Annotated in this window: 112 protein-coding genes and 2 pseudogenes (1 of these 114 only partly in view); 80 read left to right on the forward strand and 34 right to left on the reverse strand. The window is 55.3% G+C overall.

Translation table 11 applies throughout. The features are described 5' to 3' along the window. Positions 1-109 precede the first annotated feature (109 nt). The 24 genes from FYJ63_RS01425 (at position 110) to FYJ63_RS01545 (ending at position 21,160) form a co-directional block, all read left to right on the forward strand. On the forward strand, positions 110-661 hold the full coding sequence (locus FYJ63_RS01425; protein WP_154543090.1) for a hypothetical protein: 552 nt from the start codon (positions 110-112) through the stop codon (positions 659-661). Positions 662-943: 282 nt separating this feature from the next. Then, positions 944-1,306, forward strand: coding sequence for a hypothetical protein (locus FYJ63_RS01430; RefSeq protein ID WP_154543092.1), 363 nt, complete (start codon positions 944-946; stop codon positions 1,304-1,306). A gap of 17 nt (positions 1,307-1,323) precedes the next feature. After that, complete coding sequence (locus tag FYJ63_RS01435) at positions 1,324-2,364, forward strand: major capsid protein (RefSeq protein WP_154543094.1); 1,041 nt, start codon at positions 1,324-1,326, stop codon at positions 2,362-2,364. A gap of 164 nt (positions 2,365-2,528) precedes the next feature. Then, a complete protein-coding gene (locus tag FYJ63_RS01440) occupies positions 2,529-2,834 on the forward strand; it encodes a hypothetical protein (protein WP_154543096.1) in 306 nt (101 codons plus the stop codon). Further along, positions 2,831-3,763 (forward strand): hypothetical protein, encoded by a 933-nt coding sequence (locus FYJ63_RS01445; RefSeq protein WP_154543098.1) that lies wholly within the window; start codon positions 2,831-2,833, stop codon positions 3,761-3,763. The genes FYJ63_RS01440 and FYJ63_RS01445 overlap by 4 nt, the downstream gene beginning before the upstream one ends. Beyond that, on the forward strand, positions 3,764-4,087 hold the full coding sequence (locus tag FYJ63_RS01450; protein ID WP_154543100.1) for a hypothetical protein: 324 nt from the start codon (positions 3,764-3,766) through the stop codon (positions 4,085-4,087). After that, a complete protein-coding gene (locus FYJ63_RS01455) occupies positions 4,087-4,497 on the forward strand; it encodes a DUF6093 family protein (RefSeq protein ID WP_154543102.1) in 411 nt (136 codons plus the stop codon). Before FYJ63_RS01450 ends, FYJ63_RS01455 begins: the two co-directional genes overlap by 1 nt. Beyond that, a complete protein-coding gene (locus tag FYJ63_RS01460) occupies positions 4,497-4,883 on the forward strand; it encodes an HK97 gp10 family phage protein (protein ID WP_154543104.1) in 387 nt (128 codons plus the stop codon). Before FYJ63_RS01455 ends, FYJ63_RS01460 begins: the two co-directional genes overlap by 1 nt. A gap of 4 nt (positions 4,884-4,887) precedes the next feature. After that, positions 4,888-5,229: a hypothetical protein gene (locus FYJ63_RS01465; protein ID WP_154543106.1), complete on the forward strand. Its 342-nt coding sequence runs from the start codon at positions 4,888-4,890 to the stop codon at positions 5,227-5,229. A gap of 3 nt (positions 5,230-5,232) precedes the next feature. Continuing rightward, positions 5,233-5,436, forward strand: a complete 204-nt coding sequence (locus tag FYJ63_RS01470; RefSeq protein ID WP_154543108.1) for a hypothetical protein — start codon at positions 5,233-5,235, stop codon at positions 5,434-5,436. Between the two features lie 93 nt (positions 5,437-5,529). Next, the gene (locus tag FYJ63_RS01475; RefSeq protein ID WP_154543110.1) at positions 5,530-6,006 is read left to right on the forward strand and encodes a phage tail tube protein; all 477 of its coding nucleotides are present in this window, start codon (positions 5,530-5,532) and stop codon (positions 6,004-6,006) included. A gap of 46 nt (positions 6,007-6,052) precedes the next feature. Further along, entirely contained in the window at positions 6,053-6,571 is a 519-nt protein-coding gene (locus FYJ63_RS01480; RefSeq protein ID WP_154543112.1) for a hypothetical protein, read from the forward strand. A gap of 83 nt (positions 6,572-6,654) precedes the next feature. Next, complete coding sequence (locus FYJ63_RS01485; RefSeq protein WP_154543114.1) at positions 6,655-6,909, forward strand: hypothetical protein; 255 nt, start codon at positions 6,655-6,657, stop codon at positions 6,907-6,909. 10 nt (positions 6,910-6,919) lie between these two features. After that, positions 6,920-11,650 carry a phage tail tape measure protein gene (locus FYJ63_RS01490; protein WP_154543116.1) on the forward strand — a complete coding sequence of 1,577 codons (4,731 nt, stop codon included), beginning with the start codon at positions 6,920-6,922 and terminating at the stop codon, positions 11,648-11,650. 56 nt (positions 11,651-11,706) lie between these two features. Further along, complete coding sequence (locus FYJ63_RS01495; RefSeq protein ID WP_154543118.1) at positions 11,707-12,453, forward strand: hypothetical protein; 747 nt, start codon at positions 11,707-11,709, stop codon at positions 12,451-12,453. After that, a complete protein-coding gene (locus tag FYJ63_RS01500) occupies positions 12,443-13,537 on the forward strand; it encodes a hypothetical protein (protein WP_229769851.1) in 1,095 nt (364 codons plus the stop codon). The genes FYJ63_RS01495 and FYJ63_RS01500 overlap by 11 nt, the downstream gene beginning before the upstream one ends. A gap of 195 nt (positions 13,538-13,732) precedes the next feature. Further along, positions 13,733-14,218 (forward strand): hypothetical protein, encoded by a 486-nt coding sequence (locus tag FYJ63_RS01505; protein WP_154543122.1) that lies wholly within the window; start codon positions 13,733-13,735, stop codon positions 14,216-14,218. Between the two features lie 498 nt (positions 14,219-14,716). Then, on the forward strand, positions 14,717-15,100 hold the full coding sequence (locus tag FYJ63_RS01515; RefSeq protein ID WP_229769852.1) for a helix-turn-helix domain-containing protein: 384 nt from the start codon (positions 14,717-14,719) through the stop codon (positions 15,098-15,100). A gap of 96 nt (positions 15,101-15,196) precedes the next feature. Next, positions 15,197-15,514, forward strand: coding sequence for a ferredoxin (gene fdxA, locus FYJ63_RS01520; RefSeq protein ID WP_154543128.1), 318 nt, complete (start codon positions 15,197-15,199; stop codon positions 15,512-15,514). Positions 15,515-15,927: 413 nt separating this feature from the next. Next, on the forward strand, positions 15,928-17,382 hold the full coding sequence (locus FYJ63_RS01525) for an aminotransferase class I/II-fold pyridoxal phosphate-dependent enzyme (protein WP_154543130.1): 1,455 nt from the start codon (positions 15,928-15,930) through the stop codon (positions 17,380-17,382). Positions 17,383-17,660: 278 nt separating this feature from the next. Then, positions 17,661-18,977 carry a citrate synthase gene (locus tag FYJ63_RS01530; RefSeq protein WP_154543132.1) on the forward strand — a complete coding sequence of 439 codons (1,317 nt, stop codon included), beginning with the start codon at positions 17,661-17,663 and terminating at the stop codon, positions 18,975-18,977. Positions 18,978-19,066: 89 nt separating this feature from the next. Next, positions 19,067-20,029 (forward strand): DapH/DapD/GlmU-related protein, encoded by a 963-nt coding sequence (locus tag FYJ63_RS01535; RefSeq protein WP_154543134.1) that lies wholly within the window; start codon positions 19,067-19,069, stop codon positions 20,027-20,029. A 547-nt stretch (positions 20,030-20,576) separates the two neighbouring features. Then, entirely contained in the window at positions 20,577-20,855 is a 279-nt protein-coding gene (locus tag FYJ63_RS01540) for a ribbon-helix-helix domain-containing protein (RefSeq protein ID WP_154543136.1), read from the forward strand. Further along, a complete protein-coding gene (locus FYJ63_RS01545; protein ID WP_154543138.1) occupies positions 20,852-21,160 on the forward strand; it encodes a type II toxin-antitoxin system RelE/ParE family toxin in 309 nt (102 codons plus the stop codon). The genes FYJ63_RS01540 and FYJ63_RS01545 overlap by 4 nt, the downstream gene beginning before the upstream one ends. A 10-nt stretch (positions 21,161-21,170) precedes the next feature. Here FYJ63_RS01545 and FYJ63_RS11085 read toward each other — a convergent pair whose 3' ends face one another. Beyond that, entirely contained in the window at positions 21,171-22,868 is a 1,698-nt protein-coding gene (locus FYJ63_RS11085) for an AAA family ATPase (RefSeq protein WP_229769853.1), read from the reverse strand. 106 nt (positions 22,869-22,974) lie between these two features. On the opposite strand from FYJ63_RS11085, the gene FYJ63_RS01560 reads away from it, so the two are divergent. Next, the gene (locus FYJ63_RS01560) at positions 22,975-23,523 is read left to right on the forward strand and encodes a YbhB/YbcL family Raf kinase inhibitor-like protein (RefSeq protein WP_154543140.1); all 549 of its coding nucleotides are present in this window, start codon (positions 22,975-22,977) and stop codon (positions 23,521-23,523) included. Positions 23,524-23,678: 155 nt separating this feature from the next. Here the strand turns inward: FYJ63_RS01560 and FYJ63_RS01565 are convergent, their stop codons facing one another. Further along, positions 23,679-23,828, reverse strand: coding sequence for a hypothetical protein (locus FYJ63_RS01565; protein WP_154543142.1), 150 nt, complete (start codon positions 23,826-23,828; stop codon positions 23,679-23,681). Positions 23,829-23,952: 124 nt separating this feature from the next. Here FYJ63_RS01565 and FYJ63_RS01570 point away from each other — a divergent pair, with 124 nt between their 5' ends. From FYJ63_RS01570 to FYJ63_RS01580, 3 genes are all read left to right on the forward strand, one after another. Continuing rightward, positions 23,953-24,867, forward strand: a complete 915-nt coding sequence (locus tag FYJ63_RS01570) for a 1,4-dihydroxy-2-naphthoate polyprenyltransferase (protein ID WP_154543144.1) — start codon at positions 23,953-23,955, stop codon at positions 24,865-24,867. Positions 24,868-25,264: 397 nt separating this feature from the next. After that, the gene (locus tag FYJ63_RS01575) at positions 25,265-26,941 is read left to right on the forward strand and encodes an FAD-dependent oxidoreductase (RefSeq protein ID WP_154543146.1); all 1,677 of its coding nucleotides are present in this window, start codon (positions 25,265-25,267) and stop codon (positions 26,939-26,941) included. Between the two features lie 752 nt (positions 26,942-27,693). Next, positions 27,694-28,785: an aldose epimerase family protein gene (locus tag FYJ63_RS01580; protein WP_154543148.1), complete on the forward strand. Its 1,092-nt coding sequence runs from the start codon at positions 27,694-27,696 to the stop codon at positions 28,783-28,785. A 10-nt stretch (positions 28,786-28,795) separates the two neighbouring features. Here the strand turns inward: FYJ63_RS01580 and FYJ63_RS01585 are convergent, their stop codons facing one another. From FYJ63_RS01585 to FYJ63_RS01595, 3 genes are read right to left on the reverse strand one after another with little or no spacing between them, the layout of a single operon-like run. Continuing rightward, positions 28,796-29,233 (reverse strand): hypothetical protein, encoded by a 438-nt coding sequence (locus FYJ63_RS01585; RefSeq protein ID WP_154543150.1) that lies wholly within the window; start codon positions 29,231-29,233, stop codon positions 28,796-28,798. Positions 29,234-29,242: 9 nt separating this feature from the next. Beyond that, positions 29,243-29,752 (reverse strand): DUF192 domain-containing protein, encoded by a 510-nt coding sequence (locus FYJ63_RS01590; protein WP_154543152.1) that lies wholly within the window; start codon positions 29,750-29,752, stop codon positions 29,243-29,245. 25 nt (positions 29,753-29,777) lie between these two features. Beyond that, complete coding sequence (locus FYJ63_RS01595; RefSeq protein ID WP_154543154.1) at positions 29,778-31,523, reverse strand: OmpA family protein; 1,746 nt, start codon at positions 31,521-31,523, stop codon at positions 29,778-29,780. 176 nt (positions 31,524-31,699) lie between these two features. On the opposite strand from FYJ63_RS01595, the gene FYJ63_RS01600 reads away from it, so the two are divergent. The 3 genes from FYJ63_RS01600 (at position 31,700) to FYJ63_RS01610 (ending at position 32,863) form a co-directional block, all read left to right on the forward strand. Continuing rightward, positions 31,700-32,305 carry a hypothetical protein gene (locus FYJ63_RS01600; protein WP_154543156.1) on the forward strand — a complete coding sequence of 202 codons (606 nt, stop codon included), beginning with the start codon at positions 31,700-31,702 and terminating at the stop codon, positions 32,303-32,305. A gap of 73 nt (positions 32,306-32,378) precedes the next feature. Beyond that, positions 32,379-32,600, forward strand: coding sequence for a type II toxin-antitoxin system RelB family antitoxin (gene relB, locus FYJ63_RS01605; RefSeq protein WP_154543158.1), 222 nt, complete (start codon positions 32,379-32,381; stop codon positions 32,598-32,600). Next, a complete protein-coding gene (locus FYJ63_RS01610; protein ID WP_154543160.1) occupies positions 32,597-32,863 on the forward strand; it encodes a type II toxin-antitoxin system RelE family toxin in 267 nt (88 codons plus the stop codon). Before relB ends, FYJ63_RS01610 begins: the two co-directional genes overlap by 4 nt. 237 nt (positions 32,864-33,100) lie before the next feature. On the opposite strand, the gene FYJ63_RS01615 is transcribed toward FYJ63_RS01610, so the two are convergent. The 4 genes and pseudogenes from FYJ63_RS01615 to FYJ63_RS01630 form a co-directional block, all read right to left on the reverse strand. Beyond that, positions 33,101-33,541, reverse strand: a complete 441-nt coding sequence (locus FYJ63_RS01615) for a DUF600 domain-containing protein (RefSeq protein ID WP_154543162.1) — start codon at positions 33,539-33,541, stop codon at positions 33,101-33,103. Positions 33,542-33,590: 49 nt separating this feature from the next. Next, positions 33,591-34,301 carry a PoNe immunity protein domain-containing protein gene (locus tag FYJ63_RS01620; RefSeq protein ID WP_154543164.1) on the reverse strand — a complete coding sequence of 237 codons (711 nt, stop codon included), beginning with the start codon at positions 34,299-34,301 and terminating at the stop codon, positions 33,591-33,593. Between the two features lie 18 nt (positions 34,302-34,319). Further along, positions 34,320-34,487 (reverse strand): hypothetical protein, encoded by a 168-nt coding sequence (locus FYJ63_RS01625; RefSeq protein ID WP_229769854.1) that lies wholly within the window; start codon positions 34,485-34,487, stop codon positions 34,320-34,322. 58 nt (positions 34,488-34,545) lie between these two features. Beyond that, positions 34,546-35,551 (reverse strand): annotated as a pseudogene (locus tag FYJ63_RS01630) (IS3 family transposase). Positions 35,552-35,821: 270 nt separating this feature from the next. Here FYJ63_RS01630 and FYJ63_RS01635 point away from each other — a divergent pair. The 3 genes from FYJ63_RS01635 (at position 35,822) to FYJ63_RS01645 (ending at position 38,414) form a co-directional block, all read left to right on the forward strand. Next, complete coding sequence (locus FYJ63_RS01635) at positions 35,822-37,057, forward strand: SGNH/GDSL hydrolase family protein (RefSeq protein ID WP_154543168.1); 1,236 nt, start codon at positions 35,822-35,824, stop codon at positions 37,055-37,057. A gap of 13 nt (positions 37,058-37,070) precedes the next feature. Further along, positions 37,071-37,748: a sensor domain-containing protein gene (locus FYJ63_RS01640; protein WP_154543170.1), complete on the forward strand. Its 678-nt coding sequence runs from the start codon at positions 37,071-37,073 to the stop codon at positions 37,746-37,748. 66 nt (positions 37,749-37,814) lie between these two features. After that, positions 37,815-38,414: a hypothetical protein gene (locus tag FYJ63_RS01645; RefSeq protein WP_229769855.1), complete on the forward strand. Its 600-nt coding sequence runs from the start codon at positions 37,815-37,817 to the stop codon at positions 38,412-38,414. Between the two features lie 104 nt (positions 38,415-38,518). Here FYJ63_RS01645 and FYJ63_RS01650 read toward each other — a convergent pair whose 3' ends face one another. The 15 genes from FYJ63_RS01650 to FYJ63_RS01720 form a co-directional block, all read right to left on the reverse strand. Then, positions 38,519-38,725 (reverse strand): hypothetical protein, encoded by a 207-nt coding sequence (locus FYJ63_RS01650; protein WP_154543174.1) that lies wholly within the window; start codon positions 38,723-38,725, stop codon positions 38,519-38,521. A gap of 670 nt (positions 38,726-39,395) precedes the next feature. Then, positions 39,396-40,283, reverse strand: coding sequence for an immunity protein Imm33 domain-containing protein (locus tag FYJ63_RS11090; protein WP_229769857.1), 888 nt, complete (start codon positions 40,281-40,283; stop codon positions 39,396-39,398). 63 nt (positions 40,284-40,346) lie between these two features. Continuing rightward, complete coding sequence (locus FYJ63_RS01660; RefSeq protein WP_195839303.1) at positions 40,347-41,048, reverse strand: PoNe immunity protein domain-containing protein; 702 nt, start codon at positions 41,046-41,048, stop codon at positions 40,347-40,349. Positions 41,049-41,071: 23 nt separating this feature from the next. Next, positions 41,072-42,427, reverse strand: a complete 1,356-nt coding sequence (locus FYJ63_RS01665; protein WP_154543178.1) for a hypothetical protein — start codon at positions 42,425-42,427, stop codon at positions 41,072-41,074. Between the two features lie 65 nt (positions 42,428-42,492). Beyond that, entirely contained in the window at positions 42,493-42,711 is a 219-nt protein-coding gene (locus tag FYJ63_RS01670) for a hypothetical protein (protein WP_154543180.1), read from the reverse strand. Between the two features lie 229 nt (positions 42,712-42,940). Beyond that, the gene (locus FYJ63_RS01675) at positions 42,941-43,213 is read right to left on the reverse strand and encodes a hypothetical protein (protein ID WP_154543182.1); all 273 of its coding nucleotides are present in this window, start codon (positions 43,211-43,213) and stop codon (positions 42,941-42,943) included. Positions 43,214-43,584: 371 nt separating this feature from the next. Continuing rightward, a complete protein-coding gene (locus FYJ63_RS01680) occupies positions 43,585-44,031 on the reverse strand; it encodes a hypothetical protein (protein WP_154543184.1) in 447 nt (148 codons plus the stop codon). Then, positions 44,028-45,197 (reverse strand): hypothetical protein, encoded by a 1,170-nt coding sequence (locus FYJ63_RS01685; protein ID WP_154543186.1) that lies wholly within the window; start codon positions 45,195-45,197, stop codon positions 44,028-44,030. The genes FYJ63_RS01680 and FYJ63_RS01685 overlap by 4 nt, the downstream gene beginning before the upstream one ends. 12 nt (positions 45,198-45,209) lie before the next feature. Next, positions 45,210-46,115, reverse strand: coding sequence for a type II secretion system F family protein (locus FYJ63_RS01690; RefSeq protein WP_154543188.1), 906 nt, complete (start codon positions 46,113-46,115; stop codon positions 45,210-45,212). Continuing rightward, on the reverse strand, positions 46,108-47,034 hold the full coding sequence (locus tag FYJ63_RS01695; protein ID WP_195839304.1) for a type II secretion system F family protein: 927 nt from the start codon (positions 47,032-47,034) through the stop codon (positions 46,108-46,110). The genes FYJ63_RS01690 and FYJ63_RS01695 overlap by 8 nt, the downstream gene beginning before the upstream one ends. Further along, positions 47,031-48,350 (reverse strand): TadA family conjugal transfer-associated ATPase, encoded by a 1,320-nt coding sequence (locus FYJ63_RS01700; RefSeq protein WP_338106778.1) that lies wholly within the window; start codon positions 48,348-48,350, stop codon positions 47,031-47,033. Before FYJ63_RS01700 ends, FYJ63_RS01695 begins: the two co-directional genes overlap by 4 nt. Positions 48,351-48,359: 9 nt before the next feature. Next, the gene (locus tag FYJ63_RS01705; protein ID WP_154543192.1) at positions 48,360-48,710 is read right to left on the reverse strand and encodes a TadE/TadG family type IV pilus assembly protein; all 351 of its coding nucleotides are present in this window, start codon (positions 48,708-48,710) and stop codon (positions 48,360-48,362) included. Continuing rightward, on the reverse strand, positions 48,707-50,392 hold the full coding sequence (locus FYJ63_RS01710; RefSeq protein WP_154543194.1) for a CpaE/TadZ family protein: 1,686 nt from the start codon (positions 50,390-50,392) through the stop codon (positions 48,707-48,709). Before FYJ63_RS01710 ends, FYJ63_RS01705 begins: the two co-directional genes overlap by 4 nt. Next, positions 50,389-51,150 (reverse strand): Flp pilus assembly protein CpaB, encoded by a 762-nt coding sequence (gene cpaB / locus FYJ63_RS01715; RefSeq protein WP_154543196.1) that lies wholly within the window; start codon positions 51,148-51,150, stop codon positions 50,389-50,391. Before cpaB ends, FYJ63_RS01710 begins: the two co-directional genes overlap by 4 nt. Then, positions 51,151-51,969, reverse strand: a complete 819-nt coding sequence (locus tag FYJ63_RS01720) for a hypothetical protein (RefSeq protein WP_154543198.1) — start codon at positions 51,967-51,969, stop codon at positions 51,151-51,153. Positions 51,970-52,208: 239 nt separating this feature from the next. On the opposite strand from FYJ63_RS01720, the gene FYJ63_RS01725 reads away from it, so the two are divergent. From FYJ63_RS01725 to FYJ63_RS01780, 12 genes are all read left to right on the forward strand, one after another. Beyond that, positions 52,209-52,436: a DUF4244 domain-containing protein gene (locus tag FYJ63_RS01725; protein WP_195839305.1), complete on the forward strand. Its 228-nt coding sequence runs from the start codon at positions 52,209-52,211 to the stop codon at positions 52,434-52,436. A 348-nt stretch (positions 52,437-52,784) separates the two neighbouring features. Next, positions 52,785-54,146 carry a GDSL-type esterase/lipase family protein gene (locus FYJ63_RS11095; protein ID WP_154543202.1) on the forward strand — a complete coding sequence of 454 codons (1,362 nt, stop codon included), beginning with the start codon at positions 52,785-52,787 and terminating at the stop codon, positions 54,144-54,146. Between the two features lie 44 nt (positions 54,147-54,190). Further along, positions 54,191-54,631, forward strand: coding sequence for a hypothetical protein (locus FYJ63_RS01735; protein ID WP_154543204.1), 441 nt, complete (start codon positions 54,191-54,193; stop codon positions 54,629-54,631). Positions 54,632-54,695: 64 nt separating this feature from the next. After that, positions 54,696-55,448, forward strand: coding sequence for a hypothetical protein (locus FYJ63_RS01740; protein ID WP_154543206.1), 753 nt, complete (start codon positions 54,696-54,698; stop codon positions 55,446-55,448). A gap of 160 nt (positions 55,449-55,608) precedes the next feature. Beyond that, entirely contained in the window at positions 55,609-56,313 is a 705-nt protein-coding gene (locus FYJ63_RS01745; RefSeq protein ID WP_154543208.1) for a hypothetical protein, read from the forward strand. 15 nt (positions 56,314-56,328) lie between these two features. Beyond that, on the forward strand, positions 56,329-56,574 hold the full coding sequence (locus FYJ63_RS01750; protein ID WP_154543210.1) for a hypothetical protein: 246 nt from the start codon (positions 56,329-56,331) through the stop codon (positions 56,572-56,574). A gap of 39 nt (positions 56,575-56,613) precedes the next feature. Beyond that, a complete protein-coding gene (locus FYJ63_RS01755) occupies positions 56,614-57,459 on the forward strand; it encodes a hypothetical protein (RefSeq protein WP_154543212.1) in 846 nt (281 codons plus the stop codon). A gap of 57 nt (positions 57,460-57,516) precedes the next feature. Then, on the forward strand, positions 57,517-58,242 hold the full coding sequence (locus tag FYJ63_RS01760) for a hypothetical protein (RefSeq protein ID WP_154543214.1): 726 nt from the start codon (positions 57,517-57,519) through the stop codon (positions 58,240-58,242). Positions 58,243-58,257: 15 nt separating this feature from the next. Then, the gene (locus FYJ63_RS01765; RefSeq protein WP_154543216.1) at positions 58,258-58,674 is read left to right on the forward strand and encodes a hypothetical protein; all 417 of its coding nucleotides are present in this window, start codon (positions 58,258-58,260) and stop codon (positions 58,672-58,674) included. 31 nt (positions 58,675-58,705) lie between these two features. Next, positions 58,706-59,152 carry a hypothetical protein gene (locus FYJ63_RS01770; RefSeq protein ID WP_154543218.1) on the forward strand — a complete coding sequence of 149 codons (447 nt, stop codon included), beginning with the start codon at positions 58,706-58,708 and terminating at the stop codon, positions 59,150-59,152. A gap of 41 nt (positions 59,153-59,193) precedes the next feature. After that, positions 59,194-59,946: a hypothetical protein gene (locus FYJ63_RS01775; protein WP_154543220.1), complete on the forward strand. Its 753-nt coding sequence runs from the start codon at positions 59,194-59,196 to the stop codon at positions 59,944-59,946. A 160-nt stretch (positions 59,947-60,106) separates the two neighbouring features. After that, entirely contained in the window at positions 60,107-60,811 is a 705-nt protein-coding gene (locus FYJ63_RS01780) for a hypothetical protein (protein WP_154543222.1), read from the forward strand. 288 nt (positions 60,812-61,099) lie between these two features. Here the strand turns inward: FYJ63_RS01780 and FYJ63_RS01790 are convergent, their stop codons facing one another. The 3 genes and pseudogenes from FYJ63_RS01790 to FYJ63_RS01800 all read right to left on the reverse strand — a co-directional run bounded on the left by FYJ63_RS01790 (position 61,100) and on the right by FYJ63_RS01800 (position 64,211). After that, a complete protein-coding gene (locus tag FYJ63_RS01790; RefSeq protein ID WP_229769858.1) occupies positions 61,100-61,612 on the reverse strand; it encodes a hypothetical protein in 513 nt (170 codons plus the stop codon). 25 nt (positions 61,613-61,637) lie between these two features. Then, the gene (locus FYJ63_RS01795) at positions 61,638-63,050 is read right to left on the reverse strand and encodes a hypothetical protein (protein WP_154543226.1); all 1,413 of its coding nucleotides are present in this window, start codon (positions 63,048-63,050) and stop codon (positions 61,638-61,640) included. 155 nt (positions 63,051-63,205) lie between these two features. Continuing rightward, positions 63,206-64,211 (reverse strand): annotated as a pseudogene (locus FYJ63_RS01800) (IS3 family transposase). A 146-nt stretch (positions 64,212-64,357) separates the two neighbouring features. On the opposite strand from FYJ63_RS01800, the gene FYJ63_RS01805 reads away from it, so the two are divergent. The 4 genes from FYJ63_RS01805 to FYJ63_RS01820 all read left to right on the forward strand — a co-directional run bounded on the left by FYJ63_RS01805 (position 64,358) and on the right by FYJ63_RS01820 (position 67,523). Then, positions 64,358-65,185: a hypothetical protein gene (locus tag FYJ63_RS01805; protein ID WP_229769859.1), complete on the forward strand. Its 828-nt coding sequence runs from the start codon at positions 64,358-64,360 to the stop codon at positions 65,183-65,185. Beyond that, complete coding sequence (locus tag FYJ63_RS01810; protein ID WP_154543230.1) at positions 65,175-65,696, forward strand: hypothetical protein; 522 nt, start codon at positions 65,175-65,177, stop codon at positions 65,694-65,696. Before FYJ63_RS01805 ends, FYJ63_RS01810 begins: the two co-directional genes overlap by 11 nt. 301 nt (positions 65,697-65,997) lie before the next feature. Further along, the gene (locus FYJ63_RS01815) at positions 65,998-67,029 is read left to right on the forward strand and encodes a hypothetical protein (protein WP_229769860.1); all 1,032 of its coding nucleotides are present in this window, start codon (positions 65,998-66,000) and stop codon (positions 67,027-67,029) included. After that, positions 67,026-67,523 carry a hypothetical protein gene (locus tag FYJ63_RS01820; protein ID WP_154543234.1) on the forward strand — a complete coding sequence of 166 codons (498 nt, stop codon included), beginning with the start codon at positions 67,026-67,028 and terminating at the stop codon, positions 67,521-67,523. Before FYJ63_RS01815 ends, FYJ63_RS01820 begins: the two co-directional genes overlap by 4 nt. A 14-nt stretch (positions 67,524-67,537) precedes the next feature. Here the strand turns inward: FYJ63_RS01820 and FYJ63_RS01825 are convergent, their stop codons facing one another. Continuing rightward, positions 67,538-68,050, reverse strand: a complete 513-nt coding sequence (locus tag FYJ63_RS01825) for a prepilin peptidase (RefSeq protein ID WP_229769861.1) — start codon at positions 68,048-68,050, stop codon at positions 67,538-67,540. A gap of 242 nt (positions 68,051-68,292) precedes the next feature. Then, positions 68,293-68,958, reverse strand: coding sequence for a hypothetical protein (locus FYJ63_RS01830; RefSeq protein ID WP_154543239.1), 666 nt, complete (start codon positions 68,956-68,958; stop codon positions 68,293-68,295). A gap of 427 nt (positions 68,959-69,385) precedes the next feature. Between FYJ63_RS01830 and rpoB the strand changes: the two genes are divergently transcribed. The 3 genes from rpoB (at position 69,386) to FYJ63_RS01845 (ending at position 78,962) form a co-directional block, all read left to right on the forward strand. Continuing rightward, positions 69,386-72,886, forward strand: a complete 3,501-nt coding sequence (gene rpoB, locus FYJ63_RS01835) for a DNA-directed RNA polymerase subunit beta (RefSeq protein ID WP_154543241.1) — start codon at positions 69,386-69,388, stop codon at positions 72,884-72,886. A gap of 29 nt (positions 72,887-72,915) precedes the next feature. Beyond that, positions 72,916-76,821, forward strand: a complete 3,906-nt coding sequence (locus FYJ63_RS01840) for a DNA-directed RNA polymerase subunit beta' (protein WP_154543243.1) — start codon at positions 72,916-72,918, stop codon at positions 76,819-76,821. A 662-nt stretch (positions 76,822-77,483) separates the two neighbouring features. Beyond that, positions 77,484-78,962: an AI-2E family transporter gene (locus FYJ63_RS01845; RefSeq protein WP_338106779.1), complete on the forward strand. Its 1,479-nt coding sequence runs from the start codon at positions 77,484-77,486 to the stop codon at positions 78,960-78,962. A 111-nt stretch (positions 78,963-79,073) separates the two neighbouring features. Here FYJ63_RS01845 and FYJ63_RS01850 read toward each other — a convergent pair whose 3' ends face one another. After that, positions 79,074-79,586, reverse strand: coding sequence for a PLDc N-terminal domain-containing protein (locus FYJ63_RS01850; protein ID WP_338106780.1), 513 nt, complete (start codon positions 79,584-79,586; stop codon positions 79,074-79,076). Positions 79,587-79,730: 144 nt separating this feature from the next. Between FYJ63_RS01850 and FYJ63_RS01855 the strand changes: the two genes are divergently transcribed. After that, complete coding sequence (locus tag FYJ63_RS01855; protein WP_154543245.1) at positions 79,731-80,165, forward strand: hypothetical protein; 435 nt, start codon at positions 79,731-79,733, stop codon at positions 80,163-80,165. Here the strand turns inward: FYJ63_RS01855 and FYJ63_RS01860 are convergent. After that, entirely contained in the window at positions 80,137-81,216 is a 1,080-nt protein-coding gene (locus tag FYJ63_RS01860; RefSeq protein ID WP_154543247.1) for an AEC family transporter, read from the reverse strand. The two genes, FYJ63_RS01855 and FYJ63_RS01860, sit on opposite strands and share 29 nt — an antisense overlap. A 339-nt stretch (positions 81,217-81,555) precedes the next feature. After that, positions 81,556-83,133, reverse strand: coding sequence for an AMP-binding protein (locus FYJ63_RS01865; RefSeq protein ID WP_154543315.1), 1,578 nt, complete (start codon positions 83,131-83,133; stop codon positions 81,556-81,558). A gap of 109 nt (positions 83,134-83,242) precedes the next feature. Here FYJ63_RS01865 and FYJ63_RS01870 point away from each other — a divergent pair, with 109 nt between their 5' ends. The 9 genes from FYJ63_RS01870 (at position 83,243) to FYJ63_RS01910 (ending at position 91,878) form a co-directional block, all read left to right on the forward strand. After that, positions 83,243-84,310, forward strand: a complete 1,068-nt coding sequence (locus FYJ63_RS01870) for a DUF3048 domain-containing protein (RefSeq protein WP_229769862.1) — start codon at positions 83,243-83,245, stop codon at positions 84,308-84,310. A 45-nt stretch (positions 84,311-84,355) separates the two neighbouring features. Beyond that, positions 84,356-85,405 (forward strand): 1,4-dihydroxy-2-naphthoyl-CoA synthase, encoded by a 1,050-nt coding sequence (locus FYJ63_RS01875; protein ID WP_154543251.1) that lies wholly within the window; start codon positions 84,356-84,358, stop codon positions 85,403-85,405. Between the two features lie 28 nt (positions 85,406-85,433). Next, positions 85,434-86,498: a hypothetical protein gene (locus FYJ63_RS01880; RefSeq protein WP_229769863.1), complete on the forward strand. Its 1,065-nt coding sequence runs from the start codon at positions 85,434-85,436 to the stop codon at positions 86,496-86,498. Beyond that, on the forward strand, positions 86,491-87,807 hold the full coding sequence (locus tag FYJ63_RS01885; protein WP_229769864.1) for an enolase C-terminal domain-like protein: 1,317 nt from the start codon (positions 86,491-86,493) through the stop codon (positions 87,805-87,807). Before FYJ63_RS01880 ends, FYJ63_RS01885 begins: the two co-directional genes overlap by 8 nt. Positions 87,808-87,823: 16 nt before the next feature. Then, on the forward strand, positions 87,824-88,777 hold the full coding sequence (locus tag FYJ63_RS01890; protein WP_154543253.1) for a PP2C family protein-serine/threonine phosphatase: 954 nt from the start codon (positions 87,824-87,826) through the stop codon (positions 88,775-88,777). Further along, on the forward strand, positions 88,774-89,238 hold the full coding sequence (locus FYJ63_RS01895; RefSeq protein ID WP_154543255.1) for an FHA domain-containing protein: 465 nt from the start codon (positions 88,774-88,776) through the stop codon (positions 89,236-89,238). The genes FYJ63_RS01890 and FYJ63_RS01895 overlap by 4 nt, the downstream gene beginning before the upstream one ends. A 7-nt stretch (positions 89,239-89,245) precedes the next feature. Beyond that, on the forward strand, positions 89,246-91,141 hold the full coding sequence (locus FYJ63_RS01900) for a thiamine pyrophosphate-binding protein (RefSeq protein ID WP_154543257.1): 1,896 nt from the start codon (positions 89,246-89,248) through the stop codon (positions 91,139-91,141). A 213-nt stretch (positions 91,142-91,354) separates the two neighbouring features. Next, positions 91,355-91,561 carry a hypothetical protein gene (locus FYJ63_RS01905; protein WP_154543259.1) on the forward strand — a complete coding sequence of 69 codons (207 nt, stop codon included), beginning with the start codon at positions 91,355-91,357 and terminating at the stop codon, positions 91,559-91,561. Continuing rightward, positions 91,558-91,878: a type II toxin-antitoxin system RelE/ParE family toxin gene (locus FYJ63_RS01910; RefSeq protein WP_154543261.1), complete on the forward strand. Its 321-nt coding sequence runs from the start codon at positions 91,558-91,560 to the stop codon at positions 91,876-91,878. The genes FYJ63_RS01905 and FYJ63_RS01910 overlap by 4 nt, the downstream gene beginning before the upstream one ends. A gap of 29 nt (positions 91,879-91,907) precedes the next feature. Here the strand turns inward: FYJ63_RS01910 and FYJ63_RS01915 are convergent, their stop codons facing one another. Further along, positions 91,908-92,177, reverse strand: a complete 270-nt coding sequence (locus tag FYJ63_RS01915) for a hypothetical protein (RefSeq protein ID WP_154543263.1) — start codon at positions 92,175-92,177, stop codon at positions 91,908-91,910. 194 nt (positions 92,178-92,371) lie between these two features. Here FYJ63_RS01915 and FYJ63_RS01920 point away from each other — a divergent pair, with 194 nt between their 5' ends. Further along, positions 92,372-94,270: a trypsin-like peptidase domain-containing protein gene (locus tag FYJ63_RS01920; protein WP_154543265.1), complete on the forward strand. Its 1,899-nt coding sequence runs from the start codon at positions 92,372-92,374 to the stop codon at positions 94,268-94,270. A 201-nt stretch (positions 94,271-94,471) separates the two neighbouring features. Here FYJ63_RS01920 and ubiE read toward each other — a convergent pair whose 3' ends face one another. Next, the gene (gene ubiE, locus FYJ63_RS01925; RefSeq protein WP_154543267.1) at positions 94,472-95,164 is read right to left on the reverse strand and encodes a bifunctional demethylmenaquinone methyltransferase/2-methoxy-6-polyprenyl-1,4-benzoquinol methylase UbiE; all 693 of its coding nucleotides are present in this window, start codon (positions 95,162-95,164) and stop codon (positions 94,472-94,474) included. A 291-nt stretch (positions 95,165-95,455) separates the two neighbouring features. On the opposite strand from ubiE, the gene FYJ63_RS01930 reads away from it, so the two are divergent. From FYJ63_RS01930 to FYJ63_RS02005, 16 genes are all read left to right on the forward strand, one after another. Continuing rightward, positions 95,456-96,694, forward strand: coding sequence for an isochorismate synthase (locus tag FYJ63_RS01930; RefSeq protein ID WP_338106782.1), 1,239 nt, complete (start codon positions 95,456-95,458; stop codon positions 96,692-96,694). 384 nt (positions 96,695-97,078) lie between these two features. Further along, entirely contained in the window at positions 97,079-97,438 is a 360-nt protein-coding gene (gene ndhC / locus FYJ63_RS01935) for an NADH-quinone oxidoreductase subunit A (protein ID WP_154543271.1), read from the forward strand. Between the two features lie 16 nt (positions 97,439-97,454). Next, the gene (locus FYJ63_RS01940) at positions 97,455-98,009 is read left to right on the forward strand and encodes an NADH-quinone oxidoreductase subunit B (protein WP_154543273.1); all 555 of its coding nucleotides are present in this window, start codon (positions 97,455-97,457) and stop codon (positions 98,007-98,009) included. Continuing rightward, complete coding sequence (locus FYJ63_RS01945; RefSeq protein WP_277025786.1) at positions 98,006-98,749, forward strand: NADH-quinone oxidoreductase subunit C; 744 nt, start codon at positions 98,006-98,008, stop codon at positions 98,747-98,749. Before FYJ63_RS01940 ends, FYJ63_RS01945 begins: the two co-directional genes overlap by 4 nt. Beyond that, on the forward strand, positions 98,746-100,119 hold the full coding sequence (locus FYJ63_RS01950; RefSeq protein ID WP_154543275.1) for an NADH-quinone oxidoreductase subunit D: 1,374 nt from the start codon (positions 98,746-98,748) through the stop codon (positions 100,117-100,119). The genes FYJ63_RS01945 and FYJ63_RS01950 overlap by 4 nt, the downstream gene beginning before the upstream one ends. Beyond that, positions 100,116-100,817 carry an NADH-quinone oxidoreductase subunit NuoE gene (gene nuoE / locus FYJ63_RS01955; RefSeq protein ID WP_154543277.1) on the forward strand — a complete coding sequence of 234 codons (702 nt, stop codon included), beginning with the start codon at positions 100,116-100,118 and terminating at the stop codon, positions 100,815-100,817. The genes FYJ63_RS01950 and nuoE overlap by 4 nt, the downstream gene beginning before the upstream one ends. Further along, positions 100,817-102,145 carry an NADH-quinone oxidoreductase subunit NuoF gene (gene nuoF, locus FYJ63_RS01960; RefSeq protein ID WP_154543279.1) on the forward strand — a complete coding sequence of 443 codons (1,329 nt, stop codon included), beginning with the start codon at positions 100,817-100,819 and terminating at the stop codon, positions 102,143-102,145. Before nuoE ends, nuoF begins: the two co-directional genes overlap by 1 nt. Next, positions 102,146-104,746, forward strand: a complete 2,601-nt coding sequence (locus FYJ63_RS01965; protein WP_154543281.1) for an NADH-quinone oxidoreductase subunit G — start codon at positions 102,146-102,148, stop codon at positions 104,744-104,746. It begins immediately after the preceding gene. A 3-nt stretch (positions 104,747-104,749) separates the two neighbouring features. Then, positions 104,750-106,060, forward strand: a complete 1,311-nt coding sequence (gene nuoH / locus FYJ63_RS01970) for an NADH-quinone oxidoreductase subunit NuoH (RefSeq protein ID WP_154543283.1) — start codon at positions 104,750-104,752, stop codon at positions 106,058-106,060. After that, positions 106,057-106,785 (forward strand): NADH-quinone oxidoreductase subunit NuoI, encoded by a 729-nt coding sequence (gene nuoI / locus FYJ63_RS01975; protein ID WP_407717232.1) that lies wholly within the window; start codon positions 106,057-106,059, stop codon positions 106,783-106,785. Before nuoH ends, nuoI begins: the two co-directional genes overlap by 4 nt. Beyond that, complete coding sequence (locus FYJ63_RS01980) at positions 106,782-107,765, forward strand: NADH-quinone oxidoreductase subunit J (RefSeq protein ID WP_154543285.1); 984 nt, start codon at positions 106,782-106,784, stop codon at positions 107,763-107,765. The genes nuoI and FYJ63_RS01980 overlap by 4 nt, the downstream gene beginning before the upstream one ends. Beyond that, the gene (nuoK, locus tag FYJ63_RS01985) at positions 107,762-108,061 is read left to right on the forward strand and encodes an NADH-quinone oxidoreductase subunit NuoK (protein WP_154543287.1); all 300 of its coding nucleotides are present in this window, start codon (positions 107,762-107,764) and stop codon (positions 108,059-108,061) included. The genes FYJ63_RS01980 and nuoK overlap by 4 nt, the downstream gene beginning before the upstream one ends. Before the next feature lie 16 nt (positions 108,062-108,077). Next, a complete protein-coding gene (gene nuoL, locus FYJ63_RS01990) occupies positions 108,078-110,066 on the forward strand; it encodes an NADH-quinone oxidoreductase subunit L (RefSeq protein WP_154543289.1) in 1,989 nt (662 codons plus the stop codon). A 20-nt stretch (positions 110,067-110,086) separates the two neighbouring features. After that, positions 110,087-111,682, forward strand: a complete 1,596-nt coding sequence (locus FYJ63_RS01995; protein WP_154543291.1) for a complex I subunit 4 family protein — start codon at positions 110,087-110,089, stop codon at positions 111,680-111,682. Next, positions 111,682-113,262 (forward strand): NADH-quinone oxidoreductase subunit NuoN, encoded by a 1,581-nt coding sequence (gene nuoN / locus FYJ63_RS02000; RefSeq protein ID WP_154543293.1) that lies wholly within the window; start codon positions 111,682-111,684, stop codon positions 113,260-113,262. The genes FYJ63_RS01995 and nuoN overlap by 1 nt, the downstream gene beginning before the upstream one ends. A gap of 88 nt (positions 113,263-113,350) precedes the next feature. After that, positions 113,351-114,123: the 5' portion of a polyprenyl synthetase family protein gene (locus FYJ63_RS02005; protein ID WP_338106784.1), read on the forward strand. 199 nt of this gene lie beyond the right edge of the window; 773 of the gene's 972 nt are visible here — the first part of the coding sequence; its start codon is at positions 113,351-113,353; the stop codon falls past the right edge of the window.

The raw sequence follows: 114,123 nt of genomic DNA on the forward strand, positions 1-114,123 counted from the left end.
AACGACCGAAAGAATACTCACGTTTTCCCCAAACTCTTTTGGCCGCCCGTTTTGCTAAAATCGTTTGTAGGTTATATCCCTATTATATATTGAAAGGACGGGTAATCTTATGACCGAAAATGATGCACCAGTTGAAAAGACTTTTACCGTGGCAGAATTGAACGAGCGTATTAACGCGGCACGCGCTCAAGCGGAGCGGGCGGGCAAACGCGAGGTCGCGGAAAGTTTAGGGTTCGAGGACGCGGAAAAGTTGAAGGCGTTTATTGATCAGGCAAAGGCAGACAGGCAAGCGGCGGAAACCGAGACGGAAAAGAAAGAGCGGGAGTTGGCGGATCGTGAAAAGGCATTGAGTGAGAAAACCGCGCAAACCGCCGCCGCGGAGGCCCTTTTGTTGAAAAAAAGTGCCTTGATTGAGCTTGGAGCCACAGGGGACAACCTGAGCGACGCGGTACGCCTCCTAGATATTCCATCGGACGCATCAGCCGATGAGGTCAAAACCGCCGCCGAGGGGCTGAAAACCCGCCGCCCCGAAATGTTCAATGCGGTAAAAACCCCTAACATTCCTCCCGTAAACACACCCGCCAGCCCGGATACGGGATCTAAGCCTGGCGGACTGGGGCGCGTATATGCCGAGAAGTACGGATATGTGAAAGCGGAATAAGTGAGAGAGATTATCACGCTAATAAAACGGGCGCGTCAAAGAAACAATCTTCATGCTATGCTGGGTTTAACCGAGCTAAAGAATAGCCCGCGAAAACGCACAACATAACTGAATAACCAATCCTCAATGTTAGCCCCTTTTCTATGGGTTGAAAGTTGAGAGGCCGCAAACCCCCGCTGGCTATAAAACGCGGGAACCGGACAACAGTCCGAGACGGTGTAACGACCGTTATAAAAATAACGCGACCTTTATTCTTTCAACCAAAAGAGAGGGGCTAATATTATGCCTATTTACGAACCAGTCACAGTGGCTGATGACCTTTCCATGTTTCCGGACTGGGTCTATTTCGATGAAACCCGAGACCGTGAATCTATCACCCTGAAAACCGCCGGTTTGACCGCCGAGGACGGTGTTTTCAAGTCCGGTGTCCCGCTCGTCAAAGACACGGACGGGACTTTCAAGAAAGCCGCGGCGGGAACCCCTGAAAAGCCGACCGCCGCCGCGGGCCTGCTGCTTTTCGATGTTCCGGACACGGGACGCGCGACCGCCCCCGCCGTGCTATTCACTCGCGGAACCGTCAACTCTAAGCTTCCGGCCCTGCCCGCGAACCTGACCCTGCCGGTGGCTATCCGCACCCAAGCCTAATGAGAGGAACTTGAACCATGATTGAACTTTTGCCAAATTTGACTGATGATTCTTTGACTTATTTCGTGCGTCAGGTGCCGAACCGCGCCGACTTCCGGCTCACCTCCCAAGTGTTGCCGCCCGAAGCCATCGACTCCCCGAAATACCGGATCGCGAACGTGGACGTGACCGTCGAGGCCGCGAAATATCGGGTACACAACGCGCCCGCCCCTTACTCGAATATTGACGCGACTCGCTCCGTCACCGAGGGCTACTTCCCGCCTTTGGGCGGCAAAGAGCCGGTGGAAGAATTCGAGATGCTCCTGCAGCCGATTATCAACGGCGCGAACCAAAACGCTTTGGAGGCCGCCGCGTTCGATAAGGCTAAAACCCAGACAGACGCGATTTGGGCGCGCCTGGAGTTGGCGGCGGGTTCACTGTTGGCGACCCGTAAGGTCGAAATCAGCGAGAACGGTGTGATCCAGTCCATCGGGTTCGATAAGGTCGGTGGTAAGACTATCGCCGATGATGTGACCGGCGCGTGGTCCGGCGCTTCCGCGAAGCCTTTGACGGATGAGCAGAACTGGGTTCGTGCGGCGCGCACCGTATACGGTGCTCCCGCCCCCGGGCTTGTGTTGGCGTCCTCGGAGATTATCGCGAAACTCTGCGCTAGCAAGGAGTACGTGGCTCAGCTGTATTCCGGCTCGGGTGCTCCGACCGCGATTTCCCCCACCCAGTTGAATCAGGTTCGTTTGCAGTGGGGATTGGCGCCTATCGAAGCCTACGATGCGCAGGTCAAGGTGGATGGTGAATATGTTCGCACTCTCCCGGCGGACCGGCTGATTATCCTACCCGCCCCTGCCGCCGAGTCGGTGGGCCGCACCCAGTTCGGAACCACGGCGGAGGCCATGGTAATGGCCACGGGAAGTAATCCTGGGATTGTCGCTTCGGAGGCGCCGGGGATTGTTTCGACGAAGCTGGTGGAGCAGGACCCGCCGCGGGTGTTGACTCGGACGGTCGCGGCGGCTTTGCCGGTTTTGACCGCTCCCGGCCACTATGTAACCGCGAAAATCTCCTAACCGGGGGATTGTGTAGTTTTCCCTCGGCGGGTTCACCGATGTGTGCCGTCCGCCCGCCGAGGGGAAAACCCCACTGTGGGGTTTTGTAGGGACGGGTGCTCTAGGGGCGGGCTTTGACCCTTTTCCCGCCCCTAGAGCGCCTTAAAACGAGGGGAATAGTATCAATGGAGACAATCGAGTGGGCGAAATCCTATCTGGGTGAGGTAGACGAGCAGGATTTGAACGCCCGTGTCGAACGGTTGGGGTCGATACGCCTAGCTGTGATTGAGACCTTGAAAGAGCGGCGCGCCACTATGCTCGGCTCCGCGCTTAGTGTGACTATCCCCGGAGCCGTGAGCGTGTCTTTCAAAGACAACATTAGTGCTCTTGACCGGCTTATCGCGGGGTTAGAGAAAGACACGGACGGGGACGGCATAACCGATTTTCACCCGGTAGAAATCACCGCCCTAAAGTCTAGGTGGGCAAGATGATTACTTACCCGTGGCCGCCCCTGCCGGAAACCGACCTCGACCGGCTCCAGGCCGATATTCTGGACGCCCTGGACGGGGCATGGGCAAACGCCCAGGAGGAACGCGCGAAGATTTTGGCGTTGAAAGACACCGCGCCGCGGGTGCCCTACCGGCGCGCCCTAGAGCGCGTGGACCGGTTCGAGTATGCTATCCAAGCTTTCCAGGACACGGTAGACCAACAGGCACAAAACTATGTTGACCTGATTTCGGGGCGTTACGGGGCGGGGGCGATGCAGATGGCGGGCTGGGTCGCGTCGGGGAAGCTCGTTTGGGGAAACATGGACGAATACGCGCTCGCGAGCCTAGCGTCTGATTCCTACGATGATTTCCTAAGGATGAGTCAAGAGGCCGGTAGAACCTCAAAACTTTTCGCTAACAAGGTCAGGTCGGCGGCCGCCAGGACAGTGTGGACACAAGCAACTAACGAGACCGCCACCCACGCCGCCCGCCGGTTTTGGAAAGAGCTAGAGGCCCTAAACATCGGGGTAATCACCTATCGGAACGGGGCGCAGTATCCGGCTAAGGCTTACGCGGAAATGGCCGCAAGGACAAAGGGCGCTGTCGCATTCAACTACGGGGCTTTAGATGTGGCTCGGTCTGAGAGTGTTACTCACATGGAGGTTGTAGACGGGCCGTCTTGCGGCTGGGAATCCCACAATTCTACGGACTACGCGAACGGGAGCATTAGAACAATCGAGGAATGCCGCGAATACCCGCTCTCACACCCTAACTGTCGCCGCGCGTTCCTCCCCCTATCCGCCACGATGCAGCGGATAGTTTCAGAGGCTGAGGCGGCTGAGGCGGCTGAGGCGTTGGGGGAAGAATACGAAACCGAACTATTTATCCCCGCCCTAGAGAGATATAAGGAAACCCTTAGAAAGGTCGCGTAAATGGAAGATGAAGTGAAAGAGCCGCAGCGCCACAACCTGCTTGTCACGTCGTGCCCGTGTGAGAACTGGTGCAGCCTTGACGGGGTGCTGTTGCCGGACGCGGAAGTATGGATCGACATGACCCGCGATGGCACCTTTGCGACTATCAGGCTACCGGTCGATTTAGTAGCCGACATTAAACCCGACCAGGTGAATGTGGCTCGGGGAGAGCCGGTAAACGCGAAAGAGCTAGAACAAAGAATCTTGGATGACCCGCCCGCTAACCCGGAACCAGGCTGGCTAGTGCGAGCTGTTTTGGAGTCCCAGGGAATCGAGGCCGAATAATGCGCCCCCTAGATGTGTCGGCTTTACAGGCTCAGCTTGATTTTATCCTCGTCGACTTGGTGAAAATCACTAAACCGGGGGAGGGAACGTTTGACTATGAGACCGGGGAAACTATCCCAGGGTCGCCGGTAACAGTTTATGAGGGGCGTGGTGCTTTGGTTCCGGAGGGGGAGGAAACCCCCGGGGTGCCTTACCCTACGGTCCCTAACCCGACCGACGGGGCCTACCGGCTTATCCTGCCGGTCGAGGTAGAAAACATTGAACCGGGGCTTGATGTGAAGATTACCGGTTCGAAGATTCTCAAATACCGCGACCCGGAGATTCTGGAACGGGCGTTCAAAACAAAGACGCTCGCTCCGGTCTCTAGTTTCCCGGTATTCAAAATATTGAGCATTGAGGAGGTCAAATAATGCATCCTGGAGAGTTCGCTCACGTCATGAACCGCGCCGCAACCCAAATGCCTTCCACTATGAGGGCTGCGGTGATGGACTACGCCCAAACCCTGGAGGGGGATATTAAACGCCGCCAGGGCCACCCGCCCGCCCCTAGGGCGCCGCACGGCGACTATCGGCGCTCATGGACGCACACGCCGGGGCAAGCCGGGAACATTGTTTCGGCTGATATACACACCAAAGCGCCGCAAGCGAAACGGCTTGAATTCGGATTCACCGGGCCGGACAGGCTCGGGAGAGTCTATCATCAAGCACCAAGGCCGCACGTCGCCCCGGCGATAGAAGCCACGACGAAAGAGTGGGAGAAAACCTGGAAAGGGGCGATAGATAGTGCTCTCGGGTGAAGTCATGAACGAACTACAAAAAATCCTTTCCACTATCGCACCGACCGGTAAATGGAAAGTACCCACGCAAACCCCGCCCTTGTTCGTGCTGGACACGGTGAGCGGGGGAACCGTAGACACGGATCTCGAATCCGCAGACCAGTATGTGACCGTACAGGTGACCGCGACAGGTAAAACCGCTGAACAGGCTCAATGGCTTATAGATAAAGCATTGAAAGAGATATTAGCTAGCCGTTTGAAAACGGGCTGGCAGGTTGTTATCGAAACCTGGAATATACCGGTAGACCCGCAAATCGAGGGCTTTTACAGTTTCATAGGACAAGTCAGGATTAGAGGGGAGGTGTAAAAGATGGCTACACGCAAAACTAACATTGAGGAACCGGTCGAGGAAACAGTCGAAACCGCGCCGGTGAAGAAAGATGATTGCGGATGCCGGAAAAACGAGAAAGGACAAATCGAACTCCAACACGAAAAGTTGGAGGCGCATATTTTCGTTAACCCGGAATCCGTAAACACGTGGAAGCAACAAGGCTGGGAGATTGTCCCCGCCTAGCTTTTCTAACCGTTATCAAATTTCCCTACTTTGATAAAATCGTTAATGGACGGCATAAAACGGAATACGACAAACTATTTGAAGGAGTTTATTATGTCGCGTTTTATCCGCCGCGGGATCACCAAGATGTATTTCTTGCCCGCTATCGCAAACCTGGAGACCGGTCCGACCCGTGAAGAAATCACGGCCGGTAAAGATATCACCTGCTGGCCGTCAGAAATCAGTGGTTTTACTATCTCGGCTGAATCCGTAGAGGTCACCGACTTGTGCTCGACAAAGACAAAGAAAATCCCCGCCGGGGAAACAATCGACGATATTTCTCTCACCATGTACGAGGACGCAGAGAAAGAAGAGATCGAAGAAACGTTTACCCGCGGAGCCAAGGGGTTCATTTACATTATGAACAAGGGCGACAAGCCCCTGTCTAAGAGCGGGGATATTTGGCCGGTAGAGGTCTCGTCTATCTCCCACAACTACTCGGTGGGTTCTGACCCGGCGACTTTGACCGTGAACTTCACGGTTCCAGAGTCCCCGGTGTTTGGGACGGCTATCCCGGTCGCCGCCGCATAAGAGTGTTTGTTTCTATTGGTGAATATTGAAAGGACGGCAAGAAACAATGTCATGGAGTGAAAAGATCGGGCGTTTGCGGGGACGTGAACTGCCGACCGTGGAAGTTACTATCGCGTTGGATAAGGGCGCGGAAAAACGCGTTTATGATGCTCGAGAGGGGTTGAAAGCGGCTACCGACCGGGCTTGGGGCGAGTACGACACGCAGGAGCAAGTCGATAACACACCGGAAGTTGTAGCGGCTCGGGAAACCCTCGCAAAGGCCGAAAACGACCTGAAAGCGGCCTCGCTGGTGATGCGGTTCAAAACCCTACCCGCCGATGTTATGGAAACACTGAGGGGGGAAGTCTTTACCCAAACCGAGGACGAGGACGAACGCGTAGAACGCTTAGCTTCGCGGGTGATGGCGGCCTCCTATATTCCCGAGGACGGGGACGACCTAACCGTGGAGGACGTGGAAAACCTCAGGGGGGTTTTGACCGACGGGGAATGGCGACAATTGAAACTCGCCGTCTTGTCGAATACCCAAAACTCGGCTCTCACCTGGGAGCTTGAAAAAAAAGAATAAACACCGACCCGAAACTACAGGCCGAACTCGAAATCTGCGAATTCTATAGAATCCCGCATTCGCATTTCTTAGGCGGCCCGCTGGTGTGGACCGAAACAGACAGGGCGAAAGCCACCCTATATAGGGCCTGGAAAAACCAGGAATGCCCGAACTGCCACACCCGACCCTCGGATTGGGAAAACGACCCCGACTATAGGGTCGCGGATATCGGGCATTGTGAGGGCTGCGCCAGACTAGAGGAAATGCGGGACCAGGTGCAGAATCCCGCGAAAGGCACCTACATAGGTCTATATCCTAAAGCGGTAGTCGAGGCACGGCTAGACGCCGAGGAAGAGTAAGGAGAAACTCATGGCTGATTACACTCTAAGCGTCAGGATTACGGGCGACGCTTCACAGGCGATATCGGCCATATCGAAAACCGGCGCCGCGGCAGCCGCGTTAGGTAAACAGACCGATGCGTTGAATGCCGTGAAAATGGGCGGCCTGTCGGCGGGAATGTCCGCCGCCGCCGCGTCGATGGGGCGCGCGAAAACCGCCGCAATGTCGATGGCAGAGGCACACGGCGCGGCGATGGCCACCGTAGGCTCCGCGGCTACTAAAGCCGGACTCGCGTTAGGTGCCACAGCTGCGCTAGCGGTGAAGTCGGCTGCGGATTGGGAGTCCGCGTGGGCCGGCGTGACTAAGACAGTTGACGGCGCGGATTTGGGCGGTGTCCTAGAGGGGCAGCTGCGGGACATGGCTAAAAACCTCCCTAGTTCTCATGAGGAAATCGCGGCGGTTGCGGAAGCGGCCGGACAGTTGGGTGTGAAACGGCAGGATATCGCCGGATTCACCAAAACCATGATTGACTTGGGGCAGTCCACGAACCTCTCCGCTGAAGAAGCCGCTACCCAGATAGCCCGATTCAATAACATTATGGGGCTATCGAATAAGCAGGCCTCGAACCTGGGCGCTACCCTAGTTGACTTGGGGAACACGAACGCCACGACCGAGGCCGAAATCATGGCAATGTCCATGAGAATCGCCGCCGCAGGCCGTCAAGTGAAAATGACCGCGCCCGATATCCTAGCCATATCCGCGTCCCTCACTAGCGTGGGTATCGGGGCGGAGGCAGGCGGCTCCGCAATGTCCAAATTCTTCACCAAAATGGATCAAGCCGTCTCCACCGGAAACAAAGACCTGCAGGTCATGGCGAAAACAGCGGGAATGACCGGTGAGGAGTTTTCTAAACTTTTCAGGACGGACTCGACACAAGCCTTTGCTGCGTTCGAGAAAGGCCTCGGAAACCTAATCAAGTCTGGTTCTGGCGCGAACCAGGTCATGGCGGACATGAACATTAACCAGGTTGAGATGCAACGCGCCCTAAAATCTCTGTCTTTGGATGCGGACGGGCTAGCGCGGAATCTCGGTCAGGGCGCGAAAGCGTGGAAAGAAAACCGCGCCTTGATTGACGAGGCGACGAAGCGCTACGCGACCGCGGAATCACAGTTCGCGATGGCTAAAAACCGTATCAAAGACGGGCTGATTGATATGGGGAAAGATTTGGCGCCGATGATAGCGGAAGTGGTCAGTGGCTTGTCGATGCTAGTGGACGGTTTCACGAACCTACCAGGGCCGATAAAAACTGCTGCCGGGGCATTCTCGTTGTTTGGTGGCGCGGGAATGCTAGCAGTAGGCGCGGCAGCATCACTATTACCTAAAATCATTGAGCTACGTAAAGCAATGACCGAACTCGGCATGATTAACGCCGGTGAGGGCATCATCGCCGGATTGGGCGGACGCGTTGCCGGTAAGACTAAAACCGCGCTAGCGCCACTTTTGGAGACTATCGGCGGGACCGCTATAGGCGCGAAACTCGGCTCCGGTTTAGGTAAAGCCGGAGCGGCCGCGGTAGGGTTCGGGGCCGCCGCTAAAAGCGCCGCCGCCGCCGCCGCGCCGTTCGCTGGAACTTCAGCGGCTATCATCGCCGGTGCGCTCGCGATATCTACAGTGATGGGATTAGGAGCCGCCAAGCTAGGGAACTTCGCGGCAGGGCTAGAGCGAATCAATGAAGAATCCGTAGACCTACAGAGCAAACTCGCGGCCTTTGATGGCAAAGACTTCGCTAAAACCATGTTCGGAGACGTTTCTATGTGGAAAGAACACGAGGGCGGGGTTGCGTCTTTCCTGAAAGCGGTTAACGCGAAAAATGAGGGCGCGCTGGCGTCGTTCGCGCGCGGTGACCTTTGGGACAATGGGGTTCAAAACGCGCTAGGGCGGCTAGATAATTTGTCCAAATCTCTCGCGGGGATGGATATAGCGGACACGGTGAAACCCGTAACCGCCGCGTTGAAAGAAATGGGTGGCGTGAACCTCGATAACTTTACGAGGTTCGCGAACGCTACCCCAGAATATCGGCAGTATCTTACCGACCTAGCGAAAGAGTTGCACTTGTCGGCTGATGACGCGACGCTTTTCAAACTCGCGACTGGCGAGATTTCTCAAGTAGTGGATGCTACCGGCGGGGCGGTTGCGAAAACCGCGGCAGAGGTCGAAACCATGAGAAACAAATTCGGGTCGCTCCCGCCGACGTCTAAAGAAATGGCGGAGGCGATGGATAAAGTCAAACAAACGAACTACGAAGCCGCCATGTCTTTCGTGAACATAGGTGAAGCCGCCGACCAGGGCATAGAGAAGTGGCACGCGGCGATGATGAAGCAGGGCGAGGCCGTCCGCGCGTGGGGCTCAAACATGCTAGAAGCGATGGGAACCGGCATCCTTTCACCGGTCGCGCTCGACTCACTTAGAGCGATGGGGCCGCAGGGTGCGCAACTCTTACAAGAAGCAATGGGCGAAATGCGCGCAGGGTCGGACGCGGGGCTGCGTAAACTGAATGAAGGCCTGACAATGGGCGGGCAGGGCGCGGCGCGTGCTTTTAGTGACGCTTTCAGCGATGGCATGACGCAAAGCATCATGCAGAAGGCTCAGGAGAAAAGTCCCGAGGTGGCGCGGGCGGTCGCTCAGGCGCTACAGGACCCGCTTATCACTGAGGTCTCACAAATGCAGGATATTCTCGACGGCTACGGTGTAGACCTAAAGATCACAGGCGATACTGAACCGGCGGAAATCGGAGCTGGTTATCTTGTTTCTTACGTGAACTCTCTTACCGGGACCGTTTCTATTCTTGGCACTGACGCGGACGCCCGTAGCGTGCTTGAAGATTTAGGAATGTCGATTAACGCGACTACGGGGGAGGTCACGATTAACGGCAACCCCGCGCCCGCGAACGCAACCTTGGGGGATCTTATCGGGAATGTGAACACCGCGGACGGGACGGTGACGATTAACGGGAATAAGGTTCCTGCAACCGCCACGGTGGAAGAGTTTGTTTCGTGGGCTATCGGGCAAAACCCTGATTTGAAAGTTACGGCGGATACTGGCGAGGCCAAGAATGCTTTGCAGATTTTGACGGAGAAAGAGCGCGTCGCGAGAATACGGGCGGAGCTTTCGGGTGCGGAAAACATTAACAGGGTTTTGAATAATATGGCTCGGAACCGCACGTCGGTTATTACGGTGAAAACCCAGGGTGGGGGGACGGCTTATTGGCCGTCTACGATGCGAGCTTCGGGCGGCTACATTACCGGCCCGGGAACCTCGACTTCGGATAGTATTCCCGCGTGGCTTAGCAACGGCGAGTTCGTGATGCGGGCCGCGGCGGTAAGGAAATACGGAACCGATTTCATGCACCGGATTAACGAAAACCGGTTCGCTTCGGGCGGTCAGGTCGGGGCCGTGAGGTTCGGTTCTGACCCAGCGAAATGGCTGGAAACCAATTTGAAACCCGTCACCGAGACACTAAAGCAGTGGGCGGGCGGCCTGGAGGGTATTAGCGCGACCCCGACCGTTGGCGACAACAACCGGACTAAAACTTTGTTGGATGGGCGCGATTTTGACCTTTTACAGCAGATGGCCGGCTATCTGTTTAGTATCGACCAAAACACGAAGAACGCGGTCACACGCGGCTCCGATAGTGGCGGGTCGTCCTATAGTGGCGGGTCTGGCTTGGGTGATTCGGACGCGGACGCGCGTAAAGCGGAGGAAGAAGCACGACAGGCTGAGGAAGAAAAGAAACGCCAAGCCGAAGCCGCGCTACGCGAATACAAAGCCTTGATGGAGGATGTGAAACGCTACGGGAAACAAATCACGGACGCGTTCGAGACCTTGGCGGAGATCCAAGAATTGATGAAACCCGTCGCACCCGAAGCGAACTCTAAGGGCCAAATCACGGATTCGGCGAGGGAACGCGCTAGCGAGAAAAACGCGAACAATTTTGAGCGCGCCGTTGAACAACTCCAAAGGCTGCAGGAAACCATGGGGGACTTGTTCACGAAATATGCGGAAACCTGGCAGGTGAAAGGACACGAGCGCGCCGCCCTGGACGAGTTCGGGAAACCGGTAGAGTGGAACATCGGCGGGCAGATAACCAAGCAGTCCTCCCGTGAGCAGGTAGGAAACCTTATCGGATTCCTATCTCAAGGCTTTACGGGTCTTTTGGGTGAGCTGAATATCGTCAAGGGCACGATGGGACAAAAAACCACGCCGCTAGATATCTTGAAACAGTTGAAGGTCGGGGAATTCGCTAACACGGAGACCGGCTCGGCGAAAGCCACCGCCACAGCCGCCCAGGCGACCGCGACTAACACGGGAAACCTTATAGGTGAGGTTCGGGCTTTGCGTGACTTCGTGAAACCCCAAAACAGCGATTCTGGCGCGCCTAAAATGACCTCCCTATATATGGCAGGGAAAACCCAAGAAAACGTCTCACAGGCCGCCACAGGCGGGGATACGGGGCTGTTGGAGAAAGTCACTAAACTAACCGACCAAGCCGCGGAAACCTACCGGATGCTGGCGCAAACCAGAATCACCATAACCCCCGAAGTACAAATCCTCACTATCGACGATATACAAGCCCACGCGCGGGTTATCGTGAAAACCAAACTAGATTATTCGGATTTACAAAACCAAACGAACGTTGCCGTATCTTCGATTAAGCCTCCGCCTATCGTGGTGCCTATGGTTTTAGGTTCGTCCACAATGTGAACGGTTTAGATAAAATAGGTTTTAGTAAATAGTTTTTTAGGGGAAAGGAAAAACAAGTGAGTTTAACATTGTCGCTTTTCCCCGAACCCGAAAACAACGTGATGCGGATAAGGGCCGTATCAGACACTGACATTATCCGGCTACAACGCTTAGATTACTCGGGGTGGGTGCCGGTACGTATGCGGCCAGGGCAACTGCCGGCGAAAGATATTGTTATAGAAGATTTCGAGGCGCCAATAGGCCGCCCTATCCGCTATCAGGTACAGGCCGAGTCACAAACCGCCGTATATGCGGAGGGGAAAATAAACTCCCGCGACGTGGTTCTGTCACTTCCCCAAATACCGGCCCAGTATGCGGTGATACCAGTGTTTTCGCAATACGACGAAACAAGGCGAATGCCTGGATCCACCGATTTGATTATCGGACGCACCGACCCGCTTATCACTATCCTGCCGTTGTCTGACCGTCAAGGCACTTTGACCTACGTTTTCGACACATACAGCGACGCGAGGAATGTAGAGAAACTCTATGCGCAAGGCTACCCGCTGCTTTTACGCCAGCCGTGTCACGATCAGATGGATCTGTATCACACGGCGGAACAAGCACAGATACGACAAGGAAACGGGAGCCTTTGGGAACTCACGGTTCAATACGTGGAGCAGAACCGGCCTGGTGGTGATTTGGTGGGGACGGTCGGCTGGGACTACCAGTCGCTTATCAATAATCATGCGGATTTTGTGGCAATGGAAGCGGTCTATGACGATTACGGGGCGGTCCTGATAGGGGTGAGGAATGATGGCTGAAAACCTGGAAGCAACTTCTCTTTGCGCACCGTTCCCCGCCTATGTGGACGAGCGGCTGCGGCAATCTTCGATTAGGCACATTATCGGGTTTAACCTGCTTTACGGGGATCTGTCGTACCCCCTGGAGTATCAAAGTAACTGTAGTCTGACGTTTGACGAGAACTGGGCGCCTTACGCACAGTTTCAAGGAAATTTTAGGATGCCGGATAAGACTACGGCGGGTTTTCTTGACCCGCGGCTCGACCCGCTAATCGAGATTATCGGTGGTTATGAGATGGAGGCCGGAGACAAACAAGCCTATCCTTTGGCGAGGTTACATCTCCGGTCAGTGGTGTGGAATGCTCCCGCAATGAACCTGGATATCACCGCGGCCTCGTCTGAAACCGATTTGCAGGATTTCGTGTGGTATTTGCAAACCCCCGCGCCGGTGCCGACCGGAACCGTCAAAGACGCCCTGGACTGGTGCCTGGACACGGCGGGAAACAAAGAACCCCTCGAATACACAGAGACGGGCCCGACCGTCACCCTACCCGACCAGGGGGTACAGCAAGGGCAGAATATTTGGGATCTAGCTAGGGACTTCGCGGCCGGCGGGCAGATGTGGTTTTATCACGACGGGCTAGGAACCTGGCACATGACGCCGAGGCCGGTGCCGGAATCGACCCCGAAAACGATTCTGCAAACCGGCCGCCAGGGAACGGTTATCTCGTATCAGATAGGGCAGTCGCGGGAGGATTACGCGGACGGGGTTATCGTGACCCACGAGTGGGGCAGTCAACAGAAGATAGTGGGTAAAGCGTCCGTATCTTCCCCCAAAAGGTGGACGGTAGTACCACGTAGGACGGCGGCTACGCAAGACCAGGCGGACAAAGAGGCCGAAACCCTTTTGGGTCGATTCCAAGATCTTAGACGCTCTTTCGAGATAACCGCTAAATCCGCGTATTGGCTACGGCCAGGGGACTATGTGACTTTACGAATCCCAGGCGTAAACACGGCGTGCCGTGTTTCTAGGGTGCAATACTCTTTCCCTGCGGGACGAATGTCCGTCCGGCTAATAGACCCCGCGAGAGAGGTCACGCAATGAAACAATTAGAGTATTCGCCGCCCGTCTTAGGGGACAAACCATTAGCGGGGGAAGATATCGCTAAACTAGCGGACGCGGTAGACGCGAAAATAACCAACTTTCTACCAACACTCCCGCCGTTAGTAGACAAGTTTAACGCGATAAGAACCCGCCTCGATAATATAGATAACCGGCTGAAAGCCCTAGGAGGATAAAATGCCCACCACCCTAAACCGGAACTATCCCTATCCGGAGTTAACGGATGCGCCGAACATTCCTTTAGCGTTAGAGAATCTTGCTAACGCGATCGATAACGATATTAACACCGTCGCCCAGTCTGTACCATTAGGTATGGCTAGCGAGCTGGAAACCCGCGCGACCCTGTTGGAGGGTCGGTTGTCTACGCTGGAAAACAGGCAAATCAAAGTCACAGGATGGTGCATAGTACACACTAATTATTTACTCCGTAACGGACCTTTAAGGTTTTCAGCTACTCTGTATGTACCCGCGAGCAGAGTTATTGATTACAATGTAATCGCAGCATATCTAACTTCCAATGGTAATCAGGGTCTGCCTTTCGTAAGCAAAGGGATTGCAGCAAAAGATGATAGAAGTTGTTATATTTGGGCCGACTTCAACTCCAACATTTACACGACCGATGCAACTTTTACGGAGACATTTTCTGCCGCTTATTTGGTATAATTATTGTTCCGCCCGTTTAGCGAACCTCTTTTAATACCATAAGCGAATATTCGCACATTCTCAATCATGTGTAAACAATAAAACACGAGACGCCACGCATCTGTCTACAGTAAATTCTTACATGTTTTTCCTTGATAACCAGACTTATGAAGTTATACCAGAAGCCGCCCATGGTGCCAGTCTGAGATTCTGATGTTTTGATTCGAGTTAATCCAGCGTATTCGATTTGTGTTAAATCCGATAAGTATGAAAAGTCAATATCAAATACTCCATCACTGTCTAAATAATTATAACTTTCGTCCGGGATTTCGTAGGTTTTATCTGTGGTTTTGATTTGCCTGTTTTCCAGCGTAGACAACCGACCCTCCAACAGGGTACTTGACACGCCCCGTTAAGGGGTGTACTATGGGGGTAGTGGTCAGGGCAACTGGCCCGACCCAGGAAAAGAAAACAAATGAGCATCACAAAATACCAACTCCGAGCCGAGCTAGAAAAAACATGGAACCAATGACAACCCTAGAATTCCACGCTATCCGGAACACCTGCGGGCTATCCACCGCCGATTTGGGGCGGATCCTCGGCGTGAACCCCCGCACCGTGAGATCGTGGGAGCAAGGCCGGATGCCGATAAGAGAGAAAATCGCGGCCGAGATGCGAGCCTTGGCGGACGAGCACGCGATACTGGTGGACCAGTTCGAGGCCGCTGACCCGCCAATCATCCTAGAGTTTCCGAAAGACTACTATCGTAGTTTAGGGCGGCCGCGTGAATGGTATGTTACCGCGCTCGGCGCGGCGTTGTCTCGGTGGGACGGGTTGCGGGCTGAATGGGTGGGTGAACCGGAGTCGCACGCGCTCGACTCGCGGCTGCGTCAGAGCGGCTAGAATAGGCTGGGGCGGTTTAGTGATGGCTATACTAATGGCTAAATCGAACCGCGCTAAATAGTGTTTGACCTGCGAAGATAGAAGGATTTTAGGGCTATGACTTATGTGATCGCTCAACCCTGTGTGGATGTAAAAGATAAAGCCTGTGTCGATGAATGTCCGGTGGACTGTATCTATGAAGGCGAGCGGACGCTCTATATCAACCCGCTGGAATGCGTGGATTGTGGGGCGTGCGAGCCGGTTTGTCCGGCGGAGGCCATCTTCTATGAAGATGATTTGCCGGAGCAATGGAGTGACTTTCTTCGCGCTAACCGTGATTTCTTCAAGGAGATCGGGACTCCTGGTGGGGCCAGCGCCTATGGTCAGGTCGGCAAGGACGACCCGATGATTGCGGCGTTGCCTCCGCAGGACTAGCGCAGCGGTCGGGGACGGTTTCGACTTTGCGGAGCCGGAGCGGGTCGCATCTCTTTGGCGTAGTCGAAGACGAAGCCAAAAGGGTGCGACCCCGACGGCGAAGCCGTCTAAAGCAACTTCGTTATGCCGGACGGGTCAGACCCTTCCGGTTTCGTTCGCTTCGGTTCGACCCCGTGACTACGCTTCGCAAACTGGGGACGGTTCCTTTTCTCGCTGGTTAAAATGACTCATGGGGACGTGCTTTTGAGTCATGGGGACGTGCTTTTTGACTCATTTTTAGCTAGATAGTTTGGCGAGTCATGCGGACAGGTCCTTCGACTCATTCCCTCACTGCGTTCGCTTCACGAGTTAAAAGACCGGTCCCCGATGACTCACCGTGAACCGTTCCCGTTTGCTACGCAGAAGGAATAGTAATGAAACTACCAAAGACCTTTGACTTGCCGAGATTCCCGTGGGACACGCTCGCGGAAGTGACGGCGCTGGCGCAGGCTCACCCCGACGGTGCGGTTGACCTCACGATCGGCTCGCCTGCTGACTCGGTGGCAGCGCCGACCCAGCAGGCCCTTGCTGAATCCGCAGATGCCCACGGCTATCCGCCCGCGGTAGGCGCGCCGGAATTGCGCGAGGCGATTGTTGAATTTATGCGCGAAACTCGCGGGGTCGATGGCCTTGCGCCCGACGATGTCGTTTTGACGATTGGCTCAAAGGAGCTCGTGGCCTCGCTCGCCTTCCAACTGGGAATCGGGGCGGGAGACGCCTTGGGATTTCCGGAAGTAGCCTATCCAACCTACGAGGTCGGGGCGATTTTGGCCGGAGCAAAGGCACTGCGGTTGCCGGAGGATCCGAAGTCGTGGCCAGGGCGGCCGGCCAAAAAAGGCCAAGGGGAGATGTTAGGCGAAACCGGCAGGAAACCCCAGATGGAAAGCCCGAAGCTGTGGCCGACGGGTGAATCCGGACGGGACGTCGGTGCGGCGATGGATTCGTTGCCGGAAGGGTTCATCAAGGATGTTGATGAAAAGCATGAAGGCCGGTCAACCAGCGCTCACTCGAGCCCGATTCCGCGTCTTGTGTGGTTGAACAGCCCGGGGAATCCGAACGGTCACGCCTATAGCGTGGCCGAACTTCGCGAGGCAGTGGCTTGGGCTCGAGCTAATCGGGCGATTCTCGTTGCGGATGAGTGCTATGCGTTGCTGGACTGGGAAGGGGCGCCGCGCGGGACTGGTTTCGGGACGCCTTCGCTTCTGGATGAATCCGTAACGGACGGCAACCTTGAGGGTCTCTTGGTGACGCATTCTTTGTCGAAACAGAACAACCTGGCGGGGTATCGGGCAGCATGGATTTGTGGCGATCCTGAGTTGGTGGCGGGATTGCGGGAAGTGCGCAAACACTGGGGTTTGATGGTTCCGGGGCCGGTGCAAGCCGCAACGCGGGTCGCGCTGGCGGACGTGGAGACGCCCCGGCGTCAAAAGGAGATTTATCGGACTAGGCGCGAGAAGCTAATGGCGGCGTGTGAGGCGGCGGGACTCGAGATAGACTCGCAGTCGGTTGCGGGGTTGTATTTGTGGGTTAAGGCTGGGGAGAATGGTTTGAGTAGCGGCTACGCCGGGGGTCAGACCCTTGCGGCTGCACTCCCTTCGGTCGTTACGCCGCAGAGGTCTGACCCGCCTGCTGCGCCTGGGAGGTCTGACCCGCCTGCTGCGCCTGGCTTGTCCGCTACGCCGGGGCGAGAGTTGGCGCGCTGGTTTGCCGAACGGGGAATCCGCGTGGCTCCGGGGGATTTCTACGGGCCGGCGGGGGCGGAATACGTGAGAATCTCCCTGACGGCTCAGGACGAAGATATCGACAAGGCTTGCAAGAGGCTCGCGTAAGAGCGTAGCAATTTGGGGACAGTTTCCACTTTGTTCCGCTCCGCTGAGATGATTTAGCGATTTACCATTGGGGACGGGCCTAAAAGGTAAAAATCGGTTTTTACCTTTTAGGCCCGTCCCCAATGGTAAATCCAAAGGGGAAAAATGCGAGAAATCTTACGCTAGACTTTGAAGTTAACGTAGGGTAATATACCTCTAGGGACTTAAGTCCTAAATTGCACTCCTTCCGACGGAGCCGCCGGAAAATAACGCATAAACCACTATTAGGAGGTTTCTCAATGGCTGAGAATGAAAACGAATACTACATGCAGGTTGGTGAAACCCGTCTCGACACCCCGTTGCATCCCGCAACCCAGGGCAACGATGGGGTTGAAATCAACAAAATGCTTGCCACTACCGGCAAAGTAACCTTGGACTACGGCTTCGGCAACACCGCAAACTGTGAATCCAACATTACCTACATCGACGGCGGCAACGGAATCTTGCGCTACCGCGGTTACCCGATTGAGGAACTTGCTCGCGAATCCACCTTTATTGAAGTCTGCTACCTGCTGATTTACGGCGAACTACCCGACGCTCCGAGCCTCGAGCGCTTCACCCACGTCATCAAGCGTAACCGATTGCTCCCCGAGGACTTCATCGCTTTCTTCGGCGCCTTCCCCTCCAACGGCCACCCAATGTCAGTCCTCCAAGCCGGCGTGGCGGGTCTCGCAACCTACTACGAAGACACCTTGAACCCGCTTGACCCCGACCAGCTCGACGCCGCAACCTTCCAGCTTCTCGGCAAACTGCCGACGATGGTTTCGATGATTGCCAAGCGCGCCGAGGGCCTGCCGACCCTCTACCCGGATAGCTCCCGCGATCTCACCGAGGACTTCATCCGCATGACCTTCGGCCTGCCCTACCAGTCCTACGACATCGATCCAGCGATGGTGCGCGCGCTTGATACTCTCTTTATCCTCCACGCCGACCACGAGCAAAACTGCTCTACCTCGACCGTTCGCTTCGTCGGTTCCTCGCACGCGAACCTCTACGCCTCGGTTGCCTCCGCCATCGGCGCTCTCTCCGGTCCGCTCCACGGCGGCGCCAACGAGGCTGTGCTGCGGATGCTCATACAGATGCGCGACACCGATATGACCGTCAAGCAGTTTGTGGAAAAGGTCAAGAACAAGGAGGAAGGCATCAAGCTAATGGGCTTTGGCCACCGCGTTTACAAGTCCTACGACCCGCGCGCCGCCATCGTCAAGGAATCCGCCCACGAGGTGTTGAGCCGCCTCGGGAAGGCTGACAAGTTGCTCGACCTCGCCACCGAGCTCGAGGAAGTCGCCCTGTCCGATGATTACTTCATCTCCCGTAACCTCTACCCGAACGTCGACTTCTACACCGGCCTGATTTACCGCGCCATGGGCTTCCGGATGAAGATGTTCACCCCGCTGTTCGCTATCGGACGCCTGCCCGGCTGGATTGCCCAGTACCGCGAGATGATCAAGGATCCGGCGACCAAGATTGCTCGCCCGCGCCAGGTCTACATCGGTGAAACCGAGCGCCACTACACTTCGTTGCGTTCGCGCGGTCGTTTGGTCAAGAAGGACTAACGGCTTCAACAAGGGCCGTTCAACAAGGGCTGTTCAGTAATGGCCCTTGCACAAGAGTCATTCAGTAATAGCCAGAAAGAAGGAAGATTATGGCAAAGAAAGTTTGGGGCGTTGGCGTTACGACGGTCACAGACGGCGGTAAAACACTCGATACCTGGTACCCCTATGTTTTTGAGGGCGAAAAAGACGAAGCGAAAGCCAAGGAGATCACTGAAAAACTCGCGGGGCTGGAACACAAGGACGAGGCCCGTTTAATCACGAATAAAGTCGTCGTGGTGGAGTCCGACCTCGAGGGTGATGTCACCAATCCGATGGACGGCTACCTGCGGCTTCATGCCTTGTCATGGCGTTTAGCAAAGCCGAACACGGTGAGCCTGGAGGGGCTGTTCCACAAGTTGAATCTCGTGGCGTGGACCTCCCGCGGGGCCTGTGATCCGGAGGGGTTCGAGGAAACCCGTTTGCGCTTGATGATGAAGTACGGCATTGGGGTCAACATTCGCTCCATTGACCGCATTCCCCGCATGACCACGTATGTTACCCCGAAGGATGTTCGGATTACGAGCTCGGAGAACGTGCGTCTCGGCGCGTATCTGGCGCCGGGGACTGAGGTCGGCTATTCCGGATTCATCAACTACAATGCCGGCACTTTGGGTGCGGCCCACATTGAGGGGCGTATCTCCCAGGGAGTCACCGTTGATGAAGGCACGAGCCTTGCCGGTGGTGCCTCCACCGCAGGAACCATGGCGATTGGTGCCCACAAGCGCGTGTCCTTGGGCAAGAACTGCCACATGGGCGCGAACTCCGGTCTCGCGATTCCGCTTGGCGACGAGTGCGTCGTGGAGGCGGGGCTGTATCTGAACGGCGACACCAAGGTTTACTTTATGCCTTCCGGCGGGGTTATGCCTGGTGAGACTGGGTTCTTCACCGATCCGAAGACGATGCTGGCGGAGGAACTTTCCGGCGTGTCGAACGCCCTGTTCCGCCGCAACTCCCAGACCGGTCGTGTCGAGTGTGTGACCCGCGCGGGAATGGAAATGGAGTTTGCTGACTGAGCGGCAGCGGCGAAGCCGCATGAGCCGCTCAGTAACTGGCGGAGCCGTTAAAAAACGGTCCGGGGGACCGTTTTAGGCGTAGCACCTATAACGGCGCTTGCGCCGTTGCAGCGGCGAAGCCGCATGAGCCGCTCAGTAACTGGCGAAGCGGGTTAAGCGACGGTCACGATTGACCGTCGCCCGCGGAGCGCCTTTAAGCGTTTTAGCGCTCGTAGCAATGGTTTTGGGGCTGGCGAGAGCCAGCCCCAAAACCATCTAACGGCCTAAAAAACGAGGACTGTTCCGGATTTTGTTACGCGGAGCGGTCGGGACGGTTTCGGCTTTGCGTAGCGAACGAAGCGAGCGAAGCAAAGTGGAACCGTCCCCGAGACTGTTTAGCGATTCTGTAAACTGGGGACGCTTCCTCGGGTTCCGCGTGAGCTTCATTCCCTCACCGCAAGTTTTTTACCAATGGGGACGGGCCAAACTGGTAAATATACCAGGGGATTGGGCGAGAGCTGAGAGTAGTGCTATATAGGATATAATCTCATAAAAGGACGGGGGGAACATGCGGAAAACTGAGCAATTTAGTATTACCTTGCCAAAGGAAATGGCTGCCGAAGTGCGCCATCGTGTGGAATCTGGGCTTTATGCCACAGAAAGCGAGGTTCTCCGCGACGGACTGAGAACATTGTTGGCACGAGATAAGGCTCTGGAAAGCTGGTTAAACGGACGCGTTGCGGCGGCTTATGACGCTTATAAAGCGCATCCGGAAAATGTTTTAGACGGCGAAGAAGTGAAGGCACGACTGGGTGAATTGCGGGCCTCCCGAAAGCGCGGGAAATGAGAGTTATTTTCACCCCGGAGGCCTTCGAGGATCTGGCCGCTATCAACCTGTATCTGTCGCAGGTAACCTTCTTGGAACGAGCCGATGGTTATGTTGATGACATCATTGCGGAGTGCTATTCCCTTGGGGAAATTCCGGTGAGGGGAATCTCACGGGATGATATTCGCAGCGACCTGAGAATATTGGGATTTCGACGCTCTGCAGCAATAGCGTTTCTTCTTGAAGAGGATGCAGTCGTTATCATGGGTGTCTTCTATGGCGGGCAGGACTTTGAATCCAAAATCATGACTCGACTCAGGGATTGAACGAGGCATCTCACTGCGGTTGCAGTGCGGCGCCGAGCGCCTCGCGGAGATTCTTCGCGCGGATGAGCTTAAAACCGGACGGGGCTTTGAGTTTGGCTGCACCCGCAGCGGGGATGATGGCCCGCTTGAAGCCGAGACGGGAGGCCTCCGCGACGCGGCGGCTGAGCGCAGTGCAGGAGCGGATTTCTCCGGTCAGGGACACCTCCCCAAAGGCCACCGTGCGGTTGTCGATAACCTGGCCGGTCACCGCTGAGGCGGTGGCGAGGGCTACCGCGAGGTCGGTCGCGGGCTCGGTCGAGCGCGCCCCGCCGACTGTGGAAACATAGGCATCAAGGGAGCCGAGCGGGAGCTTTTGTCGCGCTTGCAAAACCGCCAACATCATCGAGACCCGCGAATAATCCAAGCCCGACACAGTCCGATGCGGGGATCCTCCGGCAAGCGGAGTCGTGAGCGCCTCGATTTCGATTGGCAACGCACGCCGCCCTTCGAGACTCATCGTGATGCAGGCGCCCGGAACCGGCTCGGCGGTCTGGGACAGGAACAACCCGCTCGGATCGGCGATCCCCTCGATTCCGTATTCAACCATCTGGAAGAAGCCCACTGCATCAGTCGGGCCGTACCGGTTTTTCACCGCCCGCAGCAATCGCAACTCGCCGGTTCGCTCCCCTTCAAACTGGCAGACCACATCGACAAGATGTTCCAGCGTTCGCGGCCCCGCGACTGCTCCGTCCTTGGTGACGTGGCCGACGAGGATTAGCGCCATGTGTCGAGACTTCGCGGCCGCGGTCAGGCGAGCCGTGACCTCGCGAACCTGGGCGGGGCCGCCGATTGAGGTTTCCAATAGCGGGTCGGTCAGAGTCTGGATGGAGTCAACAATCGCCAGCGCGGGATTTGTGGCTTCAATCTGGGCTAGTGCCTGGTCAACCGAAGTTTCCGCTGCGAGAAAAAGGTTGTCAGCGACCGAGCCAATTCGCTCGGCTCGGGAAAGAACCTGTTCCGCGGTTTCTTCTCCGGTGAGGTAGAGAACCTTCCGTGGTTCAGTCTCGGAACTGTTGGTGGAATCGGGGGGCAGCACTGACTGAGAAGCGACCGCCTCGCCAGTAGAATCAGGATCCTTTACCGCCGCAAGTTTCCGGAGCCCAGCCTCGGAACTTCCCGAGGCCAGATTGGAGACTTCATCCGGTATTCCCGGCGGCATCTCCAATTCTTCGGCTCGGGTAACGGAAGAGCGTTCTAGTGAAACCACGTTGTCTTCGGTGTCTTTCGATACGAGCCGCAATCCGGAACGCAAATTTGGCGCATGGTTCGGGGTGGCTCTTGTTGAACCCCCCGCAATCTTCGAGGCCACTTCCAGAAGCAACGTCGACTTCCCAATCCCCGGCTCTCCCGCGAGGAGGATGACTGCGCCGGGAACGATTCCTCCTGCAAGGACGCGGTCGAACTCGGCCACTCCGGTCGGAATTCGCTCGGTTTTCGAGGTGGAGTAAGAGCCAATCGGGCGGGCGGCTTGGTTCGGAGTGCCGTAACTGATTTTTCCGTTTTCCCCGACAATGCCCCCTCCGCGCGCGGTGGAGCGCCCCTTGGGAGTAGGGGCCATGGTTTTTTCCTCAAGCGTGCCCCACTCGCCACACGCACGGCACTGACCAGCCCATTTAGGCCAGCTTTCCCCACAGTTCGAACAGACATATACCGTTTTTTCTTTCGCCATGTCTCCATCTTTGCACAGACGTCCGGGTGAAAATTTTTCTATCTTGAAAATGAGTCAAAAAGCACGTCCCCGCGACTCATAATTGGGGTAAGAGAAAGGAACTCCCATGAACCTCGAAGAACGCCCCCTGGCCCCGCATCCCTACGACCAGGCCCTCCCGCAGCTCCCCGTCTTTGCCCTCACGAGCGAAAGCCTCCAGGACGGCGCGCCCATGCCAAAAGAGTTCACTGGCGAAGGAGCCGATGAGTCCCCGCAGCTCTCTTGGAGTGGAGCTCCGGAGGAGACCGCCTCATACGTTCTGAGCTGCTTTGATCCGGATGCTCCGACGCCTTCTGGATTCTGGCACTGGACCATTGTGGACCTCCCGCCGATAGTGACCTCCTTGCCGGTTGGAGCGGGGGCTGATGACGATGCCATCAAGGCGCTCACCAGCGGTAAAGCCTTCCATATCCGTAATGACAACGGGAACTTCGCCTACAACGGGCCGTTCCCTCCCGCGGGTGACCGCCCGCACCGCTATGTCTTCGCGGTCCATGCCCTGAAGATTCCTAGCCTTGGTCTCGATCCGGCGAGTGCCACCAACGCGCCCGTGCACTTCATGAGCTTGTTTAATGCTCTCGGACGCGCGACCCTGACCGCGAGCTACCAGCGTTAGTAGTGGGCGAAGCCGGCTGGGTCAGAGTGGAACCGACAGGTCGAACCTCTGTGGCGTAACGAAGTGGAGCCACAAGGGTGCGACCCAACGGCGTAGCCGAAATAATCATAAACGGCTTCGCCGTGGGTCAGACCCTTTGGCTTCGTTCCCTTCGGTCACTGCGCCAAGAGGTCTGACCCGCCGGCTGCGCCTTGCGCTATGAGGTCTGACCCGCCGGCTGCGCCTTGCGCTATGAGGTCTGACCCGCCGGCTGCGCCTTGCGCTATGAGGTCTGACCCGTCGGCTGCGCTCAAGCCGGATGCCATGGAACCCCGCCCCAGCGTCCCTGAAGCCAAGGGCTGTGAGCCGAAATAGGCCTGGCAACCGTTAAATCGGGGTAAAAAACCGCGGTAAACTTGTCTGGGCAGGAATTCCAAGGAAAGGATTGAAATGGCGAGCATTGGTGCTTGGGTGGAAGGCGCCAGACTGCGCACTCTTCCAGCTTCCGCAGCCCCGGTCCTGCTCGGAACCGGCATCGCTTTCGGGCTGGGACGCGGGTCTTGGCTCCTGGCGCTGGGCTGTCTCGTGGTGGCCCTCGCCATCCAGATCGGCGTGAACTTCTCGAATGACTATTCCGATGGGGTGCGCGGAACCGACGAGTTCCGCCTCGGCCCGCCTCGGCTCGTCGGTGGGGGAGAAAACCCGAAAAAGGTTCTCGCCGCGGCGGTCCTTTGCTTCGCGCTCGCAGCGGCAATCGGCCTCGCAATCGTTATCGCCACCCATTCCTGGTGGCTCATCGCCGCCGGCGCGTTGGCTCTAGTCGCAGCCTGGTTCTATACCGGCGGGAAACACCCCTACGGATACCTCGGTATTGGGCTAAGTGAACTAATGGTTTTCCTGTTTTTCGGCCTCATGGCAACGCTCGGGACACTTTGGGTTCAGGCAAAAACCCTCCCGTGGCAGGCCTGGGCTCTGGCCGCGGCTTTCGGGCTTTTGTCCTGCGCTTTGCTGATGGTCAACAACCTCCGCGACATCCCGACCGACACGAAATCCGGGAAGAAAACCCTCGCAGTGCGGCTCGGAGACAGGGCTTCGCGACGGGTCTATGTTGGAATGATTGTCCTTGCGCTGACGCTGTCGCTCGTGGTGCTGTTTATCCCGTGGCCAGCAATTTTCTCCGGCGGGATTCGGCAGTGGATTCCCGGGTTTTTCGTCCAGCTTGCGCTGTGGATTGGCGCGGTCGTTACCATGCGTCCAGTTCGGCAAGGTGCTACTGGTCATGACCTGATTATTGCGCTTCGCAATACCGGCTTCCTGACCTTGGCTTTCGGGGCCTTGCTGGGACTGCTCTTTGCTGTGTCGTAAAGGTTATTTCGCTTCGCTGACGGGGTCGAACCTAGCGGAGCCGCGGGTCAGGCGTAGCCGGAGTGGGTCGAACCTCTTTGGCTGAGTCGAAGACGAAGCCAATAGGGTGCGACCCTGACGGCGTAGCCAATACAGTCTTAAACGGCTTCGCCGGGGGTCAGACCCTTTGGCTACGTTCGCGTTGCTCACTACGCCAAGAGGTCTGACCCGCCGGCTGAGCTAATGCCAAGAGGTCTGACCCGCTGGCTGAGCTGGAGCCGAAACGGCCCCGTTTCGCCGAAGGCAAACACAGTTAGGCACACCTTGCTTGAAATGCTACAATGAAAATATATGACCCGCCGGCTCTGTCGCCTGCACGCCCGACTGAGCTGGCTAGGCCTAATAAAGGAGTGAAAGCATGAAATTCGTTGTTGTTGGAGGGGTTGCGGGCGGTCTGTCATTTGCGGCCCGCGCGCGGCGCCTAGATGAGACTGCCGAAATCGTTGTCTTCGAAAAAGGCCCCTATCCGTCCTTTTCGAACTGCGGCCTGCCCTACTATGTCGGCGGAGACATTCCGGATCGGGAAACGCTCTTGCTGAACACCCCGGAGACCCTGCACTCGAAACTGAACCTGGACGTGCGGGTAAACCACGAGGTCACAGGCGTGGACGCGAAAGCGAAAACCGTTACGGTCACAGGTCCGGACGGTTCAAAAACAACCGAATCATACGACGTCCTCGTGTTGTCCCCGGGGGCCACTGCCGCGCGCCCGCCGATTCCCGGGCTGGACTCCCCGAAGGTCCACGCGCTGCGGACTGTGGACGACGCGACCCGCCTCGGGGAGCTCGCCGGAGACGCCCAGACCGCCGTGGTTATCGGCGGCGGTTTCATTGGAATCGAGGCTGCGGAAGGGCTGGCGAAGCGCGGCATCCAGACCACCATTGTGGAAGGTTCCGCCCACGTCATGCCGCCTCTCGACAAAGAGGTCGCCAATATGGTGACCGGCGCGCTCGGTTCCCTCGGGGTGCAAGTTGTGGCCGCAACCCAGGTGAAATCCATCGCTCCCGCCGCGGACGGGCCGGACCTGGTGACGCTATCTGACGGCCAGGAAATTCCCGCCGACCTCGTAGTCTTATCCGCGGGGGTCAAGCCCGCCACCGCTGCGTTTGTGGAGGCTGGGATTGAGGCTGACGAGCGTGGATATATCAAAATCGACGAACACGGGCGGACGAACCTCCCGGATGTGTATGCCCTTGGTGACGCGGTTACCCAGGAAACCGCCGTGACCGGTGCCGTAAGACCTGTCGCCTTGGCCGGACCCACCAACCGCGCCGGACGGCTCATTGCTGACTTCATTCTCGACCCCGAAAACGCCCGTCCGCTCCCGAAGCCACTCGGGACTTCCATTTTCCGGGTGGGACAGATGACTGCCGCGATGACCGGCGCGAACCGCGCTGAACTCGAGGCTTCCGACATCGACTTTGTGACCATCCACACTCATCCGACCGACCACGGGACGTTCCTCCCCGGCGCCCAGCCGATGCAGCTCTTGATGCATTTTGACGCGAAAACCGGCAAGATTCTCGGCGCGCAAGGGATTGGCGGAAACGGTGTCGACAAGCGGATCGACGTGATTGCGACCGCGATTCGCGCCGGACTAGCTGCGCCGGACCTGATTGACCTCGACCTGGCTTATTCCCCGCCGTATTCCTCGGCAAAGGATCCGGTGAACTTCCTCGGATATGTCGCGGATAATGTCTTGTCCGGGCGGCTTGAGCCGTGGTATCCCTGGGAATTCGAGGAGCTCGGCGAGGACGCGGTCTTGATTGATGTCCGCAACCATCCGGAGTTCAACGCCGGACATTTGCGCGGGGCCGAGTGTATTCCGCTTGGGGAGCTGCGCGAGCAGGCGGCGGAAGTAAAGACAAAGGTCGGGGAGAAAACCGTGTATTTGAGCGATGATACCGGAGCGAACGCCTGGATTGGCGCCGGTATTCTTACCGCCGCCGGAGTTAGTGCTAAGGTATTATCCGGCGGGGTGAACACGGTATTCGCTTACTACTTCGAAAACCCTGGGGCTGTCCTCGAAATGTGAGACACCCTCGAATCTGGATGGGGCATGTCCCCTTAGTCAAAAGAACGCGAACGGTGAGACATGCCCCACCGTTTCAAGGAAAGGAAACAATATGTGCTCTGCAGTGAAATGTGGAAATTGCGGAAAGACGACTTGGACTGGCTGTGGCCAGCATATCGCCCAGGTGAAGGCCAGCGTGCCGGCGGGGCAGTGGTGCACGTGCTCCGAGTCCGAGCGTAAGCCGCAGTCGATTTTCGCTTCGTTCTTCGGGCGTTAAGCTTAGGTATTAATATTGCCGATGCCACGGGGTCGCTCGTGCGGCTCGCGCGGGACGAGAGGGGAAGTATCCCCTCGCGATGTGCGATTTTATTATCGCACATCGCTCACCCCTCAGTCCCGCGCTGAGTCCGCACTTTCGCTCCCCCGTGGCATCGGCTGGTTTTAGGTATTCCCCGGGTGGAAGCGAAAATCGTGCAGAGACGCGTGGGCTCTCGGGTTTGGGAAGGCGAGGCTTCCGGGCAGGATGATTTTTTATCGGATTCGGGGAGAGGTGCCGGCATAACTACTATGATTTTTTAATTTATTGCCTAATAAGGCAATAAATTAAAAAAAGTAAGTTTTAGGCGCGCGAATCCGAGGCTTCCCGCGAATCCGAGGCTTGCCGAGGATCCGCGACTCCGAGGGGGCGTCTCCTCCGAGACGCAACCCATCCTCGGCTAGAAGTGGCTCCCAAACGGTCGTTTTCTCGCCTCGCCTCGTCCTAAAATAAACCTATGAGCGAAGATGCGTTGGAAATCAAAGCGGGCCCCTATAAAGCCGATATCTCGCCTTTCGGGGGCGGCCTGTGGAGCTTGACTTACGAGGATGAGCCACTGGTAACCGAGCCTCCGCATTGGATCCCAGTGGCCTTTGATGCGGGCTGTCTCCTGGCGCCGTGGCCGAACCGAACCGAAGACGGCACCTACGAATTCGGCGGAAAAACCCGCCACCTCTCGATTACCGAACCCTGGCGCAACAACTCGATTCACGGTTTTGTCCGCCACCTTCACTGGCGCGAGCGCGGTCGGAGCGAGCGCGAAGTGCGGATCACGGTTTCGACCGAGCGCCAGGCTGGCTGGCCGTGGGCAATGGACTATGAAATGCGCTGGGAAGTTTCCTCGCAAGACGGCCTGATCGGCGAGTTTCGGGCAGTAAACGCCGGCGATGCCCCCTGCCCCTTCGGGTTCGGCTGGCACCCCTATCTCTCGGCATTCGGCGCGTCGATAGACGAGTGCACGATGAAACTCCCGCCCGTCCTTGACCTCCCGCTCGACCCAAAGCGGAAACTGCCGACGGGAGAACCCGCACCTCACGCCGTTTTCGAGGAAGCCAGCGGCGGGGGAATCCCTATGAGCGGGCAGTGGTTCGACCATGCGTTGCGTGTGGTCGGCGGGGTCAGCAAGGGCGCGTCGGTTCCCGCCCAGAAATTCAGCAAGGGCGAGCCGGTTCCCACCCGAGAGCTCCCCAAGAGCGGGCCTGGTCCAGCGGGTGCGTCCCACAAACAGCCGCCGGTCAGCAAAGGGACTTCCGAAACCCCCGCCCTAAATCCGCCGGTTACCTCGCCCTCCAAACCGACAGTAACCTGCCAACTCCTCGGCCCGGATGGGCGCGGGGTGGAACTCTGGGCCGGAGACTGGTGTCGCTGGCTCCAGGTCTACACCGCAGACGCCGCCCACGACGAGGCCTTCCCCGGCATCGAAAATGGTCGTGCGCTCGCGATTGAGCCGATGACCTGCCCGCCGAATATGCTCGCGAGCGGCGTGGACCGGCTCACCCTACAACCCGGGGAGGCCCGCTGCTTCCGTTTCGGGATTAGAGCCCTCTAAAAATCACCCCTCAACGCGGGCGAACCAAAGCCATCGCCAAGGCCGCCCCGACGAGGCTGGAAAGCAGGGCCCCCCAAAGGAAATCGAAGATACTGACGTTGCCCGCTCGAATCGAGAGGAACAGCACGTAAGCCTGGAGGAAAATCCACGGCCCTACCGAGCAAGAGAGCGCGACGAGAGCAAAGGGGCGATAGGAATCAGGATCCATCCTTTTGCGAAGCAAGAACAGTGAATACGGGGTGGCAATCAGCGTCCGGACGATATCGAGCGCGGCGTAGGCAATCCCATACCAGCTCCGGTCGTTCATCAGTAGGTCAGCCAGCGCCGGCGACTTGGTGATGAGGTAGGTCTGCGCCATCAAAGTCACGATTCCGATGAAGAAACCGATGAGCATGTTTCGAACCGGTGCTCCGGTATCGCGGGTCTCGCTCTCATAAGTAATTTCCATGATTCTCTTTCAGCTCGCAGCGGGTAACGGGGCATCAGTAGGAACGGACTCGGTCGGGGAGGCCGCGGTGGCTGGGTGTGGCGAAAAAACCGTCCCTGGAATAATCCCAAATTCCTCGAATATCCCCGGTTCGGCCTCCAGCACGGAACGCGCTCGAAAACGAGGACGTCCCACCCGTCCGGGTCGGTAGCGGACAATCTCCAAAACCCGCTGGTCCCGGTCGAGGTAAGCCACATCAATCGTGAAATGCATGGCCACGGTATGGATGGAATTGCACTTGGTGATCCAAACGATTCCCGGGGTTGACCACGTTTTCAACAAGCCCTGGTTTCGGGTTCGCCGCGAGCCCGCGACAAAAACTGGCAGTTTGCCTCCAGAAGAAGCGCCACCAGTCGCTGCCGGATTCGTTCCCTTCCTCGCGGCGGAAACGGTTTCGCGCCCGTCCTTTCGCAGCGGTTTTCCCGCCCAGAAATCAGGGTGGCGCAAGTCCGCCCACACCGGTCCCGCGGTTGTTTCCATCAGCGCATCATTTTCTCTCGGGTTCTCATTGCACCTTGTAGGAGGCGGAGGTTGTCGTGTCGGATTTGCGGTCAGTCTTGGATTGGCGAGGCTTCTCGGATGGGTTCGTTTTTCCGGATTTGCTGGACTGACTCGGGGACTTGACGGGGACGTCGTTAATCCGCCAGCCGTATTGCGCTTTAGGAGAACCCATCGCAGCCGCATCGGCATCAATCGTGATGGTCTTATCTTTAGTCGGCGGGTACAACACGGGGAAAGTCACGACGTCGTTTGCTTGAAGGGGTTGGGGTGCATAGACTTCTTGGGCGCCTGCGATGTAGGCGTGTTTGGCTTCTGTGCCATCGAAGGGGCGTAAATACTCCAATGGCGAGGTGCGGGCCTCGCCGCGTAAAATACTGCCTGCCCAAAAGCCGTTGCCCGGGGCGGGCTCACCGCGAAGTGTGTAACCCATCCCTAATTCGTTGCCCCACAGGGTCTCCACGTTCACGGATTTCACCGTGAAAGTCACCAAGGTGTAGTTCTCGTAGGCGATTGCCTCGGAGGCGTTAATCTCCGCAATGGAATTCCTGGAGCTGCGCCCGCTCTGGTAGACGACTGGCTCGGGCCAGGTGGATTCCTGGCCGGCGGCTGGCGGCTTGGCCGCCTGAGTCGCCTGCAATTCGAGGATTTCCTTCTTGACCGGAGTCTTAATTGAGACCTGCACCCGCCGGTTCTTGGCCTTGTTTTCCTCGTTGTCATTCGGCGCCACCGGCTGGGACTCACCCTTACCGGAGGCTACGAAAGTGAAACCCGCCAGCTCAGGCTTGCCCTCCAACACGGTCTTTACCGCGTTGGCGCGGTTCTCGCTCAAAGCCTGGTTGCCAATATTCGGCTCCGGCACGTTGTCGGTGTGTCCCACAATCGAAACCTCACCTTTCTCGTGGGTCGCCAATGCCTTTGCGACTTCAGCAAGGGTGGCTTGGGACTCCGGCTTAAGATCCCACTTACCAGTGTCGAAAAATACATCAGCGGCGAGAGTCACATCAAGGCTTTCGGCGGAGGAAGAGACCCCCATCCCCGGCACTTTCGTAAAAGAAGAATAGGGAGCGTGGACGTAACCTTCGGGGCTGTCAGGCAACTTTGCAAAGGCGCTCTGGAGCTTCTTGGGTGCCTCATCCGCGCCCACCACCGGCACGTCCCCCGCGAAGCCAATTAAGCCCACAGATACACCGACAGACTTAGTGTCCGCACCCACATCCCCAAAAGGCACCAAAACTGACTCGGTCAAGCCGCCCTTTTGAGATTCCTCGAAGTCGTGCATCTTGTTCTTGTTTTTGCTGGGGTCTTGTGGAACCCAATCGGCATCGCTCATCTTGGGTTTCGTGGGCTCAAAGACCTCGGTGTCGTTGACAAGGTAGATACCCGCGAATTCGAAATTTGCGGGGTAGAAAACCGAGCTCATCGCCTGGCCTACCGCAGACCCGACAGTTGCCCGCGCAGGAAAACGCGTCACTGCATCGGAAAACCCCGCCGTGAGCGCGAGCGCACTCACCCCGTTCTCGAGCCGATACACCGGCCCGACCTTCGCCCACATCGAGCCATCCCCGTAAGCGCCCTCGATCTCGACCGCGCCTTCGAGCTCCGCTGGCGCCTTTGCGCTCTCGGAAGCCGACACGCTCGGCTTCGCGCTCGGCTTAGTCGGCGGCTTCACCGGCAACACGCAGCCCGACAGCGTCAATGCTGCCACAAAACCCAAGGCCACCAGTGCATTAAGACTGCGATTGATTTGCATACGCTAATCCTTTTCCTTCAGGCAAAGTTCTAATAGATATTATTGCGCCTTCAACTAACAAAACTCCAAATATTACATTAGCTTAAAACAATCCAAACAAGCTACTAATAAAAACCTCTGTCGAATACCCTCCAAACGGGGGCACGTCAGAGGAAAACAAGGCCAAGAACCGGCGGGTGCAGGTCTCAATTAAGACTCCGGTCAAGAAAGAAATTCTTGAACTGCAAGCCACCCAATCCGCGAAACCCGCACCCGCCGCCAATGAATCCACCTGGGCAGAACCAGTAGTTTATAACACGAACAAATCGGGGGGAAATAAGGAAGTGGAGATTAGCGCCTCCGAGGCTACGGTCTACAAAAACTACACGCTTGTAACTTTCAAAGTGAAGAATATTTCCGTCAGTGGGGTGTGGACGTTTAGCCTACGGGTAGGTAAAAACGAGAGTAATCCCGATGACATTGGCTCTTTCTATCAAGAGTTTTACGGGGCAGAGATTTTGAGGGGAACTGCGCGTACTGGCCCGCTACAGTATCAGCGCCCTAAGGATAGCGGGGACAGTCAGCGTTTTGCGGTACTTACCGGGGCATCCCCGAATAGAGCGCCTAGCTCACCTTCACCGGGGGACACCATCACATTCCCGGTGTTATTCCCCACAACCAAGGATAAGACTATAACCATAGATGCCTCAGCAGTTGTACCGACTGGCAAAAACAAACAGTACGGCTGGCGGATTAATGACATCCCCGTCAAACCGGCCAAGGCGACCAAATCCAAGGATTGACGTCACCTTCTCCTTCTGCGAGCATTGACCAAGCAATTTTCATGTAGTACTATGTACTATGAAAGGGGTTGTCATGGCATTCTCAATCCGTCTGACCGAAGATGAGCGCAAACTTGCGACCGCCTATGCCGATTTGCACACCATGTCGCTGGGTGAGGCGTTTAAACAGGCTCTATTTGAACGCATTGAAGACGAATATGATGTTGTGCTCGGCGAGGATGCTCTGAACGATTATGCTGCTGACGGCTATAAGAGTCGCCCCATCGGCGAGTTGTGGGAAGAATGCGGTATATGAGCTGGAGTGTTGAAACAACCACTCGCTTTGACAAGGAGTTCAAGAAACTCGACAAATACACCCAGAAAATGATTAAGGGATGGGTGCTCAAAAACCTTGAAAACACGGACAACCCTAGGCTTCACGGCAAACAACTCACGGCCAACCTCTCCGGACTGTGGCGCTATCGCATCGGAGACTATCGCCTTATTTGCCAACTCCAAGATGATCGCCTCGTCATCCTGGCACTCACAATTGGCCACAGGCGCGAGATATATCGCTAGACCCCGAAGAGGTCGTAAATCGTCAGGTAGTTGAAAACGCCCAGTTGCCGGCGATAAGCACGGCGAGGACGGCAAGGTAAACCCCGGCGTCATCGGCGAGCGCTCGGAATTGACCCCAATTGAATACGAGACCATCTGAGGTCCAGCCGCCAAAAATGGACGATTAGAGGCACAAAAACGTCAACTAAACCTTTAGCAGTCCGCTCTTCCCCGCCGGAACCGCCGGAATCAGACCAGTCACGCAGAATTAGAGACACTTCCGACTTCAGCGAGCCACTGCTCGGACATCTCATAAGCCGTCAGACCCAGAGGCGAATAAACTGGATCATACTGATAGCGCGCATCCACACTGTTGATTTTCGCGTCATAAACCAGCTTAATCTCCGTGGGCATATCCGCCTCAAACTCTTTACAAACAGCAATAAGATCTTCCATGTTTTGCATGAGGGAAGCCAGGACGGATCGCTGGTGATCCAAACTGGTGTCATAACCCTCCGGAAGTTTACTTTTTGCCCGGATACTCCCACCAACTGCAAAGAAACAGTCGACACTAAGGGTGTTTTCTTCAAAAGAACCGTAAATATAAACCTTGTCCACGGCATGCTTCGCATAGTCAAGACACACCGAAATCATGTCAGTCTGAATCGCACTAAACGCATCCTCAAATCCAGGTTTCATTACGAGTTCCTTTGACGCAGGTGGGTTTCCCCGCTAAGCAAACTACCCGTTACCCGCGGCGGTAGTGGACAAGATCATAGGGATAGTAAGCAGTGTCCTTCAAAATGCTGTCATCCACGCCAAGAATCTTCATAACCGCCCCCGCCTCAAAACTCCAATAACCAGCATAGGTTTTATATTCAGGATGTTTATGTCGATCGTACCAGTAGTCTTCGCTGTGCCCTTTATACCAGTCTTTTTCGAGCCATTTTTTCAAGTTCTCGGCAGCAGTTTCAGGATGATCAACAATCGGTTTCAAACCCGTGTAAGGGAACCCATAAGAAAAATCACTCCCCATCTCAACCTTGCCCTCAAACATCCAGGCAGCATAAAACTCGGTCAACGCATCTGCTCGCCCCACCGAGCGCACCAAGTCATCAAGAATCCGGAACTGCTCCGGGCTAGCTTCAAACAACACCGCCCAAGACATCATGTCAGACATCTGCAGACTCGTAGTTCGTTCACCCCAGTAAGCTGGCATAAGTTCAAGAATTTCCTCAAACAAACCCTGTAATTCCTCTAAGTCATAACCAGCAGAATATTTCCCATAAAACAAATCAAAGAGGCAAATAACATTTGCATTAAACATACGTCTCCTCTTTGCGGCGTCTCCTTCCCCTTCAGCCCTTACGACACCATCTCTTGTAAAATTACGCAAATCTAGCGATTCGCTTACGAAGTTTCTAAAATAATCTTCGTCCATTAAATTATCTCGAACCATATGGGCTCCTCTCGTAGCCTATTTAGCAATATGTGCACTCTCATCTAGTAATTTTGTTGTTACACTTCCATCTGGATTAATTCTTACGAAATTGGGCTGGTATCCCTTATCAAGGATATCTAAATAAACCGACTTCTTTCCTCCTAGTGCATCTAAAAGACGATTTTCAATCCAGTCTCCGGTCATTTGTGATGTATTATCCTTTAACACTTTCCGTGAAGCGTACTGGGTTTTGTTCCGTTTCTTATACGGGGGTCAGTTCGCTGACCCGGGTCTGATTATACATATTGATGATCTCGGCTGGTGTTCGGTATTCGAGTGCTTCGTGGAGGCGCTCGTTGTTCCACCTGTACACCCAGTTCAATGTAGCGAACTCGACCTCGGTCAGTGAGGCCCAGGGCTGGGAATAGATCAGCTCGGTCTTATATAGCCCGTTCACTGTTTCTGCGAGGGCGTTATCGTAGGAATCACCCACGCTCCCGGTAGAGGGCTTAATCCCATAATCAGTGAGCGTCTCGTTATACGCGATGCTCGTGTACTGAGAGCCATGATCAGAATGATGTATGAGCTGGTCAAGCTGATTCGTGGCACTCATCACTGCTTGTTCGAGCGCCTCTAACGGTAGCGCCTCAGTTTTCATCGAGGAGCGGGTCGCCCAACCCACAATCTTGCGGCTGTAAACGTCAGTGACGAACGCCGTATACACGAAGCCGGACAAGGTTCGCACATACGTAATATCAGCAACCCACAGCTCGTTCGCCCTACTCGCCTTGAACTGCCGATTCACCAAATCCGGGCGAGAATCCGGCTCGGGGGCAGGCCTGGTCGTCACTGGGATGCGTCCCCGGCGAACGCCCTCAATTCCAGCGATCCTCATGAGCCGAGCCACCTGGTCACGCCCAACATCCCAGCCAGCCCGCCTGACTGCATGCCACATTTTCCGCACACCATAGACGCCAAAATTCTTTTCGTGAATCAACCGTAGTTCTTCAATGAGAATCTGATCACGAACACTTCTCGCGCTGGAGCCGCCTAACCTCCTCGTGCTCTTCACGCGTGAGTCCCTGCCGCACGCCAGTCTCAACAAGATGTCGTTCATACCAGCGGCGTAGCGACTCGGCCGCGATCCCTAGCTTCGGGGCGATCTCGTTGACTGCCTGCCACTGAGAACACGAGCCATCACCAGCTAACCGATCCACGAGCATCCGCACCGCGCGATCCTTAAACTCCTGTGAATACCTCTTAGACATATCCCTAATCCTCTCAAAAACAAGGAGGAACAAAACCCAGCACGCTTCATGTAAGTAGCTGATCTGAGAGTAAGGTGATTGATTATGCTTTGTTCATGATGCTGAAGCTAAGCTTGCGGCGCTTGTCTGGGTTCATATAATCTCAGAGGACTTTGGAGACCCATGTCCAGAATTGCTAGTGATTGGGATGGTAAGCTCGCTTGGTATGCGCTATAGATTACTGTAAGATTGCTGAGCAAATGCTGAACGGCATCTGATAGGGAATTGATTATGCGTCTAACTCAAAATCGTGGTTCCTGGGGTCGTTCCTTGGTGCGTGAGCGTGGGGCTAACGTCATGGCGTACGTAGGTATATTTATTGTAGCAGTTGCTATAATTATCGGTATATCGTTGGTGGTTCAGGGTAGCAAAATGGGTCAGGTGATTTTCCTGGCAATGTGTCGAGTCTCGGGCGGGCAGAACTGCGAAGTTGCTGCAGGGAGAGAGTCACAAAATGCTTACCCAAACGAATGGGAGCGACTTAAAGCGGAATTCGCAAAAAAACCAAAGGCGAAGTATCTCGTGAACGGCGATAGTTATATATCGGGTGAGGGTGGGTTCGATTACCTTGGTAATGCTAAGGATCCTTCATATTGGTGCCATCGTTCCGCCCATGCTTCAACGCTTAGTATTAAAAAGAGTCTGAACATTAGTGGTGAAAATTACATAAATAGGACTTGTTCAGGTGCAGTCTCCGGGCATCTTGCCGGAAACGGACAGTATGGTGAGGGGCCTCAGCAGGATGTAGAGAATCCGGAGGATGTGTTACTCTACGAAATTTCCATCACAGGTAATGATCTCGGTTTTAAGGACGTGTTAACCGAATGCGCGCGCCCCAACGGTCCGATTAAAGGCTGCACTAATAATCAAATTGCGCAGAAACTGGAGAAGATTATTAAAGGGGAAATTCCTTTTAAAAAGATAGGAGATAAAGAATACACCTATGAAGAATATCTTGTAAAGCTGTATAGCGATGCACAGGAAAAATTCCCCAATTCTACAATAGTAGTTCATGGATATCCTAGATTCTGGGCAGAGGATCAAAATGGAAATACAAAAGCAAACCATTTTTTGGAGGGAGATCTAACCGCTTCTATGCTTGATAGTGAGATAGACTTATTATCTAATGGAAGTGATTTGTCCATATCCAGACAGGAAAAGAAATGGATGAACAACCAGAACAAGCTCGCTAACCGGGCTATTGCTAATGCGGTTAAAAAAGTAGCTTCAGAAGGAAACGGAAATCCTGTAATTTTTGTGGATTTATATGAGGGAATGAAGGGTCATGAAATAGACACTGAAAAGCCGTGGATTCATGGTATTGGAATAAATCCAGCCGAGTCAAACGAAGAGCTTGGTTTTGTAGATCAGTTGAAAGATACTTTTAACGCATCTGTGCATCCAAATGCAATTGGCTATACCGAGATTGGTAATCTAACCCAACAAAGCATTGAAAATTACGATTAAGAGTAAAGGGTAAATGATGAATAAGAACAGTTTGATTGCATTAGGCCTGGTATTGCTGTTAGCACTGAGCGCGTGCGCGCAGAACAGTCAGGAAGCAAAGGACACGACAGTGAAATCAGAAAAGTTTAGCACTGAACAAGAGGATTTCCTCCTCAAGACAGATGAACTCAATAACTATTTAGATTCTCCCGCAGGATGGAGAACTGATGCTATGGAAGTCGTCGGTGATCAATTTGTGAATATTGACCCCTACGCGTGCCGTTATAAAGTTAGTGATGTAAAGCAGACAGATCAAATGCAAATTGCTTTCAATGCCTCTCAGTTTGGGCCAGTATTAATTCAACAGCTCCGGTTGGTTGGAAATGAGAATGCTATGGGCCTCATCGCCGATGTGCACGAAGCTCTTAAAAACTGTGAGCAAGGCGAGCCTCTAGTCGACAGGAAGCATGAGACTACGTCATATACTTTTTCTCTTGAAGATTCATCAGAAATCCCCAATTCCGTGATGTGGAAACGCACCACCAACAGCACCGATCCCAACGCTGAATATGTGACGAATGTCGCTCATGGCGCACTTATGGTAAAAGGTGATGTGTTGGTTTGTTTCATTTGGGGCATAACCCCTGCCACCGCAGATCTTGCCGATCCGAAAATCCTGCTTGAAGCGATGAAGATAGTGGCGCAGAAATAAAGGTTTTGGAAAGTCATGCTGAGTAAAGGCAGATATCGGTGGTTTTTTATAGCGCTGGGATTATATGTGTTCATCCAGGTGGTTTATGCTCTGGCCCCGAGGTTTGTGAAGTCGCCAGTACCCTATGGTGTAACGATTTATCGTATTGGTTTTAATTACGTTTTCCAGGCATTTACGGTTTTGGGTCTCATCGCTCTGTGTTATTGGTTATTTATAAAGTTCCGAAAGTCAAAAGCCGCCACAGGGCGTTGTGATTTACTCAATACTCTTACGGTGTTGGTGATTATAGTGTTGTTTATAGGAGTGTTTCTCGGGATTACAATTTCGGGAAACCGGCCTTTTTTGTATGGCACTCGGATATATTCTCAAACCATGCAAGAGGAAGTTTGCCCGGACTTTTTCGAATTTGCTTGTCCTGTCGGTTATAAATGCACCGTGCAAGACAGTTGGAAGACCCGGGATTATGGCTTTTGGAAACCGAAAGGTCCTTTCCTGGTGGAGGCAAGCGTAGCAGATGATTTTGACTGCGATGAACTCAAGCCTGCAAAGTCTAAGTGGTCCAAAATCCATGAGCCTTTTTTGACGAGCCTGCCTTTCGCTGCTGTGTTTTCGTTACTCGTGACTATAGGCGGTGCCCTAACCGTTTGGAGGAGTTGGCGCCGTTGAGGTTCTGCTCCTATCTTGGATTTGGGAGGTGCATCATATTTTGGATAGGTAGCCCAAGAAGATTGAGTCAAATGTACTACCGTGATTGAGATTGTTAGGTGAGGCTATTTTGCAGCTGTAACATCCATAATTTTCTTGATGATGTCTTCGGTGGCATAGTCAGATGCCATGGGTGCCATACCCCAGAAGAAGTCGATTAGAATCTCGTCTTTGGCTAGGAAACCGACATAGGTAACTGTGTCGGGTGACTCCGCGGGATTGGCGTGTTTGTAGGTTAATTTCCACAGAACCGCATCCTTGATTTTTGGCATCTCAACGAGCTCGAAAGTGTCTTGGCGATTGTCCCTATCTGTGCGTTTTATCGGGGATTTTATTACACAGTTCGGGATGTCATTTTTTAGGGATTTAACGATTTCAGCGGCGTTAATTCCAGACGGCTTCCGTATTTGTTCGACAAGAAACGGCCCAAATGGACTTGGGTTATAAGTGCGAGTCTGGACATCCTGATAGCCGAAATCAAATGTGTAGTCGCATGCATAGTCAGACAGAATTATCAGAAAAAAGATCGTTGGCGGGTTCCCATTCATAAGAAGAATCTGACAGTGAGCGTAATTCTTCAATAGTGATGAAGTAATCGAGCTGACTGTTTGTTGGAGGGCTTGCAGGCAGCGCATTTTGAATTGCGGGGTCGCTTAGCTTCTCGGCATAACCTGGATCTCCGGGCTTGTAAGTAGTACCATCAGGGGTAGGCTGTCCGCTCCTCTCAAAAACGAGTAGGAACAAAACCCAGGACGCTTCAAACTGACACGCAATTTGACCGACCCGAAAGTTCAGCCAAGCCAGCTTTCAACCCCACCAAACAGCCACTCCCTAAAACACCCTTAAAAGCGAAGAGCCACTTTACCGTTATTCCAATCATAATTACCTCAGTGGGGGTTCTGTAGCTAAGGTCATCTGACAAGTTCAAATTCTTCTTTTGGATTAGTTTTTGAACTCCGCGAAAGATAATTTCAGTCCTGTCTTGTTATCGACAAAAAACTTATTATCGTCTTCCTGCATCAGACAGAGGTCTGCGCCGACTGGCAAATCAAAAATAGGTAATACTGCAGGTTCAATTTCCACAACGGTTGACCAGTCGCAGACTGCTAAGTTATTCGAATCATTGAGATATTCATCATCATCTATATCTGAGAAAAAACGCCACCCGTTATCGAGCTCATGGGCGGGGTTTTCCTTTAGGCACCATGTGAGTCTCCCTAAGCCCAGCAGAATGTTTTTTGACACTATCGAGCCGCCCAACCCTGCTCCAGCGCTAGTGCTTTCCGAATTTTCAGCTGATTTTTCTTCTAGCGGCGGCAATGCCGCACGCATGGCGTCGCTTCCGTTGGCCTCGAGAAAAGTCCGCACCGTGAAACCGGATTTGTTCGGATCGTCAACAGAAGAGGCTTTACCCAGGGCGAAAACAACCAAGACCTCAGCCTCCGAGGATCCAATTCTGGAGGCTTCCCGGCAGAGTGTGAAAAGGGCGGAATTTCCGTATCTTTTTTCTTTCTGGTCAAGGTCAACGCCAAGTTCCACGAGTCGTCTCACGACTGGAATCATTTCCTCATGATTCATCTGATTTGCGGCAAAATGAAGCTCGTTTAGCCCATCTTTTGTAACCACATTAACCGGCACCTTCGCGTTCAGAAGAAAATCAATAATTGGCACTTTCGCCCACGCCAGGGCACATTCAAGCAGGCTAGAGCCGTCTTTATCCAATCCCGCGAGCGCTTCCACCTGGTTCGGTATACCCGCAAGCGCAGCCTTAAATTCAGCGAAATCCGAGTAACGAATCGCAGCAATAAGATTATTGAAATCATCAGACATTACTGATTCCTCATAGGTTAAGACGGTTGGAAATTGTCTCGGGCCTAACCAGTCTCCCCACATCTAGCGGTAGTGGACAAGATCATAGGGATAGTAAGGCGTGTCCTTCAAAATGGTGTCATCCACGCCCAGGATTTTCATAACCGCCCCGGCCTCAAAACTCCAATAACCAGCATAGGCAAGTAACTCGGTAACTTTGTGGTTGTCATACCAATAGTCGTCTTTATGCCCTTTATACCAGTCTTTTTCAAGCCATTTTTTCAAGTTCTCGGCAGCAGTTTCAGGATGATCAACAATCGGTTTCAAAGCAGTGTAAGGGAACCCATAAGAAAAATCACTCCCCATCTCAACCTTGCCCTCAAACATCCAGGCAGCATAAAACTCGGTCAACGCATCTGCTCGCCCCACCGAACGCACCAAGTCATCAAGAATCCGGAACTGCTCCGGGCTAGCTTCAAACAACACCGCCCAAGACATCATGTCAAACATCTGAATTATGCTCGAATCCTCCTCCCAGAACCCAGGCATCAGTTCCAGCAACTCAACGAAAATACCTTTCAACTCCTCCAGATTATAACCAGCAGAATATTTCCCATAAAACAAATCAAACTTATTGATAACCGTAAACCGCTTAAGTCTACGTATCTTCCCCTCGTCTCCGTCGCTATCCCGCAAATGCGACTGCGCGAAATCGATATTCTCAGTAACCTGCTCAAGGTACTCTGAAAAGTACTTAGCATCCCGAACTCTGTCTCTAATTTCCATGAACATCCCCTTCCTAGTTCTTATTATTTAACAATATTTCCAGCAGCGTCAAGCGCCTTCGTGATAATGTTTCCTTCGGGGCTCACCTTTACCAATGATGAACCATAACCTTGCAGCTGCATATCGCGAAGCACCTCGGGAGGAACGGCCTTTGCCAAACGGGTCTCTATCCATTTCTCACTCATCTGCTTACCATCTTTAGTCACACCCAGGCGAGACGTGCCGTATTTGGCTTCTCCTATGATGTAGGGTGGGTGGCCATCTGTTTTGTAATATACCCCATCAATGCCTAGGTGTGTCGGCGTATTGAGGTCGGTTACGCGCTTCACGCTGACTCTTTTGTATCCCTGGTTTTCGAAATGCCTGTCCATCTTCATCTCGCCATAATTGCCTTTTTGTAGCGAGGACAGGTTCTGTGGCCCGGTTCTCTCTGCTGCCGCTATCGCGTCATCCTGCAACCCCGCGGTAGCGCTCTTCGTGTCCGCTGGGGGTTTCGCCCCGGGCATGGGTTTGGGGGCGACTGGTTTCGCTGGGGTGATTGGTTTGGGGCGGATTTTCGCGACCAGCCCCGTAACCGCGCCTTTGGCTTTCCCGAGAAGGCATCCCGTGGCTTTTGCTACGCCCGGCAGCAGACGCGGAACGATTTTCGCTCCGAACCTTGCGAGTCCACCACCGACCATCCCGAGCCCGGCAAGAGCCGCGGACAATGCTGCTTCACCCCAGGTTTTATCCCCGTTAACCGCCAGCGCAATATCTCCCGCCGCAGCGAGCCCGCCAGTAATAATCGCGGCAGTCCCCAAAATGGGAGCCGCCACCTCACCCACCACCGGTATCAGCAGCGAGCCCAGAGCCAAAGCACCTAAAACTCCCGAAGCAGTCCCGAAAAAATCACTCGCCGCACTCACAGCACCGGAAACCTCGGGACTCATCCACTTCCCGCCAGAACCATCGCTCCCGCCAGAACCATCGCTCCCGCCAGGGATGTCACTCCCGCTAGTGCCGCTACCCCCGGTAGTGTAGTTATCGCCGCTAGAGACGTCGGTATCCGCGCCGGTATCCGCCCCGCTGTCTAGCAAACCAGCATATGGAAGCACGGCCTTGTCGGCAGGCTTCGGTGTATTTAGTTCGATATTGGGAATGTTGGAAGGTGACAAGGACTCGCCTGAGGCTTCGGCTGTTACGGAGCCATCGAGTTCACAACCGCTAGGATCTCCAAGCTGCACAACCTGGCAAATCGCGGCCTCGGCAATCCCGCCAATCCTCCCCCAAAGAGCCCCAACTAGCAAAGCCCCTACCAAAACCGCAGCAAGAATAAAGCCACCAACATACGACAAAGAAACAGCACCACAAACCCATCTGTCGCAATTAAATTTTGACAAAAACTATCCTTACTCCCAGTTAAGAGAAATTAAAGTGGACAAAACAGAGTCGAATTCTCTGAAGGTTATAAACCTATCTTCTTAGCTGCCGTATGTTCGATTATTTTTACAATAATGTCTTCGGTGGCATAGTCAGATGCCATGGGTGCCATACCCCAGAAGAAGTCGATTAGAATCTCGTCTTTGGCTAGGAAACCGACATAGGTAACTGTGTCGGGTGACTCCGCGGGATTGGCGTGTTTGTAGGTTAATTTCCACAGAACCGCATCCTTGATTTTTGGCATCTCAACGAGCTCGAAAGTGTCTTGGCGATTGTCCCTATCTGTGCGTTTTATCGGGGATTTTATTACACAGTTCGGGATGTCATTTTTTAGGGATTTAACGATTTCAGCGGCGTTAATTCCAGACGGCTTCCGTATTTGTTCGACAAGAAACGGCCCAAATGGACTTGGGTTATAAGTGCGAGTCTGGACATCCTGATAGCCGAAATCAAATGTGTAGTCGCATGCATAGTCAGACAGAATTATCAGAAAAAAGATCGTTGGCGGGTTCCCATTCATAAGAAGAATCTGACAGTGAGCGTAATTCTTCAATAGTGATGAAGTAATCGAGTTGACTGTTTGTTGGAGGGCTTGCAGGCAGCGCATTTTGAATTGCGGGGTCGCTTAGCTTCTCGGCATAACCTGGATCTCCGGGCTTGTAAGTAGTACCATCAGGGGTAGGCTGTCCGCTGCACCCGACCAACCCAAAGCAGAATAATACTGCTATAAGAGCTCTCTTCTTCATCAATTTAGTACCTCCTAAATAGTGTTCGGAGCTGGAAGAGATTCCAGCTTTTTCTTTATATTATTCGCAACCTCTTGTTGCATTTCAGCTGTCGGAAGTGCCACTCTATTGGGATTGGTTTTGATTGCTAACATCAGGAATTCCGTAATTGCGTTATATCACCCGGCTTACACAGATCCTCGTTGGGTATCCAGTCCTCCTCCTCGTTCTCAGCCTCAAAATACGGGGGTCGTCATGATACGACACCAGCGACGAATCGCTGGATTTATAGGCGTAGGCGAAACAAGCCGTGGCGATACAAGACCGGTAATACCTGACAGCATATTACTCTTCCTTGTGGGTTTTGTGTGTCCGTCCAAACGAGGTACTTGTCAGAGCTGTTTTTTAAGCGTTTCCTGTTGGGAATTAGAATCAGGTTCGAAGCGAATGATGGCTACTGGCTTATCGCTAAACACGGCTGAAGTGCCGTCATTGGCTCGCACATCTACTAAAGTTATCGTTCCGAAGTCCTCGATTACGGTACTTTCCCCAATATCTAGTTCTACTTGCCTTCCTTCGAACCGTTCGCTCGTTGAGCCAATCCCGAATGAGAGATGGCCGGGAGTGGAATCTGTCGGCATAGTAATATCGAGCCCGATAAGACGCGAATCGGGGGTCAAGGAAGTAATGGCTGTTTTGTGAACCACGTAAAGGTCATCATCCAAATCATCTGTGGGACGATTAGCGATGTAGAGAAAAAAACCAAGAAGCAAGAATGCTAGTACCACTAAGGCAATCGCGATAAGCATCTTCTTAGAGCGGTTCGGACTGGAATTCATTTGATCTCTCCAATGTCATAGTATCCTGCGTATAAGTCTAGTTGATCCCAAGTGAGATAAATCTCAGCTTCCGCAGTCGGGTTAAACTTCTCATCGAAGTTGAAACCGTGTGGGTTTACAAGCGATAATCCATTATCGTCTGCTGCCATAACGGCGTAAGAATGTGTATTTACCAATTGTACCTTCTTTGTCTCCCCGTCGGGACCTCCGATTTTTACATCAATAGGGACTGCTGCAGGGGGGCGGCTCCCGAAGCTATTATTAACAGTGGACATAATAACAACTTTACCAGAGTCTACAGCATCTCGAATTTCATTTTCATTCTCTGGAGAAAAGCCGTAACTCGTTTCGTTCCAGGATTGACTGGGGATTCTATAGCCCTCGCTGCCAGTTATGAGACGAAATGCCTCTACAGTGTAATCTTCCTCCCGCTTTGTTACCTCATTGTAACCCAAGTGATCAATAATTGAGGCTTCTATAAGAGAAAAGATGCTGCTACCATCCTTATAAATAGCGCCAACCTCGGCTCGCCTATCCTCTGTGCTAGTATAGTCTCCCCGGTTTATTACGGTTTCCCCATTGGAAAAAGTGACTTCATAACCTGTTTGGGATTCTTTTGGAGGGGACCATACTCCAACGAAATCTAAAAACTTTTCCCAGACTGTCGTTGCGCTGCTTTTTTTGATCATGGATCTTAAAGCATTTGAACCATCTTCGGTTCTAGCTTGAGATATCATCATCGCCAATAAATAGCAGTCTTCAAAATTTCCTTGGATTAAATCTGGTGCTAATATATTAATCGAAGCGCTATTTTCATTATTTTGGCTCGGATTAATATAGTCAAGTAATGGTTTTGTTGAATCGAGTTGTGAATTTATATCATCAAGATCGTTTGCGGTGTAACTTGAAATATTTTTCCTTGCCCGATTCAGGTCAAATGAGTATGTTGGTGAACCAGGAATTATTTCAGTGCTTGATTCATCACAAGAGTTTGTAGAACCAGAAGGTACCACATTGCAAATTGATGCTTTTACTATTGCGCTAACTTTGGTGTTTATACCGGGTAATAAACCAATAATGGCGAGACAAAGCATTGCTGCAAGAATAAATACGCCAACATACTCTATTGTTGAAGCACCGCGTTGCTTAACTTCTATCTTCGTCATATTTATACCTCTTTAACCTAAGAGACCGCTGAAATCTACATCCATCCCAAGGAACATGCCAGCCACAATCAAGATAATCACCGCTGGGACGAGGATTGCCGTTGAAACCAAGGTAATCTTCGGTGTGGTCTTGTGCGCTTTTTGCAAGTTGCGTTGCGCTGAGGTGCGCCGCATATCCGTCGCTATCGTCTTCAAGGTCTCAGCCAGTGGAGTTCCGAGCTCTTCGGCTTGAAGATAGGCGGAAACGAATTCATCGACAGATTCGGAGTTGGTGCGGTTGCGCATGGAGCTAAACGCGCCGCGCAAAGAGGCCCCATTAGCAATCTGATCAAGAGTAGTAGTCAGCTCTTCGGACAGTGGCCCACCAAAGCGGCTGGCGACAATGTTGAGCGCGGAGCGAAAACCAACCCCGGAATTGACAGTGACCGCAAGCACATCCATAAAATCAGGCAAATCCGCGTTGATACTTTCGCGGCGTTTCCGCGCCGTAGTGGCAAGGCGCATAATCGGGATAATCGCCACCATGGCCACGATTAACAGCGCCATTAACCAGCTCCCACTCAAGGCATAAATCACTCCGAGCGGCAAAATCGTGACCCCCAAACCGCAATACATTCCCAACACTGAATTCACCGTGACATTCTTGGGCCGCCCAGCCAAGTCAATCTGTCGCTGCAACTTAAGCAACACGTTGGGTGGCAGCTTTTCCCGTAATTTCGGTGCCAGCGGTGCGCCGATACGCTGCAAGAGGGAGGTCTTCGTTTTGGCTTGATTGGCTAAGAGATTTTCTTCTTTGGCTTGCTCCAAAGTGGCGTTGGCCAGTGGCTGCACGAGCCACAGCCGGATTCCCACAAGAAACAAAAACGTAGTGATGGCCCCCACGATGGGGATTCCTAGCAGAAGAATTCCCTCAGTCATGATCCACCTTTGCCATTCGTTGAATAATCATCCAACCAACCGCGAAGAGGGCGCCGCTGATAGCCAGAGCCGCAATGCCGATCGGGTTCGTGGTCATCTTTTCAACGGTGCCCGGGTTCATGAGGTTCACCAAGAACAGCGAACCAACTCCGACAAGTACAAGGAAGTTGGCCGTGGCCCGGGATTCGCTCATGATTGTCACCATTTGACGACGCACTTCTTTGCGCTGGTCAAGACTCAGCGAGATATCTTGCAAGGCGGAAACGAGCGAACCGCCGGTAGTGGAAGAAACCACCAAGGTGGAAATCAACAAGCCGGCTTCACGCGAACCGATGCGTTCCCGGAATTCTTCGAGAGCGGTCTCGACCGAAACTCCGAATTTAAGGCGGTCGGAAATCTTTTGCATCTCGGATTTGGAAGGCTCGGGAACTTCAGTCGCCGCAAACTCGATGGCGGAGGCGAGCGACAGCCCGGCTTGAGAAGCATTAGCCAAAACACGGGCGGTTTCGGGAAGCTGGGTGATGATTTTTTCTTTGCGTTTCTGCTGCAATCGACTCACATAGACACGAACGAGAGCCCCTGCAGCCACTAGGCCTAACACTGCCAGCGCTGGAGCCAAGAGCCTCCAAATCGCTGCGCTGAGAACGAACCCGAGGCCAGCAATCACTAGCAAAACATCGAGTGGACGACGCGACGAACCGGCGCGGTCGAGCTGCAGTTCGATGTATTTGCCGAGTTTGGTGCGCCGCAGCCAGCCGTTATAAGTCACATAAAGGCTCGGCTTCAAATTGTCGTCCAGGCTGGTGGCGGCGCTAATTGAACTTGTTTTTTCCTTGAGTAAGAGGGCGAATTGGATTATTCCCAAAAGCAGCGTCATCACGATGAGTGTGACGAGAACCGAGAGCAGCAGCTGATTCATTTTGTCACCCACCATTGCCGAACGTCTGCATCGAAGCGTTCCAGTCGTTTCGCTAAAGCCTCGGGAAGCGGGTAATAGTCGAAATGGCCCCCGTCAACCTCTCGTGCCCAAGCTCCAAGTGGAACCACTTCATAGTCCGTGTTCCCCCGAGAGGCCACAAAGCTCACTTCGGTGACGCGTCTGGAGCCCTCGGCGTCGCGTTCGAGTTGCACAATAATATCGATTGCCGAGTTCACTTGGTCGCGGATGGCTTCGTAAGGCAACTCAACGTCTGACATCGAGGCCAGAGTTTCGAGTCGGCTCAGGGCATCAAGTACCGAGTTAGCGTGGACGGTGGTGAGAGAACCCTCATGACCAGTGTTCATGGCTTGGAGCATGTCGAGCGCTTCTCCGCCACGACATTCACCGACCACTATCCGGTCCGGTCGCATTCGCAGCGCGTTTCTCACGAGGTCGCGGATGGTGACCGCGCCTTTACCTTCGACGTTGGCGGGGCGGGTTTCGAGACGTACCGTGTGCGGCTGGTCCAAGCTCAGTTCGGCGGCATCTTCAACGGTGATGATTCGCTCGCTATCGCCGATAAAAGACGATAGTGCATTGAGCAGGGTAGTTTTGCCTGACCCGGTGCCGCCGGAGACAACAATGTTGAGTCGCGCCTGAACACAGACTTCAAGCAACTTCGCCGCTATCGGGGAGAGTGAACCCCATTCAATGAGTTTCGAAAGGGAAACCGCGACCGGGAACAGGCGGATGGTGACGACCGGGCCGTTGAGGGACAGCGGCGGCAAAACCACGTTAACGCGGGCCCCTCGCGGCAACCTGGCATCGGCGGGAAGACGCGCGTCAACCATCGGATTTGATTCGTCCACGCGGCGATTCACGGTGGAAACAATCCGGTCAATCGTGAGCCGGAGCTGTTCTTCACTGGCGAAACCACCGTCCCAACGTTCGAGAATCCCGCCGCGTTCCACATAAATGGTTTCGGGGCCGTTAATCATGATTTCACTCACCGTGTGGTCGTTCAGAATTGGTTCCAAGGCGCCCAATCCGACCGCATCGTCAACCACGCGGCGAATAAGGCGGTTTCTCTCTGAGGTGGAAAGAATCACGCCCTCGCGGCTCACCAATTGTGCCAGCACACGTTCGAGGCGGGCGCGGCGTTGGTTGGTGTCAAGTTTACTCAGTTCACGCAGGTCCACTTCATTTAGCAGCATGCGGTGAAAGTTTGAAACGAGTCCTTCGTCTTCCTTCCGGTTGTTGTTGACCGGAGTTTCGGCGAGGTTTTTCCCCACAAAAGATTTAAAACTGTGTGCCACGTTTCACTCCTATTCCAATGAGGGCATAACCGCGGTGCGAGTGATGTTGCCGAGCTTGAGTTTCGGAACTATCGAGGGAAGCTCCACGCTCACGGTGCAGCGGGCTTCTTCTCCCCCGTAACAGTTGATGATGGGATTTTTCGCCGATTCGGGAAGCCTTGACTTGATGAGCGCATATCCGCTGGTCCCGTTGGCTTGGGCGCGAGCCCCGTCACGCACCGTGTCGGTGAGGGTCATGGTGAACCAGCCGGTGAGAGCGAACTGGATAACCACTAAGCCCATGATGACAATGAAGATGAAGGTGCCGACGAACTCAAGCGACGAGGCTCCGCGTTCCAAGTGCTTGGCTAATGCTTTCATTTTCCCTCCATCACCACGGAGCGGGTGGTGGTAAAGGTGTTTATAAACGACAGGTTCGAATCAATAGTGAGTTTCACTTGGATTTCACTAGGATTGAGCCCTGGCGTGGTGTCGCTGACAGTAATGCCGGAGGCGTAACCATCCGGCACGGTGTCCTCGGCGGCAGTTTGTGCCTTTTCGAGATTGCCCCCGGAAACCGCATATGCCCGGGCGCTTTCGGTGGTGGCTTGCGCCAGCCAGAAATAGGAAACTCCGGCGGTGATGCCCTGCCATACGATCCATAAGACTATGAGGAGAATGGCGAAAACTCCGACGAATTCGAGGCTGATGGCACCCGTTTCTCCGGATTTCCCGTCGGGCTTTCCTCCTGACTTGTGTCGAGAGCCTAAGCCGAAACGTTTTCGGGTTTTCTTTCGGCGCGCCGGTATTCTCGGGCTTGACGCTGGGGTAAATGGCGAGTTCGAGGCTAGGGTGGGAGCCTGAACCGACTCGGGTGAATCCGCAGGAGTGTAGGTGGCCTCGGTAGTTTGCGGGTTGACTGGCAAAACCGCTTCCCTGATTTTTCGGATGATCTTCCACCAGTTTTCGTCTTGGATTGTCCTGGGATCCCTGCTCACCAACGCGGGTTCAATAGTCCTAGAAGTAAGCGGGATGTTTTCTTCCAAGACCCGGGCAGTGGTGAGTTTTTCAACGGACTCAACGGGGAAAGACGAGCCTCGGTCAACCTTATTGACGAGTACTTTGAGCTCACGTTCCCCTACCACACCAAGGTTTTCCCAGGCTGCCATACGTTTCTTCATGGTGCGAATGGCAAGGACGTCTCCGGTGGTTACTACGAGGGTGGAATCCGCTACTTCGAGGGCGGTGGCCTGTGCGGGCGAGACATAGCCGCCGGCATCAACAATCACTACGTCGAAGACTTGACGTAACAAGGACAAAATCGTCCGCAGCGCCTCTGGGGTGACATCTTCGCTGGCGCGCACATCGTTGGGAGCTAACAGGAGATAGATGCCGCTCTCGTGTTCCACGACGGCGTCTTTCACTGTGCTGGCTGAAAGGTCGCGGTAAACCACCGAAAGGTTCGCGATAGAAACGTTTTGCCGCACGTCAAGCACGGAGGAAACGTCACCTTTTTCAATGTCGAGGTCAACCACGCACACCCGCAAGCCGGGGTTGTCGGTTGCATAGCTTATGGCAAGGTGTATTGCCAAAGTGGTTGTTCCTACTCCTCCTTTAGCTCCGGCGAGAGCCATAATCTTGCCTCGCGAATTTTGCGCCGCCTGGGTGGCTCCGTTGATGACCTGGTGCATTTGTCTTGACCAATCCAAGGCGGAGTTCACCCGACCGTTGAAGTCTTCGTAGGCAAAAGGATAGGCGATGACATTTTTGGCGCCTTTTTCCAGCGCCGCAATCACGGTGGAGGGAGACCTTTCGGAAGACAATAAAATCACTGCCGAAGCCGGATGTGAGATTGACAGCTCGCTGACAAGCGACAACGCCGGGTCTGGGCCCAGTTTTTCATGAACAAAAATCAGCTCCGGCTCAAAACGATCGGCATATTCGCGGAGCTGGGAGGAGGTCGGCGCGGTGGCTTCGAGTTCGAGTCCTGGGATTTCTTGAATCATTCCTTTGAGGTCTGATTCCAGGTTGGAATTATCGATTCCTAAAATGGCTTTGCTCATTTCTTGCCTTCCTCAACTTTGGTTCCGCCCAGGTCTTGCGCATCGAAAACGGTCTTGTCATCTTTACGGTCAACAACTCCGTCTGAAGGCAAACCAACCAGGCGTACTTCTTCGGCAAAATTGGCAGCATAGGTGATTGACAAGGCGATATTCGGGTCGACCGCGATGGTGACAGGAATCACGCTTTGCTCCGTAGCAGATCCGGATTTTTCGGTCTGGATGGTTTTCTGACCTTGAACTGTCACGATGCGAATATCGGTGGCGATGACCTGGACTTGCTTGGTAAGACCCGGAACCTCCCCAAAAACAGCATAAACATCAACGCGATCCCCGGGTTTAACCCGACCTGCGATTCCAGTTACGGCATCGACATTAATGGCGATTTCGCGCTCGTTAGCGTTGATATCTGAGATGGGAACAAGCATGTCGCGGGTGATGGTCGTGCCGGATTCGACCTCAAAGGGAATTCGCCTTCCGCTCAATGCGTTTAAGCTGACCAGGGAGCTTTCCGAGGTCCATCGTTTGGGAACGCTCACAGAGCGGAGAAGAGATTCGTTGAGCTCCGTGTAAGCGGGGATGTTGTCTCGAGCCTGATAGACGGTCACGAGGTTTCCCACTTCGGCTTTCACCGAGTTTACATAGCTTGAAATCATGGAGAACATCACCAGGGAAAGCAACAGTGCCACCAGGATGAAAGCCAAACCTTTGACTTTTCGCGGGTTCTGATTTTCGCTTTGGATGCGTCGAATTTTCGGCATTTAGTGTTTCCTCCGGCTGGGTCTTGGTTTTACGTGGCACAGTGGGCAACACTCGGTATAGAGCGGTTCGCCGCAGATTTCGCAATCAACCCCGGTTGGTGTCGGTTCGTCTACGTGGGTGTTGAAAAAGAATTCCACTCCGGCATCTGCCTTGACGTCTTGCAGCACGGGGGCGGTGGTGTATTGGTTTGCAAACAGGGCCGTGAAGTCAGCGTATTTTGCGATTTCTTCCGGATCTTGAGTGAAAAGGACGAGCGGCATAGAGGGGTCTAGCTTCACTTCTTTTTTGAGGTTTTGCACCAGTTGGTGCGGCGGATTAAGCGCTACGTATTTGACTTTGAACAGGGCAGTAAACTGCTGCCAGAAGCTCGGTTTAGAGGCGACCAAGCTCGTAGGTGAATCTGTTAGGATTCCTGAAATTCTTTGTTTCACGGTGGTATCGAAGCGTGCCAGGGTTGCGGTGTTGCTCGCGTTTCCCCGCGAAGATTCGAGTGCGTAGGAAAGAGTCACGCTGGGGGAAAGGTAGACCGGCTTGATAGCTACGCGAAGCTGTGGAATCTGGGTGGCGATGACATTGGCGAGAAAATGTGCGGCCAAAGCGGAGCGGGAGCGGCAAAAGATGATGGCAATCTTGGCGTTGCGGTTTTTCATTTCCTGAGCAATCTCAGCCCCGGCCTCCGGTCCGGCAACAAGGGGAGCGTCTTCATCTTGGCCAAAGTTTGGGGCCGCGAGAAACGGAAACCACTCAACGGTGAGGGTGTCTTCCATCCACACCAAGACGCGACTTGGCTCAGTCGCTGCATTGAGGGTTTCTTCCATGGGTGAGACAGACCAACTCTCTTAGAGGTTCCAGGATTTACACTGAAAGAATACCGAGAAAGAATCATGATAGCAAAAATGCTGGTGGCAGGTATTTGCTGAAAACTCAGGTATATGTAAATTTTACCTGAAAACGCTCTCAGGCTTGACACCTGAACAATTGCTGATATAGAGTTTGAGATGGATTGCTAGAATAAATGCTTTCCACCCCTATAACTCCAGCGAAAAGGACTGCAAATATGTTGGATAATCTGCTTACAAGACTCTACGTGCGTTCCCAGGCTCGCCTAATGGATCTCAAAGACCGCCGCGAATCCGGCGCCGACACCCTCGAGTATGTGGGGATGTTCGTTGTGGCGGCGGCGATTGTTACAGCACTTATTACGGTTTTTAAAAACGGCGGCACTGTATCTAATAGTTTGCAAAAGCTTGTAACAGACGCTATTGACACAATTAAGGTTGGCTGATAGCACTCTTTGCTTTCCGCTTGTGGCCACGAGCGAATCGTTCGTAGCCACAAGTTATAACATCATCCCCCCAGCGTCTCGGTAGGGTGTTCTCAACGGTGTCTCTCTGAATATCGCTCTGTCTCCCATGCAATGGTGCGCGTTTCGCTTCCGATGAAGTTCTCTCGATTGAGATGGCACCTTCACAAGAGGCGAAGAATTGATGGGGGCGAGGGTATTGGCTGTTGATGTAGTAGAGGGTTGAATAAGGTGAATGATTTGACAACCTGGTTTGAGTCCGTGTTGCGAGGTTTGTCTCGTGCCCACTCGCGCGGGGCTTCTAACCTGGCTTACGCCGGAGGGTTCGTTGTGGCTGTGGTTGTCATTTCCGGCATTGCGCTCGTTGTCCCCGGCAACCGCCTCGGTGAAATCGTCGAATACTCCATCTGCAAGGTGGTAAATTGGCAGGATTCATCCTCATGCGCGGTGTCCGAAGCTCAAAAGATGACTACCGGTGGTGACTTTGATAATCGTGCGGAACAAATTTCCCATTTGGTACAACGTGACCCGTCAGCGAGCATGTTTGTTTCTGGGGACAGTTTTATCTCAGGGGAAGGAAGTAATCGATACATTCGTGAATCGAACCAGTCACCCACGGAATGGTACTACGAGGTGAGAGATTTCACCTGTCCCAAGGACTATGCGAAAATAATTGGGCATACTACTGTGTCTTATGACTATTCAAGCTGCACAGAAAAACTAATTAGAACATATAATTCTGACAATCCAGAAGAAGCTGGCGTAACAACTGAGAGTGATGGTGGCTATATCCATTTCATCCAAACACGTCAGTACGGCGAAAATGGAAGATGCCATCGAGCGGTTGATTCGGCTGCTGAAATTGTCGCGAACGGTTTAGGAATCCCAATGGATACAGGGCAGTACATTAATGTCGCTTGTTCGGGTGATACGTTTGATACCGTGGCGATTCATACCCAGGACGCGAACGTTGACCCGAACAAAGTGTTGCTTTTAGATATGTCCATAGGTGGAAACAACCTGGATTTTGCGGGTATCATCACAAAATGTGCTGGGCTAAATGGACCTATAGAGGGTTGCACAAATAACAATGATCCAAAAGATAGTACTCCTGATGATTACGATTCCATATATCCAGCCGAGCTCCCTGACATTATTTCCGGCAAGGAAAAAATCCGTACTCGAACCCCGGATGGATACGTGTATAAAACTTACAGGGATTACTTGGTGGATCTCTACACGGAAGCCAAGGAAAAATATCCTAATGCTACTATTATGATGCAAGGCTATCCAAGATTTTGGTCAGAGAATCCAGATGGAAAAACTCATGCAATCCATGAATTAGGTGGCGGTAAAGATCTAATAATTTCAAGTGGTGAAAAGAAATGGATGAACCAACAAAGCCTGACAGTCAATAACCTTATGAAAGATGTCGCGAATGAGGTAGGGGTAACATATGTTGACACGTATGAGCTGTTCAAGGGACATGAGGTTGATTCTGCCGAGCCGTGGATTAACGGAATCTACTTTACTGGTCGAGAAGGCAACCAAGATAATACCGGGGTATTAGATCCTAACAGCGGTTCAATGCATCCCAATAAGACAGGCTACAGAGAAATTGCTAATGAAAAACTCCGTCTTTTGCAGAGGATGCCGCCAGAGCAGTTCCCAGAGGGTGCCTTTTCGTTTTAGGAGTTAATTGTCTTATGAGATTTTCGAAGGAAATGGAGGAACCGGTGGAACGAAGCGTTGCAGAATCCGCAAAGGATGGTAGCTCAAAACCGGAAGGTCGGTTGCGTTATAAGCTCGCTTTTGCTGTCATCTGTTATTGGTTTGTTTGTCTTATAATCAACAACATAGTCGCCACCTTCTTTTTCGGCTGGAACGAATATGATGTTTTCTCCTCCGGCGGTGGCGGTTTAATATATATATTGAGTGTTTTTCCTGCCGTGACATTCTTTGCGCAAATATTTAATTACTTGACATATCATCCAAGTAAGAAGCATCCCGAAAGGGATATTTTAAAATACGAGAAGATTACATCAATCTTGTTTTTCGTGATGCTTTCAGAGTTAATAATTTCCGCTTTTATTATCGGTATAACATACCGCCCAGAGAATCCACAGTTGATACCCGGGTTTGCGCTTATAATGTCAACGCCAGGGATGTTTTTCTAACGTTAAATTGAACCACTCCATTACTATTCCCTCATTGCACTTTTTAACCAGATTGGAATCAAAAATGCCCGCTTACAAACGTCTCTTGCTTGTTCTTCCAGTTGCTGCCTTGCTCTTGGGTTCTTGTGCCGAAACCTCCTCAAGCCCCTCTAGTCCGACAACCTCCGCAGCGGTAAGCGAGACTCCTTCCCCAGAGCTCACACCCGTGGACCCTGCTGACATTCCGAAAGGGCTCTTTGATGAGAAGCCTCTGGATGGCAAATATCAGGGATTGTTCTTGAAGGTTGAAGATTTTGATAACTATTTGGATTCACCCGCCGGTTGGCGCACCGATGCGGAGGAAGAGCTGGGTGAGGAACCCCTGGAATTCGTGGAGCAATCTTGTGATTTTCCAGTCGGGCAAACTCCCTGGCGAGGACGTGAGCAGCACGCTTGGAATGCTTCTCAGTTTGGTCCGGTGATGGTTCAGCAGATTCGCCACACCGGCAAGAAAGAAGCGGACGTGCTTATTGAACAGATTCGCCCGCATATTGAGAGCTGTCAGGCGAAAGGCAAGGTGGACTCCTCGATGTATGAGGGTACAAGCTACACTTATGAGCTCGTTGACTCGACGTCTGTTCCCGGCTCGGTCATGTGGAAACGTACCAGTCATTTCGAGAATCCCGAGGACGGGTATGATACAAATGTCACGTATGTCGGCATGATGTCAAAGAAAGATTGCCTAATCCTGTTTCTCTGGGGTATGACGCCGATAATGCAAGAATTCGCAACCCCTGAAATCCTTCTCGACGCGATGAAGACCGTTAGTGAAAAGTAGTGAATGGATACGTTTATGCCTGTTGTTGAGAATCGGAATGATTCCGAGTGGCCAACAATGGTTCTTTCCATCCAAATGAAGATGGTCAACGAGCAAGGGCAAGGGCGATTCGTTCCACATTGGAATCTCTCCCTGCGAACTGAATGAAGGAGTGTTAATCATGTTTACTAAGAAACGTCTCACTATTGTTGCAGTAGTAATTGGTGTTGCTCTGGTGCTGTTGTTGGGTTTTACTTTATTCTCGAGATGGTGGTTGGAGTATCAGATAAGTTTGGCTGATGAGAAGGGGTTGCCGCCTTTGACTGCGCAGCAGCAGCGGTTGTTTCTTGGTAATGATGAGTTGTTGAACACTCCGGAGTTGCCTGCTGAGTGGAGGGATCTTCAGGATCCTCCTGATGCGAGCCAGAATGTGTTTCTTGAATCTTTTTCTTGTGGTGATGGTACTCTTGATTACGTTACTTGGTATGGCACGGAGCAGCGGCATAAGTTGGCTTCTTTTGTGGGTCCGCATCTTATGCAGCTTATTCGTGTTGTGGATGAGGAACCCGCCCGGGAGGCAATTTCTAAGATGAAGAATACTGTCATTCCTGGGTGTATTAAAAGACAGCCGGTTACTTATAAAATTAGTCCTACTGAGCAACATCGCTACGAGCTGGTGGACACGTCCTCTATTCCGGATTCCGTGATGTGGAAAATTACTACTACCTCAACTGAGGTGCCAGACTATCTGAAGGTTGATTATGTCGGGGCTCAGCTGAAAGATGATGCGCTGGTGGTTTTCGTCTGGGGCGGAAACCCAACCATGAACGAGGCCACGGTTCCAGAAGTGGTATTCGACGCGATGACCAAGGTGAGTGAAAAGTAGTGAATGGATACGTTTATGTCGGTTGTTGAAAATCGTCCTGATTCAGAGACGAAGTACCCTACCGTGAAGGAGGGTTTTCTTTGGTGGGAATTTGGGGTTTTTATTTTCAATAATTTGTTTTATTTTGTAGCCAGTGATTCTGAAACTCCGGCTGTGCCTCTATCGCTTATCCTGGTGGACATCCCACCCATGATTGTTTTTGTGCTGTTTTTCATTTACAAATACATTTTTTCAAAATCAGACCACGGTGATAAGTCATAGAAAGCCTACCGGAATCGTCTCGGACTCCTCGTGGGCTGCTTGATTGCGCTCATTATCGTTATGCCGATATTTATCCTCGAAGGTGATCTCAATGTTGGTGACATGGACTTCCAGGTGAAGCTGCAAGAAATGATGCTAAAAACAAGTCTTTGGATAATGTTTCTATCGATGCTTATTGAGTTCACTCGTGAAAGGTCTACTATGAAAATCAAACGATTATTTTATTTGTTCCCCACTGCTTTTGCTGCTTTTTTTCTTGCCGGCTGTACCACACCGGATTATGAAAAGTTAGCTGCTGAGGCCGCGCCGCAAATTCCGCTTACTGCGGAGCAGAAAGGTTATATGCTTGGCCCCGACGATTTGACTCCTCAGTCAACCAACGGCTGGACTGAGGCGGCTAATTCGGAATTGGGCGACTTTTCCGAGGGGTTGAGCCAGTATATTTGTAACTTGCGTGATATTGACTCGATTACGGTCTATTCAGAGCCTTATCATCATGCCATGGAGGCATCTATGCTCGGTCCGGTTTTGTATCAACAGGTGAAAGTGACGAAGGCTCAGCCGTTGCGTGACTTGATGTTCAAGTTGAAGGAGCAGGTGCCTCAGTGTAAATCCAAGTCTCCATTTGTGTGGAAGCTTGAGGCGAATAATCAGTATTCCTATGACGTTGTTGATGATTCAAAGGTTCCGAATTCTATTGTTTGGAAGATGACGGTAAAGGGGAATGATGATGCCGGTAATGAACACCAGAAGCTGGTATATATCGCGATTATGGTGAAAGGAGAGGCTATGGTGGCGTTGGTGCTTACCGGTGTGGACTATACAGCCAACGATGGAATCAAGCCCATCCTCGACGAGGCAATGGCTAAAGTAACAGCGAAATGATAACGTGTGACAGGGGTTCCTGTTGAACGAGTCGAGGGGGACACGAAAGGACTGGTTATGTCTGAAAATATCAAAAAGGCTTTTGCTTTGGTTTCAACCTGTATGGTGCTCCTATCGGGTTGTGCCACCAGCGCAAACAGTAATAACGCCTCTCCTGAGGATAACTACAAGAAGTTCCAGAACGACCCGGCAATGCAGAATGCTAAGCCGGCCGAGCCCTTGAGTGAAGATCAACTTGCAAATCTGCTAGAGGTAACTGATTTTGAGAACTACTTGGATGCACCCGCTGGGTGGCGTATGGATGCGCAGGAAGATGTGGATGATGATACTTTTCTGCTAATGAACTATGGGTGTGACTATCAGTTTGATTTCGGTTATAGGGACATACGAACAAGGGCTTTTAACGCTTCACAATTTGGACCGGTAATGGTTCAACAGATTCGCACGCTTTTCGAGGAAGATCCTGATGATGTTATCGAGATCGTAAAGAAGGACATCCCTGCCTGTGTAGATCGTTCTCCTGTTTCTTGGCCCGGTACGCCCAATCGTGAAGACACCTACGAAATGGTTGACAGCTCTGCAATTCCTAACAGCGTTGTGTATAAAATTTCGCAACACATGACAGACGGCACCACCCCAACCGATAATGTGATTTATGTTGGGTTTATATCTAAGGATGATTTGCTAATCAACTTTTTTTGGGGTCTAACACCAATGACTTCCACTCAATATGCCCCTTCGGAGATTCTCATCGACGCGATGACCAAGGTGAGTGAAAAGTAGTGAATGGATACGTTTATGTCGGTTGTTGAAAATCGTCCTGATTCAGAGACGAAGTACCCTACCGTGAAGGAGGGGTTTCTTTGGTGGGAGTTTGGGGTTTTTATTTTCAATAATTTGTTTTATTTTGTAGCCAGGGATTTTGAAACTCCGGCTGTGCCTCTATCGCTTATCCTGGTGGACATCCCACCCATGATTGTTTTTGTGCTGTTTTTCATTTCCAAATACATTTTTTCGAAATCGGATCATGGTGATAGGTCGTTGAGAATCTATCGGAATCGTCTCGGACTCCTCGTGGGCTGCTTGATTGCGCTCATTATCGTTATGCCGATATTTATCCTCGAAGGTGATCTCAATGTTGGTGACATGTTCCTGTACCCATTCGTCCTTGTCGGTTTGGTAGTTCCTTTCCAATTTTATGCGGTTGTGGGGTGAATATGTCAATCAAACGGAAATGGAGGTAGCGATGGAACGAAGCGTTGCAGAATCCGCAAAGGATGGTAGCTCAAAACCGGAAGGTCGGTTGCGTTATAAGCTCGCTTTTGCTGTCATCTGTTATTGGTTTGTTTGTCTTATAATCAACAATATATTAGCCACCAACTATTTCGCTTTGAACGAATATGATGTTTTCTCCTCCGGTGGTGGCGGTTTAATATATATATTGAGTGTTTTTCCTGCCGTGACATTCTTTGCGCAAATATTTAATTACTTGACATATCATCCAAGTAAGAGGCATCCCGAAAGGGATATTTTAAAATACGAGAAGATTACATCAATCTTGTTTTTCGTGATGCTTTCAGAGTTATTAATTTCCGCTTTTATTATCGGTATAACATATTGCCCAGAGAATCCACAGTTGATACCCTGGTTTGCGCTTATAATGTCAACGCCAGGCGTTTTCTTTCTATTGTAGGTGTCTTTAGCCTTCTTAACTAAACACGATAGGATTAAACAATGATTACTTCAAAGCGTCTCTTGCTAGTACTTCCCGTAGTTGCTTTGCTCTTGGGCTCTTGTGCCGAAACCTCCTCAAGCCCCTCTAGTCCGACAACCTCCGCAGCGGTAAGCGAGACTCCTTCTCCTGAGCTCACACCCGTGGACCCTGCTGACATTCCGGAAGGGCTCTTTGATGAGAAGCCTCTGGATGGCAAGTATCAGGGATTGTTCTTGAAGGTTGAAGATTTTGATAACTATTTGGATTCACCCGCCGGTTGGCGCACCGATGCGGAGGAAGAGCTGGGTGAGGAACCCCTGGAATTTGTGGAGCAATCTTGTGATTTTCCAGTCGGACACGCTCCCTGGCGAGGACGTGAGCAGCACGCTTGGAATGCTTCTCAGTTTGGTCCGGTGATGGTTCAGCAGATTCGCCACACCGGCAAGAAAGAAGCGGACGTGCTTATTGAACAGATTCGCCCGCATATTGAGAGCTGTCAGGCGAAAGGCAAGGTGGACTCCTCGATGTATGAGGGTACAAGCTACACTTATGAGCTCGTTGACTCGACGTCTGTTCCCGGCTCGGTCATGTGGAAACGTACCAGTCATTTCGAGAATCCCGAGGACGGGTATGATACAAATGTCACGTATGTCGGCATGATGTCAAAGAAAGATTGTCTAATCCTGTTTCTCTGGGGTATGACGCCGATAACGCAAGAATTCGCAACCCCTGAAATCCTTCTCGACGCGATGAAGACCGTTAGTGAAAAGTAGCGAATGGATACGTTTATGCCTGTTGTTGAGAATCGGAATGATTCCGAGTGGCCAACAATGGTTCTTTCCATCCGAATAAGAAGGGGCAGTTAGCGCGTGCGAAAGCTATTCGTTCCACATTGGAATCTCTCCCTGCGAACTGAATGAAGGAGTGTTAATCATGTTTACTAAGAAACGTCTCACTATTGTTGCAGTAGTAATTTCTGTTGCTCTGGTTCTGTTGTTGGGTTTTACTTTATTCTCGAGATGGTGGTTGGAGTATCAGATAAGTTTGGCTGTTGAGAAGGGGTTGCCGCCTTTGACTGCGCAGCAGCAGCGGTTGTTTCTTGGTAATGATGAGTTGTTGAACACTCCGGAGTTGCCTGCTGAGTGGAGGGATCTTCAGGATCCTCCTGATCCGAGCCAGAATGTGTTTCTTGAATCTTTTTCTTGTGGTGATGGTACTCTTGATTACGTTACCTGGTATGGCACGGAGCAGCGGCATAAGTTGGCTTCTTTTGTGGGTCCGCATCTTATGCAGCTTATTCGTGTGGTGGATGAGGAACCTGCCCGGGAGGCAATTTCTAAGATGAAGAATACTGTCATTCCTGGGTGTATTAAAAAACAGCCGGTTACTTATAAAATTAGTCCTACTGAGGAACATAGCTACGAGCTGGTGGACACGTCCTCTATTCCGGATTCCGTGATGTGGAAAATCACCACTACCTCAACTGAGGTGCCAGACTATCTTAAGGTCGACTACGTAGGGGCTCAGCTGAAAGATGATGCTCTAGTGGTTTTCGTCTGGGGCGGAAACCCAACCATGAACGAGGCCACGGTTCCAGAAGTGGTAATCGACGCCATGACCAAGGTGGCAGCGAAGTGACAGTTGGGGCGCTGATTCCAGGTAGCCTAGCTGGTGAAAGCGGTAAGCACGAGGACTATTATCACGCCGAGAGCCATGAATCCTGACCTTAGTTGCACGATTATAGACATCATGACGGGTCACTAAAGTTGTGCAACTGAGGTCTCAAAACAAACGAACCTAAATTGCGGGGTCATGCCAGAAGAACATGCGCGGGGTCAACCCCGACGCCACCGTCATTGAGCTTTCTGCCAAAACCGGCGAGGGCATGGATGTTTGGATTGACTGGCTGTGCGTCAACGCGCTTGACTAGCCGTTATAGGTTAGATCATCCATAAAGGACTTCAACCATTTTGAATCGAGGGGCTTTCCATTTTCCGTGCTAATGGCAATAACCGAGCAGGCGTCCGGAGAGGACTGGCACCCGGCGATCCAAGCGCCATAGCGCTTTTTACCTTCCGTGTCAGTGAAATTAAATTCCGCAAAAGCCGCATTTTGAGTTCCGGGAATAGTTATTTCCGCACTATCACTGATCTCGAGGTCTTCAATTTTATTGAAAAAACGAGCCGAGGCTGCCAATTCTGTGATAGTAGCCTTAGCAAAAATTCCATCATTAAAATGGTCAGAGACCTGAATTAGAGTGCCGTTGCCAAGCCAAGCTTTTTGATATGTTTCCGATGTGACTTCGACTTGCTCCATATCGCTTGGCAGGTTGAGACTCCAAGGGCCGGACTGGGTTTTCCCGTGGCTTCCGCATCCGCTCAATGTAAAACTGGCAGCTAATGCAACACCAAGGAGAAATAACGTCTTCTTTGTAATCATTAATCCACTCTTTCTTTTCATTGGTCTATCTTAATTGCCTGACGCTCGCCAGCCCCTGGAGCTCCATACCAGATAACCTCGCTGCGTTTAGCTGGTTATAACCTAATTTAACGTCTGCCCCCACAGAATACGGACCGGCCTTAATGTTCGCACCCGCTCCGGTTTCGTAATTGCTTCCTTGATAGTTTGCTTTCCAAACCTTTGCTTCTTCGTATAAATATTTTTGGAAAGGATCCGCATTATCTGAAGGTTTTGTCATAGCATTGCCGGTAATAGCTTTTACATTTTCGACCGACTCGAGGTTAGGATTCAGCATAGCAAGATACGCAGCAGACACCCTCTGACTATAATCAGGGTCTTTCGGATCAAGTTCCCAGTTTTTGTTTATGATTGTTTGGTTGAGTCCTTGAATGTCGATTAATCCCGATTTCAAAACGTTTCTTGTGGCAGCATGTCTGCCTTTTGATTGTGTTTCTTCAGGATTGGCAGCAACCCCAGATGCGGTGACTTGGGTAATTTCCTCAGTTATGTTAATTAATCTGGCTTGGGGGTCAAATTTGAATCGAGTTTCCACTTTGGAAGAACCATCGAAGCCCACATTTGATGCGTTTCCATTCGCGGCCAGTGTCTGATTCTTCACAAAAGTGAGAGTGCCATCGTCATTTTGACGAATTTGAATTGCTTCATTAGCTCCCGTGCCTGCCCCTAAGGTAGTATCAAAAGACAAAGGCAAGTCTATGCCTAACTCCCCGGCAATCTCTGAAGCCTTTTTTACCCCGATGATACGTGAACTCGGTGTCACCTTATCGTTTCCCGAAAAATGAATAACGGCTTTTTCAAGTAGATCGCCAACTACCGGTACATTTTTTGCCGACTTAGACGCTGTTTTTCTTTGCAAGAACGCGTTCAGATCCTCAGAGTTGTCGAAGGTTACCTCGTCACCAAGCTGCAATCCGATGTTGGAGGCTGCTTCTAGATAAGCCTTTGCTCCCAGATTTTTCGGTCCGACATCGAAACCTGCACCTAAATAGGCTCCTAGGGATTTTTCATCGAGTAAGGTGGCCTTATATTTCCCGTTGTTGTCAAGCGCAATTTTCCATACCAGCCCATCTTGCCCTTGAACTATGCTCACTTTTAGCGCCTTGTTGAAATTGATTCCTTGAACCTGAGTTGTGTAGGTATCAGGTTTGTAATCCTCATCATCTGCGTCAACGATGGTGTAGGTTTTAGAAGACGCTAGATTCGTTACCTGGCAGATCGCAGACGCAGCTATCGCGGATATCTTTGAACTAGGAACCAAAAAAAGAATTGCTTCAACCAGCATGGCCGCGACTATGAAGATGCCTGCATAGCTCAAGTTTGAGGCACCTTGCTGAGGTGACATTTGATTATGTCTTCTTGGTGATCGAAACTCTCTCAGTCCTGCTTTAGTGACCATCCAACCTATCTTTCAGCAATTACCCATCATGCACTCAGGATGCTATCATAAAAGAGAAGTCCAGTGCTCCAGATTTTTAGTCGGGGAGGCAAAAACGTGGTAACACACGTCATTTTGAGTGCGGAACCGAAGAATCCTGGGTTTTGTTCCGTTTCTTATACGGGGGTCAGTTCGCTGACCCGGGTCTGATTATACATGTCAATGATCTCGGCTGGTGTTCGGTATTCGAGTGCTTCGTGGAGGCGCTCGTTGTTCCACCAGTGGACCCAGTTCAATGTAGCGAACTCGACCTCGGTCAGTGAGGCCCGGGGCTGGGAATAGATCAGCTCGGTCTTATATAGCCCGTTCACTGTTTCTGCGAGGGCGTTATCGTAGGAATCACCCACGCTCCCGGTAGAGGGCTTGATCCCGTAATCAGCGAGTTTCTCGTTATACGCGATGCTCGTGTATTGCGAGCCATGATCAGAATGGTGTGTCAGATCCACCAGAGTATCTTTCGCTCCTTGGATGGCCTGCTCGAGCGCCTCCAAGGGTAGGGCCTCGGTTTTCATCGAGGAGCGGGTCGCCCAGCCCACAATCTTGCGGCTATAGACATCAGTAACGAAAGCGGTGTACACGAAGCCGGACAAGGTTCGCACATACGTAATATCAGCAACCCACAACTCGTTCGGCCTACTCGCCTTGAACTGTCGATTCACAAGATCCGGGCGAGAATCTACTTCGGGAGTAGGCCTGGTTGTGATTGGGGTGCGTCCCCGGCGAACACCCTTAATCCCAGCGATGTTCATGAGCCGAGCCACCTGGTCACGGCCAACATCCCAACCAGCACGCCGGACTGCATGCCACATTTTCCGCACCCCGTAGACGCCAAAATTCTTTTCGTGAATCAACCGTAGTTCTTCAGTGAGAATCTGATCACGAATACTTCTCGCGCTGGAGCCGCCTAACCTCCTCGTGCTCTTCACGCGTGAGTCCCTGCCGCACGCCAGTCTCAACAAGATGTCGTTCATACCAGCGGCGTAGCGACTCGTTCGCGATTCCCAGTTTCGGGGCGATCTCGTTGACTGCCTGCCACTGAGAACACGAGCCATCACCAGCTAACCGATCCACGAGCATCCGCACCGCGCGATCCTTAAACTCCTGTGAATACCTCTTAGACATATCCCTAATCCTCTCAAAAACAAGGAGGAACAAAACCCAGGACGATTCAATGGCGGTACACGAAAGATAATTTCGCAGACATGGAAAATCCCTACGATTACGCGAACAAACAACTTGCCTCGAAGGACATACTGTGGGCAACTGACATGAAACAACAACAAATCGGGGACTGCTACCTTGCTTCCACGATGTTTGGTTTGGCTGCAACCAAGAAGGGGTCTGACATTCTTCGGTCTCGAATAAAGCGACATCCGCCAGATGACGACCTTCCTCAGGATGGGTGGACTGTGAAAATCCAGGTTCCAGGTTATGATGAAAATGGCGTTTTTACTGAACTTGAAAAGGAAGTTATTGTTGGGCAAGAATATATCAATGGTATAACCCAGGGAGATGATCCATCCTTGTATTCAATCTATGAAATGGCTTATGGGATTGCCAACGGTGATGAGGAATTAGGAAACGGCGGATGGTCTGAGGAAGTCTTGGATTCATTCGGCACAATTCCGACTGCAAAATATTATAATGTGAGTTTAATTGACGCAGCGGGTCCGAATAATGCCACAACAGAATCCGGGAATAAAACAACTCGATACGGTTTTGAGAAAAAAGCGATGCAATCTATTATAGAAGCTGCTCAAAGCGAAGATAATACTGTAGTGGTAACAACTTTCTCTGAAAATTATTTTTTTGATGAATACACGCATAAGGCTGAAGTTGAAGCTACTTACCTAAATGATCATTATTTCGAAGAGGAAGATTATGTCAATATCGTTGCAGGACACGCCTATACTGTTTTGTATGCTGATGAGGAAGGCTTAACCGTGAGAAATCCACACGGATCGAACCCGGGTTCAGGTCACCCTCCACTGATGGATAATAGGACGGTACCGGAAACAATAACATTTTCATGGCAGGATGCCTCCAAAGTTTTTGGTGCTTTTGAGGTTGGAGATTTGAGTAAATATGAAGATTAATAAACCTGTTTTGCTCCTTGTAGCGGGTCTTGCAACTCTCGTCGTCATTATCTTCGTAGGGTCAGTGATGAGACCTCAAGGGGAGCCGGAACCGAAATACACTTTCCCCACAGAAACCAAGACTTCCACCCCCAATGCCGAGGTTGAGATCGATCCAAATGGATATGAGCTTAGGATTCAACGCACCGGCATAGCCTCTCTCAGCAGCGACGGTGATATCCAGATCACTTTCGATTTCATCGAACCGACGGAAGGTGAAAAACCGGCAATGGCTGTCATGTCCCTTGCCTCGTTGTCTAATAAGCTCGCTGGTAAATTAGATAACGCTACGTTACGAATGAAAATCGGTGATCAAATTACTGAGCCCCTGGTTGGAAAATTTGAGTTAGTCCAGCTTGACGTGGCTGAACCGCAGGAAGGCAGGGCAGTCAATGGCACAGCTCTTATCCGTTTCTGGCCGTCTTCGAAAATAGCACCATCACAAAAACTTCCCGTGTGGGGGGATCGCTGAGCGACTCGTTTTTACTATCTCGGGAGTGTCTCCAAACCTCTGTAACTGTTATGATTTCGCTAACAAGAGAATTTGAGGTGGAATCGGGCGATTACGGTCAACGATGAGAATCCTGCCACAGTCTGGGTTGCGGTCGGTCTCATGGGGCGCTGAAAAATGGCATTAATTCTGCGTAGATATCGGTTGTGGTTTTGTGTGTGTAATCTTCTCTAATTCGGATTCTGCAGAATCGATTTGGTTCCTTTAGTTTTGATATTATATCATGCATTTGGAATTGCCGGATTCGCACTATGGGGGGCGTATGAGTCGCTTAGAGCGTGGCTCAGAAGCGATTGGGTATGTTGGTGTTTTCTTTGTAGCTTTTGTCCTAGTCTTTGGTGTTATTGAACTTCTGCCGGGAATTGAGCTTGGTCCTATAGTGAAGTGCGCTATTTCAAGCGTTTCCGGGCAAGCTTCTCAGTGTGATGAAACAGTCTCGGCGATGCCTGACGAGGAATCGGAGTCTCCCGTTGATTCGGGAGACCGGGAGATGCAAAGGCGTGAGTCGAGGATTTCTCGGTTGGAAGACGAGGATAATCGTGAGCGGAGAGCCAGTCCTAGTCCGAGTGTTTCGTCTAAGCAGGGGAAAACTGGGAAAGGTACTAGCTCCGGCCTTGCTGGTCCGGGCGTTCCTGGGACGAAGAAACCTAAGATACCTGATGTCCCTGCCTGGCCTCCACGTGACGAAGGGTCGGGGCTCTATGCTTCTGAGTCTCCAAATGCTGGTGATTACGCGATGAAAGATGTTGTTGGTGTTGCAGCGAACGCTACTTCGGGGGCATGGCCTGAGGCCGCCAAGAATCTTCATCATTATCTTGAAAATTCGGGTAAACCGCTTGAGCAGGATGTTGATGGGATGCTGAAAGACAGCGTCAGTTTTAAAGAGCAAGCTGCAATCACTCAAAAAGAGGTAATAAAGAGTGCAATATCTGAGGCTAAAGGTGACGGCGGAGACGGACCAATTACATACCCCGTAAATACCGGATGGAATGCATTTTATTTTACGGACAGTGATAATTGGTTTTACGCTTTGGGCGGGATTTCCTATAATTGGACGGGTTATGTAACAGTTTTTCCGCCCAGTCAGCTTGGTGGTGAGTGGTCTTATGACTGGTTTGGTCAGGTGAATATTTATGATCGATACAATTGGGATGGGACTAAGTCGACTAAGATTGGTCCTTTCAATGTAACCGATAAGCAGTTGGGGAGATTCCATGTTGTTGGTCTGGCGCAGGAATATGATGCTGTGGGATCGTCTTCGCAGTTGCATGAGAAAGGGAGTTTGCGGCCATGAGTGGGCGTAGTGTGTTTGGTTTGATTTTTTCTGGCCTGGTTTTGCTGGGGTCTTTGGCCGGTTGCGCCACGTCTAATGCAGAGGTTTCTCCCTCGCCCTCCTCGCCCTTAGAGGTGAGCGGTGATGTGACTGAGCAAGCGAAACAAGCCCTCGCAAAGGGTGGACTGGAACTGCCGGCGGGCGCCACCAACGTAACCTATGAAAGAGTGCAAGATGAACAAAACCCATATAAAGATCTTTATAGAATAACTTTTGATTTATCTTCACAAAAAGCTCTTAAATACTGTGAAGAACAGGGCGTTGGACCAGGCTTTAGTGGAGACATAGTTGCATCTCAAGCAAAAATTAATTTTGGGTTTGTTCCTGATGAGTCTCAGCTTAAGTCGCGTTGTGATTCTTTGTGGGATGAGGATTTGAGGTGGAATCGGGCGATTACGGTCAATGATGAGAATCCTGCCACAGTCTGGGTTGCGGTCGGTCTCATGGGGCGTTGATTCCAGGTAGCCTATCAGGTGAAAGCAGGAAGTGCGAGGACTATTATCGCGCCGAGAGCCATGAATGGGCCAAAGGGGATGAAGGATTTAAGCGTTATTTTGCGGGTGAGGATTAATCCTACGCCAATAATAAGTGCCAGTGTATAAGCCGCAATTGTTCCGAGAATAAGGTGGGTCCAGGATAGGTATCCAAGAACGAGACCGATGCTTCCTGACAGCTTCACGTCACCAAGTCCCATGCCGTGACCGGCTGAAATAAATGCCTGTAAAAAATAAACTGCGACCAAGGCGAGACCGGCCAGAAAAGCCCGACCGATAGCCGCCGGAGACGACTCAACAAGACCGACCACTATCACGCCAATCGCGCAGACCAGCAAAAGGGGATAGGTGATTCGGTTCGGGAGGCGGTAGGAAGCTAGATCGACATAGGAAAGAAGCACCAGACCCCCACCCAATATCATGGATAATAAAGCGAAAGCCGGACGATTCCCCCAAACAAAACCGAGCAATCCCAGAAAAACAGCCATCGTGAAAGGCAGTGATCTTGGCGGAAGAACTATGCCTTTCTCAGGGGGTACTGACTTGGCGTTTTCCTCTGAACGAGGTTCGGCGGTGGAGTAAGCGGAGCCGGAAGAACCAGCTGGAAGATAGCGTTTTTCCCGCAGATAACTCTGAGCTGTGATTCCTCCGAGAGTGCCGAACATAAGACCGATGATAAGAAAGACCGTCCGCTGTGCGATTGTGAATCCAAACCACCCCAGAGCCATTGCTAACCCACCAGATGTGGATCAAATTGCTTCGCGATATCGTCTTGCGAAGTCAAAACCACGTTTGGTTCTTTCCAGTGAAGCTCCACATCGAGCTCTATTTCACCGCAATTTACATTACCGGAAACAAAAATGTCCGGATCTTCCTCCGGCAGGGAAAACGTGGCGGTTGTGGAATCCCCACCTTCCTCACCTTCTGTTGCTGCATTCGCGGCAGCTAAGGACTCCAAATAGGCCTCGATCTTATCATCAAGCTCTGCTTGCAAATCGCTTGTGTCGCAACTCGAGACTTTTGCTCCCAGAGTAGAGACGGCGGTTTCCTTCTCGAAATCACCAGAAGCGAACTTGGTGTTGCTCTGCACCATCACGCGATATTCGTTTTGGTTAATGGGGGAGCCGGAGATTAATTTGGCATCGTTCTTCTGTGCAAACGTCCTAGCATTGGGCTTACCCAAGGTCAACTCTGACCAGCTTGGCGAACTGCCGTTGATATCATCGGTGAAAAGATCATGCATTTGCTCCACGTTGTAATCAGCCCAAGCCAATGCCGAGGCATCTGCGGACACCTGGAGACGATCCATCTGGTCACCTATGGCGGAAAGCTTGATCACGTAGGTAAAACCGAAAGCCAGCAGTAGTAGGCCGAAGAAAATCATCAGGATAGCCATGCCGCCACCGCTTTCTTCTCGGAGAAATCGGAGTCTTCTCATGGTGTCGAGTCTCAATCGTAGCCTAGTCATTTTTTCCTTTTCGCGAATAATCCATCTTCTAACCCTCACAGCAAGTTTACAGGTTTATTCAAGCTTGGATAATCGGCCTAGTCGGGAAATGCTTAGCGGTGGTAGGGGCGGTTCCGATTTTGCGTAAAGAAGCGGGGTGAAACGGAACCGTCCCCGCGGCTACGCTCAACTGTGAAATTGCAGGGGAGGAGGCAAATGTGCTAGAGTTAGCACTTGCGTTTACTGAGTCCGAGGCGGCCTGTGACCTGCGGTTTTGCAAAAAGTGCGCGTGAAGCCGACAGCCAGAGCGACAGCGAGGGGCCAGTTGTTCAAACGCCGGTGCGCACCACCAAGTGATTAAAAGGAAGAGGAAGCCTTGGCTGCCAGCACGCCTAAAACCGAAGAAACTCCATTCCGTGTTTCTTTTGCTCAAATCAACGAACCCATGACCCCGCCAAATCTTTTGGCCCTGCAAACCGAGTCTTTTGACTGGTTCCTCGGAAACGAGGCTTGGCAGGCGCGGGTCGCCGAAGCCAAAAAGACCGGCGATAAGCACGTCCCGACGACCTCGGGCCTGCAAGAAGTCCTGAACGAAATGTCTCCTATCGAGGACGCGGGCGGGACGATGAGCCTGTCTTTCAAGGACTACACCCTGGACGATCCCACCCACACGATTGATGAGTGTAAGGATAAGGACCTCACCTACGACGCCCCGATGTTCGTCACCGCCGAGTTCATCACCGCGGAGACCGGCGAAATCAAGACCCAAACCGTCTTCATGGGTAATTTCCCCTTGATGACCCCGCGCGGGACTTTCATCATCAACGGCACTGAACGTGTCGTCGTCTCCCAGCTCGTGCGTTCCCCCGGGGTTTACTTCGAGAAAACCGCCGACAAGACCTCTGACCGCGATATTTACCTCGGCAAGGTGATTCCATCTCGCGGGGCATGGCTTGAGTTTGAAATCGACAAGCGCGACTCGGTCGGCGTGCGCATCGACCGCAAGCGCAAGCAATCCGCCACGATTTTCTTGAAAGCCATGGGTATGAGCGCCGCGGAAATCCGCGAGGCCTTCAAAGATTTCCCGATGATGCTCGAGACCCTCGAAAAAGACGGCGCCATCGAAACCCAAGACCAGGCTCTTGAAGACATCTACCGCAAGATTCGCCCGGGTGAGCCGCCGAGCGCGGAGGCCGGTCGCGCACTGCTCCACAACTTCTACACCAACCCGAAGCGTTACGACCTCGCGGAAGTGGGACGTTACAAGATCAACAAGAAGCTCGGAGTGGACCGTGACATGGACGGTCGCACCCTGAACCTGACCGATATGGTCGCAGCCTTCCGCTACCTGCTGGCGCTGCGCGAAGGCGCGGACACGGTCGAAGTCAAGGACGCGAACGACAAGCCGGTAGAACTCAAGATTAAAACCGACGATATCGACCACTTCGGCAATCGCCGCGTTCGCGCCGTGGGCGAACTCATCCAGCTCCAGGTCCGCACCGGCATGTCCCGCATGGAACGCGTGGTGCGCGAACGCATGTCCACCCAGGACATGGAGGCCATCACCCCGAACAGCCTCATCAACATCCGTCCGGTTGTGGCGGCGATGAAGGAATTCTTCGGGACCTCCCAGCTCAGCCAATTTATGGATCAAAACAACCCGCTCGCGGGCCTGACCCACAAGCGGCGCCTCTCCGCACTCGGCCCCGGGGGCCTCTCCCGCGACCGTGCGGGCATGGAGGTACGTGACGTTCACCCCTCCCACTACGGGCGGATGTGTCCGGTGGAAACTCCGGAAGGCCCGAACATTGGCCTGATTGGGTCGCTGGCAACCTTCGCGCGCATCAACCCCTTCGGGTTTGTGGAAACCCCTTACCGCGTCGTGAAGAAGGGTGTCGTCACTGACGAAATCCACTACATCACCGCAGACGACGAGGAAGGCCTGAATATCGCCCAGGCCTCCGCGAAGCTCACCGAGGACAATCACTTTGTGGAAAAGGAAGTTCTGTGCCGTTCCACCGGTGGGGATCCGGTCTTGGTCGAGCCCGAGGAAGTCGATTTGATGGACGTTTCGGCCCGCCAGATGGTTTCGGTGGCGACCGCCATGATTCCGTTCCTCGAACACGATGACGCTAACCGCGCGCTGATGGGCGCAAACATGCAGCGCCAGGCCGTGCCGCTCTTGAAGACCGAGTCGCCGCTGGTCGGAACCGGTATCGAGAAGCGCGCCGCGGTTGACGCCGGCGATGTCGTTATCGCCAAGAACGCCGGCGTGGTCACCGAAGTGAGCGCCGACCTCGTCAAGATGCAAACCGACGAGGGCGAGACTGATACCTATAAACTCGAGAAGTTCCAGCGCTCCAACCAGGGTAACTGTTACAACCAGCAAGTGGTGGTCTCCGAAGGCCAGCGCCTCGAAAAGGGCGACGTTATCGCTGATGGGCCGGCGACCGACCGTGGCGAGATGGCTCTCGGGAAGAACCTCCTCGTGGCTTATATGTCTTGGGAAGGCCTAAACTATGAGGACGCGATTATCGTTTCCCAGCGGGTCGTTTCCGAAGATCTCCTGACCTCAATCCACATTGAGGAACACGAAATCGATGCCCGCGAGACGAAACTCGGGCCGGAAGAAATCACTCGCGATATCCCGAACGTGTCCGAAGCGGCTCGTAAGGATCTCGATGACCGCGGGATTATCCGTGTCGGCGCGGAGGTTCACGCCGGCGATATTCTCGTCGGCAAGATCACCCCGAAAGGCGAGACGGAGTTGACCTCCGAGGAGCGCTTGCTGCGCGCCATCCTTGGGGAAAAGGCCAAAGAGGCTCGCGACACTTCCTTGCGCGTCCCCCACGGCGAGTCCGGCATTGTCATCGCGGTAAAGGAGTTCTCCGACGAGGATGAAGATTCCGAGTTGGCTCCCGGTGTGAACCACATGGTGCGCGTCTACATCGCCCAGCGCCGCAAGATTACGGTCGGCGACAAGATGTCGGGACGCCACGGCAACAAGGGCTGTATCTCCAAGATTCTCCCCGTGGAAGACATGCCGTTCCTCGAAGACGGCACTCCGGTTGACATCATGTTGAACCCGATGGGTGTCCCGGGCCGTATGAACATCGGCCAGGTTCTCGAGTTCCACTTGGGTTGGATGGCCCACGAAGGCTGGGATGTCACCAAGGCGCTGGAGTCCGGAGAAGATTGGGCGAAACACGTGCCGCTGCCGACCGCCGAGCCGGGACAGCACGTCGCCACTCCGGTTTTCGACGGCGCCGAGGCCGATGTGATTACGGGAATGCTCCAAAACACGCGGGTTCGCGACGGCTACGACCACCAGCTCATTGACGCTGACGGTAAAGCCCAGCTCTTTGATGGACGCTCCGGCGAGCCCTTCCCCTACCGGATTGCGGTGGGCTACAAGTACATGCTGAAGCTCCACCACTTGGTGGACGACAAGATTCACGCCCGTTCCACCGGCCCCTACTCGATGATCACCCAACAGCCGCTCGGCGGTAAAGCCCAGTTCGGCGGCCAGCGCTTTGGTGAGATGGAAGTTTGGGCCCTCGAGGCTTACGGTGCGGCTTATGCCCTGCAAGAGATTTTGACCGTGAAGTCCGATGACGTGCAGGGGCGCGTGAAGGTCTACGAGTCGATTGTTCGCGGGGTGGATCTTCCCCAACCGGGCATCCCCGAGTCTTTCCGTGTTTTGATGCAGGAAATGCGCTCCCTGTGCCTGAATGTTGAGGTGCTGGACTTTGATGGCAACGCCATTGACATGCGCGACGACGAAGACGAGGCGAGCCGCGGGGCGGCGAAGTTGGGCTTCGATTTGTCGAAGCGACCCAATGCTCCGGGTATGGCTTTGACTATGGACGAAATCTAAGAGGACTGGCGGAAAGGTAAGAGAAAACAATGATCGATGCGAATAAATTTGCTGCCCTGCACATTGGGCTGGCAACCGAAGAGGACATCAACCGCTGGTCTCACGGTGAAGTTCAGAAACCCGAAACCATCAACTACCGCACGTTGAAGCCGGAAAAAGACGGCCTGTTCGACGAGCGGATTTTCGGGCCGACCAAGGACTGGGAATGCGCTTGTGGAAAGTACAAGCACGTGCGCTACAAGGGCATCGTGTGTGAGCGTTGCGGCGTGGAGGTGACGCGCTCCAAGGTGCGTCGTGAGCGGATGGGTCACATCAAGCTCGCCGCCCCTGTGACCCACATCTGGTATTTCAAGGGCGTGCCGTCTCGACTCGGCTACCTTTTGAACCTGGCGCCGAAAGACCTCGAAAAGGTCATCTACTTCGCGGCCTACATGATTACGTGGGTGGACGAGGAGCGTCGCCACAAGGATCTTGCGGATATGCAAAAAGAGTCCGATTTGGCTCGCGAACAAATCGAGAAGAACCGCGACCTGGACGTGGAGAAACGCGCCCAGAAGATGGAAGAAGACATGGCGGCCCTTGAAAAAGAAGGCGCCGAGAAGTCTGACCTCGACAAGGTGAAGCGCGCCGGCGAGAAGGAGATGCGCGCGATTCGCCACCAGGCCGAAACCGATTTGAAACTTCACGACGAGGTTTGGGATCGCTTCAAGACCCTGAAGGTCGGCGACCTCGAGGGCAACGAGCTCGTATACCGCGAGATGTATGCGCTCTACGGCACTTATTTCAAGGGCGGCATGGGCGCCCAGGCGGTCAAGGATCGCTTGGAGTCTTTCGATTTGGAGGGCGAAGCCACGGAGCTCAAAGAGGTCGTGGAGACGAAGACGGGTCAGCAAAAGACCCGCGCTTTGAAGCGCTTGAAGGTTATTAATGCCTTCTTGAAGACCGGAAAGCCGGCCTCCGCGATGGTGTTGGATTCGATTCCGGTTATCCCTCCGGATTTGCGCCCGATGGTGCAGTTGGACGGCGGTCGTTTCGCGACTTCGGACTTGAACGACCTGTACCGTCGCGTCATCAACCGCAACAACCGTTTGCGTCGCCTCCAGGACTTGAACGCTCCGGACATCATCGTCAACAACGAGAAGCGCATGTTGCAGGAGGCCGTTGACGCCTTGTTCGACAATGGCCGTCGCGGTCGTCCCGTGACCGGCCCAGGTAACCGCGCCTTGAAGTCGCTGTCCGACATGCTCAAAGGCAAGCAGGGTCGTTTCCGCCAAAACCTGCTCGGTAAGCGCGTGGACTACTCGGGGCGTTCCGTTATCGTGGTCGGCCCGCAGTTGAAGCTCCACCAGTGCGGTTTGCCGAAAGAAATGGCGTTGGAACTCTTCAAGCCCTTCGTGATGAAGGTCTTGGTCGAAAACGCCACGGCGCAAAACGTCAAAGCCGCCAAGCGCATGGTGGAGCGCGGCGCCGCGGAAGTGTGGGACGTCCTTGATGAAGTCATCACGAACCATCCAGTGTTGTTGAACCGTGCTCCGACCCTTCACCGTTTGGGCATCCAGGCTTTCGAGCCGCTCTTGGTCGAAGGTCGCGCGATCCAGCTCCACCCGCTCGTTTGTGGCGCGTTCAACGCGGACTTCGACGGGGACCAGATGGCGGTTCACGTGCCGCTGTCGGCTGAGGCGCAGGCAGAAGCGCGCGTCTTGATGCTTAGTTCCAACAACATCTTGAAGCCTTCTGACGGTCGTCCGGTGACCATGCCTTCTCAGGACATGATTATCGGAATCTATCACCTGACTTCGGAAGAGGACCCGACGATGGTTCACAACCCGAAGTTCGACGATAAGGGTGAGCGCGTGTTGAAGCGCTACACGTCTCCGGCGGAGGCGCGTTTGGCTTTCGACAACGATGATTTGGCCTTGCAAGAGACCTGCATCATCCGGATGGAGCCCGGTGACGTCCCGCCCGAGGACATGGAGATGCCCGCGGATTGGCAGCCGGGGGATCGCTTCGAGCTGGAAACTTCGCTCGGACGAGTGATCTTTAATGACACTTTGCCGCGCGAATACCCGTTCATTAACTACGTGGTGGCGAAGAAACAGCTCGGCAAGATCGTCAACGACCTCGCGGAGTTGTATCCGAAGGCCGAGATTGAGGTGTCCTTGGATGCCTTGAAGTCCTTCGGTTTCCACTGGTCGACCTGGTCTGGCATCACGATTTCCTTTACTGACGTCGTGCCGCCGGACACGAAACCGGCCATATTGGAGAAATACGAGAACATGGCCGCGGACATCCAGTCTGATTACGACCTCGGTGCGATCACTGAGGAAGACCGTTATTCGGGCTTGATTAAGCTCTGGGAGGCAGCCACGAACGAGGTTGCGAAGGCGATGGAAGAGAACTTCCCCGAGCGCAACACGGTTTACCGCATGGTGAAGTCCGGGGCACGCGGTAACTGGTCCCAGATTCGCCAGATTGCCGGTATGCGCGGGCTCGTGTCCGACCCGAAGCAGCGCTTGATTGAGCGTCCGATTAAGTCGAACTACCGCGAAGGCCTGTCCGTTTTGGAATACTTCATCGCGACCCACGGCGCGCGCAAGGGCTTGGCCGATACCGCGCTCCGTACTGCGGAATCCGGTTACCTGACCCGTCGTTTGGTGGACGTTTCGCAAGACGTCATCATTCGGGAGTCCGATTGTGGAACCCGCCGCGGTTTGAAGATCGTGATTGGGCAAAAGCTTGATGACGGCACGGTCGAGGCCGATGAGCTCGTCGAGACCACGGCTTTCGCGCGGACTCTCGCGCGAGACGCAGTGGACGAGGACGGGAACGTGGTTTTGGCTGCGGGCGAAGACGTCGGTGACGTTGCGATTCGCAAACTCTTGAAGGCGGGGATTACCGAGATTACGGTCCGTTCCGTCTTGACCTGTGAGGCTCCGGTCGGGACCTGTGCCGCTTGCTACGGGCGCTCCTTGGCTACCGGTAAGCGGGTAGACATCGGTGAAGCGGTAGGCATCATTGCCGCGCAATCCATTGGTGAACCCGGTACCCAGCTCACGATGCGTACCTTCCACACGGGTGGCGCCCAGTCTGGCTCCGACATTACCCAGGGTCTGCCCCGTGTCCAGGAGCTTTTCGAGGCGCGTACCCCGAAGGGCGAGGCAGCGATTACCGAAGCCGCAGGTCGGGTCAAGATTAACGACGATCCGGCGGGAGCCCGCGAGGTAATCGTGGTGCGCGATGACGGCAAGGAAGACCTCCACATTGAGGTTTCCCGCCGCCAGAAGCTCCTCGTGGAGGAAGGTGACCACATCGAGGTTGGCGAGAAGCTCACCGAAGGTCCGGTGGACTTGAAGAAGCTCTTGCGAGTCAAGGGCCAGCAGGCGACCCAGAAGGCGCTCGTCAACGAGGTGCAGCAGGTCTACCACAGCCAGGGCGTGGATATTCACGCTAAGCACATCGAGGTGATTGTTCGCCAGATGTTGCGTCGCGTGACCGTCCTGGAGGAAGTCGGTGACACCTCCTTCCTCCCCGGCGAACTCGTGGACCAGGCCGTGTTCTTGGGAGAAAACCGCCGTATGGTTGAGCAGGGCAAACAGCCCGCTTCGGCGCGTCCGGAGTTGATGGGTATCACCAAGGCTTCGCTCGCGACCGATTCTTGGCTGTCGGCGGCCTCCTTCCAGGAGACGACCCGCGTCTTGACGGAAGCAGCGATGAACGGGACGAACGACCCGCTGTCGGGCTTGAAGGAAAACGTCATTCTCGGCAAGCTCATTCCCGCGGGAACCGGTTTGGCGCGTTACCGCAACGTGGAGATTAATCCTTCCGAGAAGGGCCGCGAGGCGTTGATGGCGCAACTGCCGTACAACGACACGACCGGCTTCGGGGCATTCGACGATTTCTCGGAGACAAACCTCGACTTCCCCTTCGGGATTTAGGTTTTACCATCGGGGACGGGTCATTTTGATAAATTTCTAGCGGTCGGGGACGGTTTCGGCTTTGCGGAGGCGTAAGCCAGAGCAAAGAAGAACCGTCCCCGAGACCGCGCAGCCGGAGTGGGTCAGACCTCGGTGCGCAGCCGGAGCGGGTCAGACCTCGGAGCCGGAGCGGGTCAGACCTCGGTGGCGTAACGAAGTGGAGCCAGCAGGGTCTGACCCCGACCGTGAAGCCGTTTAAAACAACTCCGCTACGCCAGAAGGGTCAGCCCCTTCCAGCTCCGTTCCCTTCGGTCACTACGCCGGAGAGGTCTGACCCGCTTGGCTACGCTTCGCTTCGGGGATTGCCCCGCGCTCGGTATTGGCTTCGGGGCGTACACGAATGTACGGCGTAAACCCACCGCGCCTTAGCGTCCCTTACCCCAAAACGCCAAGACCAACGCAAACACTTATACGCTCGGCCGAACAATCTCGAGCTAACCGGTTAGGCCTTACATTCGTGAACACTGCCGTGGGTTTCTGGTGGGGCTCGGGCGGGTATTGCGGGGGTTTCGTTCTCCTGCCGCAAGTTTTTACCAGTGGGTGCGGGCCAGAATGGTAAATATACCATTCTGGCCCGCACCCGCTGGTAGATCACTGGTGAAGATTTGGGATAAACTGGCGTGGTGGGAATCGGAAATAAGCTTAAAAAGATAGCACTCGGCGCCGTTGACGCCGCTCGGTCCAAAGATTCGGCAGCGGCGAAAGCCGCCCAACGGCAAGCCGCTGACTCGAAAACCCTTGATGAAGTCACCGCCATCGAGGCTGCCGACTCTGCCGGACTGGCCGCTTGGCCGGCCGGAATGCGCTACGCGCTTGGGATTGCTGGACTTTTCGCGGTAGTGGCAGGTCTCGGGATTATCGCCCCTGTCTTTACTCCAGCTTTCCTCGCGCTATGTATGGCCTTGACGCTATACCCTATTTCTCAATGGATGATCCGCCACAATGTTCCCGCCGCCCTGGCTGCCATCTTAAACATTGTCCTCATGTTCGCTATCATGCTCGGGGTGACGGGTCTCATCGCCGGAGCGCTCACTGCTGTCACGACGGAACTTCCCCGCTACCAGGACAAGTTTCAAGACCTCTACCAAAACGGCATCAACTATCTTGAAACACTGGGTAACAAGTTCGACATTGATACCTCCTCCGTGACCAACCCCGCACAACAGGTTGATCTCGGAAGAATCACTTCCTTCGCGGGAGGCCTTGCCACTTCCCTCGGCGGGGCGGGAACGACAACGTTCTATTTCGTCATGGTGGCGATTTTCCTCGTCGGCGACCTGGTTGTGGTGCGCCGCCGCGGGGCCGAACTCGCCTCCTACGCGCCGGGTTTGGCCATCTCCTTGCGGAATTTCTCCCGCGGCGCGCGGATGTACTTCATCATGGCGACGGTTTTCGGTGCCGGAGTCGCGATTCTCGACATTATTGTCATGTATATTTTCCAAGTCCCCACCCCGATTACCTGGGGGATTCTCGCGTTCGTCGCGAACTACATTCCCGCAGTGGGCTTCATTGTCTCGATGATTCCGCCAGTCTTGATGGTTTTGGTCACCCGCGGGGTCGGGCCGGCCATCGGCGTGGCAGTGTGTTTCATCGTGATATCTTTCGCGGTGTTCAACTTCATCCAGCCGCGGTTCGCCGGATCGGCGGTCGGCCTGAACGGGACCGTTTCCTTCCTGTCCTTGATGGTGTGGTCGGCAGTGCTGGGGCCGCTCGGGGCGGTTGTGTCCGTCCCGATGACGCTGTTCATCAAGGCGATATTTATTGATGCCGACGCGAGAACCGCGTGGATTGATGTCTTCTTAAGACCGGGGGATGGGCCCGTTCTGGGAAACAAACAGCGTAAACGCGACAAGAACGGCGACGGAATCGACGACGAGACCGGAGAGGCTGTCAAGGTGGATCGGCGCACCCGCGAGGAGCAGGTTCGCGAGGCCGCCGAGGCCGAACGCTTGCGGGCGGAGGCAACGATTCACGAGCTCAACGAGGCTGAACAAGCGCGAATCAACAGCCGCCAGTCCAAGCAGGCCACGGCGTCTCCCGCGGAGCGAGCCAGCACCGATTCTTCCCTCGAGAAACCGGAGCCTTCCGAGAAATCCGTGTAGTAGGCGGGTTCGAGCGTAAGTCGTGGGGGCGGCTCCAAGTGGCGCGACGAACGTAGGCACTCGAAGCCGACACCCTTGGCGTAGCGTTTGAGGAGTCAGTCGTTTTACTGATTACTGAGAAGAAGCGTTTGAACCGCCAGGAGAATCGGCTTCGGGTTTTTCTCGAGATTGCGGGGAATCCTTAGAATCTTCGGAATCGTCAGAGTCCTCCGAACCCGCAGGCGGCGTTTCATTTTTAGCGGCATCCTCGGCCTCGCGCTGTTTACGCTGGTATTCCTCACGCTGCTTGTCGCGCAGTTTGCGCGAAACTTCCTCGAGAAACTCCGGATCGTCATCGGGGGCTCGGGGCGTGTCCGACTTCTTTTGCCGACCAAAAGACATCGGGACGTGGTCTTTGCTGGACCAAATACTCGGCTCAAAACGCCCGCCCTTCGCCTCCGCGGCAGCCACCCGCGAGACTACAATCCACGCAATCGGCCCGATGGGCGTAATCAAAAGAATCAGTAAAATCCACAGCACCTTCGGGAGTTTCCCCGGCATGGAATCACTCGGGGTCCGAATACAATCCACCAGCGCATACAGGGTCAGAACAACCCACAGGAGAAAAAGCACGACTCTACCCACGGTCTTTATCTTAACTGATAGTCGCGCGGCTTGCCCCGCGAGCCCGTTTTTATCTCAAAAATATGCTGGCAAAGGACCTCCGCGGAGCCACATTCACCAACGGTTGTCGGGGTATAAGCGCTAGGACTGTGCTAGCTTAAAAGTATGAGATTCAAAACCGCGTCCACCTGGGCTCTTCTCGGCATCCTGTTCCTCGTGATTGCGCTGCTTCCGGCAATCCTTGTGCCGGTAATGAAAAGCGCGGGGGATGAAGGCGGGATGATGACCATCCTGCTGATTTTCTATACCATCATCCCGCTGACTTGCGTGACTTTGGCGGTGATTGATGGGGTCCGCAATGGCTGGTCGATTCTTTGGCTCATTATCCCCGCCCTCGCTTTTCTCGCGCCCTGGGGGTACATCACGGGTTGGAACCCCACCGCCTGGATTTTCCCGCTGGCTTACGGCCTCATCTCTCAGGTCAGCAATTTGCTGGCCTCGATTGTTTACTTTGCCACTCACCGCTCTCAGCGAAACGCCCCCAACGCGGGCCCAGATATCGCGGAACCCTCTACCGGAACAGCAAAGCCACCAGCGTAACAATCGGGAAAGACAATAAAGTCGTCACAATCATCGCATTCGCGGCCAGCCTCGATCCGGCACCGAACTTCATGGCATAGACAAAGACATTGTTGGCGGTCGGAAAACTCGCCACCACCATCGAAGCCAAGAGCATCTTGCCGCTCACCCCGAAGGCCAGGCAGAGCCCGTAAGTCACTAAAGGGCTCAAAATCACGCGGAAAACCACCGCGGTAGAAAGCGCCGGAAGTTCAGAGCCCATCTCCTTGAAGGTGGAGCGCGCGGCGTTAATCCCGACCGCGAGCATCAGCATCGGGACGACTGCGGTGGCGAGCATATTGACCGGAGCGTGGATGACTTCCGGAACGGGGAGGCCGGTCGCGCCCCAAATCAGGCCGATGACGAGGCCATATAGTGGCGGTTGCTTGATGACGGGAACGAGTGAAGCCCGAAAAGAGGCGAGCGCAAAGTGGAGTTTCGAGGGGGTTTTTTGAGGGTTCATCTTTGAGTCTGTTCCGTCACTCGTGTGATTTTTGCCATCGCTGCCACTATTTCCACTGATGGGCAAATTCTCCCGAGTTACGTCACTAACCCCGGCAATCTTCGAGTTTAACCTGTTGTTGCGTTGGTCGGTTTGGCGGCCAAGCAGCCAAAACGACACCGGCATCATCACCCCGAGCTGGAACAGCATAATCGCCGCCGCGAGCGTGGGGTCGCCTGTAATCGCCACCAGATAGGGGATTCCGATATTGCCCGCGTTGGTATAGGAGGCGGCCAGCGCGCCGATGGTCTGCTCCCCGTCGCGAAGGCCAAAGAAGCGGATTGCGAGGAAGTAGTAGACAGCGAAAAGGGCAGTGGCAGCAAGGACATTCACCAAGAGCCCCTTGGAAAACACCTCGGAGATGTGGGCGGGCTGGACGGCCTGAAAAATCATGGCCGGCAGCGGCAGCGCAAAACAGACTTTCGTTATCGCCGTATCGGAGCCAGCCGGCGCCAACCCTACTTTCGCTAAGACGAATCCCGCGGCAATAATCGCCAGCAGGCTCCACAGTGCCATCAGAACATCAATCACGCCACAAAGTCTAACCTCTTAGGCATTGCCTCGAATCTCTACCGCCCCGAATTTATCCCGTCCTTTGCGTCGTTGCTGGCGCAGGTCGCGGATGACAAGGTGCGAACTAGGGCGGCGCGGAGCTTACGGGCGCAGCGGAGCGAAAGACCGGACTCAGCGCGAGACTGAGGGGTGAGAGTTTTGCTATAACCATAGCAAAACTCGAGGGGACTCTTCCCCTTTTGTCTCGCGCGAGCCGGTCTCGCGACGTGCGCCCGACCAAAAAATAAAGGAACCGCGTTTACGCAAGCCAGAGGTTTGCAGTATCTAAGCCAGCAACGACTACTAAGAGGGATAAATTTACCTAACCCAGGCCCGTCCTGCCCACAACTCCCGTTGGGCAATCGCGGCCGCCTCCGAGCGGTCGATCTTTCCGGGACCCAGCAAGGGCAGATGCTGGACAATCACGATGACCCGCGGGGCGTGAGCCGCGCCGAGCTCGGCGGTGACCGCGGTCCGAATGCGGGCCGCGAGCGAATCCGGCTCCGAGACGGTTCCATCCACGCCGCGAATCCCGAGGGAGGCTGGCGAACCCATCATCGGAGCGAGCAAATCCACGTCAATGTCTTGCCCGGGTACGACGAGCGCTGTCACCAACTCGCCCCAGCGGGCGTCGGGCAGCCCGACCACGCAAATATCCCCCACTCCGGCGACGGCGCGGGAAGCCTCCTCGACTGCCGAAGCATGGACTTTCACTCCGCCCGTGTTGATGACATCATCAGTCCGGCCTTGGATAATGAGACGAGGGCCTTCCATCCGGCCCGTGTCGGAGGTCTTGAACCAGCGGCGCGGCCCCATCTGGATCCACGGCGATTCCTCTCCGGCAGCGGGTTTTTCGAGGTAATCTTCCATCAAGGTGGTGCCGCTGATCCACACGGTGTCACCGACGGTAGACACCTGGGTCCCCACCAGCGGCACCCCGTCATAGACGCAACCCCCACAGGTTTCAGTCATCCCGTAGGTCTCCACCACGTGCCATCCGGCGGCCTTGGCGCGGTCAGCCAAGAACGGGGTAAACGCGGCTCCACCCACGAGAATGGCGCGGACTTTCGCCAGCGCCTCCACCGGCTCCCCGCCTTCGTCGAGAATCTTGGAAACCTGGGTCGGAACCAGGGAAATATAGGCGGGAATCTTCGGGTCTTTGGTGGCGCGCTCCACCGCGCGCACGAGGTGTTGCGGCTTGAAACCTTTAGTGGTGTCCACGATGACCGGCTTCGTTCCCGAGATGAGGGAACGCGTCAAAACCTGGAGGCCCGCAATGTGATTGACGGGAAGCACCACAATCCAGCGTCCCGGCCCGCCGAGCGCGGCAATGGTGGAACGCGCCGAAGATACGAGCGCGGCCGCGGAAAGCGCCACGAGGTGTCCGGTTCCAGTTTGTGAACCGGAAGTCTGCATAATCAGGTCGGTTCGGCTCGGCAAGGGACCCTTCAAACGGGCTTTGAGCTGGCGTTTAGCCTCTGCAGGATCGGCTCCCGCGGCGATGGGGACGAGGATCTCTTTGACCTCGTCACACTGGGGGGTAGAGGATTCAACAAGGGACGACTCGCTTCCGGCTGTGCCGGAGGCTTCCGGCTGACCTTTGCCGACTTCGTCTTCAGAGCCACTTGCGGAACCGGCACTACCAGCTACCTTGGCGGTTTCGGCACCCTCAGCCGAAGCGACCGAACCCGCAGAACCCGACGAGTTTGCTGGCGGAGCCGAAGTTACCTCCGTTACCGCGCCTTCCGCGTCCTCGGGGTATCCCCAATCGTAGTCATCATCCAGGGGCAGTCCCTCGCGAACCCGACGCTCCTCCGCAGTCAGGTGTGGCTCGATCAAAGCGCTCAGAACCTCGGCCAAACTCACGACTGAGGCGGGATTCGTCCCTCCCGCCATGACCCGGAAACGCACGGGAACTCCCCGCTTTGACGTGTCACTCACCCTATTCACCTTCCGAACGCGCTACAGTTGATTTATGGCTGCTACCTGGGAGAATACCGCTGCAATGGGGCAAACGGAACCTGACCGGCGTGGAAAAACAGCTAATCCAAGATTGATTCTAGCGGTTATCGGCCTGACTTGTGGACTCCTCGGGTCTTTCGGGCTTACAGCCTGCACGAATTCGCTCCCCGAGAAGCCGGCGGCTACGGCCCCTGCGGTCGAGACCGGGCCGGTCGTGGCGGAAAGCTGGCCGTTGACGGGTTTGGATCGTCCGGATGGGGGTCCGCGACGACCCGCGGTGGCGGTGAAGATTGAGAACACGGCCAGCGCGCGCCCCCAATCTGGGTTAGAGTCGGCCGATATTGTGTTTGAAGAAATGGTCGAAGGCGGACTGACGCGGTTTAATGCGATTTTCCATTCGCAAACTCCGGAGGAAATCGGACCGGTTCGCTCGGTAAGACCCATGGACACGGCAATCGCGGCGCCCTTTGGGGCCATGCTGGTTTATTCCGGGGGCGTTCCGCAATTCGAGGCCAAAGTGAAAGCAGCGGGGTTGCGCGGTTATAACGAGGATGAAGCGCTGGGGGCGTCTTATCGCGTGAACTGGCGGCGGATGCCGCATAATCTCTATCTTTCGATTCCGAAGCTATTCGAGAAAGTCGGGATTGAGGGGGTTCCGGAGCCGGATTCGGCCTTTGATTTCGCGCGTAACGGGGAGAACCCGACCGTAGTGGATGCGGGGGTTCCGGCGGGGCAGATTTTGGTGAATTTCCCGAGCGCGCGAGTGCGGTTTGACTGGAATGGGTCGAAATGGCAGCGCGTCGATGAAGGCATGGCTGTCGCGGCACGCTCGGGGGCTCCGTTGCAGGCCGATAATGTGGTTGTCATCAAGACCACTACTATCGAGACCACGGTTCGTGACGCAGCGGGCTTTCCGGTTCCTGAGACTGTCCTCGAAGGTGGAGGCCAAGCCTATGTGGCTACCGGCGGGAAAGTGATGGATGCCGAGTGGTATAAGGACTCCGAGGGATCCCCGCTGAGACTGACCGACGTTGCGGGCGCGCCGATTGTGCTCGCCCCGGGGCAAACCTGGGTGGAGCTCCTGGCGGCGGGGAGTTTTAGTTATCAGTAAGCGGAGCAAACGGGCACGCTCCGCAAGAACAGCTATGCTGGGATTATGATTTCAGACTGTTTTGAACCCTCCCGCTGGCGGGAAGTCGGGCTTGAAGGCTTGACGGATATCACCTACCACCGCGGTGTGCTGGAGGACGGGAGTCCCGCGCCAGTCGTGCGCGTGGCGTTCAACCGCCCCGAAGTCCGCAATGCCTTCCGGCCCCAAACCGTGGACCAGCTCTATCGCGCCCTAGATCACGCGCGGATGACCGCCTCGGTCGCGGCGGTGCTCCTGACCGGAAATGGGCCTGCCGAAGATGGCGGCTACGCTTTCTGTAGTGGCGGAGACCAGCGAGTTCGCGGCCGTGACGGCTATCAGTATCAGGTGACGGTGCCTAAGGGAGGAACTGACGGAGCCAACGGGGACGGGGATGTGCGGCGTAGTGAACGCAGTGAACGTAGCCGAAAAGACCCGTCACCAGTGACGGAGTCGGGGGATAGCTTAAAAACCGAGATGGCCCTTGCTGAATCCGAAGACCCCCGAGACGCGGCCGGAAGATACGGGCGACTCCACATTCTGGAAGTCCAGCGCCTCATCCGCGCCACCCCGAAGCCGGTGATAGCTCTCGTGAACGGCTGGGCCGCGGGCGGGGGACACTCTCTTGTCATGGTCTGCGACCTCGCGCTGGGCTCTCGCGAACACGCCCGTTTCAAGCAGGTTGACGCCAATGTGGGCTCTTTCGATGCGGGTTACGGTTCGGGGCTCCTCGCTCGCCAGGTCGGGGATAAGAAGGCTCGCGAAATCTTTTTCCTCGCCGAGACCTACACGGCTGAACAAGCCGAGAACTGGGGAGTCATCAACCGCGCAGTCGAGCACGCAGACCTGGAGAAAACCGGCTGGGATTGGGCGATGAAGATTGCTGGAAAGTCACCCCAGGCGATTCGGATGTTGAAATATGCCTTTAATGCCCTCGACGACGGCCTGGTCGGGATGCAGATGTTTGCCGGAGAGGCGACCCGCCTCGCTTACGGGACGGATGAGGCGCGCGAGGGAAGGGACTCTTTCTTGGAGAAACGCCCGCCAGACTGGAGTGAATACCCTTATTATTTTTAGTAACCACTAGGTTAGAGAGGACATCGGCTTGGATTTCACGTTCCTAATTGCGACCCTGGTTGGCGTGGCTCTCACCGTGACCACTTACGCCACCCCGAAAGCCAAATTCCTCCGCGACGGCTTCGCCAAGGGCGATATGGGAGACCGGATTCTCTTGATAATGATTCCCGGCCTCACCCTCATGTGTCTCGGCATCACCCTGTTCGAAGCGACCGCCACCTACGCCACCGGCATCTCCCCGTGGCGCGTGTGGGGGATTCCGCTGTCGGGTCTGCTGGTTCTTATCGGGATTGGCCTCGCTCTTTACGCCTTCTTCCCGGCGCCGGCTCCCCAGTGGCTCCAACCGAAATGGATGCAAGAAGAGCGCCTGGGTCAGGCGCTCCATTCCCTCAAACGCGTCGAAAAAGCCCAGGAGCGGCGCGATCGCGAGGTGGATCGGCGCGGATTCGAGTATTTCGACACCCAGATGATCGACGGAATCTCGCTCGCCTACCCTGCGACCTGGGTTTTGAATCTCGACCCGGGGGAGCCCAGTCGAGTTCCGGGTCTGAAGCTTCGCTCGCATTTTGCCGTCGATACCCCGCATGATTTCCGGCCGCGGGCGCGCTTCCTGCTGATGAGCGCCCCCTTGGTGAATCCCGCAGAAAGCGTGGCGTGGCTGCGGCGCCTCGCGGTGCCTTCCGGTTGGGAGGTCAACAAGGTCGGGTCGGCGACGTTTGCGGATGCGCCCGCTATCTGGGCAGATACGCGTCTCGCGGGCGGGAAGGGCGCTCAGCAGCGCTGGGCGGTCGCGCGCGGGGACACGCTGTGGGTGGCAGCGTTCCAGGTCGCGGCCGCGGATTTCGGGCCGCTGGCGGACGTCGGGGAGAAGATTGTGGCCTCGATGACGCTGCCGAATTCGGGGGCGGGTTCGGCAAGGGTGAACGGGTTTGATGGAGCGGGTTCAAAAAGGGCCAGCGAGTTTGCTGAAGCGGAGTCAACAAATGCCAGCCGCCTTGTTGACAATACCGAGAAGGGAAACGACCTGACTGAAGCCGAAAACGTGGGCTCCCCCGACTCGGAGAACCCCGCCGACGAGGCGAGACATGCCTGAAAACGCTATGCCGGAAAATGCCATACCGGAAAATTGCGCGCGGCTCGGTCGGCTAGAGCCAACAGGTCTCGGCGCAAAATGGCTTGCGGACGCGGGAATTACCGCTGCCTACGTCTATGAAATCCCGATGACCACGCAGTTTCGGGGGATAACTTCCCGTGACGGGCTCATCTTGCAAGGCGCGGCGGGCCTCGCGGAGGCTGCGCCGTTTTGGAACTATCCCCCCGATGTGGCGCTACGCTGGTTTGAGGGTGCGTTTGCGGTGGCCACCAAGGGACTGCCAGCCGCTCCGGCGCCGACGCCGCTAAATGTGACCGTGCCGATTGTGGAGCCCGCGACCGCGGTGCGGCTGGTGGAGACATCGGGGTGTCTGACCGCGAAAGTCAAGGTCGCAGACCCGCGTGCGAGCCTGGAAGAGGACGTGGCGCGTTTGCGAGCGGTGCGGGACGCGCTCGGGGCAAGCGGGAAAATTCGCGTGGACGCGAATGCAGCCTGGACTAACTCTGAGGCTCGTGAGGCTTTGCCGCGGTTGGTGGAGGCCGCGGGCGGTCTTGAATACGCCGAGCAGCCCTGTCGAAAATTGGCGGATTTGGCGGCTTTGCAAGAGTTGGGCGTGGCTCCGATTGCTGCCGATGAGTCAATCCGCCTAGCCGCCTCCCCCGAGCGCGCCTTACGGGAGGTAATGGCAGCAGGCCTGGCGGCGGCCGTAGTGAAGGCGATGCCCCTGGGTGGCCCAACCCGCGTCCGCAACCTCATCTCCGAATCGCTAGCCTCCTCACCTGCGGATTTACCAACGGGGACGGGCCAAAATGGTAAATCCGCTCCACCGGCCAGCAACTTGCAAACTCCCGCCAACAATCAGCGAAATCCCATCAACAACTTGCAAAATCCCGTCAGTAATCAACAGAATCCCGCCAACAACTTGCCAAACAACACCGTCAACCGTCTTCCCCCGAGCGCCGCCGAGAACCGCGGGCCACTCATAGTGGTGTCCTCCGCGCTGGACTCCGGTGTTGGCTTGCTGGCCGGCATGTCTCTCGCAGCGTCGCTCCAGGTGGAGGCCGCTTGCGGACTCGGGACCGGACGGCTTATGCGCGGCGGAATTCTCGTTGAAGAACCGCGAATTGAGGACGGTCAATTACTTCCTCCCACAAAGGTCGAACTGAATCTGGATTTGCCGGCTCCTTCCCCGGAACAGGTGCAGAGGTGGCGGTCACGCGTGGAAGAAATCGCTAAAATTTTCCCAATGGCACTAGGATTAAACCGTAAAGTGTGTCGTCCGCAAAGGGCTGGCGGCGTCGGAGACTAAAAACCGAGAGGGCGCCATGGAGATTCTTACTGGTGAAGGCCAACTTTCTCGAGGCGAGAAGTTGGCTTGGGCGGGAGCCACCGACATCGGGCTGCGTCGCAAAGACAACCAAGACTCCTTCCTCGCTAGCCTCCCCTTCTTCCTTGTCGCCGACGGGATGGGCGGTCATGCCGGAGGAAAACAAGCCTCGGAAACCCTGTTGGGAGCGTTGCGCCCTTTTGAGGGTCGGAAGCTTGGAGTGGAAAAGGTTCACCGCCTCTTGGATACTGCCTGTCAGGAAGTGATGAACTTGGCAGAAGCCAATCTGGACTATTCTATTTCTCCGCCGGGGACGACCCTGACCGGACTGGTCTTCTTGAACGCCACTATTGATGACTCTGTTGATGCCGCTAAGACCACGGTTGAGACCACGGTTGATGTCGAAAGCGCGCCTCCGCCGCCACCCCAGGCTCCGCAGCCTCCGGTTGCTGAGACTTCGCCTGAAGAACCGAGTTTGCTCGTGGTGAATGTCGGAGATTCCCGGACTTACGAACTCGCGGACGGGCTGCTGCGCCAGATTACCCGCGACCATTCCCAGGTGGCCCAAATGCTGGAAGCCGGCCTGATTACCTCCGAAATGGCGCGGATAATGCCGAACCGTTCGGTAATCACCCGCGCAGTCGGTGCGGGGCAACTGGAGCTTCCCGAAATCGATTCTTGGACTCTTCCGGTGTCCGGTATGCCAGGTTCGCGGCGATACCTGATTTGTTCAGATGGGCTGCACTCCCTGGTTGACGAGGGGGAGATCGGGAGGTTGCTCGTGGCGGCTTCCCGCCCGGAAGATGCGGTAAAATCGCTGGTAGAAGCGGCGTTAGCGGCGGGTGGTTTCGATAATGTGACGGTTTTGGTGCTGGACGTTGTTTCAGCAAGCGGCTCGGTAACTGGTTCGGCAACCGATTCAGCAAGCGACTCGGGAAGTAAGGAATTATGAAACACGTTGAAACCGGTGATACTCCGCGCTTCGAGGTGCGAATCTGTGAACTGGGACATCACAACCCGCCGGATTTCCCGCGGTGCCGCGTTTGCGGCGGGCCCCTTGATGAACCCGTCCTCGTCCCCAACCCGAAACTCGGCTGGGTGCGCTCCAGCGACGGCCAGACGCGCCCGCTGGAGGGGGACATTGTGGTGGGGCGCGCTCCCGAAACCGGCGGAGTCGCGGGGGTGACCGCGCTGGAAACTCCGCCGGCGATTTTGGCGATTTCCCGCCAGCATTTGCGGATTCATCAAGAGGGATGGGAAATCAGCGTGAGCGATTTGGGTTCGGAAAACGGCACCCTCCTCCACCGCGAGAATGGCCAGATTATCGAGCTTAAATCGGGGGAGCCCTACAACGTCCAGCCGGGAGACATTCTCGAACTCGACCAGGACTATTCCTTGAGATTCGAGGCTTAATCCGAAGATGTGTTCAGATAATCCCCCGTTGCCAGGCTCGATGGCGCGCGCGCGGGAACTGGTAGAGATTCTGGTCAGCAAGGGCGTGCGGAACTGGTACTATGCCCCGGGCTCGCGGGATGCGCCCCTGGGGTATGCGCTGGCTGGACTCGCCGAGACTCGGGCCATCGACCTGGTAGTGCGCATTGATGAACGCGACGCGGCTTTTATGGCTCTCGGGGCCGCCCGCGTGGGGAAACTCGCCGCCGTCGTCATGACCTCGGGGACTGCGGTCGGCAATGTGCTGCCTGCGGTGATGGAGGCGTATCACGCGCAGTTGCCGCTCCTGATTGTGAGCGCGGATCGTCCGGCTTCGCTGCGGGGAACGGGTGCGAACCAGACGACCTGGCAGCCCGGAATGTTCAGGAATTTTGTTGGCTTCGAAGCCGATCTTCAGCCCGAAGACGGGCTCGCAGCTTTGCGGGAGGCGGCGCTTCGGGCGGTGGAGGTTTCATTAAACGGCTCGCGCGAAAATGCGACGAATCTCGGGATGGCTCTTGCTGAATTTTCTCCGAATCAACCCGATTTGAATCGGCCCTTGCGGAACACCCCGACAGACCCTGGCCGGAGTTTGTCGAGCACACCCTTGCATAACGCTCCCACCAACCCCGCCGTGCAGTTTGCTTCCGCGACTCCCCCCAGCTCGCCAGACCCGCTCTGCGCCGATGCTCCCACCATTCCGCCACACGAATTCCCTGGTCCGGTTCACTTGAATGTGAGTTTTGTCGAGCCGCTCGTGCCCGCGGAGGTGGAGGCGGCTTTCGCGGCCAAACATCCGGCGCCCGCGCCTGCGTCCGTGCCTGTGCCCGTGCCTGCGTCCGAGCCTGTGTCCGCGCCCGATGCCGTTGCGGGACCTGGCTTTACCGGCAGTGTCATTATTGTCGGCGACAACCAGGGCGGCCCCGACTGGCGGGCGGGGGAACGCGATCTCTGGGAGCTGGCAACAAGTTGTCATCTTCCGGTTTTGGCCGAGCCGACCGCGGGGAGGTGGCGCCACCATCCCAACGCGGTGCGCGCGGCGAGCAGGATTGTGGGGGAAACCGCGCTGGGCTCAGGCGTGACGAGTGGCGCAGTCATCGGACGGGCGACGCTGACTCGCCCGATTGCCCGCTTGTTGAAACGTCTCAAGGGCATGAACTCGCTCGTGAAGATGAGTGAGTTGGCGCAGGGGAGCTTCGCTTCGCAACTTACGGAAAATTCGCGAAAGTGGCTTGAAAACTGGCGGGAGGAAGGTGAACGGCTCGCCGCGGAGCTCACGCGCGAGTGGGGGATTCATCAAGCGGCTTGCGCCATTTGGGAGGCGGAGCAGGACATTGATTTGTTCCTCGGAGCCTCCCTGACGATTCGGGCTTTCGACGCGGTGGCGGGGACTTCTGGCGTTTTGCCGTCGGAGCGGGGAAACCCCGCTGACTCGGACAGAGTCCCGGACTTGAAAAGAATCCACGAGCCCAGACTTTCACGCCGAGTTTTCACGAACCGCGGGTTGGCCGGGATTGACGGGACTATCGCGAGCGCCTGGGGAGTGGCTTTGGCGAGCGGGAGGGCAGTGCGGGCCGTCATGGGTGACGTGACTTTCTTCCACGATCTCGGGGCGCTCAGTTACGGCAGCCTCGAGACCACCCCAAATCTCCAGGTCATCGTGCTGGACAACGGCGGGGGAGAGATTTTTGCCGGTTTGGAACATGGCCAAGCTGCCCCGCCGGTGCGCGAGCGTATGTTCTTGACCCCGCAGCGCCCCGATCCGGCTGCTTTGGCTGCGGCCGCGGGCTGGGTGGTGGAAACCGTGCGCAACCTGGGAGACCTCCGCGCGGCGTTGGCGCGACCGGTCAACGGCCTCTCGCTCTTGCGCGTGGTTTTGCCCTAGCTGCGCGGTAAGTGTGCCTGACCTATTTGGTTCGTAGTATCTTTTCTGACTCGCGTCCGTGACTGGTGCCTGATGTGGGCTGATTGGGGCAAAAGCGGAACTTCTTCTATTGGTTTTCCCTGGCAACTGGCGCGGGGGTCTATTCGGGGTCTCGCCTCGGCGCGTTTTTAGGAATCCTTGGTAAAATGAGACCAGCGTGAGCGAGGGGGAATCATGAGTACAGAACTTAAGCCGAATCTGGACGCATTGCTTGACATGGAGTTGGAGAACCCGCCGGTGCCGGATGTGTCGAAGCTGAGCCCCGCGGAGCTTCGCGCCGAGCTTCAGAAAGGCCGCGATGACTTTGCTGCGGGGCGTTATTCCACTTGGGAAGAATTTGTGAAGGAACTTGATGATGAGCGCCGGAGTCGTCGCGCATGAGCTACCGGCTGCTGGTGTCCGTTTTGGCAAAAGCGGATATTCGCGGAATTCGGGATTATTTCATCAATCAATTGTTCAATCCGGATGCCGCTGATGACTTGATTGACAAAATCAAGTGGAAAGTTAGCTTCCTTGTAGACACTCCGCGGATGCATCAGGAGTGTAACGGTGATGACGGTGAACCGCTGGACTTGCGTTGTTTTGCGGTGGCTAACTATGTGGTTTTCTACGCTGTGCGTGACGTTGATTCGACCGTGGAAATCCAGCGTGTTTTGTATCGTGGTCGTGCGGTGCGTCGGGGTTTGTTTAATCGTTAATTGTTCTTGTTTTCAACGTTTTGCGCGGCCTAGCTGTTCGCTGTGGGTGAAAACCCTGCGGGGGGCGTAATGTCAGCGGCCTTGACGCCCTCAGCGCAAAGGCGCGCCACCAGGGACATCTGGGTTTCCCGCGCCTTTGCTGTAATGGCCGCAGTTTCCTCGCGCTCACGGTTGGCCGCGTTGACCTCCTCGCCGACCGCGCCGGAAATATACCCGGAGGTAGTTATGTAACTCAGGAAATTTTGGGCATGAGTGGCAATAGTGGCAGCAATCGCCAAAATTTCCTGAGTTACAGACAAGACAGCGACTATCGCGGTTAGTGGTGTCTCCTAGAACCACACAGGTCTTGAAGGTTTGGAGCCCCTAAATCCGTGCCTCGCGGTTCGGTCCCGAAAATCCTCCCTTGGAATGAGTTTTGAAATTCCGTAGCACGACAGAGATTGGATAGGTTAAAACTGTTTCCGGGCTTCGGCCCGCGATTGATAAAGGAGTTATGGTGAACGAAAATAATGCTTGGACCTCCCCTGATGGAAGGTCATATAACCAGGACGATCAATCTCAATCTCAGGCTCACGGTTCGGATGCTTCGGGCGAGACTCCCGGATTGGGTCAGCCGGAATCTTCGGGTAATCCCGAGTTTTCGTCGGCTTCGAATCCTGGCGCGCCGAGTTCCGAAGGCGCGCCGATTCCTGGCCAGCCGGAAGCTTCAGCAAACAGCCCTGCGGGAAGGGAGGCCCTTGGTGATACCCCCAAAAACCAAGATGACCAGTCAGGACTGAGCCAGGGCAACCAGTCGGGGACGGGTTACGCCGTCCAGTCAGGATCGGACCAAGGTAGCCAGGCGGGAGCGGGTCAAGGTGAACTGACAGAATCGGGTCAAGGCGGACTGACAGAATCGGGTCAAGGCGGACTGACAGAATCGGGTCAAGGCGGCCAGACGGGATCGGCTCAAGACAATCAAGCGAGCCAGTCAAGACCTTCCGGCCCCTCAAACCTGAGCCAACCCAACCCGAACAGCCAGCCGAACCTAAACCGCTCGGCACAGTACGGCGCGAACCAGTTCTGGGGTCAGCCGGGATTCTCCGACCCGATGGCCGGCACCAAACCGCTCCAATCCAGTGTGACCTGGGCCCAGCCGGCGGAAAAAACCAAGCGGCGCGGCCCGGGATGGCTCGCCACCATCGGAATCGCCGTGGCTGCGTCCCTCGTGACCGGAGGCGGATTCTACCTCGCCAGTGAGGCACTTCCGGGGAGAGCCGAATCCGCGAACTCGACCCTGTTTAGCCCGGAGGACAAGGGCGTGACAACCCCCGCGCCGGTGGCAAACTCGACTTCCCAGAATCCCGATTGGGAGGCGGTCGCCAACGCCGTCCGTCCCGCGGTGGTGGCCATTATGGTCAGCACCGGTTCTAGCGGCGACGAAGGATCCGGCTCTATCATCGACTCTGACGGCCACATTTTGACGAATAACCACGTGGTGGCCGGCGCCGCTGGTGGAAATGGCCAGATTACGGTGGAACTGGCTGACGGGCGACTCTACAAGGCGGAAATCGTGGGTCGGGACGTCTTGACCGACCTGGCTGTCATCAAGATGGAAAACCCGCCAAAAGACCTCACGGTAGTGGCGCTCGGGGATTCCTCCAAACTCCAGGTCGGTGAATCCGTGGTCGCGATTGGAAACCCGCTGGGGCTGTCCTCGACTGTCACGACCGGCATTGTCTCCGCTTTGGATCGTCCAGTTCGGGTGGATGCGGTGCAAGGCGGCAACCAGAACAATCGCAGCGACCAGCTTTTTGATTTGCGTGACCTGTTCGGGAACAATCTTGGCGGCGAATCCGGAAACGGTGCCGGAAGTGGCAACGCTCCGGTCGTGAACGACAAGGTGACCACCAATGCCATTCAGGTTGACGCGGCGGTGAACCCCGGCAACTCCGGCGGCCCGCTGTTCGACGCGAAGGGAAGGGTTATCGGCGTGACTTCCTCAATCGCCAGCCTCTCCTCCGGCTCAGGTCTCGGTGGAGGCCAGGCCGGCTCCATCGGTCTGGGCTTCGCTATCCCCGTCAACCAGGCGAAGATGATCGCCACCCAGCTTATTGAACACGGCGAGGCGGTTCACGCCGCGCTCGGAATCACGGTGAGCGAAGACATTGCGACTGTCAAGGATGTCTCCCGTCTCGGGGCGAAAGTCCAAGAAATGGTTCCCCGTGGCGCTGCCGAAAAAGCGGGAGTTAAGGTCGGTGACATTATTGTCGGCCTCGACGGTAAACCCGTGAAAGGCTCGGAGTCCCTCGTAGGCTGGGTTCGCCAGCACGCAGTCGGGGACACCGTCGAACTCGAAATCGTGCGCGGAGATAAGGAAATGAAAGTTTCCGTCACGCTCCAGGCGCAGTAATCTTCTCTTCATCTAGCTCTTCGAGCCACCTTCGGGTGGCTCGAAGAGCTTCCGGCTCTCCCAAAACGCGAATTGTTGAATCTAGACAGTCACCATGTCCGGGGGCGATTTTGGATTTTGCGTAAGCACAGCCGGAGCGAAGTGGGACCGTCCCCACTAAACCCCTGACTAGCCGCAACAAACCAGGGTAGGGGCAATCCTTTATTTCAGCTTGTAGCCGCGGTGGAGCGCCACGATTCCGCCGGTGAGATTTTTCAACTGCAGCCGCTCGAAACCGGCTTGTTTGAGATGCGCCGCGAACTCGCGTTGGGCCGGCCAAGCCAGAATGGACTCAGTGAGATAGTCGTACGCCACCGCATCGGATGATGCCAGTTTGGCAATCGGGGGCAGAATGCGCGCCAAAAAGAACTGGTAGAGCGTGCGAAATGGCGCCCAGGTAGGACGGGAAAACTCGCAGATCACGACGTGCCCGCCGGGGCGAACCACGCGGTAGAACTCGGCCAGTGCTTTGTCGGGGTCGGCTACGTTGCGAAGTCCAAAACTGATGGTTACGGCATCAAAGGAATTAGCTTCGAACTGGAGGTTCATCGCGTCGGCCTGTTGGAAGTCAATCTCGGGGTGGCGGCGGCGACCTTCCGCAATCATCCCTTCTGAAAAGTCGGCGGCGACAACTTCCGCGCCCGCTTTAACAAACTTGATGGAGGAGGCTCCAGTGCCGGCGGCCACATCGAGGATGCGCATCCCCGGGCGAGTCACCACCGCCCTCGCGACGTGGCGACGCCAAAATTTTTCCTGGCCCAAGGAAGCGAGGAAATTCACGAGATCATAGTGTTTCGCCACGGCATTGAACATGGATTTCACGTCATGGGGGTTTTTATCGAGATTTGCACGCATAGCATCCATCCTAGCGGAGTGGGCGGTGGCACTGCCGAAGGAAGGTTAATCTTTCAGGGTGTACCTGGATAACCACAGGGTGTACCTGAATAACCCAAACGGAGGCTAGCTTTAGGAAATATCTATGTTCTACTTTACTCAATCAGTCGCACTACCAGTATTGATATGCCGAGTGGTAAATAATTTTAAGCTTATTTTAGATTCAGCGTGGTTATTCAGGTACGGGGTGCGGTTATTCGGGTACGTTGAAGCCTCGCGCCGGAAATAATGGGGCTCGTATAAGATTGATTGGTGCTTTGCGTTGAAACCCGAGAAATAGACCCCAAACCGCTTCCTACCTCTGGTTTTTATTTCCACTCCCCGGAATCCACGGGGGAGCCCCTCACTCTCGCCGGTTCCAACGTGAACCCGGCGTGGTCCTACCAGGGAAATCCCGCCCTCGGGAAAGCCGGAGCGGCCTGGTTCCTCGTCAGCAAACACGCGAAGGTTGACGACCCGCTCCAGCACCCCGGAACTGGACTTATCGCCTTTGCTTCTTTCGGGTTCTCTCCGGAAACCCCAGCAGTGTTCGAAGTCCCGCGTTTTCTCTTTGGAAGGGATGATCGCGGCTCTTGGCTCACGGTAGCCTATCAAGCCCACGCTCCGACTCCTGAACTCGCCGCGAGTCTCCGCGCCGAGGCTCTGGCCTGGCGGGATGCTGCTAAGGCATCTCGGCAACCTCCGCGTACCCCGATCCCAGTACACGCCCCGAAACAAACGGGCCGTACCGCCTACGAAGAAAATGTGGCCGCCGCAGTAGCCGCCATCCAAGCGGGGGAAGCCCAAAAAATCGTCATGGCCAGGCGCGTTGAATATTCCCTAAAAGGAGAGCCAGACCCCCAGGAGATTTCCTCCCGATTGGCTGAGCTGTTGGGAGAAAAATATCCGAGTTGTTGGATATTTTCGATAGGTGGCCTGGTGGGAGCAACGCCGGAAATGCTTTTGGAGGCGCGGGACAATCGGGCACATGCGCGAGTGTTGGCGGGGACAGCAAGCCCAGGGGAGAACATCAACCTCTTGGAGTCGCGAAAAAATCTTCATGAGCACGAGGTGGCTGTAGCCTCCGTTACTGAGCCCCTGGACGCCCTCGAGGTGGAGCTGCAAACTGCTGGCCCGTACTTGTTGAATCTCCCGAATCTTACTCACCTCGCGACCGATGTTTCCCTGGTGATTCCCCCTCATAAGACCCTGTTTTACCTGTTGGAAGCGATTCATCCCACGGCCGCGGTGGGAGGGTTGCCGCGGAGGGCGGCGGTGGAGTTCATCAAGAGCCACGAGCCAAGTCGGGGGCGCTATGCCGGACCGGTGGGCTGGGTCGACGCCCGCGGCGGGGGGCAACTGGCTTTGGCACTGCGCTGTGCCCAGGTTGAGAAACGGAGCCTGGTGGCTTGGGCGGGAGCGGGGATTATGGCCGATTCGGATCCGGAAACGGAATTTGCTGAGACCGAAGCGAAGCTGGCTCCGATCAGGGATTGTTTAGAGATCGATTAGTGGCTCAGTCGCGGGATTAAGTTTAGTTCTGGGTCCTAACTCGGGAGAATTCGGCTCGCACTGCCATTAGGCGGTGTCAAGTGGTGAGTGCAACATTGAGTGCTTCGGCGGGGTTTTGCCAGCCGAGGGTTTCGCGGCTGCGCCCGACCCGCGGGCGGAGCCGCTAGGGACTAAAGACCCAAAAATTTGATTTATGCAAGAAAATAATTTCTAAATAAATCTTACTCGTTCATACATAAAATCCTCGAGTTTCGCGTTATGTTGCCAAATAAATCTCCACAACCAGCTAAAGTGACCGCCGCCAATAAAACCTGTAGGGTGAATAGGAGGCTCGTCCGAGCTCGGGCTGTGCTGCCCGCTGGGACGCTAAGAGATGGAGAGGCTATGAACCTTTACGTAGCATTGCTGATTATGTTGGCAGCAGCTCTTTTTATGGCTATTGCCGGTATGGCCACGGGTGCATTGATGGGCCCGAGTCGTCCGGATCGCGTAAAAAATGCCAACTACGAATGCGGCTGCGACCCCACGCCGGGACGCGGGAACCAAGCCCGTTTCCCCGTGAAATACTACCTAACAGCCATGATGTTCATTGTTTTTGATATCGAGGTGGTGTTCCTCTACCCTTGGGCAGTTTCCTTCGTGGAACAAGGGAAATTCGGAATGCTCGCGATGATGACTTTCGTGGAACTGCTGGCGGTGCCATTTATCTATGTGTGGGCGCGTCGCGGCTTCGACTGGAACTGAGGGAAGGCTCTAACAAATGGCAATTTTTGCTCCCGAAATAAGTGAAAAAGGCGGTAAGCCTCTGGAGGCCGTTGCTGACTTGGCTCGCGGCCTGTCTTTATGGCCGGTCACCATGGGCCTCGCTTGTTGCGCTATCGAAATGATGGCGACCGCAGCCCCCCGCTTCGACATCGCCCGCTTTGGATCCGAGGTCTTTCGCGCCTCGCCGCGCCACGCTGACGTGATGCTCGTCTCGGGTCGGGTCTCCCACAAGATGGCCACCATCATGCGTAACATCTATGACCAGATGGCCGATCCGAAATGGGTAATCTCCATGGGGGCTTGTGCTTCCTCCGGCGGAATTTTCAACAACTATGCGGTGGTTCAAGGCTGCGACCATGTGGTTCCGGTTGATATTTATCTTCCCGGCTGTCCGCCGCGTCCCGAAATGCTGCTCGGTGCGCTCCTCGCGCTGCGCGACCACGTGAAGGAAGACCCGCTTGGTAAGCGCCGCGAAGAGGCCATCCGTAAAGCCGAGGCCGCCGCCTTGAAGGCAATCCCGACCGAAGACATGAAGGGGCTGATGGCGTGAGCGAAACCACTCAAGATCTCCAAAACCAATCCGAAAACGCCGAGGTCACTGAGAGCCTCCCGACCTATGCGAAGCCCCTGGGCGAATTTATGGGGGTTCGTAAAAATCCTTTCGGAGCCCACGGCACCGGCGACACTTCCGGATATTCCACTTTGCAAAAGGAAGTCTGGATGCCGCCCCAGTCCCCGAAACCCTACGGTGGCTGGTTTGATGACTGCGTGGACTACCTCGAAGAAGACCTGCGCCAGGCCAATCTCGACCCGAAAGAAGTCATAGATCGCGTCGTCGTCGCCCACGGAGAACTCACTATCCACGTGAACCGCGAGGCCATGCCGGCAGTTGCGAAGGCACTGCGTGATGACCAAGACCTCCGCTTCGAACTGTGCCTCGGGGTTTCCGGAGTCCACTATCCGGAAGCCAAAGGCCAAGAACTGCATGCGGTCTACCACTTCATGAGCGTGACCCACAACCACAATCTGCGCATCGAAACCAGCGCCCCCGATGAGGATCCGAAGATTCCTTCCATTGTGGATATCTACCCGGGCAATAACTGGCACGAGCGCGAAACTTTCGACATGTTCGGCATTATCTTCACGGGTCATCCCGCTTTGACCCGTTCGTTGCTGCCTGATGATTGGGTCGGACACCCGCAACGCAAGGACTACCCACTGGGAGGAATCCCGGTGCAATTCAAAGGCGGCACCGTACCGCCGGCTGACACGCGGAGGAACTACAGTTGAGTACACAAACCATTAATCCCGAGGTGGCTCCACAAGATATTCACGCCACTGCCGGAGCCCCGCAATACGAGCCGGGACTTCCGGAATACAATGCGGAAGTCGGCGAATGGGCCGAGATTGCCGCCGATATTGAATCCGTCCACAACGACCGCATCGCCATCAACATGGGTCCGGTTCACCCCTCCACCCACGGCGTGTTGCGCGTGGTGGTGGAGCTCGAGGGTGAGACCGTGAAAGACGTCCGTCTCGGCACCGGATATCTCCACACCGGCATCGAGAAATCGATGGAGTACCGGACTTACAACCAAGGCGTCGCCTACTGCACCCGCATGGACTATGTGGCGCCGCTGTTCCAAGAGGTGGCCTGGTGTCTCGCGGTGGAAAAAGCCATGGGTATCACCGACCAGATTCCGCGGCGCGCCTCCGAGATTCGCGTGCTGTTGATGGAACTGAACCGGATTGCCTCCCACATGGTGGCGATCGGCACTGGCGCCAACGAGCTTGGCGCGACCACCATGCTCACCACGGGTTTCCGGGGCCGCGAGGAAATCCTGCGGATTTTCGAACACATCACGGGTCTGCGGATGAACAATAGCTACATGCGTCCCGGTGGGGTCTCCAACGATCTCTTGCCGGACACCGTCCAGATGATTCGCGACAAACTTCCGCTCATCAAGCGCGATATTGAGGAAATGAGCGACCTCATCATGGCCAACCCCATCTTTATCGGGCGTACCAAGAATGTTGGCTACATCCCGCTTTCCGCCATGATGGCCTTGAGTCTCACCGGCCCGTGTCTGCGCGCCGCTGGCCTGCCGTTGGATCTTCGGAAAACCCAGCCCTATTGCGGGTATGAAACCTACAACTTCGATATCCCGACCGCGAACCACTCGGACGCCTACAACCGCTTCAAGTTGCGTTTTGAGGAGTGCTACCAAAGCATCCGCATCGTCTACCAGGTGCTGGACCGCTTGGAGCAAAGCGAAGGCGAGCCGGTGATGGTCCAAGACAAGAAAGTGGCCTATCCTTCCAAACTCACGATTGGCCCCGACGGTCAAGGCCAAGATCTCGACCACGTGGCTCACATTATGGGGAACTCGATGGAGGAACTCATCCACCACTTCAAGCTCGTCACCGAGGGTTTCCGGATTCCTCCGGGCCAGGTCTACCAGACGATTGAGCACGCCAAGGGCATTATTGGGGTCCACCTCGTTACTGACGGCGGAACGCATCCCTACCGCGCCCACTTCCGTGACCCGTCCTATTCCAACCTGCAGTCCGCTTCTATGATGTGCGAGGGCGGTCTGATCGCAGACCTGGTGGTCGCCATCGGAACTATCGACCCGGTATTTGGAGGTGTGGATCGATGAAACCATATTCGGACGAAACCCGCGAACGCCTCACCAAAGAGGCCCGCGAAATCATCAATCGTTATCCGGAAGGCCACGCGCGTTCGGCGCTGTTGCCCCTGTTGCACCTGGTACAGTCCGAGGACGGCTACGTGTCACCAAACGGCATCGGGCTTTGCGCGGAACTCCTGGGATTGAATCCCGCCGAGGTTTCCGCAGTCGCGACCTTCTATACTCAATACAAGCGCAAGCCCAACGGGGAATACACCGTCGGGGTCTGCGTCAACTCCCTTTGCGCCGTGATGGGCGGGGATGAGATTTGGGAAACCGTGTGTGACCATCTCGGAGTCGGAAACGAGGAAACCACCGCCGACGGCAAGATTACCCTCGAAGCCATCGAATGTAACGCGGCCTGCGATTACGCGCCGGTAGTCATGGTGAACTGGGAGTTCTTCGATAACCAAACGCCCGAGTCCGCCGTGAAACTCGTTGATGACCTCCAGGCTGGCAATCCGGTGAAACCGACCCGCGGCCCGAACCACGTCCCGACTTTCAAAGAAAACGAACATTTGCTCGCCGGATTCGAAGACGGTCTGGCGGACGAAGGGCCGTCCGCGGGAGAGCCGACCCTGCTCGGGAAGCGCGTGGCCGCGGAGAAAGGCTGGGGGATTCCCGCCGATCCGGGCTGGTCTGCCCCCGAGACGAAGGAGGGCGAATAATGAGTGAACTGAACTTGACTGATTTCCCCGCCGGTGAGATTCCTCTGACCCCGATTCTCACAGACATGTGGGGCGAGGATCGTTCCTGGACTCTGGATGCCTACCGAGCCCACGGCGGCTACCAGGGGCTGGAAAAAGCCAAAACCATGGAGCCTTCCGCGGTTCTAGAAGCCGTGAAGAACTCCGGTCTGCGCGGTCGCGGCGGCGCGGGATTCCCCGCCGGATTGAAGTGGTCGTTCCTTCCGCCAGATGACGGCTTGCCGCGCTACCTCGTGGTGAACGCCGATGAGTCTGAGCCGGGAACCTGCAAGGATATTCCCCAGATTATGGCTAACCCCCACGCGTTGATTGAAGGGATGGCAATTTGTTCCCGCGCGATTCGCTGCGAACACGCCTTTGTTTACCTGCGCGGCGAGGTGGCTCATGTCTACCGGCGCTTGTTGGCGGCGGTGCGGGAGGCAACCGAAGCCGGCCTCCTTGGTGACCTGAAAATCACCGCCCACGCCGGAGCCGGCGCCTACATCTGTGGCGAGGAAACCGCGCTTCTGGACTCCCTCGAAGGGCGCCGCGGACACCCGCGCTTGAAGCCGCCTTTCCCCGCCGCCCAGGGTCTCTTTGCCCGTCCCACGGTCATCAATAACGTCGAGACCATCTCCCAAGTAGCCGGTATCTTCAAGTATTCCGACAACTGGTATGCCTCGATGGGGACGGAGAAATCCAAGGGCCACGGCATCTTCTCGATTTCCGGTCACGTCAAGCATCCCGGCCAGTTCGAGGCTCCCTTCGGAATCACCATGCGCCAGTTGCTGTCCTACTGCGGGGGAATCCGCGACGGCCACGAACTGAAGTTCTGGGCGGTCGGCGGATCCTCGGCGCCAATCTTCACACCGAATGAACTCGATGTGCCGCTCACCTATGAAGAAGTCGTGTCCGCAGGCTCGATGCTCGCGACTCGCGCCATCCAGGTCTTTGATGAAACGACCTCGGTCGTTCGCGTCGTGAGCCGCTGGGTGGACTTCTACCAGCATGAATCCTGCGGAAAGTGCACGCCGTGCCGCGAAGGCACCTACTGGATGAAACAGATCATGCACCGCCTCGAAGCCGGTAAAGGCGAGGAAGGCGACGTGGAAAAACTCCTGTCCATCACTTCCGAGATTGGCGGGCGCTGCTTCTGCGCGCTGGGAGATGCGGCCATCACGCCGGTTACTTCCGGCATCAAGCACTTCCGTGAGGAATTCGAAAAGGGATACACCACCCCGGCGTGGGAGTTGTTCCCCTACAAGCGGACCGTGGTGTTCAACAACGCCCCCGCAAAGGATGGTGAATAAATGAGCGACGTTGAAATGGTAAACATCAAGGTCGACGGGAAGCCCTTGAGTGTCCCGAAGGGAACGCTGGCGATTCGCGCTTGTGAACAAGCCGGAGTCTATGTCCCGCGGTTTTGCGACCACCCCTTGCTGAAACCGGTCGCTGCCTGCCGCGCTTGCTTGGTGGAGATTGCCTCCCCGAACCGTCAGGGCGAAATCGCGAAAATGCCGAAGCCGCAACCGGCCTGTTCCACAACTGTCACGGACAAGATGGAGATCTACACCCAACTGTCTTCCGAGGTCGCGGCCAAGGCGCAAAACGGGATTCTCGAGTTCATCTTGGTTAACCACCCGCTCGATTGTCCGGTTTGTGACAAGGGCGGGGAATGCCCGTTGCAAAACCAGGCTTTCCTCGAAGGTAACCCGACCTCGCGTTTCACTGATGCGAAGCGGACTTGGCCGAAGCCCCTGCGTCTCACTTCCGAGATTCTGCTTGACCGCGAGCGTTGCGTGCTGTGCCAGCGTTGCGTGCGTTTCGGCAAGGAGATTGCCGGAGATGCGTTCCTGGATCTGCAAGGGCGCGGCGGCGGTTCCTCGCCTCGCGACCACCACGAATTCATGGGTGAAACCATCGGAGCTTTCGATCCCCAGGTGCTGGGAATCTACGACGAAGACTTGAATCCGGATGGGGTGACCCAGTCTCCTTCGGCCCAGCTCACCGGCCCGGGCGGAAAACCCGGACTTTTGGGAACGCTCCATGCCGAGAACCTGAAAGTCAAAGATCGCGACGTGTCGGGACGGCGCTTTGCCTCCTACTTCTCCGGAAACGTCACCCAGATTTGTCCGGTGGGGGCGCTGACCAATACGAGCTACCGGTTCCGGTCTCGTCCCCAAGACCTCATCTCCACTCCGAGTGTCACGGACCAGGACGCTTCCGGCGCGGAGATTCGCGTCGATGTGCGTCGCGGAGTCGTGACTCGCCAACTCGCGGGTCAAAATCCGGAGGTCAACGAGGAATGGATTTCCGACAAGGATCGCTATGCTTTCCCGTGGCAGTCCCTGACTGACCGCTTGACCCGCCCGATGATTCGGGACGCTGAGGGGCAACTCCAGCCCACCGACTGGGGAACCGCCTTGGCCGCCGCTGCGGGGTATATTCAGTCGGCGAGGACCTCCGGCAAGGGCGTCGGCTTCTTCCCGGGCGGTCACTTGACCCTCGAGGACTACTACGCTTGGTCGAAGTTTGCGCGCGTGGTCGCGAAGTCGAACCTGATTGATGCCCGCGCCCGCGACTTCCGGTTTGATGAAATGAACTTCATCCGGACCCGCGTGGCGGGGCGCCAGATGGAAGTCACTTACCAAGACCTCGAAAAGGCGCCGTTTGTCCTGCTCGTGGACTTCGAGCCCGAGGATGAATGCGCGACCATGTTCTTGCGCCTGCGTAAAGCCGCCTTGAACCGTGGCACCAAGATCGCAACGATCGCGCCGTTCTTGACTAACGGGGCGAAGAAGATGAAGGCGGAGCTCATCCAAGCAGTGCCCGGGACTCAAACCCAGATTCTGCGCGAGATTCTCGAAGGCGCCGGCGAGCGCGGAGCCATCAAGGAGGCGCTTGGCCAATCCGGCGCGGTGATTCTCCTCGGCGAACGGGCCGGCCTCGTCTCCGAAGCCCTCGACACCGCAATGGAACTGGCGGAAGCCACCGGCGCGAAGTGGGCGTGGGTGCCGCGGCGCGCCGGAGAACGGGCCGCTATCGAGGCGGGCGCGTTCCCCGGGCTTCTCCCTGGAGGGCGCTTGGTTTCCGACCCCGCCGCTCGCGCCGATGTGGCCGCGGCCTGGGGACTCAAGGATTCTCTGGAAGAAGAAAACGCGTTTTGCATCAAGTGGTCTCTTGAACAAGCCGCCTCGGGCAACCTTGAAACCCTCGTCATGGGCGGGGTAGACCTGCGTGACCTCGAGAACCCAGAACAGGCTCGCGAAGCCCTAAAGTCCGCAAACGTCATCCAACTTGAGGTGCGTAAATCGGATGTCACCGAGTTCGCCAAGGTGGTTCTCCCCGTGGCCCCGCCGCATGAGAAAACCGGCACCTTCGTGAACTGGGAAGGGAGGCTGTGCCCCTTCGGCCAGGCTCTCGCGACTCGCGCCCTGCCCGACTGGAAGGTCATGAACTTGCTCGCGAGGGCCGCCGGAGTGGATCTCGGGCTGGACTCGGTCGAGGCCATCTTGAAGGAATACCAAGAAATGACCGGTTGGGATGGCTCCAAGGCCGATGCTCCCTACCGCGAGGTTCTCGAAGTCCCCCAGGCCGAGGTTGGTCAGGCGATTCTCGCGACCTGGAAGCCCCTGCTGGATTCGGGTCGTTGCCAAGACGGGGAACCGGATTTGGCCGGTTCTGCCCGCGTGCCGGTGGCGCGACTGAACGCCAAGACTGCCGCAGAAAACGGGATTGGCCAATACGTCAAGTTGAGCGGCGAGAAGGGTTCCGTCACCTTGCCGGTGGTTCTTGATGACCTGCCGGATCGGGTGGTGTGGATGCCGGAATGCTCGCCGGGATCATTGGCTCACGAAACCCTGGGAGTGGCCTACGGCCAGCTCGTGAGTCTGAAAGCAGCGGAGGTGTAGGAGATGAACTTGCTAACAGCAGTGAACACTACGGATTTCAGCCAGGAAACCTGGTGGATTTCCCTCATCAAGGCAGTCATCATCTTGGTGCTGCTCATTGTCGGGGTCATCATGCAGCTCTGGGTGGAGCGCCGCGGGCTGGGTCGGATTCAAACCCGTCCCGGACCGAATGTGCGCGGTCCTTTCGGGCTTTTGCAAGCGGTGGCTGACGCCGGGAAGTTGGTTTTCAAAGAGGACTTCTGGCTCAAGGGCGCGGATAAATTCCTCTACGTTCTCTCCCCGCTCCTGGTGGCTTTCACGGCATTCGCAGTGCTCGCGATTATCCCGATGGGGCCGAATGTCACGATTGGCGGCATCTCGACTCCACTGCAACTTTTCGACTCTCCGGTAGCGACCCTCGTGGTTTTGGCTATCTCTTCGGTCGGGGTTTATGGCATTGTTTTGGGCGGCTGGTCTGCGGGTTCCCCCTATCCGTTACTCGGCTCGGTGCGTTCCACCGCCCAGGTGATTTCCTATGAACTCGCGATGGGCACCTCTCTTGTCAGCGTGTTCATCATGGCCGGTTCCATGTCGACTTCGAAGATTGTGGAAGCCCAACAAGACCCGACTTGGCTCCTAGGGCTCCTACCGGCCTTCATTGTCTACGTCATTGCGGCCTTTGGGGAAACGAACCGTTTGCCTTTCGACCTGACCGAATGTGAAGGTGAGCTCGTGGCCGGTCACCAAACGGAATATTCCGGCATGAAGTTCGCCTGGTTCTACCTCGCCGAATACCTCAACATCATGAATGTCTCGGCGGTGGCAGTGACCATGTTCCTCGGAGGCTGGAAAGCCCCGTGGCCGTGGGATTTCATGAACCCGTTGACCGGCTCGCCGTGGTGGGGCGTGCTGTGGTTCGGGATTAAAGTCTGGGCCATGTTCGCTTTCTTTGTCTGGGTGCGCGGGACTCTCGTGCGTTTCCGCTACGACCAGTTCATGGATCTCGGCTGGAAGGTTCTCATTCCGGTCGGTTTCGTGTGGATGATCGCGGTGGCCTGGATTAAGGCACTGCCCTTGTTCTTCAACTTCTCTTCCACCCAAGTTTTGATAGCGGTCGCGGTGGTCTGTGTCGTCTTGCTGGTTATCGTCTTGTTGATTCCGGTCAAGAAACCCAGACCGGTCGATAACGGCCCCTTCGACCCGATGCGAGACGGTTTCCCCGTACCTCCGCTTCCCGGTCAAACCCTGCCGGACTCGCCGAGAGCCGGACGCATTAAAGTTGCTGCCAGTGCCCCTGTCGAGGCCGCAATCTCCGACGGAAAGGACGAAAAGTGAGCGAAGTAAACGAGTCAGACTTGGTTAAAACCGAGACTCCCGACTCCCCGGACACTTTAGCGCCGGCGGTGAAAACCGACGCGGATCCGAGTCTGTGGCGGCCCAAGAAGAAGAGTTTCCTGGGCGAACAGTTGAAGGCAGTGGCCGGTTTCGGGGTCACTTTCCGGAACTTCTTCCGCCCCTACGCCACCGAACAGTGGCCTTTCGAGAAGGTTCCCACCCAGCCGCGCTACCACGGACGCCACCACCTGAACCGGTGGGCTGACGGACTGGAGAAATGCGTGGGATGCGAACTGTGTGCCTGGGCTTGTCCGGCGGACGCGATTTATGTAGAAGCGGGCTCGAACACCCCCGAAGCCCAGTACTCCGCGGGTGAACGCTACGGCAAGGTCTACGAAATCAACTACCTGCGCTGCATTTTCTGCGGGATGTGCATTGAGGCTTGCCCGACGCGGGCCTTGACCATGTCCAATGATTACGAAATCTGGGACGACAACCGCGAGGACCTCATCTACGAGAAAGACCGGATTCTGGTTCCCGTCTCTGACGGCATGATCGCAGCCCCGCACCCGATGGTGGAGGACGCTACCGATATGGATTACTACAACGGGAAAGTCACCGGTCCGACGCAGGCCCAGATTGATTGGGTGAAGGCGAAGCGGCCCGATGATCCTTCCTTACCGAAGGCTGTGGCGACTCGCCAGGCCGAGGAGGTGAAGGCATGAACACGCTGATTCCTTTCGCTCTGCCTCTCGCGGAACTTCCGACCGGACAAGCGGTTTTCTTGGCGATTACTGGCGGGATTGCTCTCGTTTGTGCGCTGGCGGTAGCGTTTTCAAACCGCGCGGTTCACGCCGCCGTCTACATGATGGGAATGATGATTTCCATTGCCGGCATCTACTTCTCGGTGGGCGCCGAGTTTCTCGGGGCGGTGCAAATCGTGGTCTACACCGGCGCGATTATGATGATGTTCCTCTTCGTCATCATGCTCGTCGGGGTTCAGGCCGTGGACTCCCCGCGGGACTCGAAGAAAGTCACCGTGTTAGCAGCCGTGTTGATGATGCTCGCCTTTGCGATTCTCGCGATTGTGGCCGCCGCCAACACGACCATCAATGCGATTATTCCGCCCCAGCAAGATCCGGCCACGAATCCGGTCAAGATCGCTACGAGCCTCATCAACACCTACTACTTCCCGATGGAGATGGTCGCGGGCTTGCTCATTATCGCCGCGGTCGGCGCCATGACTCTGACCCATTCTGACTACCTCCTCCCGCGCCTGACCCAGCGCTTCATCGTCGAACAGCGCATGAAGGCCTACCGTGAGAAGGGCTTGATGCTTGGCCAGGAAGTGCCCCCGGGCGTTTACGCCGAAACCAATGCGCTGGATGTTCCGGCCATCAACGGCGAAACCAAGCGTCCCGAAATCTCCTCGGTGCCGCGCGTGGTTCGCGTTCGTGGCGAAGAGCGCTCTCTCGGAGAGGCTTCGCCTTGGGCTGCGCGCGCTCTGGCTGAAGAAGCCAGCGGAGGCGTTGGCCTGCACGGCAAGGAGGCCACTTTGACGGTGGCGCGGTCTGGAGCCTGGGGGATGCCCGGTCCGGCAGCTCCCGAACTTCCGAGCGGCTTGGTGGAATCCACCCGCCCCAAGGAACTTCCGGCGGGTTCTGCCCCGGAAGCTGAAGCCGCGGAGAAAGGAGAAAACGCATGACGATGATGTTCCTGGTTTATGTGGCGTTGGCGATGTTCGCCATCGGCGCCCTGACCGTGCTGCTGCACCGCAGCGCCGTCGTCGCCCTGATGGGGGTCGAGATTATGTTGAACTCCTGTAACTTGGCCCTGGCGGCTCTTGGTGAAATCAACAAAAACATGGACGGACAAGTCATGGCTTTCTTCGTGATGGTCGTTGCCGCCGCGGAAGTCGTGGTGGGCTTGGCCTTGATTGTTTCCCTGTTCCGCTCGCGGAGGACGACCTCCGTTGATGACTTCAACCTCTTGAACGGTTAAGGGGGAAGGCAGAAATATGTTGAATGTTTTTCTAAACACTCTGCCCACAGCGGGCGAGGCTGTCTCATACGGTGAGGCCACCGGCGCGGCTAACTACGCTTGGCTCATGATCGCGATTCCGCTTCTGAGCTCGCTGTTCTTGCTGGTTTTGGGGCGGCGCGCGGACAAGTGGGGACACTGGATCGGGATGCTCGCACCCTGGGCTTCCTTCGTTATCGGCGTCATGGTTCTGGTGGAGATGCTCGGGCGCGCCCCCGAAGCGCGCGCCCAGTCCGTGAACCTGTGGCACTGGCTGCCGGGTTCTGCGGTGGATGTGAGTTTCGGGCTGTTGCTCGACCCGCTCTCTATTGCCTTCGTGATGCTCGTGACCTTCGTCGGGTCTTTGATCCACGTTTACTCCGTGGGATACATGGAACACGACACGGATCGGCGCCGCTTCTTCGCCTACCTGAACCTCTTCGTCGCCGCGATGTTGACTCTGGTTCTTGGCAACTCTTATTTGGTGTTGTTCGTCGGCTGGGAGGGCGTCGGTTTGGCGTCTTACCTCTTGATTGGCTTCTGGAACCAGGTGCATGACAATGCGGTGGCCGCCAAGAAGGCTTTCGTCATGAACCGTGTGGGTGACCTCGGGCTCCTGATTGCGATGATGGCGATGTTCGCTCGCTTCGGTTCGGTCGACTTCGCGACCGTCCTCGGGAGCGAAGCCGGAGTCGGCTGGGCCACCTTCATCGGGCTGTTCCTGCTGCTCGCGGCCTGTGGTAAATCCGCGCAGTTCCCGTTGCAGGCTTGGTTGGGCGACGCCATGGCCGGTCCAACCCCCGTTTCCGCGCTTATCCACGCGGCAACGATGGTCACCGCCGGTGTCTACCTGATGGTTCGTTCTGGTGCCATCTACACCCAGACCCCGGGTGCCTCCCTGGCGGTCGCGATTATCGGAGCCGTGACGCTCTTGTTCGGAGCGATTGTCGGTTGCGCGAAGGACGACATGAAGAAGGTTCTGGCGGCCTCCACGATGTCCCAGATTGGCTACATGATGCTCGGCGCGGGTCTTGGCCCGGTGGGCTGGGCTTTCGCCATCTTCCACCTGATTATGCACGGCTTCTTCAAGGCCCAGTTGTTCCTTTCCGCCGGTACGGTGATGCACGCCATGAGCGAGCAAGTCAATATTCGCCGCTTTGGTGGGCTCGCGAAGGTCATGAAGATTACCTGGTTTGCGTTCCTGGTTGGCTGGCTCGCTATCTTGGGGATTCCGCCGTTCTCCGGCTTCTTCTCGAAAGACAAGATCATTGAAGTTGCCTTCATGCCGAACCCGAACTTCGGCGAATGGTACCCCTGGGTCTTTGGCCTGGTGGCCTTGTTCGGCGCGGGGATTACGGCCTTCTACATGTCGCGCTTGTTCTTCCTCATCTTCCACGGGGAGGCCCGCTGGACTACTGCCGAAGAAGGCGCTCCGGTTCACCCCCACGAGGCGAATGCCTGGATGACCGTGCCCCTCTTGGTTTTGTCGGTATTCTCGATTGCGGCCGGTGGGCTGCTGTCGGTGGGCAACCTGTTTGTCGAATGGCTCGCCCCCGTGGTTGCGGTGGGCACTCGGGGGACGGAAGTGGCTCATCCCGAGCCGGTTTTGCCGCCCACCGTTTTGATTATTCTGACGCTCGCTGTCGTTGTTTTCGGGGTGGCTGTTGCCTACGTGCTCTTCATGCGCCGACCCGTAGAAAAGGCCGTACCGGCTGCCGGCGCTCTCGTCACAGCAGCACGCAATGACCTTTACCAAGACCAGGTCAACGACAAACTCTTTGTCACTCCGGTCATGGCCCTTGCTGACGGCGTAGAAGTCACCGACTCGAAAGTGGTTGACGGGGTCGTGGAAGGCTCCGGAAAACTATCCCTCGCGCTCGGAAAACTCGGAGCGGGTCTCCACTCGGGAGCGCCACGGCGCTACGCCGGTTGGACCCTGGCCGGAACGGTCTTGGCTCTCTGTCTCGTAATCGTGACGAGGCTGTGAGGAACTGAGGTAATAAAAGGATGAACATGGTTTTTTCACAAACAACGATTCCGACCACGACCAACTTTCCCTGGTTGTCGCTCCTGGTGGCTTTGCCGCTGGTCTTTGCGCTCGTGCTGTGGCTCGTGAAACCCCTGCGTCCAGCCGGTCGTGAGATCGCCCTGGTTATCGCGGTGGCGGAACTTGTCGGGATTCTCGTCGCGGCCTTCACCGGTTTTGACTTGGGCGAGGCTCCGGCCTTCCAACTCGGGGAGACCTATTCGTGGATTCCGGCGATTGGGCTGTCCTGGGCTCTGGGAGTAAACGGGCTCGGCCTGGTCATGATTATCTTGGCAACCGCGCTGACGCCCTTGGTGATTCTCGCCTCCTGGTCCGAAGACAAGGACGCCGATTCACGCGCCGGTTACGCGGGGCTCATCTTGGCGCTGGAGGCGTTCATGGTGTTGCTCTTTGCCGCGCGCGACCTGTTGCTGTTCTATATCGCCTTTGAGGGGATGCTGATTCCGCTGTACTTCCTGGTGGGTCGCTTCGGCCACGGGGACGCAGCAAAGCGTCGCCACGCCGCCATCAAGTTCGTGCTTTACTCGCTGGCCGGCGGTTTGGTGATGCTCTTCGGCGTCATCGCGGTCTACGTCACCGCGTCCGGGTCGGTCAAAGATTCGGCGCGACTGTTCCACATGGACACCTTGACCCAAGTTGACCTCGGGGCGAGCCCCTACGCCATGTTCATCATGGTGACTTTCCTGATTGCTTTCGCGATTAAAGCGCCGATGGTTCCGGTTCACACTTGGCTGCCTTCAACTGCGGAGGTTGCCCGCGGTGGCACTTCGGTTTTGTTGGTGGGCGTGCTCGACAAGGTCGGTACCTGGGGCATGATCATGTTCTGCTGGCAGTTGTTCCCAGCGGCCTCTGCGAAGGTGGCGCCGGTGATTATCGTGTTGGCAATTATCTCGATCCTCTGGGGTGCGATGGCTGCCATTGCCCAAAAAGACCTCATGCGTTTGGTGTCCTTCACCTCCATCTCCCACTTCGGGTTCATGGTGATGGCTCTGTACGTGGGCTCTCAGACCGCGATTGAAGGCGCCATGCTCTACATGGTGGCTCACGGCGTTTCGATCGCCGGGATGTTCCTCCTGTCCGGTTGGCTCACGGAACGCGGCGGCACCCAAGAAATCGCCGCCTACTCCGGTTTCCAGAGAGTCACTCCGACCTTGGCTGGCCTGTTCTTGTTCTCAGGCTTGGCTGCGATTGGCTTGCCGGGCCTGTCCGGATTCCTCCCCGAATACCTGATTCTGGTGGGAACCTTCCGCGTGTCTCTCGCGGCAGCGATTGTGGCGGTTCTCGGCGTGGTTCTCGCCGCGGTTTACCTCTTGTTGCCCTACCAAAAGATCTTCACCGGCCCCATCGATGGGCGCGTGAAGGAGGCTCCGGACTTGGGGTGGCGCGAGAAACTCATCACGGCCCCGATTGTCCTGGCCATGTTGGGACTCGGGTTCTTGCCCGGCCCGACCCTGGAGTTGTTGAAGCCCGATGCGGCCGAGATGTTTGCGGCCCAGTCAACCAGTGGTTTGACCGTCTTAGATGCCTCACCCGCGAGTGAAGGGAGCGCGAAATAATGTTTAGCTCGATTCTTCCTTTCATCGTCAACTCTCCTGTGGTCGAGTGGGATGCTCTGGCCCCGATTATCGTCATCATGGGTGCGGCTGTACTGGGGACTCTCGTAGAGGCGCTGCCGAGCGCGAAGGTCCGCTACGGCATTAATGCGACCTTGATGATTCTCTCCTTGATTGTCGCCCTGGCCCTGGTGGTGTGGCGTTTCCGGACTCTCGGCGAAACTGGCGGGCGCCAGATCGCGATGGGAACCATGGTCGAAGACCAGCTCTCTTTGGTTTTCCAAGGGATTCTTCTCGCCGTGGCTTTGCTGGCGGCGCTGGTGGTTCTCGGACGCGCCACGCCCGGTGATGGATCTTTCGCCCCGCAGCCCGCTGATATGCCCGGTTCTCCCCAAGAGGACTATGCGGTAAAGACGCGCTACCAGCGAACCGAAATGTTTATCCTCATGCTGTTCTCGACCGGCGGCATGATGTCGTTCATCGCGGCGGGCAACTTGTTGATGCTCTTTGTGGCTCTCGAAGTCATGAGCTTGCCGCTCTATGTCATGAGCGCGATGGGTCGGCGTCGCCGCTTGCTTTCTCAAGAAGCTGGCTTCAAATATTTCCTCTTGGGTGCCTATGCTTCGGGCTTCTTCCTCATGGGTATCGCGCTGATTTACGGCTTTACCGGAACTCTCGGGATTTACTCCATCACCCAGATTGCGACGGTGGCGCCGGGACTGGATTGGATGCTCTTGGTCGGGGTGGCGATGCTCCTGGTTGGCCTGTTCTTCAAGGTCAGTGCCGTTCCTTTCCACGCTTGGGCTCCCGATGTTTATCAGGGCGCGCCTTCGCCGATTGCAGGCTTCATGGCTGCGGGAGTCAAGGTCGCGGCCTTCGGGATTCTCGTGCGCCTGTCCATGACACTCTTTGGTTTGTTGTCTTGGGATTTGAGCGTGCTCCTGTGGGTGGTGATCATCGCGACCATCGTCGTCGGGACCTTCCTCGGTATTGTCCAGACGGACGTCAAGCGCATGTTGGCCTATTCCTCCATCGCCCACGTCGGTTTCATTCTCGTGGCGCTGATTGGGCTCAGCGTGGGGGCGGCTGCCGCCGTAGAGTTCTACGTCTTGACCTACGGGGTCGCGACTATCGGCGCCTTCGGTCTCATCTCGATCGTGCGCGACGCGGACGCGGACGGGACCGTGCGAGGGGAGGCCTCTCGCCTCGAGGCGTGGGACGGCTTGGGCAAGCGCCATCCGGCTCTGGCTGGCGCCATGGCGATTTTCCTCCTGTCTTTCGCGGGTATTCCGTTGACCGGTGGGTTTATCGGTAAGTTCCTCGTCTTCAAAGAAGGCTTGAGCCTCGGCGGTGGGGCCTTGGTTCTGGTCGGCTTGATTGCCTCGATCGTGACGGCGTTCTTCTACTTCCGCCTCATCCTGCGGATGTACTTTACTGAACCCGGCGAAAACACCGCCACCGTCACCTCAACTGACCCGGGCGACATGCTCGTGAAGTTCGTGGTTATCGTGTGTGCAGTGGCAACCGTCGCTCTCGGCCTCGTTGCCCAGCCGGTTTTGGGATTATTCGCTGCGGTAGCGTAGCCTTGAATCCGTGAGCGAAACCAGAGCAAACTCCGAATCAGCCTCCTCGCGTGAGGAGGCTGATTCGCGCGAGGCCTTAGAAACGCGGATTCGCGCCGGTTTGGAGGCGGTCGAAACGCGGCTGACCGCGGAAACCAGCACCTTGGATTTTGAGACCACGGATCTGGTGTCCCATCTGAGGTCTGCCGGTGGGAAACGGATGCGCCCCGTTTTGACGCTCCTGGCAGCGATGCTGGGCGAAACAGGTGACAGTTTCAGCGCTGACGTTATCAACGGCGCGGTTGCTGTCGAGCTCACCCACTTGGCGTCGCTCTACCACGATGATTTGATGGATGACGCAACCGTGCGCCGCGGGGTGGAAGCGGCGCATCTGAAGTGGAACAACACGCTCGCGGTGATGGCCGGTGACCTGATTTTTGCCCGCTCGTCTCGGATTATTTCGACGCTCGGTCCGCGGTTGGTGGCCCAGCACGCTACGACTTTCGAGCGGTTGTGTCTGGGACAAATGCACGACATTTTTGGGCCATCTGAGGCCGACGATCCGATTGAGTTCTATATCGGGGTGCTGCGGGAGAAAACAGGCGCGTTGATTGGAACTGCGGCCCATTACGGGGCCGTGTTGGCCAGATGTTCTGAGGACGTGGTCGCGGCCGTGACCGATTTTGGGGAGGATCTCGGGGTGGCCTTCCAGATTGCCGATGATGTTTTAGATCTCCAAGCGACAGTCGGGCAATCCGGAAAAACTCCCGGCGCGGATTTGCGTGACGGGACGAAGACTTTGCCGGTGCTTTTACTTGAGAAACGTGCCAGCGAGGGGACGGCTTCGGCCTCCGATGCGATGCTGCTTCTCGACATCCAGGA

Origin of the sequence: Mobiluncus porci, from assembly GCF_009695935.1 — a bacterium.
GTDB classification, from domain to species: Bacteria; Actinomycetota; Actinomycetes; order Actinomycetales; family Actinomycetaceae; genus Mobiluncus; species Mobiluncus porci.

Bases quoted from the DNA above. Each gene is read 5' to 3' on its own strand.
- FYJ63_RS01425 (WP_154543090.1), top strand. From the start codon at position 110: ATGACCGAAAATGATGCACCAGTTGAAAAGACTTTTACCGTGGCAGAA.
- FYJ63_RS01430 (WP_154543092.1), top strand. From the start codon at position 944: ATGCCTATTTACGAACCAGTCACAGTGGCTGATGACCTTTCCATGTTT.
- FYJ63_RS01435 (WP_154543094.1), top strand. From the start codon at position 1,324: ATGATTGAACTTTTGCCAAATTTGACTGATGATTCTTTGACTTATTTC.
- FYJ63_RS01440 (WP_154543096.1), top strand. From the start codon at position 2,529: ATGGAGACAATCGAGTGGGCGAAATCCTATCTGGGTGAGGTAGACGAG.
- FYJ63_RS01445 (WP_154543098.1), top strand. From the start codon at position 2,831: ATGATTACTTACCCGTGGCCGCCCCTGCCGGAAACCGACCTCGACCGG.
- FYJ63_RS01450 (WP_154543100.1), top strand. From the start codon at position 3,764: ATGGAAGATGAAGTGAAAGAGCCGCAGCGCCACAACCTGCTTGTCACG.
- FYJ63_RS01455 (WP_154543102.1), top strand. From the start codon at position 4,087: ATGCGCCCCCTAGATGTGTCGGCTTTACAGGCTCAGCTTGATTTTATC.
- FYJ63_RS01460 (WP_154543104.1), top strand. From the start codon at position 4,497: ATGCATCCTGGAGAGTTCGCTCACGTCATGAACCGCGCCGCAACCCAA.
- FYJ63_RS01465 (WP_154543106.1), top strand. From the start codon at position 4,888: ATGAACGAACTACAAAAAATCCTTTCCACTATCGCACCGACCGGTAAA.
- FYJ63_RS01470 (WP_154543108.1), top strand. From the start codon at position 5,233: ATGGCTACACGCAAAACTAACATTGAGGAACCGGTCGAGGAAACAGTC.
- FYJ63_RS01475 (WP_154543110.1), top strand. From the start codon at position 5,530: ATGTCGCGTTTTATCCGCCGCGGGATCACCAAGATGTATTTCTTGCCC.
- FYJ63_RS01480 (WP_154543112.1), top strand. From the start codon at position 6,053: ATGTCATGGAGTGAAAAGATCGGGCGTTTGCGGGGACGTGAACTGCCG.
- FYJ63_RS01490 (WP_154543116.1), top strand. From the start codon at position 6,920: ATGGCTGATTACACTCTAAGCGTCAGGATTACGGGCGACGCTTCACAG.
- FYJ63_RS01500 (WP_229769851.1), top strand. From the start codon at position 12,443: ATGATGGCTGAAAACCTGGAAGCAACTTCTCTTTGCGCACCGTTCCCC.
- FYJ63_RS01505 (WP_154543122.1), top strand. From the start codon at position 13,733: ATGCCCACCACCCTAAACCGGAACTATCCCTATCCGGAGTTAACGGAT.
- FYJ63_RS01515 (WP_229769852.1), top strand. From the start codon at position 14,717: ATGGAACCAATGACAACCCTAGAATTCCACGCTATCCGGAACACCTGC.
- fdxA (WP_154543128.1), top strand. From the start codon at position 15,197: ATGACTTATGTGATCGCTCAACCCTGTGTGGATGTAAAAGATAAAGCC.
- FYJ63_RS01525 (WP_154543130.1), top strand. From the start codon at position 15,928: ATGAAACTACCAAAGACCTTTGACTTGCCGAGATTCCCGTGGGACACG.
- FYJ63_RS01530 (WP_154543132.1), top strand. From the start codon at position 17,661: ATGGCTGAGAATGAAAACGAATACTACATGCAGGTTGGTGAAACCCGT.
- FYJ63_RS01535 (WP_154543134.1), top strand. From the start codon at position 19,067: ATGGCAAAGAAAGTTTGGGGCGTTGGCGTTACGACGGTCACAGACGGC.
- FYJ63_RS01540 (WP_154543136.1), top strand. From the start codon at position 20,577: ATGCGGAAAACTGAGCAATTTAGTATTACCTTGCCAAAGGAAATGGCT.
- FYJ63_RS01545 (WP_154543138.1), top strand. From the start codon at position 20,852: ATGAGAGTTATTTTCACCCCGGAGGCCTTCGAGGATCTGGCCGCTATC.
- FYJ63_RS11085 (WP_229769853.1), bottom strand. From the start codon at position 22,868: ATGGCGAAAGAAAAAACGGTATATGTCTGTTCGAACTGTGGGGAAAGC.
- FYJ63_RS01560 (WP_154543140.1), top strand. From the start codon at position 22,975: ATGAACCTCGAAGAACGCCCCCTGGCCCCGCATCCCTACGACCAGGCC.
- FYJ63_RS01565 (WP_154543142.1), bottom strand. From the start codon at position 23,828: ATGGCATCCGGCTTGAGCGCAGCCGACGGGTCAGACCTCATAGCGCAA.
- FYJ63_RS01570 (WP_154543144.1), top strand. From the start codon at position 23,953: ATGGCGAGCATTGGTGCTTGGGTGGAAGGCGCCAGACTGCGCACTCTT.
- FYJ63_RS01575 (WP_154543146.1), top strand. From the start codon at position 25,265: ATGAAATTCGTTGTTGTTGGAGGGGTTGCGGGCGGTCTGTCATTTGCG.
- FYJ63_RS01580 (WP_154543148.1), top strand. From the start codon at position 27,694: ATGAGCGAAGATGCGTTGGAAATCAAAGCGGGCCCCTATAAAGCCGAT.
- FYJ63_RS01585 (WP_154543150.1), bottom strand. From the start codon at position 29,233: ATGGAAATTACTTATGAGAGCGAGACCCGCGATACCGGAGCACCGGTT.
- FYJ63_RS01590 (WP_154543152.1), bottom strand. From the start codon at position 29,752: ATGGAAACAACCGCGGGACCGGTGTGGGCGGACTTGCGCCACCCTGAT.
- FYJ63_RS01595 (WP_154543154.1), bottom strand. From the start codon at position 31,523: ATGCAAATCAATCGCAGTCTTAATGCACTGGTGGCCTTGGGTTTTGTG.
- relB (WP_154543158.1), top strand. From the start codon at position 32,379: ATGGCATTCTCAATCCGTCTGACCGAAGATGAGCGCAAACTTGCGACC.
- FYJ63_RS01610 (WP_154543160.1), top strand. From the start codon at position 32,597: ATGAGCTGGAGTGTTGAAACAACCACTCGCTTTGACAAGGAGTTCAAG.
- FYJ63_RS01615 (WP_154543162.1), bottom strand. From the start codon at position 33,541: ATGAAACCTGGATTTGAGGATGCGTTTAGTGCGATTCAGACTGACATG.
- FYJ63_RS01620 (WP_154543164.1), bottom strand. From the start codon at position 34,301: ATGGTTCGAGATAATTTAATGGACGAAGATTATTTTAGAAACTTCGTA.
- FYJ63_RS01625 (WP_229769854.1), bottom strand. From the start codon at position 34,487: ATGACCGGAGACTGGATTGAAAATCGTCTTTTAGATGCACTAGGAGGA.
- FYJ63_RS01635 (WP_154543168.1), top strand. From the start codon at position 35,822: ATGCGTCTAACTCAAAATCGTGGTTCCTGGGGTCGTTCCTTGGTGCGT.
- FYJ63_RS01640 (WP_154543170.1), top strand. From the start codon at position 37,071: ATGATGAATAAGAACAGTTTGATTGCATTAGGCCTGGTATTGCTGTTA.
- FYJ63_RS01650 (WP_154543174.1), bottom strand. From the start codon at position 38,725: ATGCCAAAAATCAAGGATGCGGTTCTGTGGAAATTAACCTACAAACAC.
- FYJ63_RS11090 (WP_229769857.1), bottom strand. From the start codon at position 40,283: ATGTCTGATGATTTCAATAATCTTATTGCTGCGATTCGTTACTCGGAT.
- FYJ63_RS01660 (WP_195839303.1), bottom strand. From the start codon at position 41,048: ATGGAAATTAGAGACAGAGTTCGGGATGCTAAGTACTTTTCAGAGTAC.
- FYJ63_RS01670 (WP_154543180.1), bottom strand. From the start codon at position 42,711: ATGCCAAAAATCAAGGATGCGGTTCTGTGGAAATTAACCTACAAACAC.
- FYJ63_RS01675 (WP_154543182.1), bottom strand. From the start codon at position 43,213: ATGAAGAAGAGAGCTCTTATAGCAGTATTATTCTGCTTTGGGTTGGTC.
- FYJ63_RS01680 (WP_154543184.1), bottom strand. From the start codon at position 44,031: ATGAATTCCAGTCCGAACCGCTCTAAGAAGATGCTTATCGCGATTGCC.
- FYJ63_RS01685 (WP_154543186.1), bottom strand. From the start codon at position 45,197: ATGACGAAGATAGAAGTTAAGCAACGCGGTGCTTCAACAATAGAGTAT.
- FYJ63_RS01690 (WP_154543188.1), bottom strand. From the start codon at position 46,115: ATGACTGAGGGAATTCTTCTGCTAGGAATCCCCATCGTGGGGGCCATC.
- FYJ63_RS01695 (WP_195839304.1), bottom strand. From the start codon at position 47,034: ATGAATCAGCTGCTGCTCTCGGTTCTCGTCACACTCATCGTGATGACG.
- FYJ63_RS01705 (WP_154543192.1), bottom strand. From the start codon at position 48,710: ATGAAAGCATTAGCCAAGCACTTGGAACGCGGAGCCTCGTCGCTTGAG.
- FYJ63_RS01710 (WP_154543194.1), bottom strand. From the start codon at position 50,392: ATGAGCAAAGCCATTTTAGGAATCGATAATTCCAACCTGGAATCAGAC.
- cpaB (WP_154543196.1), bottom strand. From the start codon at position 51,150: ATGCCGAAAATTCGACGCATCCAAAGCGAAAATCAGAACCCGCGAAAA.
- FYJ63_RS01720 (WP_154543198.1), bottom strand. From the start codon at position 51,969: ATGGAAGAAACCCTCAATGCAGCGACTGAGCCAAGTCGCGTCTTGGTG.
- FYJ63_RS01725 (WP_195839305.1), top strand. From the start codon at position 52,209: ATGTTGGATAATCTGCTTACAAGACTCTACGTGCGTTCCCAGGCTCGC.
- FYJ63_RS01740 (WP_154543206.1), top strand. From the start codon at position 54,696: ATGCCCGCTTACAAACGTCTCTTGCTTGTTCTTCCAGTTGCTGCCTTG.
- FYJ63_RS01745 (WP_154543208.1), top strand. From the start codon at position 55,609: ATGTTTACTAAGAAACGTCTCACTATTGTTGCAGTAGTAATTGGTGTT.
- FYJ63_RS01750 (WP_154543210.1), top strand. From the start codon at position 56,329: ATGTCGGTTGTTGAAAATCGTCCTGATTCAGAGACGAAGTACCCTACC.
- FYJ63_RS01760 (WP_154543214.1), top strand. From the start codon at position 57,517: ATGTCTGAAAATATCAAAAAGGCTTTTGCTTTGGTTTCAACCTGTATG.
- FYJ63_RS01765 (WP_154543216.1), top strand. From the start codon at position 58,258: ATGTCGGTTGTTGAAAATCGTCCTGATTCAGAGACGAAGTACCCTACC.
- FYJ63_RS01770 (WP_154543218.1), top strand. From the start codon at position 58,706: ATGGAACGAAGCGTTGCAGAATCCGCAAAGGATGGTAGCTCAAAACCG.
- FYJ63_RS01775 (WP_154543220.1), top strand. From the start codon at position 59,194: ATGATTACTTCAAAGCGTCTCTTGCTAGTACTTCCCGTAGTTGCTTTG.
- FYJ63_RS01780 (WP_154543222.1), top strand. From the start codon at position 60,107: ATGTTTACTAAGAAACGTCTCACTATTGTTGCAGTAGTAATTTCTGTT.
- FYJ63_RS01790 (WP_229769858.1), bottom strand. From the start codon at position 61,612: ATGATTACAAAGAAGACGTTATTTCTCCTTGGTGTTGCATTAGCTGCC.
- FYJ63_RS01795 (WP_154543226.1), bottom strand. From the start codon at position 63,050: ATGGTCACTAAAGCAGGACTGAGAGAGTTTCGATCACCAAGAAGACAT.
- FYJ63_RS01805 (WP_229769859.1), top strand. From the start codon at position 64,358: ATGAAACAACAACAAATCGGGGACTGCTACCTTGCTTCCACGATGTTT.
- FYJ63_RS01810 (WP_154543230.1), top strand. From the start codon at position 65,175: ATGAAGATTAATAAACCTGTTTTGCTCCTTGTAGCGGGTCTTGCAACT.
- FYJ63_RS01815 (WP_229769860.1), top strand. From the start codon at position 65,998: ATGAGTCGCTTAGAGCGTGGCTCAGAAGCGATTGGGTATGTTGGTGTT.
- FYJ63_RS01820 (WP_154543234.1), top strand. From the start codon at position 67,026: ATGAGTGGGCGTAGTGTGTTTGGTTTGATTTTTTCTGGCCTGGTTTTG.
- FYJ63_RS01825 (WP_229769861.1), bottom strand. From the start codon at position 68,050: ATGGCTGTTTTTCTGGGATTGCTCGGTTTTGTTTGGGGGAATCGTCCG.
- FYJ63_RS01830 (WP_154543239.1), bottom strand. From the start codon at position 68,958: ATGGCTATCCTGATGATTTTCTTCGGCCTACTACTGCTGGCTTTCGGT.
- FYJ63_RS01840 (WP_154543243.1), top strand. From the start codon at position 72,916: ATGATCGATGCGAATAAATTTGCTGCCCTGCACATTGGGCTGGCAACC.
- FYJ63_RS01855 (WP_154543245.1), top strand. From the start codon at position 79,731: ATGAGATTCAAAACCGCGTCCACCTGGGCTCTTCTCGGCATCCTGTTC.
- FYJ63_RS01865 (WP_154543315.1), bottom strand. From the start codon at position 83,133: ATGGCGGGAGGGACGAATCCCGCCTCAGTCGTGAGTTTGGCCGAGGTT.
- FYJ63_RS01870 (WP_229769862.1), top strand. From the start codon at position 83,243: ATGGGGCAAACGGAACCTGACCGGCGTGGAAAAACAGCTAATCCAAGA.
- FYJ63_RS01875 (WP_154543251.1), top strand. From the start codon at position 84,356: ATGATTTCAGACTGTTTTGAACCCTCCCGCTGGCGGGAAGTCGGGCTT.
- FYJ63_RS01885 (WP_229769864.1), top strand. From the start codon at position 86,491: ATGCCTGAAAACGCTATGCCGGAAAATGCCATACCGGAAAATTGCGCG.
- FYJ63_RS01890 (WP_154543253.1), top strand. From the start codon at position 87,824: ATGGAGATTCTTACTGGTGAAGGCCAACTTTCTCGAGGCGAGAAGTTG.
- FYJ63_RS01895 (WP_154543255.1), top strand. From the start codon at position 88,774: ATGAAACACGTTGAAACCGGTGATACTCCGCGCTTCGAGGTGCGAATC.
- FYJ63_RS01900 (WP_154543257.1), top strand. From the start codon at position 89,246: ATGTGTTCAGATAATCCCCCGTTGCCAGGCTCGATGGCGCGCGCGCGG.
- FYJ63_RS01905 (WP_154543259.1), top strand. From the start codon at position 91,355: ATGAGTACAGAACTTAAGCCGAATCTGGACGCATTGCTTGACATGGAG.
- FYJ63_RS01910 (WP_154543261.1), top strand. From the start codon at position 91,558: ATGAGCTACCGGCTGCTGGTGTCCGTTTTGGCAAAAGCGGATATTCGC.
- FYJ63_RS01920 (WP_154543265.1), top strand. From the start codon at position 92,372: ATGGTGAACGAAAATAATGCTTGGACCTCCCCTGATGGAAGGTCATAT.
- ubiE (WP_154543267.1), bottom strand. From the start codon at position 95,164: ATGCGTGCAAATCTCGATAAAAACCCCCATGACGTGAAATCCATGTTC.
- ndhC (WP_154543271.1), top strand. From the start codon at position 97,079: ATGAACCTTTACGTAGCATTGCTGATTATGTTGGCAGCAGCTCTTTTT.
- FYJ63_RS01940 (WP_154543273.1), top strand. From the start codon at position 97,455: ATGGCAATTTTTGCTCCCGAAATAAGTGAAAAAGGCGGTAAGCCTCTG.
- nuoE (WP_154543277.1), top strand. From the start codon at position 100,116: ATGAAACCATATTCGGACGAAACCCGCGAACGCCTCACCAAAGAGGCC.
- nuoF (WP_154543279.1), top strand. From the start codon at position 100,817: ATGAGTGAACTGAACTTGACTGATTTCCCCGCCGGTGAGATTCCTCTG.
- FYJ63_RS01965 (WP_154543281.1), top strand. From the start codon at position 102,146: ATGAGCGACGTTGAAATGGTAAACATCAAGGTCGACGGGAAGCCCTTG.
- nuoH (WP_154543283.1), top strand. From the start codon at position 104,750: ATGAACTTGCTAACAGCAGTGAACACTACGGATTTCAGCCAGGAAACC.
- FYJ63_RS01980 (WP_154543285.1), top strand. From the start codon at position 106,782: ATGAACACGCTGATTCCTTTCGCTCTGCCTCTCGCGGAACTTCCGACC.
- nuoK (WP_154543287.1), top strand. From the start codon at position 107,762: ATGACGATGATGTTCCTGGTTTATGTGGCGTTGGCGATGTTCGCCATC.
- nuoL (WP_154543289.1), top strand. From the start codon at position 108,078: ATGTTGAATGTTTTTCTAAACACTCTGCCCACAGCGGGCGAGGCTGTC.
- FYJ63_RS01995 (WP_154543291.1), top strand. From the start codon at position 110,087: ATGAACATGGTTTTTTCACAAACAACGATTCCGACCACGACCAACTTT.
- nuoN (WP_154543293.1), top strand. From the start codon at position 111,682: ATGTTTAGCTCGATTCTTCCTTTCATCGTCAACTCTCCTGTGGTCGAG.